Raw genomic sequence first — 115,343 nt, forward strand, 5'->3', positions numbered from 1 at the left:
AGTAAAGTTCGGTTAGGTTGTCCATGTAAGAAGTCCTCTTTTCGCTATCGTTTGTCTTGGTAAACTTACTTTAGCGGATTTGGACTTCTTTTTTTACTTCTTTCTCGCTTATCCCGAATTGGGGTTAGATTACCTATTGAAAAAGATGCGTTTGTCACACCCTTATCCGACATGATAAATTTTATTGATAACGCTAAAATGCGTCTATGGGAGCGCGAGCCTAAGGTTCGGGACCTTGCATAAACACCTCTTTATATTGCCTTATTTCATCAATAACCCAGCTCATATGCTGGGTTGTTTTTTAGGTATAGTAGAATTACTTTAAAATCGATACAGTACGACTGGGATAAATTTTTCCTCCCCTTTGTGATAACAACAAGCAAGAAAAACTGATAACAGTCGCATATATAGTCAAAATATCCTAAAAACGCTACGGTATTGCTGATATCAATTTTTTGTAGCCTCTGTCTGCGCAGGCACAGCAAGCAAGAAAAATTGATATCAGTAGCGCGTGATGTATCGATATTACTTTTCACTGACTATAGTTATGACGTATCGCTTTCATTTTAAAGTGGCCCTATGTTATTCCATGCTCACTTTGACCTTTATGATATTCTAAAAAGTTGTGAAAATAGTATAAAAATCATTCAGATGCACTTATTAGTAGGTTGCCGTCATACGTTTACAAACCTCTATGGTCATTATTAGAATGTAGGCGTACTTACTGATTAACTTCCTCAGGCTCCTGTTTTTTTTCTGCAAGACTGGTCTGCCTATCCTCAGTTTGTTTTGTTCTAATATTGTTCAATTCTAGAGCTGATGCAAAAGCATGCTTGTCAGGCGTAGGAATATGGCTTTCATTCGTTAATGAGCGATCATTTTCAGCAAAACGAGCAGCCGATAACAGTTGATCATTTTTTTGCTGATCTTTAGTGTTGAAAGTATCTACTAGAAGATATAAAGAGACTGGAATTAGAAAAAGAGTTATTAGTATTCTTTTGGTGAGCGCCTTATGTGGACGATACTTCCATTTGTACAGTGGTGCTAATAACATTAGCACACAAATAACGGCTACTAAAAGCTTAAATAACGTATCAGTGGATAAGTTAAATATATTAGCTATCATATCTTTGTGTCCAACTTACCCGTTCTATTAGTATTGTTTCTAAATTTGATTTAAAAGGCAGCTTTAAAGCGGTCTGTTAGAGGATCAAGCAATCAATCTTTAACAGATAATAAATATTATGAGCGAAGAATTCGAAAATTTTATTTGAATCCTTAACTCAAGATACTCTGTAATAGCCTCTAGCTCACTGCAGTTAAATCCATGCTATCACTAATGATTAATATTGTCATTATATATAGCCCAGTTAAAGATAGATTTAGTCAGCAGTTTAGGGTTTAGCAAGCTTATCTTTTATTCATAAAAGTAATAATAACTAAAATTGAGTAGCTTACTATCTTTTAGATTGGAACCTATCAGGTTATGATATTTAACATCCTACAAAACTGATGACTATTTATGGGGAATATAAGTTTTTATGATCTGTTCTTTCCAGTATTGCTCTGTCTGAACTCTCCGTATGGTGAGTCGGGGCTCAAATGAATGCAGCTACTATCAATTTTAATACATTAGCTGGCCGCAGCATAGTTGCCGCACAAGATTTATCACTTTGAAATCCCTTAACAAATCATTGTTTTTCTTGTAACAACAAATAAGATAGAGGATTTCTTTACTCACACTGAGATTCTAACCATTTAGATAGTTTAATAATATCATCCTGATGATTCTTTAATTCCTTGTAAACGAAGTAAAATTTATCCCCTGTTAGTAATTCATGCATTGGAATTCTAATGAGTTTCTGCTTATAAGATGGATCTAGCATCATATAGTTGTTAACGAGGGTAACTCCCAGATTATACCGTGCGGCTTCTATCGCTAGTAGTACATGACTAAAATGATTTATCTTTATATCCTTCGGTAACTCAAATCCGCCTGCCTTACACCACCGCAGCCAATCCTCCGCTGTATTCTCGCTTGTATCTGCATATCTCACGGACAATATTGGATGCCGCCACAATGTATCAGGAAGTGGTTTATCTCTTATTTTCTCCCAAAGCTTTTGACCACAAACAGGATATAAAGTTTCAGAAAATAAAAACTTACTGATGAAAGCATGTGGAGGAGGATCGACGGTGATATAACAATCGGCCCTTTGCTCATTATAATCAGAGGGATGATTAACCATATCTAAAGTGAGTTCTATTTCTGGATACTGTCTATAGAAGTCTTCTAGTCGAGGAATCAACCAATTCACTGCGACTGAACTGTACAGAGCTAAGCGTATATGCCCAGGTTTTCCATGTTTAATAATCTGACTACTATCTGAAAGTAGACCCAATGCGCCACTCACATCTGTGAAATAACGCTCACCAACCTCTGTCAACGAAAAGGTCCGGCCTTGCCTGTAAAACATTGCTTCCCCAAGATACTCTTCAAGGATGCGTATTTGGTGACTCACGGCACTTTGTGTCACATTGAGGCTTTCTGCTGCTTTTGAAAAGCTGTTAAGCCGTGCAACGGATTCGAAGCATTGTATGGCACGCAATGGGGGCAAATCCATTATTACCTCAGGTAATACTAAATATGTTTTATATCATTATACATCATACCGTTACTTGAATATACTGCCTGACAGATCGTTAAATCAGCATGAACCCATTGGGGTTTTAACAGTTTCTGAATTTAAAGTAGGGCGGGGAGGATAAGAATGCCAAAGATAAGTGTTGCATTTGCCATGACGCTATTGGTACTAGGAAATATCATTGCGGTCTTCTCGGACGCCTTGATAAAGGACTTGCCCTCTGAGACGGCGGTATATCAATTTATCCTATTTCGTCAATTAACAGCGGTTTTAATGCTGTTGCCATTTTGTTTAATCAATAAAAAGAGCAAGTTATTCAGTAATATGAAATGGCACTTTGTCCGTAGTCACGTTTGGTTGTTAGGTGTGATATTCATGGTACTGTCTCTTCAAGTATTGCCTCTCGCGACTGCGAACGCTATTTTTTATGCCGCCCCTTTATTTGTATTACCACTGGGTTTTTTATTTTATAAAGACAGATTAACCTTTTCAACTATAGCGGTAGCTATGTTAGGTTTTGCGGGTATCCTCGTTATTGTACAACCAAAACAGATTAATTTAGGGGCGGTGTTTGCGCTTATAGTAGCGGTAACCATGGCGCTAAACAATCTGTTAGTTCGTAAACTCCCACAACATCATACTGTCTATCAAACGCTACTTTTGACCAATTTATTAGGAATCCCATTCGCGCTTGGTTTGGCTATTTGGGAGGGACAGCCATTTGACTGGCGCTCATTGATTACGGCCGCCAGTTCAAATGTATTCATTTTGATTTATGCGGGTATATGCGTACAGGTGTACCGACACATTGAAGCGTACAAGGTCTCTAGTGCGGAATACTCAGGTTTATTAGGAGCGGTGGTGGTCGGAATCATATGGTTTAACGAAGTACCAAATATGACTTTGTTAATAGGTTCTGCGCTGATTATCCTACCTTTGATATGGCTTGCTACTCTTGAATCTATGAGGTTTAGACAAAAAATTGGGTAGGATAACTATATGTCTTAAAGCTAAAAGCTAAAAGCTTTCTTTAAAAATCCCCTAGAATGGTGTTTGAGCGTGAGTATTTTAATTGAATGGACTGAGCTTATAGCCAGTCTTGGGGCTATTGATCAAAGGGCTTTTATCAGCGTTGCTAGGGAACGCAGCATTCAGCTTGTTAGGTAATCGTCCCATGCATAATGCATTTAATTAATAGCATTAAGATGCATGGTTTGGTTTTTGTATAGGCGTAAAACCGCCATTACCCATGGGCGTTCATGATTGTAATGGTTTAATAAAATACGATTGATAGTACGATTCGTTATGTGGCACCCTTTAAGTTTGAAAAGCGCTATTAGGATAATCTTAATCAGTCAGGCATTGCTGCCTGACTCAAGTAGATCAGTCTCCGATATAGTCGGGACAGTTCACTTTCGAAGTTGAGAATGGGATAAATGAAGCTAATATTATCTGTCTTTATTTCTTCTAGAATGGCGTACCAAGCACTAAGTTGGTTAATAGTGTTGATGATCTCGATCTTTTGACGTTTAGCTTCAGCAAGCTTTTCGGAGATAGTAATCAAATCTTTATCAATATTGAGAGTACCATTGAAATGATCGTTCAGATGGCTTTTAAATTCAGCAAGAGTAAAACCAATAGCCTGTGCACTTTTAATCATTTTAATACGCTCAATACATTCTGGATGAAACTCGGTACATAGGCGAGAACCCGCTTGTCGTTTTCGAGAGTTTAGTAGCCCCATTTCATCGTAATGGCGAATAGTATCTTTGGTTGTATTAGCCTGCGTTGCCAAAGCTCCTATTAGTAGAAATGATGGATCAGATCCCATACCATAACCTCAAAAATATAATTTTTATCTAGCTTTAGACAATTATACGCACTGAGACTGTCCTTTGCTGTTAAGTCCGTAGATAATAACTTGCGTGACTATCCTTTTTTAGACACCGCCCAATATCCTAGTAAGCTTGGCCAAATAAGGCTTATCATAGAGCTTAGGAGTCGAGTTAGAAAGTGCTTAATCTACTCAATATGTGCGCTGTGAGGTCATCGCTGTTATTACATACAGCCAAAGATCCTAGTTCTCACTAGAAACGGCGATTACCTGAGGTTATCTAGGCTTGATAGCTACTTTGAGTTGTTAAAAAAACGCCCCACTAATTAATAGTGAGGCGTTTTTTATAGCTTATCAGCTTATTTGACAGACCTATTTAGCAATAGCTTTAAAGCTAGCTACTTGATAAGCATTAGTAATGGTCAGAACAGGTGAATTATTAGCACTTTTACTTATACTGTATTTGCCTTGCACTGTTTCCGCTGCTGCTTTGTCAAATTTTGCCAAGGGTTCAGGACAACCCATTCGAGTACTTCTTATACCGCCTAGTTGTACGTTACCATTCACAACGTTGTATCCGGCTGCTAAATTATTACAGGTATTCATGAGGGAAACAAAATTGTTACCGTTTTCAGTCATGAAATTTAAAACTAATGGGTTCTTTGGATCAAAGAATAACTGAGGAACTTTAACGTTATTAGTCCCTTTGGCATCAACCAACTGCCAATTATAGGATTGTAAAAGATTGGATGTAACTGTTTGTTCTACTGGAGCGGTCACGGTAGGAGTGGTTCGGCAACCAGCGGCCAATGTACCTACTGCTAAAACACCTGCCATCATTACTTTAGTCATGTTTTTCATATAAACGCCTGGAGTAGTTATTTAGAAATAGCTTTGAATTGAGCGACTTGGTTAGCATTGGTAATGGTTAAAATAGGTAGATTGTTGCCACTCTTGCTTAAGCTATATTTACCTTGTACTGTTGCTAGTGTAGCAGTATCAAAACTAGCTTGTGGCTCAGGACATGCCATTAAGGTGCTGATACCATTTTGAATTTGAACGTTACCATCCACAATGCTATATCCAGCGCTCATATTGTTACAGGTATTCATAAAAGCAACGCGGTTATCACCGTCAGCAGTCATGAAATTTAAAATTAAAGGTTTGGCTGGATCGCAGAACAGCTGAGTAACCTTATCACCGTTGCTACGCTTAGCGTCAACTAACTGCCAATTATAAGCTTGTAGAGCATTCGATGTAATTGCTTGAGTGGTTGGTTCCGTCACGCTACGAGTGGTTTGGCAACCAGCAGCCAACGTACCTACTGCTAAAACACCTGCCATCATTACTTTAGTCATGTTTTTCATATAAAACGCCTATAATATTTATATTTGATGTATTAGACGTGAGCATTATTGCAGAGGAAAAAAAACGACACAAGTATAGGTAACTATTTAAGTACGGTATTTCTAATATGACACGTAGATAGGAGGTTCAATAAACCTTATGCTAAGGCCTTTTTTTAAATGCCTTAGATTAACACATGAAGTGCAATTTCAAAGAGCAGGTGAAAAAAAGACCTAGATGCGCTAGCATCAAAGTTTTTATCCACCGACCAAAGTGAGATTGCAACCATGAACTATACGCATCTAAGCCTACGGGAACGATACCAGATTTACGCCCTTATAGTGGCAGAACATAGTATTAAATTTATAGCTGACACATTAGGCAGAAGCCCTAGCACCATATCGAGAGAAATCAGACGCAATAAAAGCCTACGAGGTTACCGAGCAAAGCATGCTAATAACAAGGCTTGTGACAGACGGCCTAACAACGCCACAACTATTGTGGCTGACATCTGGGCATGGGTGACAGACAAGCTTAAAGAAAACTTGCGTCCTGAACAAATAGCCGGGTTTCATGGTGGTATTAGCCACATGAGCATCTATCGCTATATCTGAAAGGACAAGAGACAGGGCGGCAAGTTATGGCAGTGTCTCTGACGTAAAGCCAAACCATACAGTAAACGTCTAACCGCTGAGACTCGTGGTCGTATCAATGACAGAGTCTCGATTCATGAACGCCCTTGTATTGTTGAAGAACGCTCACGTATTGGTGACTGGGAAGCGGATACCGTTATCGGTCAGCATCACAAGCAAGCGATTGTAACGCTCGTTGAACGTAAAATGGGGCTACTGAAGATGAAGCGTGTGGGTCATAAAACGGCACAGCAAGTATCAGAGGCAGTGATAGAACTCATAAAGCCAGTGAGGTTGCAGGTTAAGACCATTACCTCTGACCATGGTAAAGAGTTTGCTCAGCATAAGAAGGTGAAACAAAAGCTCTTTAGCCCTTTCTTCTTTGCCGATGCTTATGCGTCATGGCAGCGAGGAACCAACGAGAATACCAATGGCTTGATCAGAGAGTACTTGCCTAAGGGTTGTGACTTTAGACAAGTCTCTGATAATGAGATGCAGGACATTGAGAAAAAACTAAACAACAGACCAAGAAAACGCTTAGGGTTTAAAACGCCTATGCAGGCGTTCTATAATATTAATTAGCGTTGCACTTGGTATGTTAATCTAAGATTCCATTACTCTTTTTATAGACATCAGAAACAGGCTTATTACTCAGTAGTAATAAGCCTGTTTCTGATGTAATGATTCTCGCAAATGTGCAACGAGCAGTTTTAACTTTTGATCCGGTTGCCTCGCTTTAGGATAAACCGCATATAGGCCCAGTTTCTTTCTGGTAAAACATTGCAAGATCTGCGTGAGTGTATTTTGCTGTATCTCATCATAGATCAACACTTGTGGTAAAAAAGCGATACCTAAACCGCTAAGCGCGGCTTGTTTAATCGCACTAAGATGATTGCTATGAAACCGACCATGGACAGATATTAATTGCTCTGTGCCGTCTATAAATAATGGCCATATGTTATTAGAGGTATTATCAAACTTATAGACCAAGCACTCATGATTCTCTAATTCTTCAGGAGTTTGAGGAATACCATATTGCTTTAAATAGTCTGGCGTCGCACATATCACCCATTGGCTATCTATCAGGCGCCTTGCAATGAGCGAGGAATCTTCAAGCACAGCGGTCCTTAGTGCCAAATCAAATCCTTCTTCTATCAAGTCAACCAATCGATTGGTAATTTGTAACTCTACCGATACTTCAGGGTGTTGTTTACAGAATTCGGCAATAGATTTGCTAAATATGAAATTCGCAGAGACCACAGGCATGGTTATACGTATATTGCCTTTCATATCTTCGCCGTAACCCGTTACCGCATCTTCGGCTTCCTGAAAAGCAAGTTTAGCAATTTTAGCTTTGTTATAAAGCGTCCTGCCTGCGTCGGTCAAGCTCAACTTTCTGGTGGTTCTATAAAGTAGCTGAGCATTTAAGTTTTCTTCTAATCTTGCAATGCGCTTGCTCACTACTGAGTTGGTTAATGACAGTTTTTCAGCAACCTTAGAAAATGACCCTTCTTCAACAACTTGGACAAATAAAACCATATCGTCGGCTTTGACCATATTTGTGCTCCAATTAGGGTAATAGGCTTTAGATTATAGCAAAAAAAGAAAATAATATTTTCCTTTGATGCAATATATCTATTTATTAACAAGGCGTAGACTCCTTTAGGGCATTTTGAACAGTAAAGGATGGAATAACTGAGATTGTGCTTGGCATTGTCTGAAAAACAGCTTGGGTCAATTAGCAGTCCCTGTTTGTGAATGTTTAATACAACTTAGTCATCATGGAGTCGTCAAAATAAAGGCTTTAATGACTTGGTTCAAGGAAGATTAAACGGTAATAAAGGATATGATTTTGAATCAAACAATATATGGTCTACTGGCATTACTGCCAATTGTTCTCTGTGGTATTTTTTTGATAGGCTTGCAATGGTCAGCCAAAAAAACAATGCCGATAGTTTTAGCGGTTACCGCGGCGTTGGCTATTTTTATATGGGATATGACGCTCACTCGAGTTTCATCATCTATCATTCAAGGTTTGGTCATTACGGTTTCGGTATTGTGGATAGTCTTTGGTGCTATTTTTTTGTTGAATACATTAAAACATACTGGTGCAATCGCCGTTATCCGTGCTGGGTTTACCAATGTATCGCCAGATAGGCGTGTGCAAGCCATTATTATTGCATGGTGCTTTGGCTGCTTTCTTGAGGGTGCCTCTGGTTTTGGTACAGCTGCCGCTATTGCAGCGCCTTTGCTGGTGGCAGTAGGATTTCCGGCGCTGGGTGCAGTGTTGATGGGAATGATGATACAAAGTACACCTGTATCATTTGGTGCGGTCGGTACGCCTATTGTGATAGGGGTAAATGATGGGTTAGATAAAGCTGCCATTAGCGCTCAACTGGCACAAGAAGGAGTACAGTGGGGCGAATTTTTACAACTGATTACCAGTCAAGTCGCCATTATTCACGGTGTCATTGGTACGTTTATGCCCCTGTTTATGGTGATGATGCTCACTCGCTTCTTTGGTAAAAATAAAAGCTGGCGGGAAGGCTTTGCGATTTGGCCGTTTGCGATTTTTGCAGGCTTGGCATTTACAATCCCTTATATGATAACCGGTGTTTTTTTAGGGCCAGAGTTTCCGTCACTGGTCGGTGGCTTGGTCAGTATTACTATCGTTGTTAATGCTGCTAAAAGAGGGTTTTTGGTACCAAAAACCATATGGGATTTTGAACCGCAAAAAAACTGGCCGAGTGAATGGCTTGGTAAGTTAGTGGTCAGTAAAGAAGATATTACGCTGACCTTGAGTGATAAGAAGATGTCCACCCTTATGGCGTGGTTCCCTTATTTACTGGTTGCCCTTTTACTGGTGTTTTCAAGAGTATTTACAGGCTTTCAGTCTTTACTTAACAGTGTGGCAGTAGACCTAACCTCGATTTTAGGTGAGACAGATATCAGTGCCAGTTTTAGTCCTTTATACTTACCAGGCGGCTTGTTACTAATTAGTGCTTTGGTTGCCGCCGCTTTTCAAACTAGAAAGTCCGTCAGCGCACTAAACAGTGCCTTTAAAGAATCAGGCAAAACTGTACTAGGGGCAGGTTTTGTACTTATCTTTACGATTCCAATGGTTAGAATTTTTATCAATTCCGGCATAAACTTATCAGATGTGGCGAGTATGCCAGTCGCCAGTGCAGAGTTGTTTTCAGGTACTTTTGGCAATGTTTTTCCATTGATTGGTCCAACCATTGGAGCGTTAGGAGCCTTTATCGCGGGTTCTAATACCGTATCTAACATGATGTTCAGTCAATTTCAGTATGAAGCGGCGATGAGCTTAAATATTTCACCCTCTTTAATCATAGCGGCTCAGGCTGTTGGTGCGGCAGCCGGTAATATGGTTGCCATACATAACGTGGTGGCTGCATCAGCAACGGTGGGTTTACTTGGTATGGAGGGCGCCACACTTAGGCGTACTATTTTACCCACCATATACTATGTGTTGTTCTGTGGCATCATCGTCATGGCCGCCATTTACATTTTTGGTTTTCAAGGGCCCTTAGCATGATGAATGACACACAATCACAAGATAAGGAGCATCATATATCTTCGTCAAATCGCGATTCTCAAGGCATGCTTAGTCCTGATCAAGTACTAGACAAGCTAACACAATTACTGGGTGCTAGTAATGTACAGGCTGATCCAGAGAAAAATGAGCACTATAGAATGGGGTGGCGCTCTGGTGGTGGCAGTGCCTTAGCCGTTTTATTTCCGCAAACACTGCTGGAGATTTGGCGTAGCCTAGAAGTATGCGTTGAAGGCGACTGCATCATTATCATGCAAGCGGCTAAGACAGGTCTGACTGAAGGCTCAACACCGAGCGGTAATGACTACGATAGACCAGTTGTGGTGATTAATACGCTTGCAATGAACCAGTTGTATTTGGTGAATGACAACGAGCAAGTGATCAGCTTGCCTGGTGCGACATTGCATCAGCTACAAAGTCAGCTTAATGCTGTCAATAGAGCGCCTCATTCCGTCATCGGTTCCTCGACGTTAGGCGCGTCTATTATTGGCGGTATATCTAATAACTCTGGTGGGGCTTTGGTCAAAAGAGGGCCTGCCTATACCGAGCTTGCGTTGTTTGCCCAAATAAACGAACAAGGACAGCTGGTATTGGTTAATCATCTAGACGTAGAGCTAGGTGATACGCCAGAAGAAATACTGACTAATTTGCAAAATGGTAATTTTGATAAAAGAGAATTACCTGATAGTGGCAAGCTCGCATCTGACAAAGAGTACATCGCCAGAGTAAAAGACGTTGATGCAAGCACGCCCAGTCGCTTTAATGCGGACAAGCGCAGACTGTATGAAGCCAGTGGCTGCGCTGGCAAGCTTGCGGTGTTTGCAGTACGTCTTGACACTTATCCAATAGCGGCAAAAGAGAAAACCTTTTACATAGGCACTAACAGTGTGAGTGAGCTTGCACAGCTCAGAAGGCAGATACTATCAAGCTTCGACAATATCCCTGAAGTGGGCGAGTATATGCATCGTGATATATTTGATGTCTCCGCTAAATACGGTAAAGACACGTTCCTAAGTATTAAGCATCTCGGCACAGATGCCTTACCTAGATTGTTTTCTATCAAAGGCGCTATTGACGCTAAATTTCATAAGTGGTCATGGATGCCAAAGCATTTTACTGACAAAGTCATGCAGTTCATCGCTACTCTATTTCCAAAGCATTTACCGAAGCGCATGATTGAGTATCGTGAACAATATGAGCATCACCTAATCTTAAAAATGAGTGATGAAGGGATAGCAGAGGCACAGGATTTTCTGAAGACCTTCTTTGCTGCTTCAGACACGGGTAACTATTTTGAATGTAGCCAGGAAGAGTCAGAAAGCGCGCTTTTAAATCGTTTTGCGGCAGCCGGTGCCGCATTACGCTATGAAATCATACATGAAAAAGAAGTTGGTGAGATATTGGCATTAGATATTGCCATACCGCGTAATGAATTAGAATGGCTTGAAACCCTACCTGAAGAAATTGAAAAACACTTAGAGATGAAGCTGTATTACGGACACTTCTTTTGCTATGTGTTTCATCAAGATTATATTTTGAAGAAGGGCAGTGATGCACACCTTGTTAAAAAGATGATGTTAGAGCTATTGAGCGCACGCGGAGCCAAATATCCTGCTGAGCATAATGTAGGGCATCTATACGAAGCAGAGCCTGATTTGCAGAATTTCTATAAAAGCCTAGACCCAACCAATAGCTTTAATCCCGGCATCGGTAAAATGTCGAAAACCAAACGTAACTGCTCGTGCTGTGTGTAATAGTGAGTGTGGGTTGAGCTTGCCGCTTCAAAAATAAGCCAATTGCATCCATCGTTTAGCACTAATCAATAAATAATTAGAGATTCAAAAATATTACATAGATATTTAACAGAATAAGGGCAAGCGTATGATTATTTCATCTCCAAACGACTACAGGGCTGCTGCCAAGCGCCGACTGCCACCATTTCTATTTCATTATATAGATGGCGGTGCTTATGAGGAATATACCTTAAAACATAATGTTGAAGATTTATCGAAAATTGCCCTTAGACAACGTGTACTAAATGATATGTCACTGCTTAGTCTCGAGACGCAGTTATTTAATGAAACTCTGTCTATGCCTGTCGCGTTGTCACCCGTGGGTCTGACAGGTATGTATGCCCGCCGCGGAGAAGTGCAGGCCGCTATGGCAGCCGATCAAAAAGGCATTCCGTTTACCATGTCGACAGTTTCGGTTTGTCCGATTGAAGAAGTAGCGCCTAAAATTAACCGTCCGATGTGGTTTCAGCTTTATGTATTAAAGGACCGAGGTTTTATGAAAAATGCCTTGGAGCGTGCCAAAGCGGCGGGGTGTTCGACCTTGGTTTTTACGGTAGATATGCCAGTACCAGGGGCACGCTACCGAGATATGCACTCTGGTATGAGCGGTAAAAATGCTGCTATGCGCCGTTACTTACAGTCTATGACGCATCCGCAATGGGCATGGGATGTAGGGCTAAATGGCCGTCCGCACGATCTGGGCAATATCTCTACTTATTTAGGTAAGCCAACAGGATTGGAAGACTATATAGGCTGGCTAGGTAATAACTTTGACCCCTCTATTTCTTGGAAAGATTTAGATTGGATTCGCGAGTACTGGGATGGGCCTATGGTCATCAAAGGTATTTTGGACCCAGAAGATGCCAAAGATGCGGTGCGTTTTGGAGCCGACGGCATAGTCGTATCGAATCATGGTGGGCGACAGCTGGACGGTGTTTTATCCAGTGCACGTGCTCTGCCTCCTATTGCCGATGCAGTTAAAGGAGAGATTAAAATTTTAGCCGACTCTGGTATACGTAATGGCTTAGATATTGTGCGTATGTTGGCTTTGGGCGCTGATATTTGCATGCTAGGGCGCGCTTTTATTTATGCTTTAGCAGCGGATGGCGGTGCAGGGGTAAGCAATTTGTTAGAACTGCTAGATAAAGAAATACGCGTCGCAATGACCTTGACTGGTGCCAAAACGATTGCTGATATTAATTCTGACTGTTTAGTAAAGCTGGAGAATTAAACTTGAAGCCGTTAGTTTAGTCATCAATCGTAATAATGAAACTCATAATATTGTTGGCTGACTAGGGATAGACAGATATACCATTACAGGAATGGCTGACCCAGTATCACCAAAAAATAAATGATTAATACATAAAGCTGACAACGTCTTGGCTGATGAGAAGCGAGAGCTTCGAGATCCACATAAACAGGTTAAATGGCTTACACCATAGAAAACCTACATTTAAGACCGCACGACTATATTTGAATGAATTTGATCAGGAGATCAAAGATGACTATTGATAACGACGTACTACGTGAACGCATCAGCTTATTAGGCTCATTTCTAGGAGAGGCGATTTCTCGGCAAACGGGCGAACAAACACTCAACACGATTGAAACCCTACGCCAAGGTTTTATCCAGCAACGCCGGGCGCCTAACGCAGCGAACCAGCAACAACTCATCGACTTTATTGCCTCGTTAGACAACCAAACCTTAAAAAATGTCATCCGCAGCTTTTCTATCTATTTCTTCTTAGCCAATCTCAGTGAAGAAAATTACTTACGAGAACAACGTCAAGCCTTGCGTATGCAATCGGAACATAGCTGGGAAGGCTCGTTTCGGCGTACGCTGCTTGAATGTCGTGAGCGCAATATTGAACCCGCCCAAATGCAAGAGCTGATTGAGCAACTAAAATTTATCCCAGTATTCACCGCCCATCCGACTGAAGCGCGTCGCCGTACGACGATGAATCTATTGCAGAGTTTATTCAAGCATAGCGATGCTTTGAATAATCTTCCTGAAAACAGTTTCGCCTATGAGCAAGCGAAAGAACAAACGGCGCAAACCATTGATTTATTATGGTCATCTGATGAAGTACGGACGCGTAAACCTTTAGTCTATGACGAGATCAATAATGGCCTGCATTATTTCAATGCCAGTTTATTCAGCGCCATTCCCAAAGTTTACCGTAATATTAAAGACGCCATTGTTGATATCTATCCTGAGCTAACAGACTATCCCTTACCGGCGTTCATGAGCTTTGGTTCTTGGATCGGTGGTGACAGAGATGGCAATCCCTTTGTCACTCATGACACCACAGAAATGGCCGTATTGATGCATGCCAATACCGTCTTGCGTCACTATCAAGTGTTGATCAAAAAATTGCGTCGTGAACTGATTCACAGCGATACAATTGTCGCTATCGAACCTGACGTGTATACAAAAATTGAAAGTTATCGTGAGCTCGATAGACGAGTCTTTGATTACAATACTGACGATTACAACAATGAGCCGTACCGAAGACTGTTATCGATTATTCTTGCCAAAATAAAATCGACTAATAGCCATATTCAAAGCAAAGGTAGTGATAGCGAGGCTGAAAAAGATGCTTACACCAATCCGCAAGAATTGTTAGAAGATTTACGCATCATTCGGAAAAGTGTCAATACTCACGATACGGCACATGGCGAAGGCTTATTACTTGATATGATTCGTTTGGTCAAAACCTGTGGTTTTCATTTGGCAGCGCTCGATATTCGTCAAGAGTCCTCTTATCATAGCGAGGTGATAGCAGATATTTTTGCCAATGCCTCTAATCTGCCAGATTATCAAATGCTCACTGAAACTGAGCGCCAAGAATGGCTAACGCGCTTACTTGAAAAGCCCGGTACACCGCTCATCTATACCGATAACTTGACTGATAAAACCCGTGAACAATTAGCCTTGATGAACTCAGTGGCAACATTACGTAAGCTGGTCGGGCAAGATACTTTCGGCAGTTATGTCATTTCGATGACCAATAATGCCAGTCAATTATTAGAAGTCTTACTACTGATGCGTTTTGCAGGCTTATGCAGGGTTGATGATGCAGGTCAGCTGTCTGCTGACTTACCCGTCGCACCCTTGTTTGAAACCATCGAAGATCTTAAAAATATCGATAAGATCTTACCTGCCGTGTTGGACAACCCACTGTATCGAGGGTTGCTACAACACTCAGATAATACCCAAGAAATCATGTTAGGTTATTCAGACTCATCAAAAGATGGCGGCATCATTACGTCTGCATGGCAGCTTTATAGCGCGCAGCAAACCATTAACCGTATTGCTGCTGAGTATGGTATTAAAACGCGCCTGTTTCATGGTCGTGGCGGCTCTGTCAGTCGTGGTGGTGGCTCAACACATAATGCAATTGCCGCTCAGCCCGCAGGGACACTGCATGGAGAAATTAAAGTCACTGAGCAGGGCGAAGTCCTTTATGCCAAATATGCCAACACCGATACTGCTGTGTTTGAGCTTACTATGGGCATCACTGGTACGCTCAAAGCGTGCTCAACAAGATTTGTGGTGCAACCGCCTGAACTACCAAATTATGAAGCACTCTTTGCGCGTTTAGCAGACGCGGGTGAACAACGTTATCGTCAGCTGACTGACCATACCGAAGGGTTCTATCAGTTCTACTCACAAGTGACGCCAGTACAAGAAATCTCTTTATTAAATATTGGTTCACGTCCGTCGCACCGCAACAAAGGCCTGCCAAGTAAAACAACCTTGCGGGCAATTCCTTGGGTATTTGGTTGGTCATTAGCGCGCTTTACACTGCCAGCTTGGTATGGCGTTGGCAGTGCACTGCATAGCGTCATCGATGATGAAGCATTAATGAAGGAAATGATAGACTACTGGCCATTTTTTAACGTGTTTATTAGCAATATTGAAATGGCGTTTACTAAGTCTGATATGAGTATTGCTCATGCCTATAGCCAATTATGTGACGATGAGACTTTACGTGAACAGATTATGAAAGCGGTGACTGACGAGCATGAGCTGACTTATTCAGGTTTAAACTCCCTGCTTAATCAGACCTCATTATTGGCGCATCAGCAGAATCTTGCGGCTTCCCTTGAATGGCGAGATGCGTATTTAGATCCAATTAACTATATACAAATCGAGCTGTTAAAACGTGCCAGACAAAAAGATGCTACTGGTAATAACGGTGATCTTGCTTTTGAAGATACTTTAGTACGCAGTATCAATGCTTTAGCAGCAGGTTTGCGCAATACGGGATGATTGCTAGAGAAGTACATTCAGATACCTAAATACATTACTTTACTCTAATCAACTTAGGAAGGTTGAAGAAGTGTAGGGTTAACTAATTTAGACATTCAGCTATACTAGTAGCTGAATGTCTGTATGAGGAACTAATCTTTATCTTTATAAGAAACGTTATGACAAATGACTCTGTATGTAGTGGCATAATAAAACACGACTGCATAGCACGATTGGTTATGTGTCACCTTTTGAGTTTGAAAAGCGGTATTATGAAAATTTAATCCTGTCACGTATTGCTGCCTGACTTAAGTAAAACACTCTCCGATATAGTCGGGGCGGTTCATTGCATAACGCTTACTCTCATTAGGGTATAGATCACTAAGACAGGCGTGGTTTGATTTTTATCGTCATGCTGCGTAATCAAAATCTCCCCAGTTTAGTTATACGGATTTGACAGCAGGGGGCAATATTGTTCTTTTTGGGCAAGTGCGTAAGCCTTAGTTTAAGGAAATAGATAGAAAATTAAGTAGCCAACAAAAAGGAAGATTATGCTTGATTTTTTAAAACATAAAAAAGAAGATACATGGTCCGATAGTTTATTAGTCATAGTGATACGCCTTACAATTACAGGATTTATAGTAATGCTAGGGTTCTTCTTGGCATTTATTGCTACGATGGGTCCACCTATTGCACCTCATATTTGGAATGGGGGTCTGGATGGCGGTATTAGAATAAGCACTATTGTTATCGGCTTGGGTTCATGTGCTGCTATATTGCTTTGGTTTTTCTGGACATTATGTTGTGATATTTATCGTCTTATTATTCGTACCACATAAACTATCAGTGGGTTGACTTGTGAAAGAAGGATTACAAAATGCGTTTTTTATATCGCATGCCTATTTTTATCATACTATTTTTGTCCATGAAAACCGTCTGGGCTTGTATGCCGCATTCACCAAATGATGTATTTATTGCACGTCTGCAATCATCGCAGCCCACTCTAATGGATAATCAGCAGAAAGGCTTTGACTTGCAATTTAGTAATCCACGCTTCGTTTTTCGTACGCTTAAAATGGGGTTTTCTTATTCTACTCCTGAGCACTGGCAAAGTTATTTCGAGTTGAAAAGTATCGAGCCAAACGACCTAGTTATTGGCTTAGCATATGCGGCCAGTGGTAATGAGCCAGCAAACTATAAGGTGGTATCACTCGCGACACTGAGCTGTAAAAATGATAAGTTAATAGTTGATAAGCCATTGGTGCCTTTTTTAGCATGGAATCGAGTAGAGGGTAAATGTGGTCATGACAGTAGCTATAAAGTTGGCATACTGGATGGCTTTATTGATGAAGATCAAGCTTATTATTTAAAACAGTTACAAGCCAAATATCCTACTTGTAATAAGCTGAACGCGGCGTTCCCTAGCGGCACTGATAAAAGGGAGTTGAGTAATAGTACCGATTCAGTTAATACTCATAGTACATCCAAACAAGACAGCCATCCTCAAATATCATTTTGGGAAAAGGTTAAGTTTTGGTTTAGGCAGTGGATATAACGCCCCATATTTAACGACAGACTGTGAAAACGTAAGCTATATAAAATAAGGAGTTGCAATGAATGTTCTATATAAAGTAACAGGCTTAATGATACTTGTGTTAAGTTTGATATCTTGTGATGCGCTATACAGTAAGAGTACAGCTAAGAGCGCATCAGAGGACAATCATCTTAATACAGCCATAAGCGAATTAGACAAATCACTTGCCGCAACAGATATGAGCGACAGTGATTTCAATAAGTTAACACACGCCATACAACCAAATTTTTCAGATAAGCCGCTGCCACAATCCGGCTTAACGTTGGCAGATAAGAACAAACGCTCTGATTGTGGTTTTGATATGCGCGTGGCTGATAAAGCAAAGCAACTGACTTAAAGGTAACTGTTAATCCAACACCATTGATAATATAGTCGGTCTTTTATAAATAAGATATAATCGTTTTAAAACTGATGAGATGCCAGAACAACACATGACCTATTCAGTAGATTTTTGAGCACAAGTGATTAAAAGTGTCGAAAACAAAGATATGAGTATTCGTCAGGCTTGTACTTTCTATAATATTAGTAGAACCACATTACAACGTTGGTTGAAAAATCAGGTTATCAAACAAACTCGGGATAAACCACCAAATAAAATACCGAATAAATTACTTCTTAAAGACGTCGCGCAATATTCGGACGATTACATGTACGAGCGAGCACAGCGTTTAGGCTGTAGCAAATCAGGCATTGAGATCGCGCTAAAGCGCCTTGGCATCAGTCAAAAAAAAGACCTTGGAACATCCAAAAACGTGTCCGATGAAAAAAGCGACGTATCAAAGTAAGTTTGATAGCTTTACACAGCAAGGTTATCCCATAGTGAACCGCCCCGGGATTGTCGGAGACTCAACATTCTGAGAGAATACGACAATGAAAAAACAAACCTACACTCCTGAGATTAAAGAACGCGCCGTTCGCATGCTGATAGAAGCGTTGGGCGACTATCCCTCCACATGGTCAGCGATTCAAGCCATTGCCCCTAAGATTGGCTGTACGCCTGAAACCCTACGGTCGTGGCATAAAAAACACATCGATCAAACCATTCCTGCATCGGTGCAAGCGCAAAGTGATAAAGAGCGCATCAAGGAGCTTGAACGCGAATGCAGAGAGCTCAAGCAAGCCAATGAGATCATACGTAAGGCTGCCGCTTTTTTCGCCCAGGCGGAGCTCGACCGCTGACTAAAATCATGATTCAATTCATCGACGACAATAAACATCTTTATGGGGTCGAGCTGATCTGTAGAGTACTACCGATTGCCCCGTCAACTTATTATCGTGCTCAAGCCTTAAGCGACAACCCACACAAGCGTTCACTGCGCAGTCAGCATGACGACTTTTACCTCAGTGAAATTATACGCATCTGGCAGGTCAGCAAATGCCGTTATGGTGCGCGTAAAGTATGGCAGCAGATGAAAGCTGATGGCGTAAAGGTTGCTCGCTGTACGATAGAGCGTTTAATGAGACAGCATGGTTTACAAGGCGTCTGGCGTAGAAAAGGTAAAATAACAACTTACAGCCGTGATGACCAAAAACGCGCTGATGACTTGGTCAATCGTAACTTTAATGCTCATCGTCCTAACCAACTATGGGTTGCAGACTTCACTTATATTAAGACAACGAGTGGCTGGGTGTATACCGCTTTTATTATTGATGTGTTTGCTCGCGCTATCGTTGGCTGGAAAGTATCTAATCGCATGAATACCGATATGGTGATGGCGGCGTTAAATCAAGCAATAGCAGATAGAAACTATCCCAAAGATGTGATTCATCACAGTGATCGAGGGGTTCAGTATTTATCCATTCGCTATACCGATAAGATGACGGACTCTGGAGTGATTGCTTCTGTTGGTACAACAGGCGATTCATACGACAATGCACTGGCTGAAACGGTCAACGGGCTTTATAAGTCTGAGGTGATTCATTATTTAAAACAGAACTGGACTGGTGTGAAAGATGTTGAACTGGCAACTCTTGAGTGGGTAGATTGGTGTAACAAAACACGATTGCATAGCACGATTGGATATGTGTCACCCTTTGAGTTTGAAAAGCGGTATTATGATAATTTAACCCTGTCAGGCATCGCTGCCTGACTCAAGTAAATCACTCTCCGATAAAGTCGGGGCGGTTCAGTTTATCCATCGGTCATTAAAGAGTTAACCGAAGGGCAGAAGCGTACGCATTGGATGTGGTTTATTTTTCCACAGGTGAAAGGCTTGGGACACAGCACAATGGCCAGGCGTTTTGCAATAGAAAGTCTAGAGCAAGCAAAAGAGTATTTGCAACATGATGTGCTTGGAGCACGGCTAATAGAGTGCGCTGAATTACTGCTGTTGCATCCTGATAAAAGCGCTTTAGAAATCTTCGGATCAATCGATACGCTGAAATTACACTCTTCGCTTACGCTGTTTACTTTAGCATCCTCTAATAAAAAATGTGTTTTTAACGAGCTTTTGGATCAGTATTTTGAAGGCAGTTACGATATAAACTCTATCAGAATGTTAAAGCAAATCAATGATCAGCAATCTAAGTAAATAAAACCGAACGAGATCCTAAAAGATGATCTAATCCTTAGTGAGGATTAAACTTCAATAAACGAATTATGCCAGATGATAAATATCTTAGAAACTGCGCAAGCGCTATACTGCCGTCAAATCTCGCCAGAGTTTGATACTTTTGACTACATTAAAACTCCTTAATGATCAGTGAGCATAACCATGAAGTACCAGATTAATGACTCGTATATAGATGATATACCTAGTGCGGTTCTATATCGACAAACTATGGATCATTACCCTAAGTCTGCTATTGGTTGTTTTATCATCAGTGATAATTGGGATGAACAGGCGCTACTAGAGCTGAAAGAGCAGTCGCAGGTTTGGTTTTTAGTGGGATTGCAAACAGATAATATAGATTTTGGGCGATTAAATACTATAGAGGGAGTTATTAGATGTCAGCTTGATGAAGTAGATCAAGTAGTTAAGTTGTTGGATATCAGTCCACGTGGCTTAATAAGTATAGATATTAACGATATCAAAAGTTTATTCGAACGAGAAAAATCATATAAATTTATTCAAACTCATGTAACAGATGTATTTGAAACAGAGATGGTAAAAAAAGCAGCTAATGAGTTGGTTAGTCAGCTCCCTAAAAATCTTAATATCAAAGGGCTGTTGTTAGGTATAGAGAGTAGTGAATACCCTTCACTAGATAATACTTCTTATATAATAGATTTTATTGAAAAGAGTATTGTGGCTGATGATTTATATAGTTACTACTGCACCAGTATTAGTGATGAGCCTAACTCTTTTCGATTAAGGGCAATGTATGCTTCGGCATAGCTCAGTTTTGTAGGATTCTAGTACTGACGCAATATAAGTAATAGCATCACTGGTTGCTGCTTAAACCTGCTGAATCTGTAATCTAGTGCCTTTATAGTAAGCAGGTTTAAGCATTGCTACGTTTAGTGGATTATAATCAGTTACAAATTTTTTAGAAAACCCCTTGTTTGATCACGCTGATTTTCGCTTTTCAAAATCATTGTAGTTCATAACCACCTCATGAGATATAGGTACAAAACCAACCCTTAAAGCTACTTCATTTTCCCCAGTTCTCATCAAGTGTGGTGGTTGGCTGAATCTAGAAAGAAGCTGAGTAGCTCAGTCGTTGGGTTTTCAAAATGTCCTCGTGTGCCAACATCAAATAGATTTAATTCCTCATCCGTAAAGTCTAGCGCTCTAAATTTATCAATAAGGGCTTTAAACTTGTCAAGGTCATAGCGGGTTTGCACTGATGTCATTGTAATTCCTTTTATAGGTTGTTTTTGTATTGTTGGCTTAGAGCTTCTGAGAGATATCCTTGAAATGATGCACAGCGCACTGTACATCACTGTCAATGATCACTCCGACAAACCCCGATATCAATAGCGTCAACTAAGAAAAGTAAATTTCATACTCCAGCCCTCTACACTATATATATGATAGCATATAGAGCTTTTCCGACTTGTCAGAGTAAGATTGTTCAATGGCATATATAGATATTGATGATATTTTAAATATCATAATATTGAGGGGTTTACTACCTAATAAGTTATAGTTTCAATAAGAAATTAATCTACTTGAGCGTTAACTATTTCTAGTATCTATCTCAATTTTGAGCATAGCTCGACTATAAAACTGATGACATCAGTATATTTATACCAAATCTAATGCTTGCTGGCATGCTTGAGCTAAATAAAGGTCAACACTGTCCTGTTTAAGCAGCCATTTAAGATAGCCAGTACCTTCAGAGCTCGCAGCTAAATCTGCAATAGCCTCACCCTTGTGTTTGCCAAAGCTTAAATGCGTCGGTACACGTGCTATTTCGCTAAATTCATATAGGCTCTTCACATCACTTATTTCATGACCCTGACTATTCGCCAAATCAATCAGACTAATAAGCACCAGCTCAGTGAAGTAAATGTCAGCAATGGCAGCATGCGCGTTCTTTGCTTGAGCACGGGCTATATCACGGTGAAAATGATAGAGGAGGGACACTAGCTTATGGCTCTCAAGCGTAGGAAGCAGGTAGTTAGCCATCGCATTAGTACAAATTGACTTAGGCTCATGGGTCACGCCAGCATTTTTAAGAACTTGCATATCAAAATCAATATTATGACCAATCAAGTACTCAACACTACTAGGCAGTCTAAAATCTGTATGAGGTGGTTCATGTGACACATCTTCATCACAGATATGTGATATCGCCATAGAGCCCAGGCTAATTTCTTTGAGAGGGTTGAAGCGCTTCGCTCGCGGAGCTTGTAATACAAATACCTTACCATCGTTTATTTCAACAATAGAATAGGCCACTTCAGTCATGTGCGGTTCAATAAGTCTGACCCCTGCCGTCAATCCCGTAGACTTAAACTTGGGAGATTTTAGTTACGCAGCCTGACGATAATAATCAAACCACACCTGTCTTGGCGATTTATAGGCCAAACCCTTTTGAATCCTCGTTTGGTTGTAGTACAGCTCAATATAGCCAATGATATCGCTGATGGCTGTAAACCTTGTTTTATAGTCTTCGTGATATACCAGCTCGTTCTTTAAAGTGCCCCAGAAGCTTTCTATGGGTGCATTGTCGAAGCAATTACCTTTAGCGCTCATTGAGCCTGTAAACTGATGCTGTTTGATAATCTTGTGGTAGGCATGGCTACAGTACTGACTGCCTCTGTCAGAGTGAACTATTAGCTCTTTGCTGGGCCGTTTGTTCTTGATGGCCATGTTCAATGCTTTGCATATTAGATCAGCGGTCATACGTTTGTTAATGGCATAACCAACCAGCTCTTTAGTGTATAAGTCTTTAACCCCTGCTAAGTACAGCCAACCCTCATTCGTCCAGATATAGGTGATGTCACTGACCCAAGACTCATTAGGACGCTTAGCATCAAACTGCTGATCCAACACGTTTGGATAAACCATTTTATTATGGTTTGAGTCTGTAGTGACTTTAAAGCGTTTATGGCGACGGCATTTTATGCCATGTTCTTCTTTGATACGTCTGACCATGTACAAGCTAATATCATGGCCTTGCTCTATGAGCTTTGCATGCAGTCGCTCAACACCATAGCGCTCACGAGTTTCACTGTGAGCAGCCCTAACCAGTAGCTCAGACTGATTACGATGTATCTGTTGGTCACTGATATCACGACTCAGCCAGTCGTAATAACTTGATGGCTTAACACTTAGCACACGGCACATAGTGGTGATGCTAAAGAAGTGCTGATTATCTTTGATAAAGGCGTACCTGACTAACTGTGCTTTGCAAAGTACGCCGTGGCCTTTTTTAGGATCTCTCGCTCCTCTTCGGCAACTTTAAGTTGTCGCTTGAGCTGCTTTATTTCTTGAAGAGCCGTCATAAGATCAGGATCGTATTGAGCTGTTCCTACAAGTTTGCCTTGATTAGCTTTGTTGTTCCAGTTCGATAAGGTTTGCATGGCGATACCAAGCTGCTTTGCGGTCGTTGAAATATTGCCGTTGTTGTCTGCTATCTTTTTAACAGCTTCGGCTTTAAATTCGTCACTGTAGGTTCTTACTTTCTTGGTCATGATAAACTCCGATTAATACGCTTAGTTTACCAAGTTTACTTGTACGGTTTCTTCAGCATAGCTCAGTCCTGTCGTTTCGGTGTCGAGTATATAGGTGGTCATAATAAGCCTTGGTAAATTCGAGAAGCGTAATAGTCTGTTTTAAGTAGTTCCATTATACCAGTATGTTTTAAGTATTCTGTTAATAGGCTTAAAGGGTGAAATAGCTGATTCCCTTGGGGTATACTCTAAAATAATAACTACCTGTATTTTATATTTATCATAAAGTAGATAAGAGAGAGTAAAATTTTGGATGAGAGCGGAAATAACATAGCCGTAGAAGCTTCTGTAATATTTTCAGATGGGTATACAGGTTTACATGGTCGAGAAGAGTATAACGATGCTGTTGCTCACATTTACGATCTGATATTCGCATCATATACTTTGTTGAAGAATGATAGTTTTGCCCCCTCTCTTTTTTTATCAATTACTATATTTGAAGAAATTGCCAAAGTAAAAGCTGGGTATATGCGTGCAGCACAACAAAAGGATTTACTAAAAGTAAAACGAGGAAAAGATCATCTCTTTAACCATGCTATGAAACATAAAATTGCAATATCACCTATTTATCTAATTGGTGACCGTATAGCTAATAGTATTGGTGCTGATAGAGCTAAGGAGATTTTCGAAGGCTATAGTTCTGGGGAATATTCATCACTAAGGGAAAAATCGTTATATTTTGCGCGGGATAATGAATGTTTACATATTCCATCAAAATATGTTGATTCTAATCTAGCTGCAGAGCATTTGTTAATAGCCGTTGAAATTTTTGTTGATGAGTTTTGGGGTATGACTACAAGCGCATCGACCATATGCGATAAGGCTAATGAGTTCTATATAAAAGTGGAAACTATCCTTAAAAATGTGCAACAAACCAATTAGGAGAGATCATGAACTTTATCGGCGATGAGCCAGATACTATAGAGCCATTATGGCGATACTTTAAAACAGAAAGGTTCGGAAAATAGCTACTAAAAAGGGTATCGGTGATAGAGTAGATATATCAAGCTTGAAAGGCACACCACGATATACATGAGTTAGACAGGACAATTTTTACGCTTAGCTAAAAGGATACTCTAAACTCTATGATTGATAACCCATATCCCGATAAATGGCAAGACCTCCAATTAGGTGTGAAGAGAATATTTCGCAATGTTGGCTTGTCGTCACAGATTGAAGTAGATATACCCACCCCACGTGGCTCCGTTAATATTGACGTTTTGGCTATCGACGGACGGAGCTTAGACAATATAAAATATATTGTAGAATGCAAAAACTGGGGCTCATCTATCCCTCAGTCTGTTGTACATTCATTTACGACTGTTATGCATGAGACTGGAGCCAATGTTGGATTTATTATTTCTAAGCACGGGTTACAATCTGGAGCAAAGGAATATACGAGAAATACAAATATTGTTGGTCTAACTTATTTAGAGTTTCAGCAACGATACTTCGAAGCTTGGTGGACAAGGTATTTCTGTCCTCGTGTTGGGGACGCTGCAGATCGTGTTTTTCAATACACTGAAGAATTTGGTAGTTACCGTGATAGAGAGTACAACAAGCTTTCTCAAGAAAATAAGGATTTATTTGATCAGTTGCGTTCAGAGTATCGAGTATCTTCATTTATGTTGGCAATGTTCAACGCAGCCAGTTTAAGCCCTATGATTAATACTGGCACTTTACTTAATCCACCTTCCGATCTAGAGAGTTTTAAGATAGAAGTTCTATCTAACATTACACCAGGAGTCACATGGTATGGCACAACTTTTCGCGAGTTGCTAGATGGTATCTTACAATACTGCATAGATGCAGAAGAGAGTTTTAACTTATTATTTGGAAGATATATCTTTGATACAGCTCCAATTAGCGGTGTAGGAATAGATGGACCATCTATTTAAATGTCTGTTTAAGATAAGAAGCTTTACTTTGGGTGGACTAGCAGGCTCAAAAAAGCATCAGCATTAATTACAAAGGCTACGTTTCGAAGCCTGTATATCGCACCGATCACGAATAGAATATGTATGGTAGGTACACTGAGTTATGCTGTAGTGGCATAATAAACTTGGTAAACTAACGACTCAATAAGGAGTTTACCATGACCAAGAAAATAAGAACCTACAGTACAGAATTTAAAGCAGAAGCCGTTAAGAGGATAGCAGACAACAACGGCAATATTTCAGCGACTGCAAAGCAGCTTGGCATCGTCATGCAAACCTTATCGAACTGTAACAACAAAGCCAATCAAGGCAAGCTTGTAGGGACTGAGCGGTATGATCCACAACTTATGGCCGTGATGGAAGAGAACAAGCGCCTCAAACGACAGCTTAAAGTTGTCGAAGAGGAGCGAGAGATATTAAAAAAGGCGACGGCGTACTTCGCCAAGCATAGCTAGTCAGGTACGCCTTTATTAAAGATAATCAGCAGATATTTAACGTCACCACTATGTGCTGTGTGTTAAGCGTCAAACCATCAAGCTATTACGATTGGAGTAGTCGCGATATCAGCGAGCAGCAGATACATCGCGACCATTGTGAGCTATTGATTAGAGCTGTTCACAGTGAAACTCGTGAGCGCTACGGTGTTGAGCGTTTGCATGCAAAGCTAATAGAGCAAGGCCATGATATTAGCTTGTACATGGTAAAACGAATCAAAGAAGAATACGGCATCAAATGCCGCCGACATAAGCGCTTTAAAGTCACCACTGACTCCGATTATAACAAGCTTGTCTATCCAAACGTGCTGGATAAAAAGTTTAATGCTAAGCGCCCCAATGAGTCTTGGGTCAGTGACATCACTTATATTTGGACTGCTGAGGGTTGGCTGTACTTAGCTGGAGTTAAAGACTTATATAACAAAGAACTTGCTGGATATGTCATAAGTAAGCGAATGACAGCTGATTTAGTTTGCAGTGCGTTGAACATGACAATTAAGAATAAAGGACCAAGCCAAGGGCTGATTGTACATTCTGATAGAGGCAGCCAGTATTGCAGTCATAACTATCACAAGATCATCAATCAGCATCATTTTAAAGGCTCAATGATTGGTAAAGGTAATTGCTTTGATAATGCTCCAATAGAAAGCTTTTGGAGCTTATTGAAGAATGAGCTGGTATATCACCAAGACTATAAAAAAGGTTTACAGCAACCAACGAGATCACACAATATATGGAGCTGTACTATAATCAAACTAGAATTCAAAAGGGTTTAGGCTATCGATCGCCAAGGCAGGTGTAGTTTTACTTTTACCGTCAGGCTGCGTAACTAAAATCTCCCAAGTTTAACTGTACGGATTTGACGGCAGGGGTCATAAGCTCTAATGCGTTAAATGGCAGAGCTTACTTTATTGTTCACAATTTCAAAATATCTAAATAATCCGCCCATTTTTGCATCATTTCTTTACGCTCTTTGAGCAGGGTAGTTCTGTTATACGCGCGACCGTGCATATCACGCACGCGGTGACCCAGCTGCATTTCAACCAACTGTTCACTAAAGTTGAGCTGTTCGACAATCATGGTGCGGGCGCTGGCGCGGAAGCCATGGATAGTGTGGATATCACCAGCAATGCCAAGCCGCTTGAGAGCTTGGTTCATGGTGTTCTCGGACATAGGTTGGACGCTGGTGTGAATGGCAGGGAAGACGAACTCACTCCTTCTATGCTCAGATAGGGCGGTTAATATCCCTAGGGCTTGATCTGGCAGGGGTACAATTAAGGACGTGCCAATCTTACGCTTTGTCTTTCGAGGGGTGAAAGTCCAAGTCTTTTTTTCTAAATCGAACTCATCCCATTTAGCATAACGTATTTCACCAGCCCTGACAAATAACATCGCAATTAATTTTAAAGCGCTCCTAGTCTCAAATAAGCCATTGTAATCATCAATAGCACGTAACATAGCGCCAAACTCAATAGGGTCTAAAATGGCAGGGTAGTGCTTCACAGGCGGCTGTTTTAAAGCCCCTTTCAAGTCTTGCGTCACATCACGCTCACACCTTGCTGTTTGCACGCCATACCTAAACACTTGACCCGCTAGCGACTTCATCTTTAATGCTGTTTCAAGAAAGCCTTTAGATTCGACTGGCTTGCAAGCGTCCAGCACGTCTATAGGCTTGATATGACTGATTGGCATGTTACCTATAACCTCGCTCAAATAGGCGGCATAGCGGCGGTTATTTGAATGCGTGGCGGGTGATAGGTGAATCTGCCTTGATATGTACTCTTCCGCAATCATAGCAAATGTATTATTGGAATCTAAAATCTGTTGGCGTTCATCATCCTTTTTGACTTTGCGCGGGTCTTCACCGTTGGCAAGTTGAGCCTTGATATCACCTCTTAACTTTCTTGCGTCTGCCAAGCTGATTTCAGGATATTGCCCCAGCGTCATTGTTACTCTTTTTTTAGTAATTGGGGTAGTGAAATCAATACGCCATGATTTTGTGCCCATCTTACTAACGTGTAAATACAAGCCGCCGCCATCGGTTAAATTGTATGCCTTGCCAGTAGTCTTGGACTGGCTAACCTGAGTGTGGGTAAGGGGTTTTACTAATTTAGCCATTTTATACAGTATCCTATTTGTGGTTTTTGGTTCGATACTGTATAGAATACTGTAATTTATCCAGTATGCAACTGGTATTTAAAGGCATCTACTGGTAGATAAAGGTCACAAAAAAGCCCTGAAAGCTATGCTGACAGGGCGTTAAAGGGTGTTAAAGGTATGTATTGTGGTGCGCCCACCAAGACTCGAACTCGGATCGATCGCTTAGGAGGCAACTGCTCTATCCTGTTGAGCTATAGGCGCATAAGGGAGGACTATTGTAAGAAAATTATCATAAAAAAGCAATCGGCTGATTATAAATAGTCGTTATTCACTAGCATTTATCTACCGCTGGATAAAGCATCAGTGATTTTTACTGAATCGTTATTATTAGCAGCTTTGCTACGAGATGTGGGATTAAACAAATCATCTACACTGCTTTTATAACCATCAATATTGTCATAATTATATTTTTTTAGAATATCTTGGCCCGTGCTAGAAAGCAGAAAGTTGCGAAAAGTAACCGCTATAGGATTATTGGTCAAAATAACGCCTTGTACTGCCTGTTGATCCTTTAGAGCATAGCTAAACGACACTAAATTTCGGGTCTCCTTGTTGGTGCTTTTGACTATACTGGCTGGAGTATTGCTATTGCTATTATCACTACTAGCTTGCACTGTAGTGTGAATCACCTTTTCTACGCTGCCTGAAGTGACGCCTTTGATTAAGGTTTGCTCAGCTTTGACTTGCGCTTTATTGAGTAAGGCTTGTAAAGCGGTTATCTGGGTTTCACTGAGCTTATCATCCGTAATAATCATGTCGGTATTGAAGACTAAGGGAAAAGGTTGGGCCGCTGATAGCGTAGTATCGGCTAAGGTAAGCAGTGAGTTCGTAGGCATGTAGTGAACTAATACTTTTACTTTAGGATAGCGAGACTCAAAGCGCACGATCACCTCATCTAAAGGGGCTTGTGAGACATCGGCTGCCTGTAGATGCAATAGGCTAATAGCGCTATCAGCATCATCATTCTCGTTATCATTAACGGCTGCTATAAAGTCACTGGATACAATCGGTAATGGGTTAGAATTTATTGCATTACTGCTCCATAGCCAAGCAAACACCGCAGCAAAAATCATCAATACTAATAAGATTAATCCTGCCAATAGCAGCTTATAGTTTTTCATAGAGGCGAGCTCATCACTTTATAGTTATGCAATTACAGAGTTTTAGAAGAGTAGCAGCAGTTAGAAGAGCAGCGACCATTTATTATATTGTCTATAAGCTCAGCTAGCATAATAATGAGTGCTCTTCATCTTTAATATTCAATAAGCTTACATTCTATACTATGGCTGGTTTTTAATACGACATTAGATGTCGCAAGCTAGTTGATGGTGGCTAGTATAATTAACTACCCCCTAGCAAATAACCTTTATCAATGTCACACTAAACCTGCGACGACTATAGCCGCATAACGCAGGTTTTATACGGTAGTCAGCACTAGTTAAACGCTTTATTAACCAATAACTAATGGCTGCAAATAATGCCTGCTGGGTTATAAACAGCGCTATTTTAACAGAAATCCAAAATAGGCACGACTGTAAAACTTGGCCTTGAGCGCTACTTAGCTTATAAACTATTCACTCATAAAGTCAGCCAGCTTACATGACTGTCTATGAATTACTTACTATTAGTTACTCGTTGCTTATTACTTACTATCAATTATTATAATTAGATCCCTATTTATGTTTACTATCATTCAATCGCATCGTACTGAACGTCTAGTTGAGCACTTACTGAGCGCTTATAAGTCTAAAGATCAGCCTATTTTTGCAGAGTTTATTGTTATTGTACCTTCTATGGTGCTTGGTGATTGGCTGGATAAGTCTATTGCCAGTCAAGCTGGTATTAGCACTTTAGTCACTACCAAGTTTTGGGGACAGTATCAATGGACGTTGATGCAAAAAGTCTTGGCTGAGCACAATATATGGTTGGAAGCCAATCAGCGTTCGTCAGAGATAGTTACCGTGCCAGAAGTAGCGGTGTTGACTGGGGCGGTGATGCAGTGGCGTCTGTTTGGTTACTTTACTTATTATCAAGCACAGATTATGGCTGATGATAAGCACCCTTTATATCCGCTATTAATAGCGTTACTGGATGAAGGCTCAGATCGCAGTCAACAAGATATACGCTTATGGTCATTGGCGACTGACTTCTCGCGACTATTTAGTCGTTATCTAAACCATCGCGATGATTGGTTGAAGCTATGGTCTGACAATCAGGCGGTGGATGTAGAGCTACTCATCGCAGCCAAAGATAAGCTGACCCTAGAGTTTGACAGCAATGCTGGCATGACACCTGAATGGTTGGTTGCCCATTATACTGAGCTAGAAGTCGCTCAGAGGCATTTATGGCGCTTGTTATTCTCTGCTGTCTATCAGCATCGCGCTTCTATCGAGACCCGCTTTTGGCAGATTATGAAGGCAGATAGCCTTGAGACTGGGGTAGACGTGCCAGCGCTATTACCTAAGAAGTTGCATATTTTTACTATTCAGCAGTTGCCACAAAACGAGCTGGACTTTTTGCAGCAGCTGTCAAAGTATATCGACATTACCTTACTGCATTATAATCCATCACAGCTGTTCTGGGCGGACATCGTCGATAAGCAATGGTTACAGCGTCAGCAAGTGATCAATCCTAAAAGTGTGTTTTTACGAGATTATGGACACACGCTTTTGTCACGTCTTGGCAAGCAGTCACGTGAGACTTTTGCTATGCTTGCGAGTCTATCGGGTAATGAGCAGCATAAAGATTTTAAGTTAACTTGGCAGGATCAGTTCGACGATGAGTTTGAGGATAACCAAACTATAGAGCAGCCGTTAAGTCTGCTGGCACATTTGCAGCAAGATGTATTGATGCTTGATGAAGGGGCTACGCAACAGAATACTGCTGGGCGTTTGAGTGCTGCGCTTAGCAAACAGCTTCAATCTGATCTGAGGGATGAAGTCGCTATTGACAAAAATAGCCTAAGCAAAACTGATGATAACAACCATAATAACAATGACTATGACAATAATGCATGGTACAGCGATGATAGCTTAAAAAGCAAACAACACCAGCAAGCACGGCAGTGGCAATTATCACAATACGATAACAGCTTGAGTATTCATTCTTGCCATAACCTACAACGTCAGCTGGAAGTGCTACGGGGCATGATAGGTCGCTGGCTTAATGAGCAAAATACTGATGGAAGCACACGCCATCTATCAGATATTGTAGTGTTACTACCTGATGTTGATCGTCATCATGAACTCATAAATTCAGTATTCGTCAATGGACAAGGGCAAGATGGTCTGAGCTTGCCAGCTAAAGTAACTGGCGTCGTTGATAAGTCTATTCGACAGTTGTGGGAAGCGATACGTGGTTTTTATGGCCTGTTAGGTAGTGATAGTGCGCGCTTTGAAGCGGCTGAAGTGTTTGATTGGCTGATGCTGCCCCCATTGTATGAAAGCCTTGGTTTAACTCATGAGCAGATGAGTCGGGCTTGTGATTTGCTAGAGCAAGCGGGTTTTGTACGCGGTTTTGATGAAGCGCACCTACAGCAAACGCTCGATAGTGAAGATTATGATTATCGGTTTAGTTTTGCTCATGCCTTAGATAAGGTGGCGTTGGGTTTAGTGATGCCAGAAGCGCCTATTAGTACTTGTCTATACCCTGAGCATTGGCAGAATAATACCTTAGCCGAAAAAACCGTGCCTATGTCAGCGATTGGGTTGACTGATGCGGCGATTGTTGAAGCGTTATGTCGGGTCTATAGCGGCTTAAATCATTGCCGTTATGAGTTTCAAGCTCGGCATAATGCTGAGAATTGGCTCAATAATATTGAGAACCACATCATTCATCCTTATTTTGGCGCTCTTGACCAAACTCGGCCAATGCGGGCTATTTTTAACGCTATGAATGGCTTTAAGAGTAGCTTAAGGGCGAACCGCCATTACCAGCATTGTCATACTGATAGTGACCACCAAGCGGACGCTATGCTAGAGGAGGCCTTTGATTCTTCTAGTAGCTCGAAGTCATTACAGCTCGAAGCCAGTCAAGTAGAGGCCAAGCTGTCGCAAGTTAGTAATTTACCACTTAAGCTAAGCTTTATGCTGGATAGTATTGAAGATGAGCTTGAGAGCCAGCAAGTCAGTGCTGAGCCGACAGGGGTGATTACTTTTGGGCGCTTTGGGGCCCTGCGTAACGTACCCTTTGGTCTAGTAGTGATGCTGAATATGGATTTGTCCGAGTTTCCTAATCGTGACCGTGACAACCGTTATGACTTGATGAAATCTGGGCTGGCACGCCGCGGTGATCGTTTTAGTGAAGACGATGATAATGGCGCATTTTTGGATGCTGTACTCTGTGCTCGTAATGCTTGCTGGATTTTTTATAATGGTCAGCGCCTAACAGATACTCATGAGCATTTGCCCGCCAATCCGGTAAGTGAGCTGTTGCAATTTTTAAAAGGTGAAGTGCAATGGCAGTGGGATCCGTTAAAAAACGAGCAGCTTAACCACAAGCTGTTAGCGACTGCTAATAGTGAAGGTGATGAGGGCATTGATACTGATACTGATGAATGGGCGTTGACTGCGCAAGTGCAGCGTTATTTACCTAAGCTAATCGAGCAATGGTTGGTTACTCAGCATCCTGCGCTACCCTTTGCTCAAGAAGTGTTTGTACAGTCGCCAACTGCTTTAGCGGATGCAGATAGTTCAATGGCTAGCGACGATAGTGGACAAGCCCTTATTAGCTTATTAGCACACGCTATGCAAAAAGAAAAAGCCTATCAACAAAGCACTAATGCGCCAGCACGAGTTTGGCATGAAGTGTTTGAGCGCTTGCAGTACCAGACTGATGAGCGGGTTAACCCAGTAAAAGTCAACTTGCCCAGCAAAGAGGATTACGCCAATATTGCTCAGCGTATTGAGCTTATTAACTCCTCTATGCTAGTCGCAGAAGGTAGCAACGAAAGCAGCGATAAAAGTAATAAAAGTCGTTTTGAAATTAACCAAGTAGATATGCAATATTTGTACTACCAAGTGCGTCACCCTGCTAAGCATTTTTTACGTGAGCAGCGAGTACACGTAGTAGCAGCTGAAGATGAAATGGCACACCAAGAGCCTTTATCTTTATCAGGGCTGGGCGCTTATGAAGTTAATTCACAACTGTTGGCTGAGCTGCACAAAAATAACAGTAGTGATACTAGCAGCGCCGGCAATCTAGCGGTTAAAAGTTTGAATAAGCTATTATATGATCCAGTGATGCCAGCAGGTGTGGCACGTCAATCCACCTTACAGTATCAACAGCTCAAGCTACAGCAGCAATGCCAAGAGTTCGCTGAGCAGTTAGCCGCGCTAGGTATCGATATTGATGCTAATAACGATAGTGCTAATACCGGCCATAGCTCTTTACTAACCCCTTGTGCTGAGACTATGACCACAGTGGCTACTCCTGATATAAATCTGCATGGTCAATTGCAGATTAAAGGCCTAGTACCGCTAGCCAGTCACCGCTCAGACCCGTCGTCAGCTGAGCCGTTATCCCCTAGACTGTGGCTAAATATCCTACCTAACAGTGCCCGCACTCAGTATTTACTGCGCTTTTGGTTAGCTCATATCTATTGGCAAGTGGCAAGGCGTACTACAGCGCAGCAAGTCGCGGCTGGCGATGGTAGAAGTATTTGGCGCTTTAATAAAGGTAGCGATGAATACAAAAAATTTAAAGGTAAAACCACCTTCCAGCTAGCACCTATAGCCTATGACCAAGCTCTAGCAGAGTTATTAAAGTGGATAAGGTTCGCATATTTGGCTGGTAAGACGCCAATGACGGTATTGCCTGTCCATGCAGTCGCTTATCTTGATAAAGTAAACGCCGCCACAGATAGTAGTTATCAGCCTAAGCGCAGTGATTTTGACAGTTGGTTATGGCCAAGCTATAACAGCGACATTATTTATGATAGCTGCGCCCAGCATGAATTATGGCAATATATCCTTGATAAGCAAGATGCCTTTACTAAGCTGGCGGATGCCTTGCCAGCATTAGCAAAGCCTTTGTTTGCGGCAATGGACGAAGCCCTAATGGCGTTATAAGGCCGTTTATAATGCTTGTACGGCTTTTTAACGGCTGATGCATAATAATATTAATCGTAAGACTTTGAACAAGTGATTTTTATGGATCAAAATAATAATACTGATAATGGCTTAGAGACAGTTGGTCATGACTATAACAATGCCACAGCTGATCACTCAGGTACTAGTGTAGATAGCCATGCTATCAATTGTCAGGCTACCCCTATATCAGAACAGCCGCCTGCTATCCGTATCAAGCTCAATGGTAAGTATCTTATAGAAGCCTCAGCGGGTACTGGCAAGACTTGGACTTTAACGGGTATTGTTCTACGTCTGCTAATTGAGGCAAAAAGGGCTCCTGAACATATTATCGCCACTACTTTTACTCGGGCAGCTGCTGCAGAGATGCGTCAACGCATCCATGAGCGTTTGGTTGATTTTTATCAACTACTACAGTGGTTTAGTAAGCTACCGATTACCCCTGTTACTCGAGAAATACTCTATCCGCAGCTAAAAGATACCAGCGCTAAACAGGCGAATAATGGCTTAAATAACAGAGCTAATAGTAGAACTGAAAACAGCGATAAAGACTCTAAGCTAGCTCATGCAGCTAGCAAAAAGATAAGCATAGAGCAGCAGAAAAAACGCCAGGACTGGCTCAAAGATCAAGCTAAGCTCTCAGGCAATAAGGATCTTATCGATGATCCTATCAATAGCTATTTGCTCGAGTATCTACTAGATCATACCGAAGAGTATCCGTTAGCTGACGCTCTTAGACGCTGCGCTTTGGTTTTGACCACTTTAGATAAGCTGTTCGTTGGTACCTTGGACAGCTTGTCACAAAAGTGGCTGTCTGAATATAGCGCTGAGACTGGACATCAGCAAGGCATCCAAATCAGTGATCAAGAACAGCTAGTGTTAGAGAGTATTATTCATGATGTCGTGCGTGGCCACCACAGCTACTTATATAACCAGCACAATCAGGTTTATCAGCTATTGCAGCATACTAAGCGACTCACCATACCAGCTGATCATCTGAGTGTCGCTAATAAATCGTTGCAATTTATCTCAACGCCTATCGAGACTGTTGAGATGGGGCCCGAGATAGATTTTGCTGCATATCAGCAAGCCTTAGATGATTTTGTACAAGGTGATTTAAAGGATGTCGAACCGTATTTTGATAAAGACTACCGTAAGGCTCAAGGGTTTCATGGCACAGCAGGTCTAGGCGCTAAAATGGATAGAATTGCTCATATTCAATCTGCTATTCAAAAAAATGGAAAGTTGTTTTTTGCTCATTTAGATGACGAAAATCAGAAGTTCTATGAGGCTCTACCTCTGGCTTTTTTAGCTAAAGAAGAAGGCGGCAAGGGCTTTAATGCCAATAAAGAACCTCAGCGTTTAGCTTTTACTAGCCTAAACAGCATTCAAGCACTAAAACTAGTAACTGATTATGCCAATCAAATTGAGTTATATCTTGATGCTTTAGTCGAGAGCCTAAACCGTGATATAGCGTTAAAGGTAAGGCAAAAACTGCCATCAATACTCGAAGCCAGGCGCGAGACTACTTTTGCCTTGCAAATGGTGCGCTTAAACCAAGCTTTATCAGGCAGGCAAGGTGAGAGGCTGGCACGTTATATTCGCCATCATTATCCAGTAGCGCTTATCGATGAGTCCCAAGATATCAATGGCGAACAGGCGCGCATGATTGAGCGTATTTACTTGTCTAAAAGTAATGACAGCACTAATCAGAAAGTTGGTCGAGGGTTCTTATTACTAGTAGGAGATCCTAAACAAGCGATTTATGGTTTTCGTGGTGGTGACGTCGCCAACTATAACGCCATGAAAGCCAAGTTTGATAAAAACAACATTATGAGCCTTGATGTCAATAGACGCTCTAATAAAGGTCTGGTTACTGCACTGAACCACTGGTTTGGTAGACCGAATCCTGTAGCTGAGTCAAAACAGGCCGTTATTGATAGTGCTAGCCAATTAGCGCAGTTAGGTAATAGTATCTATTATCAACATATAACCGCCTCAAAAATCGATTCGCGGCTCTCGTGGCAAACTGAGGTAGTTCAATCCTCAATAGCGCCGTTAGCGGCTTATCCTATTCTAGCTAATAGCCCAGTGAGTGTGATCCATCTGCCTTACGATAAGCAAGCTAAGTACGATGCTTGCGAGCTCACAGCGTTGCATATAGCGGCATTACTAGCCAGTAAGCAAACTATTGATGGTCGAGCTATCAAGCCAAATGATATCGGGGTACTAGGACGCCGCAAGCAAGAGTTAAAACAAGTCGAGGATATGCTCAGTAAGCTGGGCGTACCTACCTTAGAGACCGCAGAAAAAAACGTCTTCGATACGGCTATTGCCGCTGATTTAGCTGCCTTATTAGAGGCTATGCTACGCCCACAGCGCCGAGATATTATTAATCGGCTGTTGACTAGTAATTTCTATCAGTTGAGCTTAACTGACGTGCAAGCGCTAATGATAGATGAGGACGATAGCTCTACTGCTATGACTAGCGAGCAAATAGCCCTAAAACAGCGCTATCAAGACTTCCAGTTGTATTTAAAGACCGCAGCGTCGTATTGGCAGCATAATGGGGTGTTGTCAGCATTGCATTACCTGTTTGCTCGTAATCCTATGGTGGAGCAAAACTTGCAGCTGTCCGCTCAGCAAGCCAAAAGCCAAAACGTTTGGGTCGGTCTTGCCGACTTAGAAGACGGCGCACGCTATATAATGGATTTGCGTCAACTGCTAGATATCTTAGCGCAGCATGGCATGCACATCGGTGAGTATGAGCTACTAGCATGGTATAAAAAAAATATGCACAGTAGTCGAACGCCAGAGTGGGCACAGCAGCAGCCACTGCCAACAGAGTCGGGCGTACAGCTAATGACTATTCATAAGTCCAAAGGCTTAGAGTTCCCGATTGTCTATGTGATCGGTATGGACAGTGCTAGCCCTAAGGCTGGCGGTCGTAGCGCTCACAACCTATTTCTATATGACTATGATATTGAGGATAATAATACCGAGCGCCGCTTATCTGCTAGTAAAGGAAAGCTGCATAGTAAATCAGCTAAAGGCGAAACTGCCAAAGACTATTATGCACAATTTGAAACGACTGAGAACTATGAAGAGTTCAGACGATTGGCCTATGTTGCTTTTACTCGGGCCAGTGAGCAGCTGTACATGGTATTTAAGGATGCTTATAACAAAACAGATGCAGAGCGGAAGCCAAGTCTGCAATGGTTGAGTTGTGAGGATCACAAGTTTGTACTACCAGATAGATTACAGCCTTATATTAGCTGGCTAGAATATGCTGCTATCGAGCCTATAGCTGAAGCCATTATTAGCAGCAGTGACGCCTCTAAAAGTACCGCTAACCCTGAATCGCTAGTTAGCGCTGATAGCGCACTGCGTATCGATTATCAGACTGCCTATGCGCAAATACAACGTAACTCGTTTAAAGGTTGGGCTAAGACTAGCTTTACGGCTTTATCGCGTCAGCTTGGCGAACAGAGCAAAGCTTTAGCTATTTTTGATGACAATATAGAGGACGATTTAGATCTAACCGATAGTTTAAGCTTATGGTCTAACAAGCAGGCTAATAGCAGTGGTCGATCGTCGCTAACGGCTGATATCAATGCTAATGCCAATACTGATAACGACAGTAGTGATAGCAGCAGTGATAAAGATAGCAATGAAATTAGCGCAGACAATATTCGCTTTCGATTTATAAAAGGTGCTAATGCGGGTACTTTTTTGCATGAGATTTTTGAGAAGATAGATTTTAATAACCCTAGCAAGTGGTCAGCGATTATTGACCAAGGTATTCGTCAGTACCAGCTGCCTAGCAGTTATAGCAGCGCTGAACAGCAACAGCGGCTAGTACAAAATAAAGCGCCAAGGTCAGACGCTCAAATTCAGAGTGAGGATGACTCGGATAAAGCGACACAAGATCTAGCGCTAGCAGCCGCACATAATGAACTAATAGCTTGGGTCAGCGATATCTTAGCGGCGCCTTTACTAGCCTCTGGTCAGCCTTTGCAAGCTATCAGGACTGATCAACGTATTGCAGAATTGAGTTTCAATATGGGTCTAGCAGCAGACTTTATGCCTGAGCATATCAACGAGGTGTTTAGCCAGCACTTACCGGACGAGCCAGAAAAGCATATTACTCTTGATAGCCAGTATTCTAGCTATATCTACCGCTATTTACGCGGTGAGATCGACTTAGTTTATGAGTATGCTGGCAAGTATCATGTATTAGACTATAAGAGTAATTACTTAGGGGATAGCCTAAGCAATTATAATGATGAAAGCTTAAGTGCTGCAATGAACAAAGCAGGGTATTGGCTACAAGCTGCCATCTATCAAGTGGCCTTGCATAGATTTTTGCGTCTGCGTATAGAGGGTTATTCGGGTAACGAAACTAGCTATTTGGGCGCAGTAGAGTATGTGTTTTTACGAGGTATTGATTCGCTAGGTGTTCATAACTATGGACGTATCAAGTGGGATGTTCCCTTTACGCTAATACAAGCCTTGGATGAGATGTTTGGTACGCCAAGCAGTTAGGCTCAGTTGGTTTATAACGAATAAGCACGCGGCCAGCATTCTACCAATGCTACTGAAGAAAAAATAGCTCTCCAAGCAGTTAAAAATAAGCCATAGCACTATTAATTACGGACCCATAATGACTCAATCAGCAGATAAGCAATTATTAATCAAGCCATCGACCAATGCAGCGAAAAAAACATCGACTAAGCTAGCAGCTAGCGCCGCTTCTGTAATTCAATCACCGCTAATAACTGGTGGGCAAAGCTCGGTTGAAGCGGGTAGTGTTAGTAGCAGTTGGGCGCTGACTGTTAGCGACTATTTACTACAGCGTCGAGCGCAAACCCACAGCGCTTATAAAGGCCAGTTGCAACCTTCACCACCAGTAAGCACTGCTCTAGCTAAGGCCGATAATGCTAGCCAAGACTATCTATTCACTGCCATATTTGCGCTGCTAGTACAGCGCTTAGAGGAAGGTCATACAGTATTAGTATTAAATGATGAGACAGATAACGCTTCTGTTAATACTGCTGCTATAAGCGATGACCTGCAAGACCGACAGACTAGCTTTGATAGTCTATACCTCTGGCAACAGCAGCTTATGCAACCTTTACTCCAGCCTTTATTGTCGCAGGCACAAGGCAGCTTTGCTAGCGAGCTAGTTTCTGTAGACTTGTTGATGCAGTCAGATAGTGAGTTATGGGTTAAGACGGTATTACAGTCCACTTTGCCTAAGTATGAGCTGCAAATATTACAGCAGCATTATCAAGTTTGCTTAGGACTTTACAAGCAGCTGCAACAGCTAGCGCACTATAGTGATTCATCAAAAAATAGCCTAAGCAGATTTATAGATATACTAAGCCAGCAAGCCCTTTTTAGCCAAGTAAAAAAAGAAAATGATCGACCTATAGTATGGCAAGTGCAGAGCAGATTAGATGATGATCCTATCCAAGTCACCTTATGGCTACATCGCACTTGGCAAGCAGAGTTCGCTTTAGCTGAGAATATTATGCGCATTAAGCAGCAACAAGTACCAGCACTACCTATAACGCTTAATGCTTCCCTCAATCCCGAACAACAACAAGCTATTCATATGGCCAATCAATCGGCTTTTAGTATTATCACTGGTGGACCTGGCACGGGTAAGACTTTTACTGTAGCTCAATTAGTCATTGCGCTACAACAAGCACAACTATCAGATCTTACAAGGGCAGGGGATAGCAACAAGACCAATCTTGCTTTAGCCGCGCCAACTGGTAAAGCTGCTCAGCGCATGCAAGAGTCGTTGCAAGATGCCATACAGCAAGCAGGCATTCAGATGCAGCTGCCAGAGGCTAAGACTATACATCGACTGCTGGGTATCGGCCAAGGTGGGCAGCCTCGCTATAACAGTGACAATCCACTAAGCGAAGACATTATCATTGTTGATGAGGCTTCTATGCTTGGGGTGGAGTTGGCCAATCATTTAGTCAGCGCTGTAAAGCCGAACGCTAGACTTATTCTATTAGGTGATGCTAACCAGCTTGCGGCGGTAGATGCTGGCGCGGTATTAGCTGATCTATGCCAGTTACCAGCGCTGCAAGAGGTTAGTCAAAGGTTAACTCTTAGTAGACGCTTTACTGATGATTCTGGGATCGGACAGCTTGCGCGGCTGATCAATCAAGACGATAAGAACATGCAGGAAGTTTGGCAACTGATAAATAACAATCAAGCGCTAAGCTTTCATCATCTACGTCGACAAGCAGAGTCTCAATATGAGCAACAACAGTTGCCCATATCTATTCATACAAAAAATAGCCTAAGTAGTTATGAATTTCTAAACATATTAACTCAAAATTACGAAAATTATATAAATAAATCAAAAAAATCTCTAAAAAAGACTCAGTTAGCGAAATCCGTGCCAAATGATAGTATTAGAGAAGATTTTAATGATTTAATGGCCTCGTTAAATGATTTTCGCATTCTTACAGCCGGTCATCATGGGCATTGTGGCGATCATAACATCAATCATTATCTGAGCGAGCAGCATAAATTTAAGCTCAAACTACCGTTGTCAAAATCCTCTTGGTATCAGGGTCGTCCGATAATGATACTACAGAACAACTATGAGCTAGGATTGTTCAACGGTGATATAGGCATCTGTATGCAGACTCAGGCAGGGCAGTTGCAAGTGTTGTTTGAGAACAAAGCCCAAGGCATAGCCATTAATATGTTTAGCGATGAGATGATTGCCACAGCTTATGCTATGACTATTCATAAATCACAAGGGTCAGAGTTTGAACATGTGGCGATAAGTTTCGATGATAGTAATGGGCGATTACTAAGCCAAGAGCTAATCTATACGGCGGTCACTCGTGCTAAACAAAAAATATCTATATTCAGCACTAGTTCAGCTTTTACTCATGCTCTCAATACCCCAACAGTTCGCCAAACCGGTCTCGGACTACAGTTCGAAAAAATACAGACTATGAACTAGGGTTAGAAATAGCAATGTATTGGTTTAAAGCAGCAGTAAAGCTAGTTGAGAGCGCCATTTATACACCTAGTAAGTTAGTTATTACTAACCTCAAAGAAGAAACTCAGAACTCAGAATATGCAGCAGGGACCTTTACCTTATCCTCACGGATAATTAAGGCTAGGATTGATGGTTCAACATACTTTAGTAACACAGCTCGTTTTAGAGTCGCCAAGATAACCCCTACTAAAATTGGCCAGTTTGTTACTTTTTGGCAAAAAGGGAGTGACGGTATTAACCAGCCTTATGACTATGATGAGGTCCCAGACTTGCTTATTATTAGCGTATTTAAGGACTACAATGTTGAAGGTGATAGCCGCAGAGATGGAATCAAGATAAATAATAGCAGCTTTGGCCAGTTTGTATTTCCAAAAGCTATTTTGCTTAACAAGGGAATTTTAAAATCGAGTTCCGCTCAAGGTAAGATGGGCATGCGTGTCTATCCTAGCTGGGATACACCAACCAGCAACAGCGCTATAAAAACTCAACAATGGCAACTTAACTATTTCTTTGCAATGAGCGACATTAGCTCACTACCTATAGATAAAATCCTAGCGCTTTACGGCTAAGTAGCCGGTACTGTTAGCAATAAGCCTTAAAATAAAGCAAAAAAAGCATCCAAAACGGATGCTTTTTTAATTATTAATACTTAATTTTATAATTTGTCTTCTTTAATGGCATAGATGCCTGGTAAATGACGCAAGTAACCATGAAAATCCATACCACAGCCGTATACATAACGATCAGCGACTTCAATACCAACAAAATCAACGTCAAAATCATTCACTTTACGGTCATGCTTCTTATTAAGTAGCACACAAGTTTCGATAGAAGCAGGGCTTTCTTTACCTAGTTCCTCAACGATTGTTTTTAAAGTGATGCCTTCATCAAAGATGTCATCAATCAGTAATACATGCTCGCCTGCAATATTGACGTCAGGCTTAAATTTCCAATCAAGCTCATTAGTACCTTGGTTATCACGATAACGAGAAGCATGGATATAGTGCATACGATGGTAAAAGGTTAGATGAGTAAGTAGTTGTCCAGCAGGGATCAAACCACCATTCATTATCACCATTACGATTGGGTTAAGACCCACATAATGTAGATTAAGCTGCGCGGCAAGGCGCTCATATGCTGCTGCAACTTCGATACTGCTGATAAGACATTCTGAGTTACGTAGAGTCTGTTCGATTTCTTGATTACTGATCTGAGTCATAGGGTGCGCCTTCGGTAAAAAGTGCTGCTTATTTTAGCAAGGTTTAATTGATTTTCCTAATAAACATCGCTATTCAAGCAAAATTAGTATGGTTTTAGCTGAGCGCTCTATTGAGACTTTTCGACGATAAAAGGCCGATAGTAATTTGCCAAGCGATTCATTGAAGTATCTGGTAGATCCGGTAGCAGTTTATTTAGGGCCATGCTCATGCCTTTGTCGATTGCCGCTTTAGCCATCGGCACAGACTTGCGTTTTATCATTCCTAACTTGAGAGTTTCAGCAAAGCGGGTAATGAAGTGAGTTAGCGTTGCCTCATTCATAGTCTCAAGCGCGGCTCTAAATTTTACCGCATCGACACTCTCTGGGGTCACAGCAGCAAAACCTTCGACAATCTTTTGAGATTGTTGCTCAGTAAGCTTAAAGCCAACACGGATAAACCCTTCGTTATCAATGAAAGTAGCTTTATCTTTTAGGAAGTTAAAACTAGGCATGATTTCTTCGTTGTTCTCTTTACCCAACAGTATATTAAGCAGAGTATCAGCAGCTTTTTCGATAGTGATAATAATTTTGCTCATTGCTGCTTGACGCTCAGGATTAGGGATATTATCAATCAACCCTACTAACAAGTTATCAATAAGATCCTTGGCTGTCTGTTTAGTCAAAACGTCACGATAAGGGTAGTAATCTACCGATTGCTTAGATTCGATAATTTGTTCTGCTTCTTTAATCAGTATCTTAAGCTCGTCTGAAGGTATGAATCCAAAATAATGTGCCATTATGCTGCCTATGTCGAAGGTTCTTTAGTTGTTGTATGCAATGATACCGTTTACTGACTTAATAGCGTTACATCTTTAGTCATATCAGTTACAATCCCAGTCAACGCTGATTTATCAATCAGCAGCTGATTACTCCTAGGTTGATAGCATTGAATAAGGGCAAATACACTAATAAGTTACTGTAATTATAGCTTAAAATTTTTCGTGGTTTGTTAACTATCGGCTATTATGCACTTAGTAGTTCACCATAATAAGTCATTATCATAACTTATCATACTCGCAAGATTTTAATCATCAAAGCTTACATGGCAAAATAGTAACTCCTGCATAGCGCAATACCCCAAACAGACAACTTCAGTATTTAGCTACTAGTATCAATAGGGCAGTTGCCTTTTATCAGCGGTTAGCTATGCAGAAAATTGATAAACACCATAGAAGATAGTAATAGGCAAAATACTGTTGCCAAACTATTTCCCCATTATCTAGGAAAAGATAAAATAAAAGGAGCAAAGGAATGAATAGTGCCATCGTATTAATAGTTGGCGTCGCTTTGATGCTATGTGGTTATGCTTTTTACTCAAAGTTCATAGCCAGTAAGATTCTAGGATTAGATAACAGTATTGCCACGCCAGCCCATACTATGAAAGATGGGGTGGATTACGTTCCTACTAACAAGTTTGTATTGTGGGGCCATCATTTTACTTCAGTCGCTGGAGCAGCACCGATCATTGGTCCCGCTATTGCGGTCATTTGGGGTTGGTTGCCAGCAGTGATTTGGGTGGTTTTTGGTACTATTTTTATGGCGGGTGTTCATGATATGTCTGCCATTTGGGCCAGTATGCGTAACCGAGGTCAGTCTATCGGCTCGATCGCTGGTACAGTTATGGGCACGCGCGTCCGCAGCTTAATGATGGTAGTTATTTTCTTATTATTATTAATGGTCAACGCCGTATTCGGTGTGGCTATCGCTAATATGATGATTAAGACACCGTCAGCCGTATTGCCAGTGTGGGGCGCATTAGTCGTGGCCTTTATCATTGGTCAATGTATTTATCGCTATAACATGAATTTGGTGTGGGTTTCTATCATTGGGGTGATTGCCTTATATGGTCTTATCTATTTAGGGCCTATGTTCCCAGTCGTATTGCCAGAGACCATCATGGGACTACCTGATAATGCGGTTTGGATCATTATCTTGTTTGCTTATGCAGCAGTAGCTTCGCTATTACCTGTATGGATGCTCTTACAGCCACGCGATTATATTAATGGCTTACAGCTGTTCGTCGGTCTAATCTTACTATACGCCGCTATATTTATCTCAACTCCTGACATTGTTGCGCCAGCCATCAATACTAACTTACCGATGAGCGCACCTTCTATCGTGCCATTGTTGTTTGTTACTATTGCTTGTGGAGCTATTTCAGGCTTCCATGGCCTAGTAGCTACGGGGACTACTTCTAAGCAAATTGATAAAGAAGAAGATACCCGTTTTGTTGGCTATTTCGGAGCTTTAGGCGAGGGCATGTTAGCCCTTGGTGCTATTCTAGCGGCTACTGCTGGATTTGCCACCCTAGGGGATTGGCAAGCGGTTTATCAAAACTTCGGTGATGGCTCTATCGGTGCCTTTATCGACGGTGGTGCTACTATCTTGAGTAATGGTGTTGGTATCGACATGGTATTATCACAAACTATGCTTACCGTTATGGCGGCGTTGTTTGCTGGTACGACTATGGATACTGGCGTACGACTACAACGCTATATTTTCCAAGAGTTTGGCGAATTTTATAACTTGCCAATATTGAACAAAGGCTCAGTAGCGACCTTCTTAGCCGTAGGAACCTGTCTGCTATTAGCCTTCGGCGCTGGCGGTATTGATGGTGCTGGTGGCATGATTATCTGGCCATTGTTTGGAACGACTAACCAGTTGATGGCGGCCTTAACCTTAATGGTGGTTACGGTTATCCTATTACGCAAAGGTAAGCCGGTTTGGTACACCTTAGCACCACTATGCTTCTTATTAGTAATGACTTTACTTGCGTTATTGATTCAGCTGAAAACTTTCTATGATGAGGGTAACTGGCTATTGATTATTATGGATATAGTTATTCTTATTGCTTCAGTATTAGTTACTTTTGAGAGCTTTTCGGTACTGCGCCGTGAGTGGTCGACCTATAAGGGTAAGAAAACCAGTTAACCCTTAGTTAACTAAAGGGTTGTAACAGAAAAACGCTGGCAGTTGCTGGCGTTTTTTTATGCTCAATAAAAGCAGGAATTATATATATAAATTGATAGATAGGTAGATTGATAGATTTAGAAACAGAATAAATAAGATACTAAGCACTTAGCGACTGATAGCTATACGGATATAGAGCACAAAATGCTATATTAGCTAAAAACATCAATAATTAGGGTCAATTATGCATAATACAGATGGTGATAGTTTGATAGGTGGTGTCTTCGAGACTTCAGAGGGTTTTGATCCTTTATCAGACCTGCCAGCTGATAGCGCAGACGATATAACTCCTATAACCACTAACAGCTCAACTTGGTGGCAGCGCTTTTCGGCAGGGCTTAATGAGTTCTATCATGCCCCTTATCGACAAACTATGGCGCGAGCAGCACGTGATGAAGAAGATTTCTTTATGCTGCTAATGTTTGCTGAGAGCTTAGGGATTGATAATCCAGCGAGCTTTTATACCTTAGAGTTGCAGCCGCTGTTCTTAGAGAACTTCCATGAATGGCATACGCGTATGGGTATGGATAGATGTCCGTTTGACCATGTTGGTTGCTGCTAGTGATGTTAGCTACTATGCATAGCCCACAAGCAGAGTAAGTAAACCTTAGCTAGCAATAAGCACCGCCGTAAAAGTTTAAGCTTAGCCTAATTGCTTAGCCTAACTATAAATATAATAAAGAGATTACCCTATGGCCCTACAGTCCTTAGACAACTTAGTTACCCAATTATCAGCACAGCCAATTATCTTCGTTGGTGGCAAAGGCGGGGTAGGAAAGACTACTACTGCAGCAGCACTCGCCAGCCAATTCGCCGCTAAACACAAAAGAACCCTTATTATCTCAACTGATCCTGCGCATAGCCTAGGCGATGTGCTAAATACTAAGCTCAACAATGAAAAAACAGCAATCAGCCCTTATCTCGATGCTATTGAACTCAATCCCGATATTATCGTTGACGCCCACTTTGCCCAAGTTGAACGTACTATCAGGGCTTATGCCAATCCCGACATGATGCCCAAAATACGTGAGCATCTACAGTTATCAAAGTCAGCGCCAGGAGCACAAGAAGCCGCGATGTTAGAGTCTATGTGCCAGCATTTAATAGCTGCTGCTGACGCTGGTTATCAACACATAATATTCGATACTGCACCAACAGGACATACCTTGCGGCTGTTAGTGTTGCCTGAGATGATGGGAGCATGGACAGATGGATTATTAGCGCAGCAACGACGACAAGCCAAGTTACGCTCAGTGGCTACTCATTTAGATAGTCACTCTAATAAGATAGCAGCTAGTAAAGCCAATAACCATAAAGACTTGGCCAATCCATTTCAGAAGCACAAACCCGATCGTTGGGAGCAAGCCGTAGCAGTATTAGAGAAGCGTAAACAGCTATTTCGTCAGGCAGGACAGCTATTACATGAGCGTACTCAGACGGCTATCTTATTAGTGATGACCGCCGATATTCTACCTTTAGCAGAAACTAGGCGAGCTATCGAGCAGTTGGAAGCGGCAAAACTCACGCCAGCGGCTATAGTGATCAACCAACTCATAGACCCTGTACAAACAGATAACTTTTGGCAGCAACGTGCCGATAGACAGCAGCAGATAGTGAAGGATATTGAGAATAGCTTTAAACGCTATCCCTTGTATTCGGTCTACTTACAGCAAACCGATATCCGTGGTACTAAAGCCTTGAGTGAATTACTAAAGTAGGCTGCTAAGCTATTAATAAGCTATTAAGTTGCTAATTCATTAAGCCGTTAAGCTAGTCACCTGCCAGCTTGTGAGCTTCAAGTTTATTAGCTAGGGACCAAGTAGCATCCATTCGTAAGCTCTGCGCTAACTCTGACTTACCACTGCTCAACGATGACCATTGCGGCTTACCTCGGGCTTTTTTTAGCTCGCTAGGTAATTTATGGCTCGGCCATGGGGTGATTGAATGATTATCAGCGCTGTCATTTTTAGCATCATCGCTGCTGTGGGTAATAGCACTATCATCTTGATATAGCATTTGGGTAGCATCAGTCGCCGCATGACCACGATGGCGTAGAGCCGTCAGTAGATCCATCGCTCTGGTCGCTAATAAGGTCAAAGTAGCCGGATCAATATATAAGCGTTTCACCCCAGTGAGCTTGTCGGCGATACTACTAGTGTTAGACAACAACCCACCAGCAAGACCACCCAAAGCGGCTCCTAATCCTAAGGTAGTCCCTAACGCTGCCGCATCTATCCCTAATCCTAATAGTGCGCCTGCTGCGGCACCTGAGGTAGTGCGAATACCGTAAGTTTTGAGTAATTCAGGATCGAATGGGTCTTGCTGGTAAGCTTTTAATTCAAGGGGCGTTGCTGCTACTGCATTGTCATAAAACTTGTAGGAGTTTAACAATTTATTTTGCATAGTCCTTTCGCTTTGACGAACGGCTTCTTGCATCTGCGTTAACACTGGCATCGGATCATCGTCTTCATTGATCTCTCGTACAAAGGCAGCCACGTTGAGCAGAAAGTCAGCAATAATAATATTAGCTTCATCATACAGACGCGCCCAATCAGCAGCTCGACTGTCCATCAGTTGCTCAAGCATCTCAGAGTGGGTAAGCATAGTGGCGAGATTCTGCCACAAGTGCATTTCATCCTCAAACTCAAAGGCTACTGAGTCAAAGCGGGTAGAGATATGCAAGTTACGTCGTGCCAGCATCGTCTGCCAATCATCAATATTGGCATCTTGACTATCAGTGAAGTTAAACACCGGCATGACCGGAATCGCCGCCCAAGATAAGATAGCCAATTCATCTTTATATTTACCTAATACTGGCTCCCGAGCATCGACAACATAGATGGCCATATCACTTGCCAGCACTTGGCGAATCACTTTAGCTTCTTGACTGTAGTCTTGATAAACAGAGCCGTCTATGTGCTCAGCGCCTTGCGCGATATCTGCGGCTAAGAACTGCTGCAAGCGCTCGATACCATCACGACGACTGGCAGTGTTGTCCTCTAGCCAATCCATCAGACCCGAAGCATCTTCTAACCCTGGGGTATCATACAAAGCCACTAGTACTTCGCCCGTCTGGCTATCGGTTAACTGCGCCCGCTCAACATGTCGAGTAGTCGCTGCTTCATTTTTGACTTCACCAAAATACACATCTCTGAGTAAGGTGCGCAGTATTGAGGTTTTGCCAGTATTAGTATGACCAACAACGGCAAGCTTTAGCGCTTCGCCACTAGCAATGGTTTTTTTAGTCATCGGTGATTTTTCTGACCACTCAGCATTAGCATCAGTAGAAACTAATGCAGAGGACGATAGCGGTTCTGAGTAGTGCGCACTAACATCGTTGTTACTGTAGCTATTATCGGCAGCAGTAGGCTTTAATAAGCTGGTATTCTCTACAGCGACAGCATCACTTTTTAGGGCTTTATCGGCGAATAGCCCTTTTGATTTATCAGTCGACTGATTATTGTTATTCATAATAATTTCTTATAGTAAATGAGAAGTGTTATAGCAATTTTACCGTAAAGTCAGGCAAATATAACTATATATTAATAACGGCAATTGTTGGTTAAGCACAGAAGGTTAAGCCATTAATTAGTACTAATAAAAAAGGCTAAAAAAATAAAAGCCGCTGCTAAACTGCATCAGGCGGGCTAAATAATACTTTTACTTTATTCTTCAGCCCCTTAGCATGAAAGAATTGCTGCCACATTCGATAAAAGGCTGCGAAAATCAGCTGAAAAATATTATCGTTACTGCGCTCGCCAACTGCCCCGTAACGCACCGGATTGTTAATAGCATCTTCTTCGACATAAGTTCCGAACCAGCGGTCAAACAGTATAATGACGCCACCATAGTTTTTGTCGATATACTCACCATTAGTACCATGATGAGCCCGATGGTTAGAAGGGGTATCAAAAATATATTCAACCCACTTGGGGAGTTTTCCTACCGTTTCAGTATGAATAAAGAATTGATAAATCAAATCAATAGCGTAGAAGAAAAACACCCAGACAGGATGCACACCAAGCAGCATTAATGGTACGAAGAATAACCACCAACCAGTGACTGAATACAGTAAGCTTTGACGCATCGCTGTCGATAAGTTCATCTGATCATCAGAGTGATGCACCACATGCGCTGACCAAAACCAGTTCACTCTATGTGAGCTGCGATGAAACCAATAGTAACTAAACTCCACTGCAATAAAAATAGGAATAGCGCTCAGCCAAGTAACTTCAATAGTAAATAGCCGATACTGGTATAGCCATAGACATATTGGCAGCACAATAAGCGCTTGCACAATCAACTCAAAGCCTAGATAAGAGCCACCTAGACTAAAATTGGTTGCGGCTCGACGCCAGTGAAAGGCGCTGCTATCACCGCGACGCGCTTGATAAAACCATTCTGCTAAGAATAATAAAAAAAACGGCCCACCCATCAAAGGTAACAGCCACTCTTGCCAATGGGCAGGCAAAATACTAGTCAATGACGACTGCCAAGCTTCAGGAGCAATAGATAAGATGCTTTGATTCAGTGTGTCTTTGACGCCATCTAAAGTCTGACTATACTGACCTAAGCTGATACCGTTATCTGTCTCTGCCATATCATTTCACCCCATTCCACCTAAGAGTACTAGCTAACCTAGCTGTTTTAACATGTTGTTTTAATATGCAGCTTGAGACTCTAAAAGACTAGTATAAGTTATGGGCGCTTGGGTCATCTGCTAAGTTTATGGCAGCATCTCAGTTGCTAACAAGCTACTAGCCAGCTACTAAGCCAATTTTCCGTGCTGCAAGGGCGGTTTGCCATTGTTGATAACGCACATTGTTAAAGGTGGGGCTGCTCACATCGGCATTAGTTTCCAGCGTTTGATTATTCAACAGCTGCACTATAACCCCGTGTTGAGCATGCGCCGCAATTTGATCCAATTTTCGAAGTGTCCCTCGATCTGGTAGGGCCTTATCGTGGATGCCTAACAGCACTTGGAGCGGTTGTTGATCTAGATAGGTCGTTAACCGTGCCAAGTCCTCACGATCATCAATAATACCGAAATCCTCGACAGCTCCAATAGCGCCATCATAGTGCTCAAGACCCGCTTGCCACCATAGAGGGTTATTAGTCGGATACTCAAGCAGTGCCACTAGCTTAGCGGCACTGCTGACTACGGCTTTGGGGGCTATAGGCGCAGCCACTGCCACAAAGTCATCAACATCTATCACTTGACGCTGCCAAAAATTTATTATCTTTTGATAATAAGGCGTCTTGATATCTAAGCGCATCTTTTTGCTACGGAACATCAGCGCACAGAATGACCAGGCCAGCGCCCGTGGTACGATGCCATACATGAGCAGGCTACCAATCAATAGCCCTGCCCACTGCCGAGCAATAGCTAAGGGCAGGGCATCAGTGACCAAGCGGCTTTGGACGATTGCCGCATCATTAGGCACATCGAAGCCAACCATACTAGGCAGCCACCCTAGCACTCGAGTCAAAGTGATCAACGCTTGATCTGAGAGCAAGGTAGACTCCCAACTAAAACTATACTGACGAACAATTAATAAAAATATAATCGCTAGCAGCATACCAGTCAAAGTAGCCAGCCAGAGCTGATGACTGAAACGACCTAGATACCAGCGCATACCGCTATGTTGCAACTGCTGCTCATACAAGCGCACGGCGGCTTGGGTAACATCGTCTTTACCACGAATTAAATAACTGGGACTCACAAAACTGGCAAACCAATTAGAGGAGTGCTTTGATTGATTGATTAAAGTCATTACTAGCCAGCCTACTAGCATAATAGTATGAAAACCTAGCAAACAAACGAGCACATAAAAGAAATTAACCACATTAGCTTGGAGTAAGGTAAACAAGCCAAAAAACCCAGACACGCACCAGATCACACTCATGATGACCATAATGCCTTTGAGGCGTCCTTCTATCTTGCCTAAAACTCCTGCCAAAGCGCCATTGCTGTCTATGCGTGAAGCACGCCGATGTAACTTTTGTAGAACAGTACCGTCCTCTAGTTGCAGTTTTTCGGTTACTAGTAGCGGGTCAGTCGCAAAAACATGCTGCTCCGTCTCAAGGGTGCGCACCAGTTCAGTTAATTGGTCTTGGGGTGATAACATAGCGAAGGGATATCCATAGGGTAATGTTTGAGCAGATAGTAGATATTTGCTTGTTTCTCTATTGTAACTCATAGTGAATAGTTATAATCTAACTAAATAAATCACTCAAAATGGCAAAATATCTCAAAAAGTTGACCAAATGGTCAAAAAACTACTAGCGGTTATCAGAAATAAGCGTTATGCTAAAACTGAGCAACCGATCTAGCAAAACTAAAATGCACACAATAGACAAACATTCTGTTAGATTGCTACCTATTGTTGATAATAAAACATGTTTTTGCTTCACTTGCATCGACTATTCGTAAAGCCCTTTTTATGCTTCTGGAACGACGGACACGATAATCAGTTAAGTTATATACCTAAGTTAAACACCTAATGTAATTACCTAGTAAAATTATTCGAAAAATCATCTAAAGCTATTCCAATTGTAAATCCATACCAGCTATGTCCTGATTTAAAGGAGCTATTCCTCCTTTTTTATGTTGAGCGTGGCTGATAAGCAATTTTTAGAGTTTAGTAGTATGAAAAAATGTATAGTTCGATTCGATAGCAACACCCAATACTCATAGATATTTAATGGTTCTTGCTATAGCTCTGCTATAACAAGAGGACTCATAATTTATTTTTTCAACCTAATGCACTATGTGTCAGTTTACACATATTACAAGCATAACCTGCAGGGAGCACGCCTATTTATGGACATCAAATCTACCTCTCAATCAACGTTTGAACGCCCAGAAGATGAGAATCTAGGTCTTGTAGCCAATATTGCTTATGGCTTTCAACACGTACTAACTATGTATGGCGGAATCATTGCCGTACCTCTTATTGTTGGTCAAGCTGCAGGTTTAGGTCCAGCAGAGATCGGACTTCTTATCGCAGCTTCACTATTCATTGGTGGTTTAGCGACTTTATTACAAACCCTTGGCATTCCATTTTTTGGTTGTCAGCTCCCATTAGTACAGGGCGTGTCATTCGCTAGTGTGGCAACTATCGTTGCCATTGTGACTTCAGGAGGCGGACTTCCTTCAGTATTTGGTGCAGTAATAGCGGCCTCGGTACTTGGGCTTTTAATTACGCCAATCTTCTCCAAGATTATCAAGTTCTTTCCGCCATTGGTTACTGGTGCGGTTATTACCACTATTGGTCTAACTTTGATGCCCGTAGCGGCACGTTGGGCTATGGGTGGTAATAGCAAGGCCCCTGACTTCGGTAGTATGGCTAACATCGGCTTAGCAGCGTTTACCCTAGCTTTAGTATTACTATTGAGCAAATTGGGTAACGCAGCTATCAGTCGCTTATCGATATTGCTAGCGATGATTATCGGTACTGTTGCCGCTTGGGCAGTAGGTATGGTTGATTTCTCTAATGTTATGACCGGCCCTATCTTTGCTTTCCCTACGCCATTCCATTTTGGTGCTCCTACCTTTGAGCTTGCTGCTATCATCTCTATGTTCATTGTAGTCCTAGTGATCTTAGTAGAAACTTCAGCAGATATCCTAGCGGTTGGTGACATCATTGACACTAAGATCGATTCAAAACGTCTAGGCGATGGCCTACGTGCTGATATGGTTTCAAGTATCGTTGCGCCAATGTTCGGCTCATTCACTCAAAGTGCTTTTGCACAAAACGTTGGCTTAGTTGCGGTTACTAACGTTAAGAGTCGTTTTGTAGTTGCTGCTGCTGGTGTTATCTTGGTAGTATTGGGCTTGATGCCGTTGATGGGACGTGTGATTGCTACTGTTCCTACTGCGGTACTAGGCGGCGCTGGTATCGTCCTATTCGGTACAGTAGCGGCTAGTGGTATCCGTACCCTAGCGCAAGTTAGCTATACTAATAACATGAACTTAATCATTGTTGCCACTTCAATCGGCTTTGGTATGTTGCCGATCGCTGCTCCTGCATTCTATGATCAATTCCCAGACTGGTTCGCTACTATTTTCCATTCAGGTATCAGCTCTACTGCGATCATGGCTATTGCTCTAAACTTATTGTTCAACCATCTTAAAATTGGTAATTCAGAGAATCAGTCGGTATTCGCCGCTGGTACAGAGCCGCGCTCAGTACGCCAAGATGTCATATTAGATTTGACAGAAGGTGATTACTTTAGCGAAGGTAAACTATTTGATGTGGATAATAATGAGGTGCCAATAGCGCCCAAAGAGTCCGCTCATTAATGGATTTAATAACCCCATTCCTAGTATTTTAGATAAAGAGTCGCCTTTTAAGGCGGCTTTTTTATTGGCATTAGCTTTAGTTATCAGCCTGCTATTCATCTATTTTGTATTAATAGTCTTAGTTAGCTACATAACCAACGGGCAAACAACATCAATATGTACAAGGGTTTGCTATGGTAATAGAAGCAAGCTCAGTTATAGGTTTTTTGCTATGCATCAGCAGCTAGCGCTGTTAGACCGCTTAAAGAATGATAAGCAATAACCTTATAATTACCACAACCCAGCAACTACTAACCTATCGTTAATAAGGAAATCATTATGATTAATACTAATAATAAAACCTATCTGATTATCGGTGGTACTGGTGGTATCGGTCGAGCTATGGTCGAGCAACTGATAGAAGCCACTGCTAATGAGCAAGGTGCTAGGGCTGGTATTCGAGTATTTGCCACTTACCATAATAGTGTGCCGGAGATCGAAGCGGATAATCTGCAATGGCTACCGATGGACGTGGGTAGCGAGGATAGCATCAAGCAGGCAATCGAGCAGATTAAGCAACACAGTGATCATCTTGATTGGGTAGTGAACTGTGTTGGACTATTGCATACTGAACAGGCGCAACCAGAAAAAGCTCTTAGACAAGTTGAGACCGATTTCTTTTTACAAAACATGCAGATCAATGCCTTAGCCGGACTGCTTATTGCTAAACATATCAAGCCGCTACTAGCCAAAGCTGCACGTAGCGATGAGCAGCCAGCTATTTTTGCCACTATATCGGCGCGAGTCGGTAGTATTAGCGACAATCAAGTGGGCGGCTGGTACAGCTATCGCATGAGTAAAGCGGCACTGAATATGGGCATGAAGAACTTAAGCATCGAATGGGGGCGCGCCTTAAAGCAGACTTGCGTAGTAGTGATGCAGCCGGGTACGGTCAATACTCAGCTGTCGGCACCGTTTCAAGCGAACGTAGCGGAAGGTCATCTGTTCTCGCCAGCCTACAGCGCTGATTGTTTGCTAGAGGTATTGTCGGGCATGAGCGCTGCTCAATCGGGAAGTTTTGTCGATTGGGCAGGGGAATCAATACCTTGGTAGGATCGTTCTTGGCTATGTGTAATGTTTAATCTATAGAGGGTCTGCTTTTAATAAAGCACACCCTTTTTATTTTATTATCAACTTTTTATTAGCCTTAAATCTCTACAGATGTTGAATAAATTAGCGCTTGGCTATATCTGATTTAAAACCAACTAGTTGATCACAAACTTGTCCATAAACTCATTTACTGGGGTTTGCTCTAAAGCAACTTGATCGTCGCATAAAGCGATGATCTCCTGACAACGCCCTTCAACGAATCGAGTAGCTAAACTGGACTGGAACTTGGCCTGCAAAACTGGAATACCTTCACTGCGCCGGCGTTTATGACCGATTGGGTACTCAATAGCTACTTTGTCGGTGCTGCTGCCATCGGTAAAGAATACTTGGATAGCATTAGCAATCGAGCGCTTATTAGGATCATGATAGTCTTTAGAGTAGTCCTCATCTTCGATAACCTGCATTTTGCGGCGCAGCGCATCTATTAATAAGTGATGCTGAGCATGGTAGTCATCTTCGTAATTCTCCGCCATCAGATCACCGGTTAACAGGGCTACGGCTACCATATACTGCAAACAGTGGTCACGATCTGCTGGGTTATTTAAAGTCCCTTTTTTAGAAATAATACGAATCGCTGACTCATGAGTTGTCAATACTATCTTGTCGATCTCATCGATTCTATCTTCTACTTGCGGATAGAGGATCACCGCCGCCTCACAAGCGGTTTGTGCATGAAACTCCGCAGGGAAGCTTAATTTAAAGAGAATGTTTTCCATCACATAACTGCCGAACTCGCGCTGAAAAATAAAGCGCCGCTCCGCTTCAGGTTTAGTGGCTAAGTCTTTATTGGTATGGCTAAATAGCACATCATAAAACCCCCACTGCGGCGCAGATAACGCACCTGGGATACCCATCTCACCTCGACTAGTGATATCTACTAAGCGCACCGCTCGACTAGTGGCATCGCCTGCGGCCCAAGACTTACGGCTGCCAGCGTTAGGAGCATGACGGTAAGTACGTAACGCTTGACCATCGACTAGTGCTTGCGAGATAGCGGCCATGATACGCTCCGGTGGTAAGTTATAGAGTTTGGCAACGACAGCAGTCGAGGCCAGCTTGACTAAGAACACGTGATCGAGACCTACTCGATTAAAGGAGTTCTCTAGCGCAATCACCCCTTGGATCTCATGCGCCATAATCATAGCCTCTAATACATCACGCATTTTAAGCGGGCTGTGGCCTTTGCTGATATTTTGCTGACTGATAAAGTCGGCTACGGCTAAGATACCACCTAGATTGTCTGAAGGATGACCCCATTCGGCCGCTAGCCAAGTATCGTTATAATCTAGCCAGCGCACGATACAGCCAATATCAAAAGCCGCTTTTACTGGATCTAGTCGATAAGAGGTGCCCGGGACGCGCGAGCCATTAGGAGTAATCTGATCGGCACAATTTGGCCCCAAGTGCTTAGTACATTCAGGAAAACGCAGCGCTAGCAGACCACAGCCGATAGTATCCATTAGACAATAGCGCGCCGTTTGCCAAGCATCAGCGCTATTGGGTGAGTCGTTATCTATAGAGTAATTGATGACATAATCAGCGATTTTTTGAATCTCTAAATCATATTCCGGACGCAAATTACTCTCAACAGTAGCGCTTGATATAATTGACGTACTTGACATAGTCATCTCCTCATCCATGAGTGGTGATAACCGCTATGACGGCCATCTTTAACCGTTATTTAAAAGGATATAGTCGATTCAATTTAAAACAATAAAATACGGCAGAAAAAACGATTCTATTTATTTTGAAAGGGCTATAGCTTAATTAAAAATAGCATACTCAACATCGAGCGACAGTGACGTAGTGTAAAAGACTAGGCTATAAGTAAGCTATAAGGGGCTGGGCTGTGAGAGACCAAACCGTAAGAGAATGAGCATAAACCATACTTAGAGTGGAAGAGACTTAAGGCCACTAAAGCAGCCTTTGCCGTTAAAGTGCCGCTAGAACCATGTTGACGTGCTCGATACTATCATTGCTATAGACATCGCCTATACAGACAAACCCTAATGTTTGATAAAATTCAATCAAATAAGTTTGTGCTGAGATATGAATAGGCTGGTTACAGAACTGATTATGACAGTAATCGATAGCTTTTAGCATCAATTGACGTGCCAGCCCATGACCGCGATAGTCCGCTAAAACTAATACCCGTCCAATATGGGGAAAGCCGTCAGCAGTAACGGTTGGCGGAATTATGCGACAATAAGCCAGTAGCTGTAATTCAAGGTTTGCGTTACTACTTGAGCTATTGGTAGCCTGCTGTTGATAAGCGCACAAATGCAGTGCTGCAAAGTCAACACCATCGGCATCAACATAGGAGCAGTTTTGATCTTTTACAAAGACTTGTTCACGGGCTTGAATAATATGGTAAACCTGATAGCCCGTTAACTCAGCAAATGCAGATAATTGCCATAATACTGTTGGCATAGTTAAAGAGGGGAAAGGCTTTTGCTGCTCACTGCTAGTAGTTGCCATAGCTTTGGGTTCTCATTATTAATAAAGTATACGTTCAATAAACACGCTATATAAAATAGTAAAACTGGCGGCTCAGCTCATCAAACTAAACCTGCACACTAAATCATCAAATATATAAGCCCTGCGATGAATGACACGCTTAATATCAGCAGCAGAATTCCTAATATTGTGGAGGCTTTAGAGGTATCGGAACCTTGTTTCTTTACTTTCGTTTTTTTAGTGATGTTTAATACCATCTTGACGTGTTCAATGCCATCTTCTAGATAATACGCACCTTCAGGAACGAAGCCTAACGACTGATAAAAATTAATCAAATAAGTCTGCGCTGAGATGATAATGGGCTTTTTACCGTATTTTTTGCGGCAGTACTTAATAGCCTCAGTCATTATTTGCCGAGCCAAGCCCTGACTACGATACTGCGCTAACACTAGCACTCGACCAATCGCTGGCATAGCCGCCGCTGCCCTTGGATTATTATCCACCGACAAGTTAGACTTCATTCTATTGAACTCAGGCGGAATAATTCGGCAATAGCCCACTAAGGCTTCGTTGTTATGGGCGATCAAATGCAGACAATCAAAATCAAGCTCGTCCATATCCTGATAAGGGCAGTTTTGTTCCACTACGAACACTTGCGAACGTGCTTTTAGGATGTGATAGATATCAACTGAAGTCAGCTCATCAAAGGTTTTTAGAGAAAATTCACAAGTCATAATTAGCGGGCTTTTAGCAATGGAAAGATAGGGTGTAGGGCTACTAAAAAATTTTGATCTGTTAAACGCTACGGCTATAAGGTAAACAACCGTAAACAACAATAAAAGGCTCTAAAATCTGTCGATAACTATTATAGCGCCATAAACGGTAGGGTACATATGCTTATGCCTTAAGCATAGTTGTTCAGCATAGATTAACTATTTAAGGTTTGGCTGATTTTATCTAAGTTTAGGCTATCAGACATAGCGCTAAAGATTTCATAGTACTTACCACGTTTGCTGTATAGCTCTTCATGAGTACCTGTCTCGACCACTCGGCCATCTTCGATCACTACTAAGTCATCAGCATCGATAATCTGAGCGATATTATGCGAGACCATAATTACCGTCCGATCCTTTTTGATCAAATCTAAGCTTTTTTTGACTTGCTGACTAGCGATAGCATCTAGACTGGCGGTAGGCTCATCAAGAAACACGATCGGGGGATCTTTTAAAAACATTCGAGCCAAGGCGATACGCTGCTGTTGCCCACCCGATAGTGACTTTGCGGTACTCATATAACCGTTAGGTAATTGCATGATTTGATCATGAATGGAGGCTTTTTTAGCAGCGATAATAATATCATCATCGCTCGCATCAATATCACCATAGCGGATATTTTCGCTGATAGTGCCTGAAAAAATATGATTGCTTTGTAGCACTAAGCCAATACGTTGGCGCAATTCATGAGTATCACAATCTGCTAGATCATGACCATCTAAGCAGATAGTACCAGAATCCGGTTGATAGAACTTAACCAGCAAGCTGATAATGGTACTCTTGCCAGCGCCACTTAAGCCTACCAAGGCGGTAATACGATTAGGTTTGATAGTAAAGCTGACATCTTTTAGCGCTTGAGTGCCATTAGGATAAGTAAAATTAACATGTTTTAGCTCGATATGGCCTTTAAGATCCTTACCGCTCATGCCCTCTATAGTTTCGACTTGCTCATCATCTTCTAATATCTCAAAGAACCCTTCAGCATAAGTTAAGGCGTTATTGATTTGGTCATAGATACGATGTAATTGACGAATAGGGGCGGCGACGTTTTGAAAGAGCAGTACATGAAATAAAATCATACCGATAGTCATCTCACCCTTTAATACAAAGTAGGCGGTCAGTAGGATGATAACGACTACCCCGATCTGCTCAATAAAGGTTTTAATGGCATCATAAATAAAGCCAATGCTGCGGATTCTAAGCTGATTATCCGTCATCTCTTTTTGAATTTTTAGATGCTTATCGGCTTCAATTGACTCACGAACGAACGATTTGACTACGCTTATTGAATTAATTAAAGAAATGACTAAACCGCTTTTAGCTTCTCGAAAGCCACGCATTTCTCGGCGAAAGCCTTGTAGACGCTGCGCTTGTTTTTGACTAATGAAAAAATAGATTGGAATAATAATAAGACCGACCAAGCCTACCCAAATGTTGGTTAAAAACATGATAACAAGCGAGACGATAGCGCTAGCAAATAGGGGGAGCATATCGATAAAGAAGTTTTGCACAAGACTGGTTAGGCTACTAACCCCCATATCAATACGAGTCTGCAATTTACCACTGTCATTTTCACTACTAGTATAAAACGCCATCCGATAGGTAAGAATGCGCTCGATTATCTTTTGAGATAAGTCGCGTGATAGGTTAATCCGAATCTTTTCACCGAAATAGCGCTGACCAAAGGACACAAATATTGCTAGCACCTCCTTAGTCAATAGCACCACGCTGATGATACCCAGCATACGCACGCCAGCTTGCCAAGGATCGGCAAGAGTAGAAATCTCAGTCAAGGTATCGACGGTATAGCGCAATACAAAAGCGTTGACCTGCGCTGTAAAAGAGCCAAGCACTGTTAGTACTAAAGTCAGAATAATTAAGGTTTTATACGGAGCGGCAAATACTGCCAGCTTTTTGAGGATATCCAATAATAAAGCCCTACGCTCAGTCTTTTTGACTGGCGGCTTTTTATCGAATGGTGATTTACTAAGTTCAGGGGTTGTTGGCATAGCGTTGGGTGTACAAATCTCAGTATTTAAATAGGGGCTAGCACTGATGGGGCATAGTGCTAGTAAATAACTAGCGAGCTAAAACCCGAAAATGGTCAATAACCAGCTTGATGGTCAATAGTATTATCCTATACTTTTTTCCGAAAATATAGCCATAAGGCTAGTAGGTAACATGAGCTACTCAATATAGCCCCTATAATGAGCAAGTAATAGCGGCTCTTAAACAATAATTTTAAGCTAAAAAACGGTCTAGGACTAATAAGCTATAAAGGGACCGCTTATTGGCAATCCCTTTATGGTAGTAGCTATTAGATTAATCAAGCGGATTTAAAATGTTACCCATAGCTATGCATAGTTAGGTCCAGTTATGTACAGCTAAAAGCAAAAGCTAAAAAGCATCCGCTGCGACAAAGACTTCACCGACCATAATACGTCGTGCCGAGCGGCTCATCGATACTTTTTTGGCTTGCCAGCGTCCATCGACTTGCTCAGTCTTACCACCAACTAGTAGCGTACCTGAGGGATGACCAAAACGCACTTCGTTAAGCTCGCCAGCGCCCGCTGCTTGGTTAACTAGCGTGCCTTGCGTAGTAGCGGCGGCGGCGATAGCTACTGCTGCGGTGCCCATCATAGCATGATGCAATTGACCCATACTCATCGCCCGTACTACTAGATTAATATCGTTGGCAGAAACGTTGCTACCACTAGAAGCCGTATAGCTGGCAGCAGGAGCCACCCAAGCAATTTTGGGGATATGCTGACTGCTTTGCGCCTCAGTGACGTCTTTAAATAATCCCATAGCGACACCGCCTAGCGCACGAATGGTCTCAAGCTTAGCTAGTAGCTGGCTGTCACTATTAACCTCACTTTGCAGCTCAGTACCGGTTAATCCTAAGTCTTCAGCCTTAAGAAAAATAGTCGGGATACCGGCGCTAATAAAAGTCGCTTTGACGCTATCGGCACTTAAACCACAGCCAGAGACATCAAAGTCATCTACTAGATTGTTTGTTGGGAACATAGCGCTTGATGAGTCTACCGGATCAATAAATTCGATCTTGACCTCAGCAGCTGGGAAAGTCACCCCATCTAATTCGAAATCACCCGTCTCTTGCACTTGCACATTACCTTGCTCATCTTGATACACAGGTACATGAGCGATAATGGTCTTACCGATGTTCTGCTGCCAAATCCGCACTTCACAGATACCGCTAGTGGCACTGTCAGCGATTTTTTGCGCAGCGACTAGACCCATATTAATGGCACAAGCACCAACCGCCGCCGTCAAATTGCCACAGTTGCCTGCCCAATCTATCATTGGCTTGGCGATATTGACTTGGCCAAACAGGTAATTGACATCGTGATCATCCTTTTCTGACTTGGACAAGATCACCGTCTTAGAAGTACTTGAGCTACCATTACCCAAGCCATCGATTTGTTTACCGTAAGGGTCAGGGCTACCGATGACCCGTAGCAAAAACTTATCACGAGCCTCGCCAGCCACTTGGCAACGCTTAGGTAAGTCAGATAGTTTAAAAAACGTACCTTTTGAGGTGCCGCCGCGCATATAAGTAGCAGGGACAGATATTTGCGGGGCGAATTTTGGTTGGGTCATTATAATTAGTCCTTTATATAATATTGAATCTTCAAGGTTTACTGACAAATTTATTAGTAGTATGGAATGACATTAATTAGCTAAAAATAGATATTATTATGACAAAAGATATAAAGCTAAATAAAAATTCGGCTAAAACTCAACAAATCATGCAAGACAATCCTGATTTATTCTATGAGTTTGTTAGACAACTATTAATTGCACAAGCACAAGTTGCTGCTGGTAGGATTGAACCTTATAAGTTTGGATAAAGTGAGAATTACTTTTTCTTGCTGTCATTCCTAATGAAAAATCTAATAATGATAACGACAAGAAATAATAGTCAAGTGATTCTCATCAACGGCGTATACCAAGCGATTGGCATCATCAATACGTCGCGACCAAAACCCTGACAGATTTTCTTTTAAAGCTTCAGGCTTACCAATGCCTGCAAAAGGACTTCGTTTACATTCTATAATTAACTTGTTAATACGTTTGAGTGTTTTTTTGTCTTGCGTCTGCCAGTATAAATAGTCTTTGCAAGCAGCATCCGTCCACGCTAATTGTTCGCTCATAACCCTGCCTTGTAATATTAAGCGTCTTCAGTATCGGTTTCAGTACTTATATCAGTATCAGCAACTAATTCACGTACTACCGTTTTGCCCGCTTGATATTGAGCAATAGACTCTGCTAAGTGAGTAGCGTTAGCAGGGGACCTCAATAAATAGACGGTTTCCATCAAGCTATTATAATAATCAAGTGACATCACGACGGCATCATCGGCATCACGACGAGTCACGATAGTGGCATTGGCATCGTCATTGACAGCATCTAAAACCGACTTCAAATGCTTTCTAGCTTCTGAAAAACTAACAACTCTCATAATAATCTCCAGAAATTGTACAATAAACAGTACATGTTACGCTATATATAAAAGTATATCAATAAGTGTCAAAAAACCGATGCTATATAAACTATACAACATCGGCTCCTTTGTATTTATCAGCTTAGAGTGCTAAAAAACTAAGCAATATCTAACGTACCATCGATAAACTCTTTAGCAAAGCGCTGCAGCATACCGCCTGCGTTATACATCTTCACTTCATCAGCAGTATCTAAACGGCAGATGATAGGCACTTCCGTTTTGCTGCCGTCAGTACGGTTAATCACTAGCGTCATCATACCGCCAGCAGATACTTCACCGGTCACATCAAATACTTCGGTACCGTCGATATTAAGCGTATTGCGCGTAACGCCTTTTTCGAACTGTAATGGTAGAGCACCCATACCAACTAAGTTTTGACGATGGATACGCTCAAAGTCCTCAGCGACCACTACTTCCACCCCGGCTAAACGCACGCCTTTAGCAGCCCAGTCACGGCTTGAGCCTTGACCATAGCCATCACCTGCGATAATGATAAGCGGCTGATTACGGTTCATATAGGTTTCAATGGCTTCCCACATACGCATGACTTGACCTTCGGGCTCAACGCGAGCTAGAGAGCCTTGAATAACATCACCGCTCTTATTATCACTGCCATCACGTACCATTTCATTAAGCAGTTTTGGATTGGCAAAAGTAGCACGTTGAGCCGTTAAGTGATCACCGCGATGGGTGGCATAAGAGTTATAGTCCTCAGACGGTAGACCCATAGTGTCAAGATACTCGCCAGCCGCTGAGTCCCCTAAGATAGCATTCGACGGTGACAAATGGTCGGTGGTGATGTTATCACCAAGCACCGCTAATGGACGCATGCCTTTTAGCTTATTCATCGCTGCCATTTTGCCTTCCCAATACGGCGGACGACGGATATAAGTGGTTTGCTCACGCCAGTTGTATAGTGGACTTAAAGCTTTGCCTGTATCTTTTTTGGCTTCATCGAACATCGGTATATACACCGCATTGAACTGTTCGGGTTTCACGGCTGCAGCAACGATAGCATCAACTTCATCATCATCGAACCAGATGTCTTTTAGATAAACATCATTACCGTTTTGGTCTTGGCCTAATGAGTCTTTTTCGATATCGAAGCGAATATTACCAGCGATAGCATAAGCGATAACCAATGGCGGTGACGCTAAGAATGCTTGCTTAGCATAAGGATGGATACGACCATCAAAGTTACGGTTACCCGATAACACAGCCGTAGTAAACAAGTCGTTATCGATAATCTCTTTTTCGATATCAGGGTCGAGTGCGCCACTCATACCATTACAAGTAGTACAAGCAAAGCCGACCACATCGAATCCAATCTGTTGCAGCTCAGACATCAGACCAGCTTCTTCTAGATACATTTTTACGGTCTTAGAACCAGGGGCTAAAGAGGACTTCACCCAAGGCTTACGCAACAGACCTTTTTCATTAGCATTACGAGCCACTAGTCCAGCAGCCACCATATTGCGTGGGTTGGAAGTGTTAGTACAGCTAGTGATAGCGGCAATAATAACTGCGCCGTCGGGCATCATACCGTCTTTTGGCTCTGGTAGTTTTTCATCAGCGCCGTGGGCGATACCTTTGGCGACTAAGTCGGTCGTCGATACGCGAGCATGTGGACGCGAGGGACCGGCCATATTCCGTACTACTGCTGACAAATCAAACTCAAGCACACGGGCGTATTCGGCTTTTTCCATGCCATCAGCCCATAGGCCAGTTTGCTTAGCATACTGCTCGACTAGTTTGATTTGTGCTTCGCTACGACCAGTCAAGCGTAAATAATCGATGGTTTGCTCATCGATATAGAACATCGCTGCGGTCGCGCCATATTCAGGGGTCATGTTGGAGATAGAGGCACGATCACCAACGCTGAGCTGGCGGGCGCCTTCACCGAAGAATTCGATATAAGTCGAAACCACTCCAGCATCACGTAAGAATTCGGTCATCGCGAGTACTAAATCGGTACCCGTTATGCCTTTTTGCAATTTACCGATGAGTTTGACACCAACATAATCCGGTAGTCGCATATATGACGGATTACCAAGCATCACGCTTTCAGCTTCTAAGCCCCCAACACCGATAGAGATCACCCCTAACGCATCGACCATAGGCGTATGACTATCAGTACCGACTAGGGTATCAGCGAAGGCAACCTGTTGACCGGCTTTGTTCTGTACCACTTGCACTACTGGCGACATTTTCTCTAAGTTGATTTGATGCATAATGCCATTACCGGGTGGCACGACGTTGACGTTATCAAAGGCATACTGGCACCAGTTGATAAAGTGAAAGCGGTCATCGTTACGACGCTCTTCGATAGCTCGGTTTTTTTCAAAAGCATCTTCTTCAAAGCCCGCATGTTCAACCGCTAAGGAGTGGTCAACAATCAATTGCGTTGGTACGATAGGATTAACTTTTGATGGATCGCCCCCTTGCTCAGCGATAGCATCCCGTAGGCCCGCTAAATCAACAAAGGCTGTTTGACCTAAGATGTCATGACAAACGACACGAGCAGGATACCAAGGAAAATCAAGGTCTTGCTTACCTTCGATATGTTGTTCTAGCGCAGCGGTTAAATCCTCTGGTGGGCAACGACGCACTAAGTTTTCGCACAATACCTTTGAGCAAAACGGGAGCTTGTCATACGCGCCAGCCTGAATATTTTCAACGGCTTCGCGAGTATCAAAATAATGCAGCTCGGTATCAGGTAAAGGCTTTTTGAAGTGATCGTTCATCGGTTGTACTAGAGCGTTGTCCATAATTCACCTTTGGCAATTAGCTGTTTGGAATGGGGGTTATTTTGTAGTACGAGTATTAGAGGTTCAAACATTCACAAATATAAATACTATCTTCAGATATCGACTGGTTTTCATGTAATGCTAATTTTTCAAAAATAGGTAAGTCAGCTTTAAGATGAGCAAGCAACTTAATTTCAAAGTCTTTTAAAGGATATTTCGCTTGATAATCTAGATCTAATTTAAAGAATCCTTGGTCTTCTTCATAATCAGCATAAGTTACACCAAATGCAATTCCTGTTAAAATATATAAGACTGATACTTTTATTAAGTCATCACAATCAAGCAATGATTTTCTTAAAAATTCATATGCTGGAAACGTTGCTGGTGAAAATGAAACATCTTTGTCACCTAGAGCGCATAACAGATAATGTGCCGCAGGAAGTGAAATATCGTTATTATCAGAAAATAAGGCTTTTAAGCTTTTTGGTACTAAAGGCTCAGCACTACCGTAAGATGTTAGAAATTGACTCCAATCAACTGAGTCAATTCTACAAACTATTTCACTATCAATTTCTTTATTCAAAAGAGTTGAAGAATAAGAAATAAACTTGAAAGTATCAATAAGATCTTGACGGCGCTCTATTTTTTTCATCAAAAATTCAACTGTATATAAAGAAGAGTAGGGTGTGCCCCGCGCACCAATCAATGGTATATAGAACACACCCTATTAAACCTTGATGCATGGGCGAGTTATGGTTCGTTAACCCACCCTATAACTTAACATCGAAAGTTAAAACTTCAAATTAACGCGCACTGATATCAGGCACAGAACGTAATTCTTCACCGATATATTCGGCACTTGGGCGAATGATACGGTTATTAGCCCGCTGTTCAAACACATGCGAGGCCCAACCCGTTAGGCGCGAGCAGACAAAGATAGGGGTGAACAGCTTAGTTGGAATACCCATGAAGTGATAGGCTGACGCATGGAAGAAATCTGCGTTACAGAACAGTTTTTTCTCACGCCACATCACTTCTTCACAGCGTACCGATACAGGGTAGAGCACCTCATCACCAACGTCTGCTGCTAGTTTCTCAGCCCAGCCCTTGATGACCACGTTACGTGGATCTGATTCGCTATAAATCGCATGACCAAAGCCCATAATCTTATCTTTACGCGCCAGCATAGCCATCATTTCTGTTTCTGCTTCATCTGCTGAGTTAAAGCCAGCAATCATATCCATTGCTGCCTCATTAGCACCGCCATGCAAGTGACCTCGTAGAGAACCAATGGCACCAGTGATACAAGAATGAATGTCAGATAAAGTAGAAGCACAGACACGAGCAGTAAAGGTTGAAGCATTGAACTCATGCTCAGCATAAAGAATCAAAGAGACGTTCATAACCTTTTCGTGCAGCTCGTTTGGCTTTTCACCTTTGAGCAGATGTAGGAAATGACCACCGATAGTGTCATCATCAGTCTCAGTTTCGATACGCACGTTATCATGAGTGAAGCGGTACCAGTAGTTAATAATAGAAGGGAAAACCGCTAGCATACGATCAGCTTGATCGTTTTCTTCGGCAAAATCCATTTCAGTCTCAAGGTTACCTAGCATAGAGCAACCAGTACGCAATACATCCATCGGATGCGCATCAGCAGGGATACGCTCAAGCACGTCTTTTAACGGCTGTGGTAGGCCACGTAGCTTTTTAAGCTTAGCTTGATAAGCATCAAGCTCGCTTTGAGTCGGTAGATTGCCGTATAGCAATAGATAAGCGACTTCTTCAAAGATGCACTTGTCTGCCAGCTCTGAGACATCGTAACCACGATAAGTCAGACCAGAGCCTGATTTTCCGACTGTAGATAATGCTGTTTTGCCTGCGACTTGACCACGAAGACCTGCGCCTGACAATACTTTTGCTGATTGGTTTTGTGCTGCCATAGTAAATTCCTTTTGTTGGTAGCTTAGGGTAAGTAAAAACGGTTACTTGCTGTTAGATCAAGCGCTGAGTACGGTCGTCTATGATTAAATCAGCGCTTGAATAGTACGGTTTACTGCTACTAGTAGACTGCTGCTAGTAAAATGAGTCGTTTATTTATTATCGGCAAATAGTTTGTCTAGAGTTTGCTCGAACTCATGATAGTTTAAGAAATCATAAAGCTCCATACGGGTTTGCATAGTATCGACGACTTTGTCTTGTGTGCCATCAGAGAGAATATGCTGATAGACGTTCAAGGCGGCTTTATTCATCGCTCGAAAGGCTGACAATGGATATAACACCATATCAACACCAACGCCTTGTAGCTGCTCAGTAGTATAAAGATCCGTCTGACCAAATTCCGTCATGTTAGCTAGTACTGGAATATCTAACACATCAGTGAACTTGCGATACATCTCGATATCAGTCAAAGCTTCAGCAAAGATCATATCCGCGCCCGCTTCTTGAAAGGCCAGTGCACGTTCAACCGCAGCATCTAACCCTTCAACCGATAAAGCGTCAGTACGGGCCATAACTACAAAATTCTCGTCAGTTTTGGCATCCATAGCTGCTTTTAGGCGATCGACCATCTCAGCGATACTAACGATTTCTTTATTAGGGCGATGACCACAGCGCTTCTGAGCTACTTGGTCTTCGATATGCACGGCTGCAACCCCAGCTTTTTCCATTTTGCGAATGGTTTGAGCGATATTAAACGCACCACCAAAGCCAGTATCGATATCTACTAGTAAAGGTGTGTCGACCGCGTCAGTAATACGACGAGCATCCTCTAATACATTATCTAGGCTAGTCATCCCTAAGTCTGGTAGACCAAATGAAGCATTGGCTACGCCAGCACCAGAAAGATATATAGCTTTATGACCAGCTTGAGTGGCCATCATAGCCGTATAAGCATTGATAGTACCGACTATTTGTAATGGTTGGTTGTTAGTGTTTTGCTGTTGCATGGCATTACGAAAGCGCGCGCCTGCTGAAATTGAAGTCATTTTATAATCCTTAGCTGGTTTTAATATAAAATTTTTTAATACGGTATATTTTTAATACAACGATAAAGTAGGCTCGGCGTAGGGTATCTGTACAATGCCTGAATACCTTTAGACTATAGATAATCCAAGCACTTTTAAAGAGCTATTAAAGGGCTATTGTTTAGTTAATAAATATCAACTATTTAAAAAAATTTAATCTATCTGTTTTATGAATAATTATATCTATAAAACAGTTGTTTAATGTCTGCGTTATTCATAACGACCAAAATGGAGTGAATAATAGTTAGATAATATTTACATCTGGTTACAATTAACCCTCGTGTATCTATAGAGGCTTAGAGGGGCTGTCTACTAATATTAATATTACTAATGCCAAGACCATTAATCAGTAATTGGTAATTAGGTAAATAAAAAAGCCCCTATAGCTAAGCTATAAGGGCTTTGATTAATACTATGTTATTAATTTTAATATTGCTAAATGAGGTCTGAAACAGATAATGTTAACCGAATAGCCCAGCAAGATTGGCTAAGAACAATAGTGCAAAACCGCCTAAGAATATCAAGCCAGCAATCGATAAAGCATTCATACCGGGTGATAGTTTTTGATGGCTCTTAACCAACGAATAGTTAAGCCAACCAAAAATAGGTGCCGACACAAAGGCGGATATCATAGCGAATTTCAGCATAGTACCTAACTGTCCTGCGAAGAAACTAATGATAACCAAGCCACCACCGACAGCGTAAGTGGTCCAAAAGGCGACTTGTTTTTTATTAATCTCACTTTCACCTTTTAGCAAGCGCCAGCACTCGGCATTGGCACGTCCGTAACCATCTGCACAAGTAATCGTAGTACCGAACATGCACATAAAGGCCACGAAGGCGACTAATAGGCGTGACCATTCACCGATAGTATTCGTATACATGCTAATAAGCTGGTCGATATAAGCGCCACCAGCAATCTGAATCTCTTGACCCGAGCCGTACTGTACAAATACTCCTAATGCTAAAAAGAACAACGCCAAAATAGCAGAGATCGCATAGCCAACGTTGAAATCAAGCAGCCCTTGACGCTTAGTTGTATTATCAGCTTTTCTCTTAGCTGAAGTCCACATAGAGGTAATTGCCGCGAACTCAAGTGGCGCTGGCATCCAGCCCATTAGCGCTACAATGAAACCCAAGGTCGCTAAGTTCCAAGGAGAAGCAGCAACAAAATCTGGAGTCACTACCGTTGGCTTGCCAGCAGCAATAATTACCGCTGCTAAGGTTGCCGCCGTCAAGGCAAGCATAATCCATTTGGTCAGCCCATCAAGCAGCTTATAGTGACCCGCTATCAAAAACACCCAGCATACCGCAGTTACTATCAGTGCCAAAGCAATCGTTGATAAGCCAATAGAGGCAGGTAGCATAAAGCCTAAGATCACCGCAGCAATTAAGGATACGGCGCCCGTACTAATCACCGCCGACAGAATCGAGAGAATAAAGTAAATCCAAAGATAGGCTTTTGAGCGTTTGGCATAGCCAGCAATTAGGCTCTCGCCGGTATCATAGACATAGTCAGTACCGAAACGAAAGAATGGATATTTAAAAACGTTGGCTAAAATAATCATGATAGCCAACTGCCAACCATAAATAGCACCGGCTTGCGTGGACGAAATGAGATGTGAGCCTCCAACAGCTGCCGTCGCCATTAAAATTCCAGGCCCAAATATACGCCAGCTAAAGCCTTCTTGTGCAGCACTAGCTGTTGCATCTGAATTGTTGATTCGTTGTGTGGTCATGAGTACCCCAAATATAAAATATGGCAAGCTAGCACTGACCTGTGAGAGCTTGCTACAAATTCTGCCGATTAAAGTTTATCAATAAAGAGAAATAGTGGTAACTTTAGCATAGCGTACTTAATTAAGGATAATAATTATTTTCGTGGCTTAAACCAACTATCCGTTTTGAGTGCTTAACTTTTACACAAACTGCTGCCGCCGATAAGTAATACCACGCTTTTCATAAACTTCATAAATCGCGTTTAGTAAGTTGAGAACCTTAGGATGGCTAAAGTCTTTTAGGGTATGTAAATAAATAGGGGAAGTAACATTTTCGTGAATCAGACGCTGATAGCTAATCTGATCAGTACGCATGTTTTGCAAGCTAGCAGGCACTAAAGTAATGCCTTCACCAGCAGCAACTAGCCCCAGCGCCACTTGTAAATCACTCACCTTAGTGGTGGTAAATGGGGTAATACCATATTGAGCAAACAGGTTTAGCAAAGGTTCAGTCGCACTATGAGCTGCTGTAGTCTTAGCGCGGTTGGCGTTGGGCGCGGTTGGCTGGTTATCGTGAGTGGCTGTTGTACTAACGGTAAAAGCACCAGCACTTATGTTGGTTATGTCAGTTATCTGCGCTGGCAAGTGCGTTTGATGATATAAAATCAAGCGGTTATTGACCAAATCAATCAAACGCTGGTCTTTAGTGTGAGCGAGAGGATGCGCTTTTGGCAGAGCGACTACATAACGCTCATAGCGTAACAAAATCTGCTGAATCCATGGATCCTGGTGAGGGAAGCGGCTAAAACCCACGTCTATCTCACCCGATTTTAGCGCCTCAACTTGTTGGTAGGAGCTGATATCCTTAAGGTTGACTTCGATATCAGTAGGGTAGTCGGTACTGGCAAGTTTCGAGGGTTTACCGTCTTTATTGCAACTATTGCTATTGCTATTGTTGTTACTGCGACTAGTGCTATGTTGCTTTAGGGTGGCGATAACTTCTGGCAGCAGACCGTAGAGTACTGAGGGCACAAAGCCAATATTGAGCGTTGCGTTAGGTGCTGCCAGCCGCTGAGTCATATTAGTAATAGTCGACAGCTCGGTCAGTACAGCGCTTACTTTGTCATAAAAAAATAGTCCCGCTTCTGTCATCTGTAGTGGTCGGTGATAACGATTAATCAGCTCGACACCAATATCAGCTTCCAGCTGTTTTAACAGCCGACTGAGACTTGGCTGTGATAGCCCTGTGGACTTGGCAGCCGCACTAAAACTCTGTAATTCAGCGATTGCAACAAAAGCCTTAATCTGTTTTAGATCCATAATTAGGGTATACCTTTGTTGTATTTTCTATAGCCAATAAAAAAGCTGCATTTGGTGGTATTTTATCTACCTTTAACATAAGTAGTGCTGGTTTATAAATTTATCTACAATATCAGCTTAGCAATACCCTTAGACTATATCCTAAGAGTATATAATAAGCTTATATAAGGCGGTAGCTCAGCAATAATATGACTCGCAGTCATGCAATAGTTTATTTAATAATATTTTGAACTTTCCAATCGTATCTAGAAAGCAGATTAATCTATATAGGGAACATAGTTATCAAACTCCCAATGAAAATATTTTGATAAGTTATTGGACTGTTCATTTGAGTTTTTATTATAGGTATTTTTTTCCACTAAATTTTTAATGAAATCAAATAAACTATACTTATTAAATACCTTCGTTACGAATATACCTTTTTCTCTAAAATAAATATCATTGTGCTCGATAACTTTTATATCAGAACTTTCTCTGTAATCACTTACTAAATCAAAATAGTATATGTCACTCCCAAGCTCATTACCTACTAGCAGATTAACTGCTAAGTTAAAATACTCATCATTTTGTAATTCAAAATCATTAAAATCTTGGTGATCTTCGAACGATATATATTTTATTATAAGCATATCTTAACCTCTTACTTTAAATGGCCGTTTACGATAGGGAACTTTTTTTAGAGGGAGTAGCAGGCTCAGAAAGGGGCGTAAGCACTTGTTACAAAGGCTATGCTTCAACGCTTGTATAGCACCTTAAACGTATTCTCATATATAAAGTACTAAGGTTCCTTTTTAGGAAGATCTCGTAGTTTATCTATATAGTCAGCCCAATCTTGCATCATTCGTACTCGAGTATCGATCTCATCTAATCGATTATAAGCACCACCATGTGTGTCCTTTATCCTATGGCCCAGCTGTAACTCTGTTACGATATCCGAATAGCGTAACTCAGGTTGTTCCATAAGCAAGGTTTTAGCTGATGCCCGAAAGCCATGAGCACATTGAACCTCTTTATAGCCAAGTCTATGAAATACTTGTACTAGCGCCGCTTTACTAATATAAGGATTGCTTGAGGCGCGCATTGAGGCAAACACATATTCATTATGACCTGTATCCGATTGAATGCTGCGTAAACGTTGCATCACCTGAGTGGCTAATGGTACGACCAATTGCGATACCATATCCTCACGACCTTCGCCTTTAGTAGGGGAGAACTCCCATAGCTTATTATCCCAATCTATATCCTGCCAGCGCATAGACCGCAAATCGATACTACGCACAAACACGTAAGGTAGTAAATTCATTGCCTCCAAAGTGATTTTATTTGCCCCTTTAAAAGTGCACATATCATTTAGGAGAGTGGCAAACTGATCAGGTTTGGTAATAGCTGGTAAGTGGTTGCCTGAGCTGGCAGGTGCTAGCTCGCCACGTGTATCAATAGCCACATTCTTATCGCATAATCCTCTTGCGACAGCGAATGAAAATACTTTTTCCGTATAAAGACGAGTGCTAGCACCCACGAAGGTTGCCTGATTTTGATTGTTTTGAATAGCCTCACACACCGTTAATATCATCTCGCTGGTGATATCGTTCATTCTTAAGTCGCCAATCTCGCGACACATATATCCTAGACATAAATCCCAATATTCCAGTGTCGACTCACTAAATGAGAGTTTGTTAGATTTGCCTTTATGACCACTTGATGTCTTGTGGTCTCGCCAAGCTTGGGCAACCTCAGAAAACGTGGCGTTTTTTAGATGGGCATATTTATTCACTTGTTGTTGTTGCTGTACAGCCTTAGGGTCAACACCCTTGGCAACCATGTTGAGTATGGACTCGGCTTTATACTTAACCTCATACAAACTAATATCATTGATCTTGCCAAGCATCATTCTAGGTCGCTTACCATCGATATGTGGATGAGTATAACGAAGGTAGTATTCTTTTTTGCCGTTTGGGTAGATGCGCACACTTAAACCTGCAACACCTGAAATACTTACTGAATAATCGTTATCCCGGCATTCAAGTTTATTAATATCATTTAAGTTGTCGACAGCCATGATGTATATCCGTAAGCTTTATAAGCAAGGTGAGTGTTAGTCTGTTATCCGTATGCTGATATTTAGAATAATCTTTGCGCCCATTTTAGAAATCTTGAAAAGTGCCTTTTGGCAAGCATAAATAGCTACTGGACACTAATATGGACACTGTTATTCATTAGTTAAATTAGCGATCCTTTTAAATATAATGATCTAAGGCAAAATCATCCCCAAGGTTCACTTGGGGATGATTATAGTGTAGTGCAGAAAGAAGCAGTAAGCTATTTTTTTGTTGATATATATGGCGTTTGAAGGAATAAACTTCACATAGATTAAAAGTAAGAGTGCTGTTTGCTATTGGCAATAGAGGCCTTCGGCATATTTACACCAAAAACCATGCTCCTGTACTCGCACAGAATACCTTAATCAGGGTGATAGTGCTGTTCTGTGCAAATTTGCAGTAAATTATTTTGAGAATGATTGTTAATACTGCTGCGTAGAATAACTAAAAGTAAAGAGATGGAGAAACACTATCTCAACAATAAAGGAATAGTCTATCGCAGAGTATTGATGTCATCTTGCGCTGACTTCAGTATTTTGATATTTACAATCAATTGTTTACAATAAGATTATTCAGTGGCACTACTAAACAACAGGGTAAAGGAGATATTGTGCAAGAAGCACGTAAGTTAAAAGATTCTATGACACAGAGACCCAAGCCAAAGGGTATAGACGTTCTTTGTGGTTTGAAGCATTTCGCGATCATAACCTATGCCGTATCAGAGAGTAGATTCAAAGGAATGTTTCCTGATCGATTTCAACTAGACGTGGTGGAAATAAATGGCAAAAATATGGGGCTAGTATCAGTAGTACCCTTTATCGATGTTGATTTTACTTCAGCTGTTTTTCCTTTTCCAAAATTTACCATGGGGCAAACCAACTATCGTATTTATATTATCGATACTGAAACTAGTGAGCGTTGTGTATGGTTTCTTGGGACAACACTTGATTCTTGGACTTTAATGATTCCTAGATACTTATGGAATTTACCGTGGCATGATGGAAGCGTACACTTCGATTGCTCCTTAAACGAATCAACCGGACTGTATGAAAAGTACCACATGGAAACCTCATCCAGTTGGGCTGAAGCTTCCGTTGACCTAGTACAATCAGAATTCGATGAAATAGCATTTTCGGGTTTTCCTGATGCTGAATCAGCATTGGTTTATCTTACGCATCCTCTGTGTGGATTCTATTATCGAAGGGACAACAAAGTAGGCACCTATCGAGTATGGCATAAAGAACTCAAAGTCAAACCGGCAAAGCTAAAGTCAGCTAATTTCAAGCTTTTATCTGATCTAGGTATAGTCGATGAAACAGAGCAAAAGACTCCTTATAGCGTGTTAATAGAGCCGATAAATGAATTTACCATATACTTACCACCTACCGTTGTAGAATAAATTTTTAACAAGCAAAAAAAAGCAGACATCATAATTGATATCTGCTTTTTTATTTCAAAGTCATTGTTTAAGTAACTGCCTTTAACCAATCATTAGCCCTGAGGCGTGATTAAGTACTTCTCGCCAGTGGCTTGTTTACCATAAGCTTTGATCGACTGTAAATGTAACGCTTGTTGCAGCGTAACTTCATGCGTATAGCTACTGGCAAAGGTAGTGGTGATTTCTTCTGCTACACGCTTGCGCATGGACTTGACCGTTTCAGCGCCCAGTTTACCCAGTGCATTGAACAATAAGAATCCGTTTACACCCCAAGCAAAACCGAAGTTGCGGTTCAATGTGATAGGGCCACGGTTTAATGCCCCATAAATATATGCTTGTTTAAAAGTAGTGGAACCATAAACGCTGTATTCTTCTGCATCAGCAGTGATAGCCGCTTCCATACAGTTTAGGATATCGCTGGATAACTGACCGCCGCCAATAGGGTCGAATGAAATTGTGGTGCCTGTTTTGGTAATCGCTGCCGTTAAATCGGCAATGAATGTATCGCTGCTTGAGTTAACTACATATTTTGCGCCCATATCACGCAATAGTTGTTCTTGCTCATCCTTACGCACGATATTGATCAAATCAATACCATCAGCCATACAGATACGGTTAAGCATTTGGCCAAGGCTAGACGCTGCTGCCGCGTGAATGATGGCCTTGTGACCCTCAGCACGCATAGTTTCAACCATTGCCAGTGCAGTAAGTGGGTTCACAAAAGAAGAAGCACCTTGTTTAGCCGTTGTGCCTTCTTTTAATGCTAAGCAACTTTTTACATTAACGCAGTGATACTGACGATAAGTGCCGCCACCAATCACCGCAACCATTTTGCCCATTAGCGCTTGGGCGGCTGGCGATGAGCCTGCTGCGACAACCGTACCTGCACCTTCATTACCCACAGGTGTGTCTTTATTCACCCGTGTTTTGAGGGCTGGCATGAACTTGGTAGGAACATCAGCGGTCACAATAGGGTTTTGCTCAGTGCCTGTCTGTACAGCGGTTGACATGTCAGCCATGCTGAACATAACCCCAAAGTCAGACGGGTTCAATGGTGCGGCTTCAATGCGAACGACAACTTCATCGGCGCTAGGCTGTGGCATATCGATGTCTTGTAAGGTAAGCGTTAATTTATGGTCATCACTAATGGTTGAAACCAATTGGATATTTTTATCAGTCATAATTTTTACTCCTGCAAATGATGGATGGCATCACTGCTTTTATTGGTATAGATTGTATTTCATTGTTATCGGCATTATTCAGATTGGGTAGCTTGTATCTGAGCTTTTACACGCTGCATAAATCCGGGCATATTTGACTATATTGTAGGAATTGCTGGCGGCAAAGCCGTGCAAAGTAATCATAAATTATTCTTCCGTCATTAACGTGAAGCTTGTTTTTAGTAGTCATGCTTAATCTGAACCTATTATTACTGTTTTTAATATGATGATATATAGCATAAATGATGAATCACTATTGCTTTTAAGACAACAATAAAGGCAGAATACTTAACGATTAGTAGTTAATCGTTAAGTATTGCCAGGTTAGTAAGTGACTATTTTTGACTGGAGATAGAGTTTGGATCAGCTGCAGGCCATAAGATATTTTAGTAAAGTCGTCGAAACAGGTAGCTTCACTAAAGCGGCGAAGGTGTTCGATGTACCGGTATCCTCATTATCAAGGCGGGTGTCTGATTTGGAAAAGAGCTTGGGCGCAACATTACTCAAGCGTTCGACTCGACTCGTTAAGCTGACGGAAGTAGGGCGGGTCTACTATAACGATATGCAGCAGGTATTAAATCAACTAGAGCAAAGTAGGGAGACGGTTCGTAGCTATCAGACAACGCCAATGGGGCGCTTACGGATTAGCTCGATGGTGGGCTTTGGTGAGAAGATATTGCTGCCTTTATTGGATGAGTTTAGTGCGTTATATCCGCAAATTGTGCTTGATGTCAGCTTAAGTGATGAATTATCTACACTTGGACGCGATGATGTTGATATTGCGATTCGCGGTGGTTACGCACCAAATGAGCGAGTAATTGCAAAACGCATTATGGACAACAGTTTTATCCCTGTCGCATCACCTGGCTATTTGGAAAAAAATGGCGTGCCGAATCATGTATTAGAATTAAAACAACATAAGGGCCTTTATTTTAAGACGCCATTAGGGATGACCCCGTGGTTGTGTATTATTGATGACCAGTGGCATGATGTCTCAGGCCCAGCGATAGCGATTTCGAATAATGGGCCATGGCTGGCAAAAAAAGCCAGCGCTGGTGACGGTGTGCTAATGTCTACTCGGTGGGCATTGTCATCATATCTTGAGTCAGGGGCATTACAACAGCTGAAGTTTGAGCATCAACTAACCGTGACGCAGAACTCTGAGATGGCTGTTTATTTGTTATACCAAAAACAGCGTTACTCAGTGCCCAAAGTAAAAGTAGCAGTGGACTTTTTGTTAGGGAGAATAAAAGCCACCAATGATTGCTAAAGCATGACATCCTCATCCCTAGTATCATTAGGGACTGTCTATTTAACATAATATACATTATGCGAAAACAAACTAACGGTTTGTATAAGTTTCCTAATAGCTATTCTCTAAGGCTTTTTACTACTCATATGACACTTGCTTATAATTAACGGCTGTATTACTTCTTAGCTAATATGCTTTGCTGATTACTTAAATGATAGCAAAATACTTTATAGCCAAATATCCAAGCCGCGTCTTAGTTTTAGGTTGATCATTTATTATTTAGCTAATCTGATCTTTACTGACAGCTGTTTAGCAAATGCGATTTTAGAGAAATATTCTTCGTTAAAACTACATCAGCTATTTGGCAAACATCATCATCACAGGATAATTCATAATAAATAGTGCTGCCTTGCGCTAAGGTAACTTTAACTAGGCCTTGCTCAGTCACAGCGAACTGTTTGTTTTGTGAATAATCAGGATCTTGAGAATCCCATAGCACATCATAATCAATACCACAGTTCAGCTGTTCTCTATCGAAATAATCGTCTGCAAGCTGAAATGCAGCTTTTAGCTCTGGATCGCTATACTGCTGCAAAACCATAGGATCATTCATACCTTCAGTACTGACATCTTGCTGATACATCTTTTCGACAGCAGCTACTTTCATCGCCATAAGTCTCTGTTGCAGCTCGACATCATTGGCTATGGCACTAACAGCTATTCCAGTGCCAATGATTGCTACTAACACATACACTATGTATTTTTGCATAATGTTATCCACCCACCATGATTCATAACTTCATATGCTCTATTTACATTATAGCTACTTCCTTAATCCGCTGCATAATGGTATTAGTAAGGTTTAGTGCGCTCCATTGCTTTTGAGGACATCGTTATGAAAACATCACCTTGTTATAAACTAGCCACTAGTAGCTGTATAGCGTTGTCAATGCTGGCTACTGGCTGTCAATCAGTACCTGCTACTGATACCAGTATAAGCGATCAAAGCGCGTCCACTCCGTCCCAACCTCCAGCTGTTACTAGCCAGCAAACTCTTACTGAGCAAGCACTACATATCCAGCGTGCGCTTGCCAGCCACAATTATGCTGCCATCATCGATGATATTCACCCGACTCGTGGTGTGCGCTTGTCGATGTATGCTTATGTACGTCTAGATTCTGACAAAGTTTTTAGTCGTGCCCAATTCGCCCAGTACTTGCAGCAGTCCAAAATCCGCTTTACTTGGGGTGATCTGGACGGTGCTGGTGAGCTATTCATTGTGCCATTACCAACGTATTTAGACACTTGGGTCGATGGCAGTAAGTTCAATGATGCCCGTATAACCGTTAATAAGTTTGAGTCTAGAGGCAATATGATCAACAATATCAACGACACCTACCCAGACTTAGATGTGGTTGATTTCTATCGTAAAGGCAGCGAAAAATCTAACGGTATGGACTGGCGTGGCATGCGCTTAGTATTTGATGACTATCAAGGTAAGCGTTATTTAGTAGCTATCGTCAATGATCAGTGGACGGTTTAAGGTTTCACTTAGGCAAATAATTAGGCAAATAATAGAGCAAACATGACTATTACTACTGTCAGCAGTGTCAATATTCGTCGCTTTATAACTGTCTATAGAGGGCGGTTATAAAAACAAAAAATTGAGCATTAGGATGAATATTCGATAAGAAAATACAAGTGGTTTAAATCTTCACGATATATTTGTATTTTATCGTATCTGTGGCAACCTTAAACCATCAAACGCTTGTTGTGTAATGCCCTATAGACGTTGTATAGTCAACATAGGACACGGACGTTGTCGCCGCTATTAAGCATAAAATAGCGGTAACCTCATCTACTATAACAATGTATAACTTTGCCAAGGATGTGTGAGGTATTTATGAATAAAAAATCAACTCAGAGTCAATCCCAAAGCCAGTCTGCAACAGACAGCACCAATAACAGCGCTGCTGAAAAAAACAATCAACAGCAGAGCCAAGCTACTGTAACTACTACTAAAACAAACGCTACTAACGATTCTGCGCAACACCCTAGCAAAAAGCTTGAGAGTTTTGATGAATTAAAAATAGCCGATGGCCAATACCGTCCGGTAGCCAAGGCGGTAGGTGATTGGCTAGATAATATCAATATTGACGCCCTTAATCACCTGAATGAACAAGCCGAAAACATCTTTTATCGCAAAGGCGTTACCTTTACGGTATATAGCGATGCCAAAAATATCGAGCGTATGATTCCGTTTGATATCATTCCTCGTATTATCGCCGCTAGCGAGTGGCAGCTGATAGAAAAAGGCTGTAAACAACGTATCACTGCGCTCAACGCATTTTTGCACGATATTTATCATGAGCAAGCTATTATGAAGGCTGGTGTTGTGCCTGCCAGCTATGTCTATGCTAGCGGCTGCTATGAGCCTTGGATGATGGGCATCGAACTTGATAAGCCTATTTACTCCCATATCAGTGGTATCGACTTGATTCGAGATGAAACAGGTACCTTTTGCGTATTAGAGGATAACTTACGTACGCCCTCTGGTGTCTCTTATATGCTCGAGAGTCGTAATATCTCAGAAACCCTATTATCGGATATGTTTGCGCAGACCCCTATTCTAGGCATCAGTGACTATCCAAACCGATTAAAAAAATGTCTTGCCAGCTCAACCAGCAAGTATGATCCCCAGATTGTCATCTTAACGCCAGGGCGCTTTAATAGTGCCTATTATGAGCATGCATTTTTGGCGCATGAGATGAATGTGCCACTAGTCCATGGCTATGACTTAGTAGTGGAAGATAGCAAAGTTTATATGCAAGGTATTCGCGGCAAAGTACAAGTTGATGTGATTTATCGCCGCATTGATGATCCTTATATCGATCCTTTAGCCTTCCAGTCCAACTCTATATTAGGGGTATCGGGACTGATGAGTGCCTATCGAGCTGGTAATGTCGTTATCGTCAATGCTCCTGGTACTGGTGTGGCTGATGATAAGAGCTTGTATCCGTTCGTTCCCGATATGATTAAGTTCTATTTAGGTGAAGAAGCTATCTTACCGAATATTGAAACTTATCAATGTCGTAAGCCTGATGAGCTCAAATATGTGCTCGATAATTTAGACAAGCTAGTGGTAAAAGAGACTCAAGGATCAGGGGGCTACGGTATGCTCATTGGCCCAACTTCTACTAAAGAAGAAATTGAAGACTATCGTTTACGCTTGCTTGAAAATCCAAGCGGCTTTATTGCTCAGCCGACCATTTCGCTATCGACTAACCCTACTGCCGTCAGCGATGGTATTGCCCCACGTCATATTGACTTACGCCCCTTTATTTTGAGTCATGGTGATGGCTCAGTAGATATAGTGCCTGGCGGCTTGACTCGGGTAGCTATGGTTGAGGGCTCACTAGTAGTCAACTCCTCTCAAGGTGGTGGTATCAAAGACACTTGGGTTATTGATGATACAGATTTAAACCAAAATAACGTGGACGCTAGCCCCGCAAGTAATAGGCAAGCTGGCAACACTGATAAGCTGTTAGAGAAAAATACTACTAGCCACCCTGAGTACTATGATCGCTTACAGCCAATAGAGGCAGGCTATGACTATCTAATTGATGCGCCGATGATACTACTGTTGTCTACCGCTAGTCATCTGATATGGCTAGGCAGATATGGCGAGCGTCTTTACTATTACGACAGCATCATGAAGCAGCTGATTAAAGGCAATCTTGAAAAATCACAAGTACAGCATTTGGTTAGTTGTCTGGGCTTTAATGCCGATGTAGAGGCATCGCTCGAAACTATGAAAGCACAAATAATGGCCAATCTTGAGCAAGATATAATCCCTAATGTCGTGCAGTCGATTGAGGCTAATGTGCAAGAGGCCAAAGGGGTTATTGGCAAAGATACTGCCGAGCTCTATAACCTGATCAAGCGACTTAGCAGTGCGGGTACTTATCGGGCGGCAACCTTGCAGCTATATGCTTGTAATGCAGCTATGAAACAAGAGCATTCTACCGTAACTTGTTTTTGGCAATTAGGACGCCACTTTGAGCAACTTGAACGAGCGGTGTTATTAGATGAAAACTCTCTAGAAGTCAGCCTTCAGTTTAAGCACTGGATTAATGAGCTACCAGAAAATACGCGCTGGCGTGAGCTAATACGTCTGACCAATCAGATGATTAAATCTAAACGATTTAGCGATTTCAACCTTATTAGCAAAGAGTTCAATCTTATTCTACGCCAAGGGGTCTAGTGCTGTTATTAATGCTAAATAACCCTAAATATTGAGCCACTATTTAACGACTGGGTAATTTGGATACGTGATCAACTTAAGCCTATTATAAAAATAAGGATGTTATTATGAAATTACAAATCAGTCATCAGACTAACTATTACTATGAAGAATTGGCGCAGCGCAGCGTACAGTATATACGCATGACGCCTATGCAACTGCCCCATCAAATTATTCATAAATGGGATGTTATGCTGCCTAAAGTGGCGAACAAGCAAAAAGACGGCTTTGGTAACGATTGGTTGACCCTAAGTCGTAATGAAGCGCACAATAATTTGCAGATGCAAGCCTCCGGTATCGTTGAGATCAATACCGAAACGGAGTACTTAGAGGATATGGATAATGTGCCCTACTTGCTATTTACTGTGCAGACGCCATTAACTAAATGCTCGCAGGAGATGCGAGATTTTGCAGCGCCTCATCTAAAAACGGTCACTCATGATAGTCTAAAAAAACTGGCCAATGAGCTGATAATGAGAATGCCTTTTGTCAAAGATGTGACTCATGTAGGCACTACTGCTGCTGAGTCTTTTGCCACTAGTGCTGGTGTATGCCAAGATCATACTCATGTGTTTGTAGGATGCTTACGAGATCAACAAATTCCAGCGCGCTATGTGTCAGGCTACTTATATGATGATACCGAAAACCATATGGCAAGCCACGCTTGGGCAGAGGTTTGGCTAGATGGCTATTGGTATACTTTTGACATCTCAAATCAGTTATTCCGGCCCAGCTCACATGTGTATGTCGCTATTGGACGCGACTACTTAGATACTGCGCCAGTACGCGGTGTACGGATGGGTGGCGGCTATGAGAATCTTTATAGTCAAGTGCTAGTGACCAGATTATCTTAAGCTATATTATTTTTTAACTACAACTTTACTAGGTGTTTATATGACTTATTGTGCGGCTATTCGCTTAAAAGACGGCATGGTTTTCGCAAGTGATACTCGTACCAATGCTGGTGTTGATCATATATCAACCTTTAAAAAGATCTATCAATATGGTATCGAAGGTGAGCGCTTTATAGTACTACAGACCGCTGGCAGTCTCGCCACCTCGCAAGCCGTCTTTACTAAATTACAAAATGATATCGATCAGCGTGCTGAGCCTAATATCAATACAGTGATTACCTTGTTTGACGCTGCGCAAATGGTCGGTGAATGTATGCGCTCTATTATGAATCATGCAAAATCAGTAGCTAACGCAGGCACTGATGGCGCATTCACTAGCTCCTTCATGCTAGGGGGACAAATTAAAGGGCAGTCTCCTGAGCTGTATAGGATTTATCCTGAAGGCAACTGTATTCGAGCTACTGAGGATACACCGTTCTTTCAATTGGGAGAGAGTAAATATGGTAAGCCTATCCTTGATAGGTCGGTAAGCTATGATACGGATCCTAGACATGCAGCCCGAGCTTTGATGCTGTCCTTCGACTCCACTATTCACTCAAACCTATCAGTAGGTATGCCCATAGATTTTTTATTGTACGAAAATGACAGTCTAAAATTACCTAAAGGTCGCCGTATCGATGACAACGATGAGTATTTTAATACTATTCGCAGTCAGTGGTCAGAGGCGTTACGCCGTACTCTAGTTGAACTACCCAAGGCGCCCGATGGTTATTGGGTCTAGTTCTAGTTAAAGGAGACTTATGCTAAATTTAAAAGCCTACTTACTGTTATTGGTACTCGCTCCTATAAGCGTCTATGCGACTTTTGGCCCTGAGGACAGCGGTGATTATTTATCCAATACTACGGTAACTCCTAGCCAGCAGCGAGTAATGCAGGATGCGATTTATATCAAGCAAGCGCTTGCTTATAAAAACTATCAGGCTATTGCACCGCTAATTCATCCAACTCGTGGCGTACGCTTTTCAATGTATGCTTATGTCGACCCCAAGAGTGATAAGGTTTTTAGCCGTGCTCAATTCACTCAGTATCTTAAAGCCTCTAAAATTAAGTTTACTTGGGGACAGCAAGACGGTACTGGCGATCTCTATATAACCCCGCTACCAGCTTATCTGACTGCTTGGGTTGATGCTAGTAAGTACCAAGCAACCTCGCCTACAATTAACCAGTTTCAAGGCTTTGGCAACAGCTTAAATAATCTAACTAATATTTACAAAAACCATGATTTTGTTGAGTTTTATTATCCTGGTAGCGACAAGTATTCTGGAATGGATTGGCAAGCCATGCGCTTAGTCTTTGCTGACTATAAAGGTAAGCCTTATCTAGTGGCTATTGTTAACGATAAGTGGACTATATAAGTAGTTATACTGAGTACTTATGAGGAGCACTTAAGACTTGAACCTATTCGATAGTATTGCCTATTACTTGTATTATTACTCTAGCCTTGATAAGACTGGTGCTTAGCGGTCCTGATGACTCAACTGTTAAATCAGCGCTAAACTAAATATAAAAAAGCCTACAAAATTGTAGGCTTTTTTTATAATAGAACTTTGAGGCTTTTAGTTTAGAAAACTCTTATTCAACTCTATAGGTTAACCTTAGTAGTAAGATCACTATACTCTAGTATTAAGAGTCCAGTAGTACATTACCATACTCTCTACGCAAGTCGTTTTTTACCATCTTGCCAGCACCATTCAATACGATGTTATCGACAAAGATGACTTTATCCGGTATTTGCCAACTCGCAACGCGGCCATTATAAAACTCTAGAATTTGTGCTTCCTCAACACTAGAGCCCTGCTCTTTTACTACAATCAATACTGGACGCTCACCCCATCGGGCATGTTTGGCAGCAATAGCGGCAGCCATCTTAACTTGTGGATGTTCTACAGCGATATTTTCCAGCTCTACAGAGGATATCCACTCACCGCCCGACTTGATTAAGTCCTTAGCTCGGTCACGGATATTCATATAACCATCAGCATCAATAGTAGCAATATCACCAGTATCGAACCAGCCATCTTCGGTAATAGCCTCTGGATTTTCAGTGAAGTAATCACTAATTACCCAATGTCCACGAGCTTGCAAGTTACCTTGAGAATGCCCATCCTCAGCGACTACTTGCTCTGGATTCTCAGTGTCCATCAAGCGTATTTGTATTCCATAGGGAGGACGCCCTTGCGATTCGCGCACCCTATTCATCTCACTATCACTAAGGGATTTATGCTTAGCCTTTATCTGGTTCATAGTGCCAAGAGGGCTCGTTTCGGTCATGCCCCAACCGTGAATAGCGTCACAATTGAAATCCTCTCGAAAAGTCTTAATCACTGATGGTGGGCAAGCTGCGCCGCCGACAATAGTTCGAGTCATACTATCGAGTTTGCTACCCCTATTCTTGGCAGCTGCCAGTAAGCTTTGCCAGATCGTTGGTACTCCTAGAGCCACTGTCACTTTATAATCATCAATCAAAGACACTAAACTGTCGCCATCTAGATTAGGCCCAGGCAGTATTAAAGAGCAGCCGGTAAGCGCTGCAGCATAGGGAGTTCCCCAAGCATTAACATGGAACATGGGCACAACTGGTAGCAATACATCTTGAGCAGATAGTGCTGAGACATCAGGCATACACAAAGCTATAGCGTGCAATACTGAGGAGCGATGGGTGTATAAGATGCCTTTAGGATTACCAGTAGTCCCTGAGGTATAGCATAGCGAGCTTGCCGTAGTTTCATCGAATTGTGGCCAATCAAACTCAGTGGCACTCTGCTCTAATAGCTCATCAAAAAATAAGGTTTCAGGCAACTGTGCTACCACTTTATCATCGCGAGCCCCTAAACATATAAAATGCTTAAGGCCTTTGAGACTGTCTTTAATAGCCATAATCAGCGGCAAAAATGTAATATCAAAGAGGAGAGCTTGGTCATCGGCGTCATTGACAATGTAGCTGAGCTGCTCGGGGAACAAGCGTGGATTGATAGTATGACAGATCATGCCACTACCAGAGATAGCATACCAAGCCTCTAAATGGCGGCGGTTATTCCAAGCCAAAGTAGCTATTCGATCTGCCGGTTTTAGGCCTAATGCCGCCAAGCCATTTGCCATCCGCTTTGCGTTGTTAGAAACCGTGAGCCAGTCACTATGAGTTACCGTGCCATCGACCTCTTTGGATAATACAGCGGTATCACCATGATACTGAGCCGCATGCTCGATCAAACCACTAAGCAGCAACGGCTGATACATCATCTTCCCTAACATATACCTATCCTTATATTGATTTTATAACGCTCATCCATGGGCATCCTTAGGTGGATTAACTCATACCTAAGATAATCAGTATACGGCATCAGCTTAGCTAACTGTAGCGATAACGTCTTAGTTTATGTTGCTATTTTTAGGCACTTATTGTGTTGATAAGTTTTGATATCGCTGACGATATTGTCTAGGTGACATATCATAAGCCCGTTTAAAGGCTTGGCTAAAAGTTGAGTTTGAAGAGTAGCCGACTAGGGTGCCGATTTGGCCAATATTATAGTAAGGTAAGCGTAGATGGTGGGCGGCAATACGTAGTCGATATTGAATCAAATAAGTCAATGGTGGTACACCAACCTTATCTTTAAAGCGCTGAGTAAAGCTTGAACGCGACATCCCAACTGCTTTGGCAAGCTCGCAAGTAGTCCAGCTATAATTCGGTTTACCATGCATCATAGCTAGGGCTTTGGCTAAGTAAGGATGTCTGATGGCGGCCAACCAGCTATCTGTAGTCTCTGATAAGGTTTCAATATAAGTACGCAGACACTCAACCATAACCATGCTCGCCCAAAGGTTGACCATCGCTAACTGACCTAAACGCTCAGGTTCGGACTCTAGCGTTAATGATATAAATGCTTGATCAAGTGCTCTAAATTGGATCTTGGAGATAGTACCTTGTTCAGGCAAAATAGCTGGCAATACTGCTAATAGCGGTTGAATAGTCTGTTGATCGTACTGGCATTCCACTAATAAAAAACGTGCCTTTTCAGTACTGTTTTTAGCACTATCTTTAGTACTATCAATAACGCCTTTATCATAATCAGATAGAAATTCATCCAGCACTTTAGTAGTGTTAGTCTGATGACCTAGTGTATGACAAACATGACCCTTAGCATGCGGAAGCATGACAATATCACCGGCATATACTTGACGTGAGCTATCTGCTGTATTGATACAGAAGCTACCAGACTCAACTAAGTATAGACACAGCGTTTGTTCATTAATTATTGAATACCCCCAATCACCCGCAATGTGCAAATGATAATATTTAGTTTGGCTTAAGTGTTGAGCTTGCTGTAGCAACGTACTAAGCGCATCCATTCTAACCATCCTATAATTACTGACCAATTAGCTAATGATAAATAAACTACTAAAAAATAAGCTGTCACTCGCTCGTAAGTATTCAAATACGACTACTTACTACGGTTTCTCCCAACAATAGTATTTATATTTTTATGTATTTCCTATATTTTATTAGTCATAGTCCAATATTTTATATTTGTATTGCTCCATATTATTAATATCGCTATATTATATTGAGTTGTTTGTTTATGATACTCTTAACTATCAATTAAATATTATTAATCATTAAGACTAACATTAATAGGTTAAAGCTTTTATTGAAACATAAAGTAAAACTTATCTGGAGTTTTTATGTTAAAGGGTGAACTGACTGGAAATCTTCTAACTCGTACTCTATTAGAAAAAAGTGATACACCAGTATGGTGTGCTGTGGCTGATAGTAGCGATGAAGAGGCTATGCAAGATTTGACCGATAATGATTTTACCGCTCTTATTAGCTCATGCGATGAATATAGTTTCTTTAGTACTAGTGGTATACAGTGGTTGTGTGCGGTGCCAATTAAAATAGTGATGATTACAGAAACTTGAGTCGGTTTACGTCTCAAGTTATGATTACTAAGTATTAGGCCGAAAAACTCGGTTGAAAACTAAGTAAAAACTGAGTAAAAAACTAATTACTTAGTTAAAAATGATGGGGTTAAGAACAAGACGACAGAGATAGTCGCAAGTAATATTCTAAACCATAAGACTTAGCCGTTGCATTGATAACAAGCATTGGTTTTATGGTTTAGGTTATCTTAAAAGGTGCGACTATCAACTATCGATTTTAAGCCCCTGCCCATTTCACTGTATTCTAAAATGAGCTAGTAGCAATATATCGATAGCTTAAGTCACCACTAGACGCATTAACTGAGTACTGATATAACCACCAAAAGTACCCATAGCATAACCAAGAATACCTAAAAACACTCCGACAGGTGCCAATGACGGATGAAAAGCAGTAGCCACAATTGGCGCTGACGAGGCGCCACCAGTATTAGCATTGGAACCAACAGCTAAAAAGAAAAACGGCGCACGGATAATTCTAGCAACAATAAAAATAATAATCACATGGATAGTCATCCACACTAAGCCGATCAGTAGTAATCGCCATTGCGAGACTATGCCCGCCAAATTAATCTGCATACCAATAGCAGCAATTAACACAAATATGAACACTGTGCCTATTTTAGAGGCGCCCACGTGGTCGAGCCTGCGAATCTTAGTAAAAGAGAATATAACGCCTATTATGGTAATGATCACTACCATCCAAAAGAACGAGCTGGCAAAGCTGTATTGTACCGCCCAACTATAAGGCGCAAAAAACTCAGCAATCTGCCCACCGATGAAGTGCGCAACCCCTACCATTGCAAAACATAAGCCAAACAGCACCATCAAGTCATTCAAGGTTGCCGGTCGCTCATTATCGCGCTCATAACTTTCGACCGCCTGAATGACTCTTTCAATGCTGCTAGTATCCGCCTTCAACAGTCGATCTATTTTATCGCTATGCTTTGCGAGCACTAAGATAATCAATAACCACAGTGAAGCGTTGGTAGTATCTACCAAAATCATCATGCCAAACAGATCGTCACTGACCCCGAACAGCTCTTTCATTGCGGCTTGATTAGCAGCACCCCCTATCCAACTGCCCGCTACTGCTGAAAAGCCACGCCATAGCGTATCGTCGGTAAACATCTCAGGTGACACCCACTTAGCCAAACCCAAGCTTATAGGTCCACTAATAATGATAGCGACTGTTGCCGCCATAAACATAGCAATAGCTTTCCAACCAAGACCCAATATCTTTGGTACATCCATGGATAGGGTCATCAGTAGTAAACTAGCGGGCAGTAAATAAGTCGCCGTAAAACCATAAATCTGTGAGCCTATGCCGTCAGCAAAAACCCCCAGACTATTCAACGTTGCCGGTATGAAGCAGCACAGAACAATACCTGGCAACAGCGCATAAAAACGTCGCCAAAACTTACCAGGTAATCCTTGGGTATAAAATACTAAGCCAATAATGGCCATGATAATGCCAAAGGCAACCGGCAAGCTGTCTATCTGTAAAGCAGTAAATGATGATGACGAAATCATGAACATCTTGGCATTCCATATGCAAGCTAGATAAAAGGGACAAAGGCTAATAAAGGCTGGCAGTATAATCAAGGTTAAACTTAGGTGCAAGGAGCTACTACTAGTCGATAAAGTATTTTTTAACTATAGCTGTTTATTACAAAACAGCGCAAAACGGCTCCTAGTCATTGAAATTTAAAACCAAAAAAAGCCAGATAATAACTATCTGGCTTTTTTGACTCGCTTTAAAGGTTATTTAACAGCTGAAATATTATCAGTTGCTAAACAGCCGTTAATTAAGAGTTTTTGTTACGGTTGCTGCCTGCAGGACGACCTTGGCCGGCACTACCTGCACCTGAACGGCTAGCTGGACGACCTTGGCTACCGCTTGGGCGACCGCGACCAGTTGCAGCGCGTTCGCCACGTGGGGCGCTAGTGCCGTCAGTACGTTTGCCTTGATAAGGCTTGCCGCCAAAGCGATCATTAGGCTTACCTGATGCATCACGTGGCTTACCTTGATAACCGCTGTCATTGCTGGCACGTTGACCAGTAGCGCTGCTGCTATCGCTTGAACGACCACGGCCTTGAGGACTGCTGCCACTAGGCTTACCTGCATAACCACCGCCAGCTGGACGACCACGGCCTTGACCATTACCGCCGCCTGCTGAACGACCACGACCACGGCCACGACCATTACCTTTATTTTCGGTTGGTACATAAGTCTTTTTAGGCTCTAAGCCTTCAATGACTGATGCTTCCATTTTGCGGTTAAGATAGCGATTGATAGCATTTAATTGTGGACGATCATCCATGCTACATAAGCTGATAGCTACACCACTACGGCCAGCACGACCACAACGACCGATACGATGGACGTAATCTTCAGTTTGGCGTGGTAAGTCATAGTTAATAACGTGTGATAGTGCTGGAACGTCAAGACCACGAGCAGCGACATCAGTTGCTACTAAGATTTTGCATTTGCCGTTACGTAAGTCTTGCACGATACGGTTACGCTTGCTTTGTGGCAAATCACCATGTAAGAAGCTAGCTTTGTGACCATCTTCTTGTAGCTGTTTGGCTAGCTTTTCAGTGCTACGTTTAGTAGCTGCGAAGATGATTACTTGATCAACGTCTTGCTGACAAACGATTTTGTCTAAGATTTTGTTTTTATGATTGAAGTCATCACAGTAATACACTGTCTCATCGATGTGAGCAGATTCAACTTTGATAGCAACGCGTTCAGGGTTAGTAGTAAAGGTAGCGGCGATTTTGCCAACAGGACCATCCCAAGTTGCAGAACACATAATAGTCTGACGATTAGTAGGAGCTGCGCGTAAGATGTCACTGATATCATCAGCAAAACCCATATCGAGCATACGATCCGCTTCGTCAAGTACTAGTACTTCAAGGTTTGACAAGTCAACGCGACCAGCATTGATATGGTCAAGTAGACGACCAGGAGTCGCAACGATAACTTGTACACCCTTTTTTAGAGCAGTAATCTGACCGTTATAAGGAGCGCCACCAACTAAAGGTACACAAAATAGACCACGCATATCTTTAGAATAAGTACGTACGCTATCATGTACTTGCTGAGCAAGCTCACGTGTTGGCGTTAGGATAAGAGCTTTAGTAAGTTTGTCAAAGCTAGTAGCACGGCTCAAGCGATCAAGTACTGGGATCACGAATGCAGCTGTTTTACCACTACCTGTTTGCGCAGACAATAGTAAGTCACGACCTTCTAGAGCAAAAGGAATAGCTTGTGCTTGAATAGGAGTTGGGTTGGTGTAACCACTACGCTCAAGTGCCGCAAGAATTGGCTTGGCAATGTTAAGGTCAGCAAAAGTGGTTTGGTTTTCTTCAGAATTGGCTTCAGAAGTGCTAGCATCAGTAGCTTGTGCAGTAGTATCTGTAGTTGCCGTATCTTGGGCAGTAGTGTCTTCGATAATACCGTTTTGTGCAGCGATTGTAGATAAGATGTCAGTCATGAGAATCCTTGGTAGAGTAAGCCGCTGCAAATTCAGCGAACTTGATGCATACCACTGATAACCGTTCATCATATAGAGTGTTTATTGAAAATAATCAATAAAGGCTCTATATGGCGTCTGACGTATTTTGGTGGTAGTGCCGAGTGTCTTATCCTTGCTTGTCACAGTCAAACTACAGTAGCTTTATCCAAAGCAAGTAGTAGCAAATAACAATCAATTTAATCCATCACATAGGATTAGTAGATAAGATATGAGTCAGAAATAACCCTAGTACTAAAGCAGTATTAAAGCGTTATTTAAGTACACAAAATCATCGGCAACAATTACTCTTGGTCATCCCAGACCCAAAATCGTAGGCGATGTTATCAATCTCATAATTCACGTCAACCTAAGCTAACGTGGCGACGTAGTATAGCATAATAAATACATTATGCTTATATATTTTAAATTTTTAGTTAAAGGTAGTGGTTAAACCGTAAAGCTTAGCTCGATAATAGTGTTTTAACTTCTAGTGTTTTTTAGCAACTATCTTGCAAAGTACTGCTTTGTCCCTCTGCCATACCAGATTGATTGCCCGTAGCGAGGACAGAAAACCTTTTAACGTTTCACTTGCGATACTAAAGTGGGTAGCCACCAAGCACCACCCTCAGCTATCAAACGACAAAGACCCGTAGTACCTTCCTTACTTTTAGCAAAGCCTTTCCCAGTCCATACCCATTCAGTAATAGCCAAACAGTCTCCGATACCACGCCCCTTTTGTACTGAACTGATAATACCTTTTTCATCGTAAGCAGTAGCAGAGGTAGTGACTAGTTTTGGATTGTAAGGTTGGCGATCATTCATGACCCACATGCCATCCCCAGTGTTGTAAGCGCCTGACCAGCAGTTATGTTGCGCTAATAATTGAGTGCTGTTTAGACGTTTAACCTTCCATGGGTTCTTGTTATATAGCCTTGGGCAGTCATTGCTTAGATCTTTGATCGTGCCTTTCATGATATCACTCAATTGCGAGGACTTAAGGCTAAAGCTTTTATTACTATTGGCATCGGCAACTGCATTAGGAAGCACTAAGTTTAGCTGCGGGGCATCTACAGCTGCTAACACATTACTGTTGGGCTTATTAGGTTTTGGATTAAGCAAGGCGCTGGGTGTGCCGACTCGCCCTTGTGCTTCATCAGCTTTTAGCATGATGGCTGTAGCCCCATGATCTGATACTTGCCAGCGTGAGTTACGCACTACTAGCTCAATCTTGCTAGATTTAGTAAGGGAGTCTAATAAGGTTTTGACTTGGCTACTAGAAAGAGCTGCATAGCCAGCTCCTAATGATGAAGACGTGGTCTCCCCTAAGTCTTTGCCATCAATAAATAGTGACACCCGATGACGATTACCTAATTCTAACAGCGCTTTATTAGAGCCGTTTTTGTCACCACCGAGCTTAATATCGCCCGTTATTTCAGCTCTATTACCCGCTTGACGAGTCAATAATATAGACGCTGGAAAGTCACTAGTGAAATCAGTTTGATAGCCCGCCATACGACAAGTGCGAGTATTATCACAAACCAGTTGCCAATCTTGGTTAATTAACTCTACAGGGGTGGCAGCTATGCTACTTAGGGGACTAATCATAATAGTGCTGATGGCAGCTAGTAACTTCAGACTAAGGTTACGCCATCTAGTATTAGGCTGCTGAATAATAGGGTCGATAGTTAGCATCACTGGCCTCGCAATTAGACTAAATAGGGTCAGCTTGTTATAACTACTGACGTTCTCATAAGGTTAGGTACTCATCTTAACTTATCTATGTTTCTATCTGTTATATCTATGTTTCATCATGTAATTATTGAAGCATTTAGGCAAATTTACTTAGGATAATCAATATTACGCCGCTCTTAGAACTAGTGGTTACTCTAACAAACGAATAAAGGCCAATAGAACGGTATATTGTCTATTGGCCTCGAGATAATTACTGGTTGGTAATTGGTTCTAGTGGTTAGTTTATGGCTCAATAACCATTAAACATAGCTAGTTATTTGCTAGTTATAGTTCATTGATAGCCTTAGTTTATCAGCCACTAGAGTTTAAAGATAAACCTTTGCCTTAACTAATAGGCTGTAGCTCTAAGTCTATTGCGCGTTTGACCGCAGGACGATCCGCTATGGTTTGCGCCCATCGCTGTAGGTTTTTGTAGTCAGCTACTTGTAGGAATTCAGCGGCATCATAGAGCTTGCCGAGCGCTAACTGACCATACCAAGCCCAAATGATAATATCTGCAATATTATAATCTGACTCATCATCGCCACACATATAAGTGCTAGTTGCTAAATGTTGGTCTAGAACATCTAGCTGACGCTTAGTTTCCATAGTGAAACGGTTAATAGGATATTCCATTGGCTCTGGCGCATAAGCATAAAAATGTCCAAAACCGCCTCCTAAGTAGGGAGCACTACCCATCTGCCACATTAGCCAAGACAAACACTTAGCTCGTGCTGCAGCCTGCTGCTTATCACTTTGTAGCGGTACAAACCTCTCAAACTTCTCCGCTAAGTACAATAGGATAGAGCCTGATTCAAATAGAGCTATAGGCTGACCTTGCTCATCAGTTACAGAGTGATCGACTAAGGCTGGAATCTTAGAGTTAGGGTTTATGGCGACAAAATCAGAGCCAAACTGATCGCCTGCAGAGATGTCTATTTTATAAGCATCATAGGCCGCTTGTTTTATACCCAACTCGCTAAGCTCTTCTAATAGAATATTTACTTTAACTCCATTAGGGGTGTTCAATGAGTACAATTGCAACGGCGCGTCGCCTACTGGTAGCTTTTGCTGATGACGTGATCCGGCCGTCGGACTATTAGTGCTAGCGAACTTGCCACCATTTTCTTTATCATTAGTCCAGATTTTAGCGGGCATATAAGCGGCCTCTTGAGTAGTACTAGTTTGCTGGTTATCGTTACTCATAAAAAATCCTATTATTTGTATCGTTATATTATATATATCGTTGTTAACGGCTGGGGTTTATTAAGCCGGTTTATTACAGTTAGCTGTTGGCCTGAGATTGTATTTATAATGAAAGCCTAAGAGAACATGTATACCGTAAAAGCTAGCTATCGGCAAAAATCTAAATAATCACTGCCCTACTATAGCGAGTGCTGGACTCCGCAATAAAGTGCGCTGATGTAAGTAGTGTAGGTGTTTCTAAACGATAGCCTAGTGGCGCTTTACTAAACTGTGATTTGACAGTGGTATTTAGCACGACAGCAAACCGTTACTTTGCTCATCTTTAATTACTGCAGAGTTGTTCTTATACTACAGAATATTTTATAAATTTCTTCTAAATAGACTGCGCGAAAGCTTGTATGCTGCCGCTGCGGTGGTGATATTAATATGGTGACGCTAAGCGCAACACAAAGTAAATACCTGCCCTATGTGTTAGCGGTGGCATTATTTATGCAGATTTTGGATGCAACTATCCTAAATACCGCCTTGCCACAAATGGCACAAGCACTGGGCGAGTCACCGTTGAAGATGCAATGGGCAGTCATCAGCTATGCTTTAACTTTGGCGATATTTATTCCTATTAGTGGCTTTTTAGCGGACAAATATGGCACTCGACGAGTATTCTTATCGGCTATTATCGTATTCTGTATTGGCTCTATACTCTGTGCTACTGCCCCTAATTTAGATTTTTTGATTGGCGCACGTATCGTACAAGCTATTGGTGGAGCGATGATGACGCCAGTTGCACGCTTAATCCTAGTCAAGTCCTACCCTCGTAATAAACTACTAACTGTTATGAACTTTGCGGTTATTCCCGCTTTAATCGCTCCATTGGTCGGTCCCTTGCTTGGCGGTTATATAGTGCAATACGCCAGCTGGCATTGGATATTTTTGATCAATGTGCCGATGGGTGTGGTTGGTTTTATTTTAGGCAAAAACTTGGTGCCAGCGCTATTTGAGGAAACTGAGGGTTTAGACTGGCGAGGCTTTGTACTATTCGCTTTAGCTGCTTGTGGTCTGACCTTGGCAGTAGAGCTTGGTTCACAAGCTGGGCGTGGGTTTTATGGGTTGCTATTAGTACTTGGTGCAGGGCTATTCCTAACGGGCTATATATGGCATGCCAAGCGCTATCAGCAGCCATTATTTCCTTTAAGTTTATTCAGTATTCGTACCTTTCGGATTGGCATCGTCGGCAACTTATTTACTCGCTTTGGTATTAGTGCGGTACCGTTTTTATTACCCTTATTATTACAAGTAGTATTTAAGTATTCACCTTCGCAGGCAGGATGGCTATTAGCGCCTATTGCTGTTGGTGCTATCGGGGTTAAGCCCTTTGTCAGTAAGATTATCCAACGTTATAGCTATCGCAAAGTATTAGTCTACAATACCTTGCTATTAGGCCTACTAATTATTGTTTTGGCACAGTTTGGAGACGCTTCACAATGGCCTTGGTTCATTCCGGTACTGACAGTGATGGGTGCTTGCAACTCTATGCAATTTAGTGCGATGAATACTATCACTATTGGCGATTTACAAGGTCAGCAAATCAGTAGCGGTAATAGTCTTATGGCGGTCAATCAGCAGTTGGCAATCAGTTTCGGTATTGCCAGCGGTGCAGCGCTACTGAACTTGCTACGTGAGCGTTTACAACTCGATATTTTGACGGCGTTTCAGATCACTTATTGGATACTAGGTATCGTGACCATAGTCTCAGGGCTACATTTTTTACGTCTGAAACCTGAAGATGGTCGCGGGCTCTATTAAAGGTTAAAGGTTATAAAAAAAAGCCAGTATCAGAGCTGAGGCTGATACTGGCTTTTTTGACTGGATAAGCATATAGATATGAGCAATTAACTTTAGCTAGAGCCACACTTGCAGACGCTAGAGTCTATATAGCGCCTTTTATCTATGGCGTATCATCATCAATTTGTGACTGGATATAGTTCTGTATGCCGATACTAGTAATCAGATCTTTTTGAGTATCTAACCAGTCATCATATTCTTCGTTACCATCTTTGAGCTTGACTAGTAGCTGGCGAGAAACATAATCTTTATGCTCTTCACATAGGCTGACCGCCTCAGTGATGATATCGAACTTTTGCTGCTCTAGACGCAAGTTACAGTCAATCATCTCAGCCACATCTTCAGCGATAAACATCTTACCTAAATCTTGTAGATTAGGCAGACCACCTAATAATAATATACGACTAATCAGCTCGTCAGACCACTTCATCTCAGCGATAGACTGCTTATAAAAATTGTCATTTAGGGATTCAAGTCCCCAGTGCCGAGCGATACGAGCATGCAAAAAGTATTGATTGATAGCAATCAATGACTGCCCTAATACTTTATTCATTGCACGAATAACTTCTTTATCGCCTCTCATTCTGTCTCTCCTTACTAATTATCAGCCAATTACTAGCTATCTTGGTATCTACTAGGACCGTTATCTATCAAACCTCAACTAAACTAGATTTGGTGGTACTTCAGCCATTTGGCTCTGTAGATAATTAGGCAGGCCAATCATATCGATAAGACGCAATTGCTGCTCAAGCCAATGAGCATGGTCTTCTTCAGTATCTTTTAGCTGCTCAACTAACATATCACGGGTCACATAGTCGCGCTCTTGTTCACAGATAGCGATACCTTCTTTGAGATGTTGTTGTACTTGATACTCAAGGTTAAGATCAAGTTGTAGCATTTCAGGAACAGTTTTGCCAATATGAATAGCATTGACACTCATATTCGGTGTGCCGCTAAGCATTAGAATACGGCGAATGATAGCTTGGGCGTGCAGGGTCTCATCTGCCATCTCGTGATGAATACGATCATATAATTTACCATAGTGCCATTCAGCATACATCTCAGAATGGATAAAGTATTGGTCACGAGCCGCTAACTCTCCCCCAATTAAAAAGTTTAAATAATCAATAACTTTTTGGCTGCCTATCATAACGTTGCTCCCCTGTCATATTATATATCTTAGCTCAATATAGTAACACATAGACGCTGTCAGAGGCGTAGCGCTAGCGAACTAAGAATAAGATGTCAGTTGGCAATGATAACTAATTCTATATTCCATACTATAGACTGTATATTCTATACATAGTACTGCATTTATAATGTTTATGAAGTATGCTTTTAGCCATAAAATAACCGCCCAACTCAGGATGAGTAAAAGGCGGCATAAGCAATACTATTTTTGGGGCTAATCTCTAATACAGTTATTTACAGATCGGGTTAGCTATAATCAAACCGCGTAGGCTAAAACATCCAGCTTAGAGTGGTGCGCTTCTAAATAATCATTAACCATAGGCTCGCAGCATCCACAACAAGTAGCTACATCTAGCGCGTCTTTTAGACCATCAAGGGTATTAATACCAGAGGCAATGGCCACTTGGACTTGTTTTTCTTTTACGCTATTACAGATACATACGTACATGGATTTTCCCCTACATTATCCTGACTTATTATTTATTGATATCCCAATAATTTTATAATAACGATAACTATTACTATTTACAATAGCTTTTAGCTAATTGAATCAGCACGGTGTTTATGATTGATTATTTAAATGAAATCAACTATCGCCCTCTACAATCAATACTAACTCTAAATCGTTGCCACCATTCGCTACCTATTATTAAGATGATGTGTTACTAATATTCTTTTATGTGAGAATAGAAGGTTTTTAGTCGATGAAAGGTAACAATAATATGATGAATGGTAATAAATTTGCTAAAATTGCGAAACTTAATAATAATTGGCTGCAGAATTTGCTATATTAGGTGGCCTATTAATCGTTGCAACGGCTTACACTGCCCATTGATGCTCTTTTGAGCTCAAAAGTAGTCAATATATCGTTTATTACCATGACGATTGATGCCCCTATTTACTAGATATTTTACTAGATATATAGTGGCTAATCTCTCAATGACTTGCCAGTTCAATTATCGATTGTCGGGTTGATTTGTAATGGTTATGGCAACTAAAATGAAACGCATATGCAGGTTGAAAAATACATTTGGAGATACTCTATGTCTGACAATAACTTTACGGTACAACCTACTGAGTTGACCATACAACCTATTGAGTTGTTTAAAGTACTGTCTGATCCTACTCGCTTGAAACTATTCCAAATCTTGTTCCAAAAACAGGCTCGTTGTGTTGGTGAATTAGTCGAGATGCTTGAGCAGCCACAGCCAATGATATCAAGACACTTAAACCATCTCAAAAAACTGGGTATCTTAAATGCCGTTCGAGAAGGTACTTGGATGTGGTATGAGATGTCTGATGACTTGCCTGATTGGTGTCAAAATATATTACAGACCACTTATCAAGCGTTATCAGAACAACAAGATATCATGAGTGACCAATAGCTATCTATTTGTTGTGATGGCAGCTAACAAAAAAGACCTAATAGATTAGGTCTTTTTTGTTAGGAATCAGGTTGTGCTCGATAGTTTTTATTAACAGTTTCTATTAAAGACTACCGTTAAACATAGTTTAAATTATACTATGTCTAGGAAGTCGCTGACAAAGGCGTTAGTAGGGTTATGAATCAGCTCTTCTGAGGTGCCTACTTGCTCAACACGGCCATGATTCATAACTACAATTTCATCGGACACCGCACGGGCCTCTTCTTGATCATGAGTAACCATAATGCTAGTAATTCCTAGCTCGTGATGAATATTCTTCAGCCAACTACGCAGCTCTTTACGCACTTTGGCATCGAGCGCGCCAAACGGCTCATCCAATAGCAACAACTTAGGTTTTACAGCTAAGGCACGTGCTAGAGCAATACGTTGACGTTGACCGCCAGACAATTGATGTGGATAGGCATTGGCCACTTGCGGCAGTTGTACTAACTCCAACAGCTCCGCTACTCGCTTGTTAATATCTGCCTTATTAGGTCGCTCAGCTTTTGGCAGTAGTGTCAGCCCAAAGGCGACGTTATCAGCGATATTTTTATGACGAAATAATGCATAATGCTGAAACATAAAGCCGATATTACGCTTTTGTACTGGAGTATTAGTCACCTCAAGCTCATCGAATAATATCTGTCCAGAGTCGGCGTATTCAAGTCCAGCAATAATACGTAGCAAAGTCGTTTTACCACAGCCTGAAGGACCTAATAGCGTGGTTAGCTTGCCCGTAGGCACAGTGATATTAATGTCGTTTAGCGCATTGAAGTCACCAAAGCTTTTATTCACATTTCTAATTTCAATACTCATGTTTCAATACTCATATCAGTTGCTATTCTTAGGTTTGTTAAGTCATAGTCTTTAGTCATGCCTGCCACTCATTTATACGGGTAGCTGACTAGGCCGTTAACTACTTCTGGGAGTCAGTAGGACTCTTTAAATCAACGGTCGCATTGGCGCTTACTGGTAACTCAGGCGCACTAACTAAACGCTCAGATTTAGCAAATTTACGATCTTGCAGGTTGGTCATGACTTGCTGAACTAATAACGTCACTAAGGCTAAGGCTGCCAATATACTCGATAAAGCAAAAGCGGCAGTAAAGTTATAATCATTATAAGCAATCTCTACCAACAGCGGCATAGTGTTAGTCTCACCGCGGATGTGACCGGATACTACACTCACCGCACCAAACTCACCCATAGCTCGCGCATTAGTCAAAATCAACCCATATAACAAGGCCCACTTAATATTAGGCAAAGTAATATGCCAGAATGTCTGCCAACCGCTAGCGCCTAGTGTCAAAGCGGCTTGTTCCTCAGAATCACCTTGAGATTGCATCAAAGGTATCAGCTCACGTGCTACAAAGGGAAAAGTGACGAATAAAGTGGCTAAAATAATCCCAGGCACTGCAAAAATAACTTGGAACCCCATGCCTTCGAGCCAGCCGCCGATAGGAGAGTTAAGACCGAATAGCAAGATAAACATTAGCCCTGCAACTACTGGTGACACTGAAAAGGGTAAATCAAGTAAAGTGGTGACTAGCTGCTTACCTTTAAATTGGTAACGAGTGACTAACCAAGCAATTGCCACCCCCATCACCATATTAATCGGTACTACAATAGCCGCAGTAATTAAGGTCAGCTTAATAGCTTGTAAGGCTTCAGGCTCTACAAGAGAAGCAACATACAATGCCCAACCATTTTTAAGGGCTTCGTAGAACACCGCAAGTAGCGGAAAAACCAACATGATAATCATAAATAAGACAGCAATAGTAATAAATAGACGTCTAATCCATGGCGTATCTTTGGTCGCAGGATTGCTTTGATAATCGTAGCTATTGGCTATTTGCATCTTAGCGAGCTCCTACGCGGCGTGACAGTTTCCACTGCACTATATTGATCGTTAATAAGATAACAAAGGAGATCAGCAGCATAAATAACGCTACTGCCGATGCACCTTGAATATCAAATTGCTCAAGCTTACTGATGATAATAATAGGTAAAATCTCAGATTCCATCGGTATATTACCGGCAATAAAAATAACAGAACCGTACTCACCAGTAGCCCGGGCAAACATCATACCTGCACCCATTAATAATGCTGGCAACAGCTCTGGTAATATTACTTTTTGAAAAGTTTCAAAGCGGTTGGCACCTAGTACCGCAGCAGCCTCTTCAAACTCAACTGACAACTCTGCTAGTACCGGCTGTACAGCGCGGACAATGAATGGAAAGCTCACCACAACTAGCGCTAGCCATATCCCTATCGGCGTGAATGCCACTTGAATACCAACTTTATCAAACCATTGACCAATAAGACCATTTGGTGCATAAAGCGTAGCAAGGGAGATACCCGTAACGGCGGTCGGGAGCGCAAAGGGTAGATCCACTAAAGCGTTGATTAAAGATTTGCCCCAGAACTCATAACGTACTAATACCCACGCCACTAAAGTACCGAATACCATATTGGTTAACATGGCTAAAAACGACATCCATAAGCTTAGCTTAATAGCGGCGGCGACTTGCGGCTGACTAATAGTTGACCAAAAACCCGTCCAACCCATCTGAGTGGTGGTATAAGCCATCATCGCAAAGGGTAATACCACCAATAACGATAAGCTAAACACTGTGATGCCCATGCTCAGCCCAAAACCTGGCAGCACATTGCGTTGGCGCAGACGTGTCAGCCAGCCCCTTTTGTGACTAGGTTTGTTGGCCGAAGATCTAGTTGCACTCATAGTAATGTCCTGTTGCCTATCTGATGGTACTTATTGTCAACACCATGTATATCAAGTTTATTATTAGTATGCTTACGGTATAAAGGACATAGCGCGAGTGGCCATGTCCTTTAGGGGGTTTATTCTATTTTTGCAGCAATGCTGTTTTTAGAATAAGACTATTGACCGGCTGTTTAAAATCTACTGCGGGGCGTTCACCGCTAACTTATCAAACACACCGCCGTCACTAAAGAAAGTACCCATAATCTCATCCCATGAGCCAAAGGTATCATTTGGACGGAAAGTTTCGATTGCTGGCAATTTATCACCGTTTTTATCTAGCACGCTTTTAACACTTGGACGTAAGTAAAGATCGGCAGCTAATTGCTGAGCCGGCTCGCTCCATAAATAGTCAAGATAAGCTTTTGCGGCAGCAGTAGTGCCTTTTTTATCAGTCACACTGTTAACGATAGCAACGGGGCTTTCTGACTTGATAGAGTATTTAGGATAAATGATGTCTACTTTGCCTACGCCAAATTGGGTAGCGGCAAGGTTGGCTTCATTCTCAAAAGTGACTAATACATCACCAATACCACGTTGAACAAAGGTAGTAGTAGCCGCACGACCACCACTTTCATAAACTTTTACGTTTTTGAGCATGTCTTTAACGTAGCTTTTAGTTTTGGCTTCATCCTTATTAAAAGCATGCAGACCGTAACCATAAGCGCCTAAGAAAGCATAGCGACCATTACCAGTGACTTTTGGATTGGCCATTACAATTTCGACACCCGGTTTAGTCAAATCTTCCCAATCCTTGATGTTTTTTGGATTATCTTTACGCACTAAGAAGACGATAGTACTAGTAAAAGGCACGGCATTATCAGGAAACTGCCCTTCCCAGTCACTAGCTACTAAGCCTTTTTGCTCAAGTAACTCAATATCTGAACCTTGATTCATAGTAGCGACATCTGCTTGTAGTCCATTAGCAACTGACAAGGCTTGCTTGCTTGAACCCCCATGAGACTGGTTGACAGTGATATTTACATCTGGGTTTTCAGCTTTATAGTGTTCGATAAACAAAGGGTTATAGTCTTTATAAAAGTCACGTGCTACATCATAAGAGACGTTTAACAGCTCAATATTTTGAGTCGCAGTTGACGCGCCATCAGTCTTGGCAGCCGTATCGACTTTATCATTATTGCTACAGCCAGCAAGTCCGAGGCTAAGCGCTACACCTGCAATACTTAAGGTGCTCAGGGTCTTTTTTTTGTGCTGATAGCTTGCTGTATTAGATGTCATAACGGCCTCAAAGATGTTTGTTAAGTAATGCAGGTATGCTACCAGCGTCAGCTTATTATCTTTAATGATGAATATGCGTATGTTTCTGCCAAAATGGAATATCAAAGTGTCTTTATGCGCTCCTGAGTGCATAGAAGGACTCAGGTCGTCATTACACTTATCTATTCCATCGGTAGTACTGTAGCTGTTTGACTAGAGATCAATTGAGACTAATCGTTATTTTTTTGGTTGCACGGCTAGCTTATCAAACAGCGCACCATCTACAAAAAACTTATCCATGATGCTATCCCATTCACCAAAAACTTCAACGGGCTCAAAGGTTTGAATATTTTGTAAGGTACCTGCATGAGCAGCTAAAATCTTTTTATCGCTAGGTCGCAAATACATCTTAGCCATTAATTCTTGAGCAGGTTTATCCCAAAGCGCTTGCAGATAAGTGGTTGCTGCTTTAGTGGAACCTTTTTTGTCAGTCACAGCACTGACCACAGCAACAGGATTATGGATAGTAATTGAGTAGCTAGGATAAATAACCTCGACTTGACCTTTGGCATGCTGCGTTGCTACCAAATGCGCCTCATTTTCAGTAGTGATTAGCACATCACCGAGACCACGCTGAGTAAAGCTAGTAGTTGCTGCGCGCGCGCCGTTGTCATAAGTAACCACATTTCCCAACACTTTTTTCATAAAGTCGTCGGTCTTTTGCGGTTGATTGACTGGCTCCTTAAATTGATGCAATGCGGCGCCATAAGCCCCTAAAAAGGCATATCTAGCGGTGCCACTAGTCTTAGGGTTGGGCATAACAACTTCGACATCAGATCTTGCTAAATCCTGCCAGTCTTTGATCTGCTTTGGATTGCCTTTACGAACCAGCAGTATCATAGTAGTCGTATAAGGGACCGCATTATCAGGGAAAGCTTGGCGCCAATCGGCCTTAACTAAGCCTTTCTCAACCAGCATATTCATATCGCTTTCTTGATTCAAGGTCACTACATCAGCCTGCAAACCATTGGCAACCGATAGTGCCTGCTTACTAGCGCCACCATGCGATTGCTTGATATCAACAGTACTATCTGGGAACTGAGCCTTATAAGCACTAGTAAATAGAGGGTTATATTCCTTATAAAAGTCGCGTGATACATCGTAAGAGACGTTGAGTAAGCTGATATCTTGGTTTTTATCTGCCGTAGCATTAGTCTCACTTGCCGCCTTATCGTCTTTGGCACCTTGAGTCTGGTTACAGCCGGTAACGAGCACTGCCATTGTCAGTGCTCCACTTGCCATCAGTATGCGCGGTAAAATACTGCTCTGATTAGATTTTAAAGATTTATTAGCATGGCTTAATACGTTAAGCGCTTTAATGGCAGATTGCATGGTCATTCTCTATAAGTTAGATTTATGTTGTAAATTCATTGAACTGTTTTTATTAAAATTATTACTAGAGGATAAATTAAAAGATACACATACAGGACAAGGCGTAATGACGCTATGAACCATAGAGGCTATGCTAGCAGCTTGTCTGCATTACTCTTAGTGACAAAAATGCGTATCAATTTATTAACTTGGCATAAGGATACTGTTAGATATCCTTCATTATTCTAGTTTGTATAGTCGTTATTCAATAAGCTGATAAACTAGCTCTCAGATAGCTTATAATGAAGGCTATGGCTTTATAATTGTCTTGAATAAGCTTGATTAATAGCAAAGTTTAACCAGCGCTTGTTAACGACTGTATTTAATGAAGGGGTTATAACTATTCATCTTTAATCAATCAGCATCACAACTAAGTTTTATAGCTACCTTCCACCACTTACAGACGAGCTATTCTTACGTTTAGCAGGGCATTTATATGATCAAAACTCTATCGTTAGCTTCATCATTATCTTCATCAGTCATTGGGCTTATTTTGGCTGCTACTGCTCTCACTGCATTAAGCGCTTGTAATAATGTTTCTCCCACTCTGCAAAGTACTGCAACCTCTACTGTGGTCAAGCCAGCTATGCAGTCTGCTGCGCAAGCCCAAACCACCCTGTCTCCAGCGGTGCAAGTGGCACTAGGTGATTATGTTTCTGCAGGCTATGCCCAACGAGCCCAAGGGTACGACTGGGTTGCGGTGATGATAAGCGCCAATGGTAGCGAAGCAATCAATATAAAGGTACGTGCCCGTACCGATATTAAGCAGGCGAGCTGTAGCTATGAAGGCCAAGCTACTTTGATGGGTCAGGACAATGCTCATGGCATTATTTTCCAGACTATAGCTAATGACAGCCTGGTTTTTTTGCAGTTTAAAGACGGGCAGCTTACTATTGATAGTGAAGATAAACGGGCACTCAATTACTTCTGCTCAGGGGGCGCTACTTTGGCCGGTGATTATCAAAAGCTTACTGGGAGTTTGGCCGTTAGCTAACTTATAGCTAGGCAAATCTATAACCAAAAAAAGGTGTCAAATGTTAAGTCTGACACCTTTTTTATGCTTTAGGCTGTAATAAGTTTCGTTAAATTATAACGCAGAAGCCCCTACTAGCTTAACTTCAGTACGTTCCTCAAGGGCAATACTGGCATAGTAGCTACGTAAAATATCCAACACTTCAGGGCGGCTGAAGTTATCAGGTACTTCTTCATCTTCTGATAACGCTTTACGCAGTTTGGTCCCTGATACTTTGACATGTTGGCTTGCATCATGCGGACAAGTTTTACTTGAGGCCATCGCCCCACAAGCGTTACACCAAAACGTCCAATCAATCTTTAATGGCTGGGTTAATAAGTCGTCTTTTTCTAACTTCTCAAAGATGGTTTGCGCATCAAAAGCCCCGTAATAATCGCCAACACCAGCATGGTCACGACCAACGATCAGATGACTACAGCCATAGTTTTGGCGAAAGAGCGCATGTAATAAAGCTTCACGTGGCCCAGCATAGCGCATATCTAGTGGATAGCCGGCCTGGATAACGGTATCCGCTTTAAAATAGTTGTCAATCAAAGCCTTGATCGCCTCTTGACGTACTTCAGCTGGAATATCACCGGGCTTAAGCGCTCCTAACAGTGAATGCACTAATACCCCATCACAAATCTCAATGGCAATCTTAGCTAAATACTCATGCGAGCGATGCATAGGGTTACGAGTTTGGAAGGCTGCAACCGTTTTCCAGCCTTTATCGGTAAGGAGTTGGCGGGTTTGCTCAGGGGTTTTATATGTTTCAGGATATAGCGTTGGAAACTCACCTTCGCTCAACACCTCAACTTGACCGGCGATATTAACTTCATCTTGGCTAAGCACTTGCTGTACACCCGGATGCTCACTATCAGTAGTCGTAAAGACTTGCTGGCACTCATGCAGCTTATCAATAGTATAAGTTTCTTCTACTGTTAACAGCCCCATAATCTCGCCATCCTCCGCCACTAGCGCCACTTTATCGCCGTTGTTCAGAGTATCAGCGATTGTTTTTGGCGCAGATAAGGTAATAGGAATAGGCCAAAACAGGCCAGCATTAGCTCCTGTTTGCAAGCGCATATTATCGACTACACCTTGCCAATCGGCTTGATTCATAAAGCCATCAAGGGGAGTAAAACCGCCAATACCTAGCATGATCAAATCACCACGCTCACGTGAGCTGAGGGTTATCTGTGGCAAAGTGCTGGCCAGTTGTAGCGCTTGAGTGCGAGCATCACCAGTTAATAATAAAGGCTTTAACTCGCTACTGCCATGCGGGGGTACTAGATTAGGATGCTGCACTGCGGTTGATGTTTGCGAATTTTGAGCGGCTGTAGGCTGTGTCATAGTAGTCTTTAGAACCTTAAATTGGATGGCGATTATAATAATAGTAGGGATAGCACTGAAGATAAAACTAACCACAGCATCTCAAACAGCGCTATTGGGCGACTGTAAAAGCTGGCTAGTGATCAATAATGGCTCAGATGATGCTATTGGCTATAGAAGATGTACATAGGCTACCTAATTTTCGTTATGAAAATTTATGCTGTGTTTTACTATGGATATGACTTAAAGGAATTTATAATTTGAGTCGTAAGCTTATATGATGTGAAGCTAAGTTAATTTGACACCCTATTGAAGACGCACTTATCTAGTTTTTGCTGATGCTGTTTTTTTGGATTAGCTACTTTTGAAGTAGCTATTTAGCAAATTTTATACCCTTATAAAGCTATTACTGCTAAAGCCTGCATTCATAAACTTATTGTCTGTGAAGCTTGTATCGATTGCACACTGCCTTTTATTCTAAAATTCGAAATTGAGAGTACGTCATGTATCAATATAATTATGCTGATCAAGCTTTGGTTGAGGAACGGGTTGCCCAATTTCGCGATCAGACTCAACGCTTCTTAAAAGGTGAGCTGCCAGAAGAGCAGTTTTTGCCACTGCGTTTGCAGAATGGCCTCTATATTCAGCGCTATGCACCTATGCTGCGTATCGCCATTCCTTATGGTCTGCTTGCCAGCTATCAATTGCGCAAATTGGCAGAAATCACTCGTAAATATGACAAAGGCTATGGCCACTTCACCACTCGTACTAATATCCAGCTTAACTGGCCAAAACTAGAAGATGTACCCGATATCTTAGCTGAGCTTGCGACCGTACAGATGCACGCCATTCAGACTTCTGGCAACTGTATTCGCAATACCACTACGGATCCTTACGCTGGTATTCATCAAGCAGAAATTGCTGATCCGCGTCCTTATTGTGAGATTATCCGTCAGTGGTCAACCTTTCATCCTGAGTTTGCCTTTTTACCCCGCAAGTTTAAGATTGCGGTTATCGGTACTGAGAATGACCGTGCTGCTACCCAAGTTCATGATGTTGGTTTACATGTGAAAACCAATGACGCCGGCGAGATTGGCTTTGAAGTGATAGTTGGCGGTGGTTTGGGTCGTACGCCAGTGATTGGTAAAGTGATCAATGAGTTCTTACCACGTGAGCATCTACTGAGCTATCTAGACGCTATTTTGCGGGTCTATAACTTGCACGGTCGCCGTGATAATAAATATAAAGCTCGTATCAAGATATTAGTAGAGAGCATGGGTGGCCGTGAGTTTGCTAAGTTGGTCGATACTGAATGGCAAGCCCATACTAAAGATGGTGCTTTAACATTGACAGCAGAAAACTTCGCCACGGCTAGCAGCTTCTTTAGTGCGCCTGATTACGTAGCAATTGATGCGCTACAAGTACAGTCTGAGCTGCAAAAGCTACTGAGTGAAAATAAAGATTTTAGTAATTGGTACACCCAAAATACAGTCGCTCATAAAATAGGCGGCTATCGTGCGGTAGTGATCTCTCTAAAAGCCGGCTTAGTCGACGGTCGCTATGTGCCCTCCGGCGATGTCAGTGATACGCAGATGGATGCCTTAGCTGACTTGTCTGACCAATATAGCTTTGGTGAGATACGTGGCACGTATCAGCAAAATCTGGTATTCGCTGACGTACAAGTTAGTCACTTATATGAGTTATGGCAGCAGTTAGATAAGCTGCATTTAGCCCGCGCTAACATCAATACTTTAACCGATATGATTGTCTGCCCTGGCTGGGATTATTGCTCACTTGCCAATGCTACCACTCACAATATCGCTGAACAAATTGAAAAACAATTCAATGATCTTGACTACTTATATGACTTAGGTGATATACGTCTCAATATGTCGGGCTGTATGAACGCTTGTGCCCATCACCATGTTGGCGATATCGGTATCTTAGGGGTCGATAAAAAAGGCGAGCATTGGTATCAAATCAGCTTGGGCGGTAATTCTAGCGATGATGCCAAATTAGGTAAAATACTAGGTAAAGCGGTTCCAGCCTCTGACGTCGCTAGCACTCTACAGACTATTTTAGACGTTTATCTTGAGATACGTGCTAATAGTGACAACGAGGTTGAGGGCTTTGGCGAAGTGATTAATCGCGTAGGCATTGCCCCATTCAAGGAGAAGGTCTATGGGTAATCATCACATCTTCAACAGCACTGGGGTCGATATTAGCGGCCAAGATCGCTGGCAAGCGCTAACTACCGCTGATCTGCCTGACGGTATTGCCTTGGCTCACGTGACTTTATTTGAGCTGCTGCACAAACAAGAAAAACTCGACGTATTAGTGCCACTGACTGACTTATTAGATAGCAAAGGTGCGCTGGCAGGTGGTCTACTGCATGAAGTTTATGAGTTGCTAGCTGATCATAGCAGTCGCTTAGGCATCTGGTTGACCTCCAATACGGATGCTGATGCATTAGCTGGATTGAGCGAGTTTTTATTGCAACAAGCCTTGATTGTCATTCATGTACCGCTGTTTGCTGATGGCCGTGATTTTAGTTTTGTACAAACTTTACGCCAACTAGGCTATCAAGGTGAGATTCGCATCGCTGGTGCCTTTGGCCGTGATCAAATTGCTTATCTATTACGAGTCGGAGTTGACAGCTTTGTATTAAGCGCGCATGACTTGAAATCAGATATAAGCCAAGCCTTTACTGCGCTGGCTAGTAGCTATGATGGTCAAAATGCAGCTGCCTTGCCTATGTTCGCTAATGGCTAGATTATTTAGAAACCCTATTTTTATGACTAACTTTGCTATTAACGAGCTACTAATTTTAATAGCATAAATTATCTATAGTAATAACCATTAATTTTAATTTACCCTAAATCAAGGATCATATAATGAGTCAGCTACACCCTAGTCTAGATATCGATCAAGCCAATCAACAGCTACAAGGTAAGTCACCTGAGCAAATCGTCGAATGGGCGCTAAGCCAAGCCAAGAACCCAATTATCACTACCAACTTCCGCCCTTATGAGTCAGCGATTTTGCACTTAGTGGCCAAACAGCGCCCAGACATCACTGTACTATGGGTAGATTCAGGCTATAACACTGACGCGACTTATAAATTTGCTAATAAAGTTATCAATGACTTAAACCTTAACGTCATCACTTATATTCCTAAGCAAACTTCTGCCCATCGTGACGTCACTATGCAAGGTATTCCTGGGATTGATAATCCACTCCATGACGAGTTCACTGATCAAGTGAAGCTTGAGCCATTTCGCCGTGCGCTTAATGAGCTAAAGCCTGACGTTTGGTTTAACGCCATTCGTAAAGATCAAACCGAATTCCGTCAAGGGCTTGATGTGCTTAGTTTGTCTAAAGATGGGGTGTTAAAAGTTGCACCGCTGTTTGAAAAAACCGACGCCGATCTAGATGTTTACCTTCAAGAAAATGATTTGCCAAACGAGTTTGACTACTTTGATCCTACTAAAGTAGAAGAGCATCGCGAATGTGGTTTGCATACTCAGCTGTAAGTTTTCCCTATTACTGAACGCTAAAAGCCTTTTCATGACGAAAAGGCTTTTTTTATTTAAAATTTATTACTTTAATCGTTTTCCTGCTCTATCGATGTAGAACCACTCCCCATCTTTTTGCACATGAGCCGTGCCGTCAGCAAAGGGATAGGCAAAAGGAATATCATCATATATTAGAGGGATTTTAATCTCTCCCTTTATATCAATAAATCCATGTTTGCCTTGGTTATCTTTACCATTATTATAAACAAGCGCTAATCCATTAACAAAAGGGAAAACCACGCTATGATTCAACTCTTTGACTACCCTATTTGATCTATCAATGATCATAAACTTATTATCATGGTTAACGACTGCTAAAGCACCTGAAAACCAAGTTACGCTATCATACTCGATAGGTATAACGATATTATTTGAGCTATCAATAAATCCAAACTTCTCATTTTTCTCAACTGCCGCTAATCCCTCTTTAAAAGAAATAGTAGAATCATAGTCATAAGGGATAATCAGTTTATTATTAATGTCAATGTAGCCATACTTTCCCTTTATCTCTACGGCAGACAATCCTTCAGAAAAACCAATTAAATCATCGTATATTATTGGAATAATCACTTGTCCCTGTTTATCAATAACTCCTCTTTTGCTATCGATCTCAACCACAGCTAAGCCCTCTTTAAACGGGTAAGTGCTATCGTAGATAAAAGGTATTATTACTTCACCTTTTGTGTCTATATAACCTGATTTTTCGTGGTTATGTATACTGGCTAAACCTTCGACAAAAGCTTCTAATAAATCGTATTCCGGTTTAATTTTTATTATGCCTTTTCGGTCAACGAAGCCATATTTGCTATTTTTTACAATACGAGCTAGGCCTTCACTAAAGGAGCAATATTCGTCAAATTCAACACCTTGCGGCAGCTTATATCCTGCGTCTAGTTCACATTCCGCTAGCGCTTGCGTACTGATCAGCAAGCCAAATATCAGCCCAAAAATAGTGCCTGACTTTTTTAAAATCATCAAAACATTGCTAAAGTTCATAGTCACTGCCTTTAATACTTTAATACTTTAATACTTTAATACTTTAATACTTTAATACTTTAATACTAAGATTATGGGATGTTTTAACTCCGCTTACCTCAGTTAATTGATGAAAACTTATAACTATTTTCATAAGAACACATCAGTCCGCACTAATAACCACATTAGCCATAGTTTAATGGCACAATAAGTTAAAATAATAAGCTAAAACAATAGCCAGCTATTACTACTAACCGCAGCATTAAAAAAGGATTCCTTTATGGCTAGCCAAAACCGCAGTAGTATCTCTAAAATAATGAATAATGACACCTTGCAACATGCCGGCTATTTAGCCGTTGCTAAGACGAGAGCTAAAGTACTAAAAGCATTTTCAATGGTCATACCTATGCCCCGACCGCTACTATTCGTCGGTGATAAGTCTTGTCATGAGCTGTGCGACATGATTATCAATGAAGGTGGCACTAAGGTATTTATCGTTACTGATGCGGTGCTTAATAAGCTTGGCGTACCGGCAAAAGTTACCGACTATCTGCAAGCTAATAATATTGAGTATGTTATTTATGATGGCATCACCCCTGATCCTACTTTTAAAGTAGTTGAAGACGGTTTACGCCAGTCTAAAAATGCCAATTGCGACGCTGTGCTAGCTATCGGTGGCGGTTCAGTCATTGATGCTGCAAAAATGATTGCTATGAGTCAAGGTAATAACTGTCAGCCAAAACAGCTGATTGGATTATTCAAAGCCCGTAAGCCTTGCATGCCATTATATTGCATCCCTACCACAGCGGGCACTGGCTCAGAGGCAACTATCGGTGCCGTAGTATCTGACGATAAGACTCATCAAAAAGCCATTTCTATCGATCCAAAAATGGTGCCGTTGGCCGCCGCTATCGATCCAGCTATTATGCAAGGTATGCCACCGCATATCACTGCTGACACTGGTATCGATGTGCTCACTCATGCGTTAGAGGCATGGATGAGTGTTAATGCTGGCGCTGAAACGGACTACTATGCGGCGTCTGCGACTAAAGGGGTGATGGAGTATCTACCTATAGCTTATAAGGATGGCACCAATATAAAAGCTCGCGAAGAGATGGGTATTGCCGCACATTACGGTGGCATTGCTTTTAACAAAGCTGGTTTAGGTTACGTTCATGCTATCGCTCACCAATTAGGCGCACATTACGGTATTCCTCATGGTCGTGCCAATGCTATTGTCTTGCCCTACGTATTAGATCTAAACCGTAAAGCTAGTGAAAAACGCTTGGCAATTTTGGCGAAAAAAATCGGTATCGTTGAGAGTGGTAAGGTAGGTAGTAGTGACGGTGACATAGCGGATAACCTAATCGCTAAGGTTAGAGAGTTACTAGCGACTGTGAACATCGATCCGATAGTCAAAGGCATGCAAACTAGTGATTTCGATAGCATGGCTAAAGCGGCAGCTAAAGAAGTTAGCGATACTTACGCCGTGCCAACTTATATGCCAGCATCGGGTATCAAAGAGATTTTGACTAGAATTAAGCAAGCTAGTGATAAAAAAGAGGCTGAACAAGCTACAGCTTAAATATATCTAAGCTAATTTTTCTTAACCGTTGTGCTTAATCATTGTGCTTAATCATTGTGCTGAACCAGCAGGGCATATTACTAGTAGCGTAATATGCCCTTCTTTATGTCGATTAGGGCTGAAAATACATAGTTCTATACAGTGCTCACCCCTTATCTACGCTGGTTCTTTGTAGCTTAGCTATTCCCTTTGTCATCAAAAATCGCTTTTAATATCCCAATAACGACTATGCTAATGCCAATTCACTAGATGAGCCTATGCCAGCTATGCTCCATAATAGCGATATAAATTAAATCCTATTAAAATGTGAATTTTAAATACTATGAATACCTTTCCGCTGTTTTTTAAATTAGCAGGTCGCAAAGTGCTTATCGTCGGCGGCGGCGATGTGGCTCTACGTAAAGCAGATTTGCTCAGCCGTGCAGGTGCTGCTATCACTATCCTTGCGCCTAGCATTTGCCCTGAGTTACAAGCATTATTGAGCAATAATAAAAGGCCGGCAACAGAAAGCCAGCACCAGTTAATATTTGAAAACTATCACAAATCTTATATGGCTGGCGCGCGTGTCATCATTGCTGGAACCGATGACGAAGCCCTCAATCATCAAGTTCATGCTGATGCCACTGAGCTTAATATTCCGGTCAACGTCGTTGATACCCCGCATTTATGTGATTTTATTTTCCCAGCTATCGTCGATCGCAATCCGATTGTGATTGGTATCTCATCCAACGGCAAAGCGCCGGTATTAGCGCGTTTATTACGTGCCAGACTTGAGACTCTAATTCCGCAAGGCTATGGCAAACTGGCTAAGCTGGCTGGAGACTTTCGCGCAGAAGTTAAGACCAAAATTCCAACTTTGACAGGCCGTCGACAGTTTTGGGAGCGCGCCTTTGAAGGACAAGTTAGTGAGTTGATGTTCGCTGGTAATGAAATCCAAGCCGCAGCGCAACTGCAAGCTGACTTAGACCGTACGGCAGCACAGATTGTTAAAGACAGTTTGCTTAGTAGCAAGGCTATTGATAATAATGATCCTCAACAGTCTGACCAACACTTTGATTCGTCAGCCGAAACAACCAGCTCAAGTAGCGTCCCTTCACGGTTAGAAGATAATGGCGTTCATCACAGTGACGGTGACAGTCATAGCCATCCAGCCACTAAAGCTGTGCAGCCAGTAGGTGAAGTCTATATCGTGGGTGCCGGCCCTGGTGATCCAGAGTTATTAACCTTTAAAGCCTTACGTTTAATGCAACAAGCCGACATCGTCTTTTATGATGCTCTAGTGTCTCCGCAAGTGTTAGACCTTTGCCGCCGTGATGCTGATAAAGTATTCGTTGGTAAAAAACGTAGCAATCATGCGGTAGCACAGCTTGGTATTAATGAATTGTTAGTCAATGAGGCTAAAAAAGGTCGGCGGGTAGTACGGCTAAAAGGGGGTGATCCCTTTATTTTCGGACGTGGTGGTGAAGAGATTGAGAGCTTACGGGCGCACAATATCCCTTATCAAGTAGTGCCCGGTATCACCGCCGCTAATGCCGCTGCTAGCTATGCTGGCATTCCACTGACTCATCGTGATCATTCGCAGTCAGTACGTTTTGTCACTGGCTTCTTAAAAGCGGGCGCGCCTAATAATAACTTTGAAAGCTTTCTTAACACTGATGAGACCGTCGTGTTCTATATGGGCCTGCATTCGTTGGCACGGTTGACCGAAGGCTTAATTGAAGCAGGTCGCAGTAGCGATACCCCTATTGCTATCGTCTCTAATGCCAGTATGGCCAATCAGCAAGTGCTAACGGGAACGCTGGCGACAATCAACGAGCTACAAGAGAAAAACCAACTGCCAACCCCAGCATTATTGATCATGGGTGATGTCGTGGCGCTACACCATGACTTAGCTTGGTACAAGCTAAATGAACAGCCGCACAACCCTAGTGATACTGCTGATAATTGGCTACGTGAAGGCACGGCTGCTACTCCAAAGGATGAATTGCTAGCTAACCACCCTGCACGCCAGCAAGCCCATGCCCTCTCAATGGTGGCTAATCTTGCTGATCAAAAACAGGCTGATAGTTTAGAGCAGTTAATTATTAGTTAGCTTACTCATGAAACCCGGTTATAAAAAACCACCTCTGTCGTTAAGCGGATGTGGTTTTTTATTATCTTGCTAATTGTCTTACTAAATATAAACTCAGTCATATTATGATTCTTACTATAGCCTAGCAAGCCCAGCAAATCCCGCTAATTCTTGCTAGAATAAAGCCTTTATATTAACTTTAATAATAGCCCTCTTATGCCCTCACTTGCCACTGCCATCTCGTCATCTTCAACTACTGACTGCAAACCCTTAACCGTGCTGCACACCTCGGACTGGCATTTGGGGCGTAGATTGTATGGGCGTATGCGTTATGAAGAATTTGAAGCCTTTTTAACTTGGCTGCAACAGACTATCAGTGCGCAGCAAGTAGACGTCTTGATCGTTGCTGGTGACATCTTTGACACTATGACGCCTAGTAACAAAGCGCAAGCGCTGTACTATGAGTTTTTAGGTAAAGTCTCAACCTTATGCTGCCAGCATATCGTTATAGTTGCTGGCAATC

91 protein-coding genes, 1 tRNA gene, 2 pseudogenes and 1 other annotated feature (1 of these 95 running past the window's edge) are annotated in these 115,343 nt (G+C 41.8%); of the genes and pseudogenes, 44 read left to right on the plus strand and 50 right to left on the minus strand.

Annotated elements, in window-relative coordinates:
- Nucleotides 1-721: 721 nt before the first annotated feature.
- Together KZA12_RS06095 and KZA12_RS06100 are read right to left on the minus strand one after the other, a co-directional pair.
- A complete protein-coding gene (locus KZA12_RS06095; protein WP_218689604.1) occupies nucleotides 722-1,126 on the minus strand; it encodes a hypothetical protein in 405 nt (134 codons plus the stop codon).
- A 607-nt stretch (nucleotides 1,127-1,733) separates the two neighbouring features.
- The gene (locus KZA12_RS06100; RefSeq protein ID WP_218689605.1) at nucleotides 1,734-2,624 is read right to left on the minus strand and encodes a LysR substrate-binding domain-containing protein; all 891 of its coding nucleotides are present in this window, start codon (nucleotides 2,622-2,624) and stop codon (nucleotides 1,734-1,736) included.
- A gap of 147 nt (nucleotides 2,625-2,771) precedes the next feature.
- Between KZA12_RS06100 and KZA12_RS06105 the strand changes: the two genes are divergently transcribed.
- Nucleotides 2,772-3,635 (plus strand): DMT family transporter, encoded by an 864-nt coding sequence (locus KZA12_RS06105; protein WP_218689606.1) that lies wholly within the window; start codon nucleotides 2,772-2,774, stop codon nucleotides 3,633-3,635.
- Nucleotides 3,636-3,996: 361 nt separating this feature from the next.
- On the opposite strand, the gene KZA12_RS06110 is transcribed toward KZA12_RS06105, so the two are convergent.
- From KZA12_RS06110 to KZA12_RS06120, 3 genes are all read right to left on the minus strand, one after another.
- Entirely contained in the window at nucleotides 3,997-4,440 is a 444-nt protein-coding gene (locus tag KZA12_RS06110) for a MerR family transcriptional regulator (protein WP_256932851.1), read from the minus strand.
- Nucleotides 4,441-4,851: 411 nt separating this feature from the next.
- Nucleotides 4,852-5,340: an META domain-containing protein gene (locus tag KZA12_RS06115; RefSeq protein WP_218689608.1), complete on the minus strand. Its 489-nt coding sequence runs from the start codon at nucleotides 5,338-5,340 to the stop codon at nucleotides 4,852-4,854.
- A gap of 17 nt (nucleotides 5,341-5,357) precedes the next feature.
- Nucleotides 5,358-5,846 carry an META domain-containing protein gene (locus KZA12_RS06120; RefSeq protein WP_218689609.1) on the minus strand — a complete coding sequence of 163 codons (489 nt, stop codon included), beginning with the start codon at nucleotides 5,844-5,846 and terminating at the stop codon, nucleotides 5,358-5,360.
- Nucleotides 5,847-6,113: 267 nt separating this feature from the next.
- Between KZA12_RS06120 and KZA12_RS06125 the strand changes: the two genes are divergently transcribed.
- Complete coding sequence (locus KZA12_RS06125; protein WP_218689610.1) at nucleotides 6,114-6,440, plus strand: helix-turn-helix domain-containing protein; 327 nt, start codon at nucleotides 6,114-6,116, stop codon at nucleotides 6,438-6,440.
- A gap of 57 nt (nucleotides 6,441-6,497) precedes the next feature.
- Nucleotides 6,498-7,040, plus strand: a pseudogene (locus KZA12_RS06130) (IS30 family transposase); the annotation flags it as partial.
- Nucleotides 7,041-7,109: 69 nt separating this feature from the next.
- On the opposite strand, the gene KZA12_RS06135 reads toward KZA12_RS06130, so the two are convergent.
- Nucleotides 7,110-8,015, minus strand: coding sequence for a LysR family transcriptional regulator (locus tag KZA12_RS06135; RefSeq protein WP_218689611.1), 906 nt, complete (start codon nucleotides 8,013-8,015; stop codon nucleotides 7,110-7,112).
- A 295-nt stretch (nucleotides 8,016-8,310) separates the two neighbouring features.
- Here KZA12_RS06135 and KZA12_RS06140 point away from each other — a divergent pair, with 295 nt between their 5' ends.
- The 11 genes from KZA12_RS06140 to KZA12_RS06190 all read left to right on the plus strand — a co-directional run bounded on the left by KZA12_RS06140 (nucleotide 8,311) and on the right by KZA12_RS06190 (nucleotide 21,012).
- The gene (locus KZA12_RS06140) at nucleotides 8,311-10,014 is read left to right on the plus strand and encodes an L-lactate permease (RefSeq protein ID WP_256932852.1); all 1,704 of its coding nucleotides are present in this window, start codon (nucleotides 8,311-8,313) and stop codon (nucleotides 10,012-10,014) included.
- A gap of 65 nt (nucleotides 10,015-10,079) precedes the next feature.
- Complete coding sequence (gene dld / locus KZA12_RS06145; protein WP_068408377.1) at nucleotides 10,080-11,786, plus strand: D-lactate dehydrogenase; 1,707 nt, start codon at nucleotides 10,080-10,082, stop codon at nucleotides 11,784-11,786.
- A gap of 127 nt (nucleotides 11,787-11,913) precedes the next feature.
- Nucleotides 11,914-13,056: an FMN-dependent L-lactate dehydrogenase LldD gene (gene lldD / locus KZA12_RS06150; RefSeq protein WP_068408375.1), complete on the plus strand. Its 1,143-nt coding sequence runs from the start codon at nucleotides 11,914-11,916 to the stop codon at nucleotides 13,054-13,056.
- A 270-nt stretch (nucleotides 13,057-13,326) separates the two neighbouring features.
- Nucleotides 13,327-16,101 (plus strand): phosphoenolpyruvate carboxylase, encoded by a 2,775-nt coding sequence (ppc, locus tag KZA12_RS06155; RefSeq protein ID WP_218689613.1) that lies wholly within the window; start codon nucleotides 13,327-13,329, stop codon nucleotides 16,099-16,101.
- A gap of 530 nt (nucleotides 16,102-16,631) precedes the next feature.
- Nucleotides 16,632-16,919, plus strand: coding sequence for a hypothetical protein (locus KZA12_RS06160; protein WP_218689614.1), 288 nt, complete (start codon nucleotides 16,632-16,634; stop codon nucleotides 16,917-16,919).
- A 38-nt stretch (nucleotides 16,920-16,957) separates the two neighbouring features.
- On the plus strand, nucleotides 16,958-17,635 hold the full coding sequence (locus KZA12_RS06165; protein WP_256932853.1) for a hypothetical protein: 678 nt from the start codon (nucleotides 16,958-16,960) through the stop codon (nucleotides 17,633-17,635).
- Between the two features lie 58 nt (nucleotides 17,636-17,693).
- On the plus strand, nucleotides 17,694-18,011 hold the full coding sequence (locus KZA12_RS06170) for a hypothetical protein (protein WP_218689615.1): 318 nt from the start codon (nucleotides 17,694-17,696) through the stop codon (nucleotides 18,009-18,011).
- 124 nt (nucleotides 18,012-18,135) lie between these two features.
- The gene (locus tag KZA12_RS06175; RefSeq protein WP_373416590.1) at nucleotides 18,136-18,459 is read left to right on the plus strand and encodes an IS630 transposase-related protein; all 324 of its coding nucleotides are present in this window, start codon (nucleotides 18,136-18,138) and stop codon (nucleotides 18,457-18,459) included.
- A gap of 85 nt (nucleotides 18,460-18,544) precedes the next feature.
- A protein-coding gene (locus KZA12_RS06180) for an IS3 family transposase (RefSeq protein WP_373416591.1) occupies nucleotides 18,545-19,764 on the plus strand; the annotation gives its coding sequence in 2 pieces (ribosomal slippage) (nucleotides 18,545-18,821 and nucleotides 18,821-19,764; 1,221 coding nt in all).
- Nucleotides 18,820-18,936: a sequence feature (AL1L pseudoknot), on the plus strand. Its footprint overlaps the gene before it by 117 nt.
- 93 nt (nucleotides 19,765-19,857) lie before the next feature.
- The gene (locus KZA12_RS06185; RefSeq protein ID WP_256932854.1) at nucleotides 19,858-20,205 is read left to right on the plus strand and encodes a DUF1810 domain-containing protein; all 348 of its coding nucleotides are present in this window, start codon (nucleotides 19,858-19,860) and stop codon (nucleotides 20,203-20,205) included.
- 183 nt (nucleotides 20,206-20,388) lie between these two features.
- Entirely contained in the window at nucleotides 20,389-21,012 is a 624-nt protein-coding gene (locus KZA12_RS06190; RefSeq protein WP_218689617.1) for a hypothetical protein, read from the plus strand.
- A 275-nt stretch (nucleotides 21,013-21,287) separates the two neighbouring features.
- Here KZA12_RS06190 and KZA12_RS06195 read toward each other — a convergent pair whose 3' ends face one another.
- The 3 genes from KZA12_RS06195 to KZA12_RS06205 form a co-directional block, all read right to left on the minus strand.
- Complete coding sequence (locus KZA12_RS06195; RefSeq protein WP_218689618.1) at nucleotides 21,288-21,470, minus strand: hypothetical protein; 183 nt, start codon at nucleotides 21,468-21,470, stop codon at nucleotides 21,288-21,290.
- A gap of 394 nt (nucleotides 21,471-21,864) precedes the next feature.
- Nucleotides 21,865-22,530 carry a 3'-5' exonuclease gene (locus KZA12_RS06200; protein ID WP_218689619.1) on the minus strand — a complete coding sequence of 222 codons (666 nt, stop codon included), beginning with the start codon at nucleotides 22,528-22,530 and terminating at the stop codon, nucleotides 21,865-21,867.
- 63 nt (nucleotides 22,531-22,593) lie between these two features.
- Nucleotides 22,594-23,759 (minus strand): IS3 family transposase gene (locus tag KZA12_RS06205; protein ID WP_218689620.1). Its coding sequence is split into 2 segments (ribosomal slippage): nucleotides 22,594-23,501 and nucleotides 23,501-23,759, totalling 1,167 coding nucleotides; the frame shifts between segments, so codons are not numbered across the junction.
- 288 nt (nucleotides 23,760-24,047) lie between these two features.
- On the opposite strand from KZA12_RS06205, the gene KZA12_RS06210 reads away from it, so the two are divergent.
- From KZA12_RS06210 to KZA12_RS06220, 3 genes and pseudogenes are all read left to right on the plus strand, one after another.
- On the plus strand, nucleotides 24,048-24,680 hold the full coding sequence (locus KZA12_RS06210) for an AbiV family abortive infection protein (RefSeq protein WP_218689621.1): 633 nt from the start codon (nucleotides 24,048-24,050) through the stop codon (nucleotides 24,678-24,680).
- Between the two features lie 203 nt (nucleotides 24,681-24,883).
- Nucleotides 24,884-25,696 carry a restriction endonuclease gene (locus KZA12_RS06215; protein WP_218689622.1) on the plus strand — a complete coding sequence of 271 codons (813 nt, stop codon included), beginning with the start codon at nucleotides 24,884-24,886 and terminating at the stop codon, nucleotides 25,694-25,696.
- Nucleotides 25,697-25,893: 197 nt separating this feature from the next.
- Nucleotides 25,894-27,031, plus strand: a pseudogene (locus KZA12_RS06220) (IS3 family transposase).
- Nucleotides 27,032-27,144: 113 nt separating this feature from the next.
- On the opposite strand, the gene KZA12_RS06225 reads toward KZA12_RS06220, so the two are convergent.
- From KZA12_RS06225 to KZA12_RS06235, 3 genes are all read right to left on the minus strand, one after another.
- Nucleotides 27,145-28,347: an integrase arm-type DNA-binding domain-containing protein gene (locus KZA12_RS06225; RefSeq protein ID WP_218689623.1), complete on the minus strand. Its 1,203-nt coding sequence runs from the start codon at nucleotides 28,345-28,347 to the stop codon at nucleotides 27,145-27,147.
- A gap of 167 nt (nucleotides 28,348-28,514) precedes the next feature.
- Nucleotides 28,515-28,590: transfer RNA gene (locus KZA12_RS06230), tRNA-Arg, on the minus strand.
- A 77-nt stretch (nucleotides 28,591-28,667) separates the two neighbouring features.
- Nucleotides 28,668-29,510, minus strand: a complete 843-nt coding sequence (locus KZA12_RS06235; protein ID WP_218689624.1) for a hypothetical protein — start codon at nucleotides 29,508-29,510, stop codon at nucleotides 28,668-28,670.
- Between the two features lie 558 nt (nucleotides 29,511-30,068).
- Here KZA12_RS06235 and KZA12_RS06240 point away from each other — a divergent pair.
- From KZA12_RS06240 to KZA12_RS06255, 4 genes are all read left to right on the plus strand, one after another.
- The gene (locus KZA12_RS06240) at nucleotides 30,069-34,457 is read left to right on the plus strand and encodes an exodeoxyribonuclease V subunit gamma (protein ID WP_218689625.1); all 4,389 of its coding nucleotides are present in this window, start codon (nucleotides 30,069-30,071) and stop codon (nucleotides 34,455-34,457) included.
- Nucleotides 34,458-34,538: 81 nt separating this feature from the next.
- Entirely contained in the window at nucleotides 34,539-39,020 is a 4,482-nt protein-coding gene (locus KZA12_RS06245; RefSeq protein WP_218689626.1) for a UvrD-helicase domain-containing protein, read from the plus strand.
- Between the two features lie 118 nt (nucleotides 39,021-39,138).
- The gene (recD, locus tag KZA12_RS06250; RefSeq protein ID WP_218689627.1) at nucleotides 39,139-41,475 is read left to right on the plus strand and encodes an exodeoxyribonuclease V subunit alpha; all 2,337 of its coding nucleotides are present in this window, start codon (nucleotides 39,139-39,141) and stop codon (nucleotides 41,473-41,475) included.
- Between the two features lie 14 nt (nucleotides 41,476-41,489).
- Nucleotides 41,490-42,083 carry a MepB family protein gene (locus KZA12_RS06255; protein WP_218689628.1) on the plus strand — a complete coding sequence of 198 codons (594 nt, stop codon included), beginning with the start codon at nucleotides 41,490-41,492 and terminating at the stop codon, nucleotides 42,081-42,083.
- Nucleotides 42,084-42,169: 86 nt separating this feature from the next.
- Here KZA12_RS06255 and KZA12_RS06260 read toward each other — a convergent pair whose 3' ends face one another.
- On the minus strand, nucleotides 42,170-42,733 hold the full coding sequence (locus KZA12_RS06260; RefSeq protein WP_201624165.1) for a hypoxanthine-guanine phosphoribosyltransferase: 564 nt from the start codon (nucleotides 42,731-42,733) through the stop codon (nucleotides 42,170-42,172).
- Nucleotides 42,734-42,840: 107 nt separating this feature from the next.
- Nucleotides 42,841-43,509, minus strand: a complete 669-nt coding sequence (locus tag KZA12_RS06265; protein ID WP_218689629.1) for a hypothetical protein — start codon at nucleotides 43,507-43,509, stop codon at nucleotides 42,841-42,843.
- Nucleotides 43,510-44,023: 514 nt separating this feature from the next.
- Between KZA12_RS06265 and KZA12_RS06270 the strand changes: the two genes are divergently transcribed.
- The 3 genes from KZA12_RS06270 (at nucleotide 44,024) to KZA12_RS06280 (ending at nucleotide 47,460) form a co-directional block, all read left to right on the plus strand.
- Nucleotides 44,024-45,703 (plus strand): carbon starvation protein A, encoded by a 1,680-nt coding sequence (locus tag KZA12_RS06270; protein WP_216580412.1) that lies wholly within the window; start codon nucleotides 44,024-44,026, stop codon nucleotides 45,701-45,703.
- A 322-nt stretch (nucleotides 45,704-46,025) separates the two neighbouring features.
- Nucleotides 46,026-46,304, plus strand: coding sequence for a cory-CC-star protein (locus tag KZA12_RS06275; RefSeq protein ID WP_324033930.1), 279 nt, complete (start codon nucleotides 46,026-46,028; stop codon nucleotides 46,302-46,304).
- 130 nt (nucleotides 46,305-46,434) lie between these two features.
- A complete protein-coding gene (locus KZA12_RS06280; protein WP_218689630.1) occupies nucleotides 46,435-47,460 on the plus strand; it encodes an ArsA family ATPase in 1,026 nt (341 codons plus the stop codon).
- A 52-nt stretch (nucleotides 47,461-47,512) separates the two neighbouring features.
- Here KZA12_RS06280 and KZA12_RS06285 read toward each other — a convergent pair whose 3' ends face one another.
- From KZA12_RS06285 to KZA12_RS06295, 3 genes are all read right to left on the minus strand, one after another.
- On the minus strand, nucleotides 47,513-49,213 hold the full coding sequence (locus tag KZA12_RS06285; protein ID WP_256932856.1) for a DUF3482 domain-containing protein: 1,701 nt from the start codon (nucleotides 49,211-49,213) through the stop codon (nucleotides 47,513-47,515).
- Between the two features lie 157 nt (nucleotides 49,214-49,370).
- Nucleotides 49,371-50,342 (minus strand): sterol desaturase family protein, encoded by a 972-nt coding sequence (locus KZA12_RS06290; protein ID WP_218689631.1) that lies wholly within the window; start codon nucleotides 50,340-50,342, stop codon nucleotides 49,371-49,373.
- Nucleotides 50,343-50,499: 157 nt separating this feature from the next.
- Nucleotides 50,500-51,870, minus strand: a complete 1,371-nt coding sequence (locus KZA12_RS06295; RefSeq protein WP_218689632.1) for a DUF2868 domain-containing protein — start codon at nucleotides 51,868-51,870, stop codon at nucleotides 50,500-50,502.
- Between the two features lie 695 nt (nucleotides 51,871-52,565).
- Here KZA12_RS06295 and KZA12_RS06300 point away from each other — a divergent pair.
- Complete coding sequence (locus tag KZA12_RS06300) at nucleotides 52,566-54,047, plus strand: nucleobase:cation symporter-2 family protein (RefSeq protein ID WP_218689633.1); 1,482 nt, start codon at nucleotides 52,566-52,568, stop codon at nucleotides 54,045-54,047.
- 318 nt (nucleotides 54,048-54,365) lie between these two features.
- Nucleotides 54,366-55,139 (plus strand): SDR family oxidoreductase, encoded by a 774-nt coding sequence (locus tag KZA12_RS06305; protein WP_201621969.1) that lies wholly within the window; start codon nucleotides 54,366-54,368, stop codon nucleotides 55,137-55,139.
- A 152-nt stretch (nucleotides 55,140-55,291) separates the two neighbouring features.
- Here the strand turns inward: KZA12_RS06305 and KZA12_RS06310 are convergent, their stop codons facing one another.
- The 5 genes from KZA12_RS06310 to prpF form a co-directional block, all read right to left on the minus strand.
- Nucleotides 55,292-56,818: a bifunctional 2-methylcitrate dehydratase/aconitate hydratase gene (locus KZA12_RS06310; RefSeq protein ID WP_218689634.1), complete on the minus strand. Its 1,527-nt coding sequence runs from the start codon at nucleotides 56,816-56,818 to the stop codon at nucleotides 55,292-55,294.
- A gap of 310 nt (nucleotides 56,819-57,128) precedes the next feature.
- Nucleotides 57,129-57,674: a GNAT family N-acetyltransferase gene (locus KZA12_RS06315; protein ID WP_218689635.1), complete on the minus strand. Its 546-nt coding sequence runs from the start codon at nucleotides 57,672-57,674 to the stop codon at nucleotides 57,129-57,131.
- A gap of 98 nt (nucleotides 57,675-57,772) precedes the next feature.
- On the minus strand, nucleotides 57,773-58,387 hold the full coding sequence (locus KZA12_RS06320; protein WP_218689636.1) for a GNAT family N-acetyltransferase: 615 nt from the start codon (nucleotides 58,385-58,387) through the stop codon (nucleotides 57,773-57,775).
- A gap of 194 nt (nucleotides 58,388-58,581) precedes the next feature.
- Nucleotides 58,582-60,435: an ABC transporter ATP-binding protein gene (locus KZA12_RS06325; protein WP_256932857.1), complete on the minus strand. Its 1,854-nt coding sequence runs from the start codon at nucleotides 60,433-60,435 to the stop codon at nucleotides 58,582-58,584.
- 388 nt (nucleotides 60,436-60,823) lie between these two features.
- On the minus strand, nucleotides 60,824-62,047 hold the full coding sequence (prpF, locus tag KZA12_RS06330; protein ID WP_218689637.1) for a 2-methylaconitate cis-trans isomerase PrpF: 1,224 nt from the start codon (nucleotides 62,045-62,047) through the stop codon (nucleotides 60,824-60,826).
- 98 nt (nucleotides 62,048-62,145) lie between these two features.
- Here prpF and KZA12_RS06335 point away from each other — a divergent pair, with 98 nt between their 5' ends.
- Nucleotides 62,146-62,298, plus strand: coding sequence for a hypothetical protein (locus tag KZA12_RS06335; protein ID WP_201622183.1), 153 nt, complete (start codon nucleotides 62,146-62,148; stop codon nucleotides 62,296-62,298).
- A gap of 42 nt (nucleotides 62,299-62,340) precedes the next feature.
- On the opposite strand, the gene KZA12_RS06340 is transcribed toward KZA12_RS06335, so the two are convergent.
- The 10 genes from KZA12_RS06340 to KZA12_RS06385 all read right to left on the minus strand — a co-directional run bounded on the left by KZA12_RS06340 (nucleotide 62,341) and on the right by KZA12_RS06385 (nucleotide 73,821).
- Entirely contained in the window at nucleotides 62,341-62,601 is a 261-nt protein-coding gene (locus tag KZA12_RS06340) for a Txe/YoeB family addiction module toxin (RefSeq protein ID WP_218689638.1), read from the minus strand.
- 17 nt (nucleotides 62,602-62,618) lie between these two features.
- A complete protein-coding gene (locus KZA12_RS06345; RefSeq protein WP_218689639.1) occupies nucleotides 62,619-62,909 on the minus strand; it encodes a type II toxin-antitoxin system Phd/YefM family antitoxin in 291 nt (96 codons plus the stop codon).
- A 140-nt stretch (nucleotides 62,910-63,049) separates the two neighbouring features.
- Nucleotides 63,050-65,695, minus strand: coding sequence for a Fe/S-dependent 2-methylisocitrate dehydratase AcnD (gene acnD, locus KZA12_RS06350; protein WP_218689757.1), 2,646 nt, complete (start codon nucleotides 65,693-65,695; stop codon nucleotides 63,050-63,052).
- Between the two features lie 79 nt (nucleotides 65,696-65,774).
- Nucleotides 65,775-66,350, minus strand: coding sequence for a hypothetical protein (locus KZA12_RS06355; RefSeq protein WP_218689640.1), 576 nt, complete (start codon nucleotides 66,348-66,350; stop codon nucleotides 65,775-65,777).
- Between the two features lie 151 nt (nucleotides 66,351-66,501).
- The gene (prpC, locus tag KZA12_RS06360; RefSeq protein ID WP_218689641.1) at nucleotides 66,502-67,641 is read right to left on the minus strand and encodes a 2-methylcitrate synthase; all 1,140 of its coding nucleotides are present in this window, start codon (nucleotides 67,639-67,641) and stop codon (nucleotides 66,502-66,504) included.
- 150 nt (nucleotides 67,642-67,791) lie between these two features.
- Nucleotides 67,792-68,685, minus strand: a complete 894-nt coding sequence (gene prpB, locus KZA12_RS06365) for a methylisocitrate lyase (RefSeq protein ID WP_201621978.1) — start codon at nucleotides 68,683-68,685, stop codon at nucleotides 67,792-67,794.
- A 500-nt stretch (nucleotides 68,686-69,185) separates the two neighbouring features.
- Nucleotides 69,186-70,463 (minus strand): NRAMP family divalent metal transporter, encoded by a 1,278-nt coding sequence (locus KZA12_RS06370; protein ID WP_201621979.1) that lies wholly within the window; start codon nucleotides 70,461-70,463, stop codon nucleotides 69,186-69,188.
- 180 nt (nucleotides 70,464-70,643) lie between these two features.
- Nucleotides 70,644-71,762, minus strand: a complete 1,119-nt coding sequence (locus tag KZA12_RS06375) for a LysR family transcriptional regulator (RefSeq protein ID WP_218689642.1) — start codon at nucleotides 71,760-71,762, stop codon at nucleotides 70,644-70,646.
- Between the two features lie 257 nt (nucleotides 71,763-72,019).
- The gene (locus tag KZA12_RS06380) at nucleotides 72,020-72,391 is read right to left on the minus strand and encodes an Imm8 family immunity protein (protein ID WP_218689643.1); all 372 of its coding nucleotides are present in this window, start codon (nucleotides 72,389-72,391) and stop codon (nucleotides 72,020-72,022) included.
- 149 nt (nucleotides 72,392-72,540) lie between these two features.
- On the minus strand, nucleotides 72,541-73,821 hold the full coding sequence (locus KZA12_RS06385) for an integrase arm-type DNA-binding domain-containing protein (protein ID WP_218689644.1): 1,281 nt from the start codon (nucleotides 73,819-73,821) through the stop codon (nucleotides 72,541-72,543).
- Nucleotides 73,822-74,471: 650 nt separating this feature from the next.
- On the opposite strand from KZA12_RS06385, the gene KZA12_RS06390 reads away from it, so the two are divergent.
- Nucleotides 74,472-75,260, plus strand: a complete 789-nt coding sequence (locus KZA12_RS06390; protein ID WP_373416592.1) for a DUF2071 domain-containing protein — start codon at nucleotides 74,472-74,474, stop codon at nucleotides 75,258-75,260.
- Nucleotides 75,261-75,352: 92 nt separating this feature from the next.
- Here KZA12_RS06390 and KZA12_RS06395 read toward each other — a convergent pair whose 3' ends face one another.
- A complete protein-coding gene (locus tag KZA12_RS06395) occupies nucleotides 75,353-76,480 on the minus strand; it encodes a zinc-binding dehydrogenase (protein ID WP_218689645.1) in 1,128 nt (375 codons plus the stop codon).
- Nucleotides 76,481-76,877: 397 nt separating this feature from the next.
- On the opposite strand from KZA12_RS06395, the gene KZA12_RS06400 reads away from it, so the two are divergent.
- Entirely contained in the window at nucleotides 76,878-77,789 is a 912-nt protein-coding gene (locus KZA12_RS06400) for a LysR family transcriptional regulator (protein ID WP_218689646.1), read from the plus strand.
- A 277-nt stretch (nucleotides 77,790-78,066) separates the two neighbouring features.
- On the opposite strand, the gene KZA12_RS06405 is transcribed toward KZA12_RS06400, so the two are convergent.
- Entirely contained in the window at nucleotides 78,067-78,540 is a 474-nt protein-coding gene (locus KZA12_RS06405; RefSeq protein ID WP_218689647.1) for a hypothetical protein, read from the minus strand.
- A 126-nt stretch (nucleotides 78,541-78,666) separates the two neighbouring features.
- Between KZA12_RS06405 and KZA12_RS06410 the strand changes: the two genes are divergently transcribed.
- From KZA12_RS06410 to KZA12_RS06430, 5 genes are all read left to right on the plus strand, one after another.
- Nucleotides 78,667-79,314 (plus strand): hypothetical protein, encoded by a 648-nt coding sequence (locus tag KZA12_RS06410; protein WP_218689648.1) that lies wholly within the window; start codon nucleotides 78,667-78,669, stop codon nucleotides 79,312-79,314.
- Nucleotides 79,315-79,674: 360 nt separating this feature from the next.
- Nucleotides 79,675-82,035 (plus strand): circularly permuted type 2 ATP-grasp protein, encoded by a 2,361-nt coding sequence (locus tag KZA12_RS06415; RefSeq protein ID WP_201621986.1) that lies wholly within the window; start codon nucleotides 79,675-79,677, stop codon nucleotides 82,033-82,035.
- 107 nt (nucleotides 82,036-82,142) lie between these two features.
- Nucleotides 82,143-82,928, plus strand: coding sequence for a transglutaminase family protein (locus KZA12_RS06420; protein ID WP_201621987.1), 786 nt, complete (start codon nucleotides 82,143-82,145; stop codon nucleotides 82,926-82,928).
- Between the two features lie 40 nt (nucleotides 82,929-82,968).
- Nucleotides 82,969-83,709 (plus strand): peptidase, encoded by a 741-nt coding sequence (locus KZA12_RS06425; RefSeq protein WP_201621988.1) that lies wholly within the window; start codon nucleotides 82,969-82,971, stop codon nucleotides 83,707-83,709.
- A 19-nt stretch (nucleotides 83,710-83,728) separates the two neighbouring features.
- A complete protein-coding gene (locus KZA12_RS06430; protein ID WP_201621989.1) occupies nucleotides 83,729-84,343 on the plus strand; it encodes a hypothetical protein in 615 nt (204 codons plus the stop codon).
- Between the two features lie 268 nt (nucleotides 84,344-84,611).
- Here the strand turns inward: KZA12_RS06430 and KZA12_RS06435 are convergent, their stop codons facing one another.
- Both KZA12_RS06435 and KZA12_RS06440 read right to left on the minus strand, forming a co-directional pair.
- Nucleotides 84,612-86,240, minus strand: a complete 1,629-nt coding sequence (locus KZA12_RS06435; RefSeq protein WP_218689649.1) for a long-chain fatty acid--CoA ligase — start codon at nucleotides 86,238-86,240, stop codon at nucleotides 84,612-84,614.
- A 144-nt stretch (nucleotides 86,241-86,384) separates the two neighbouring features.
- A complete protein-coding gene (locus KZA12_RS06440; protein WP_218689650.1) occupies nucleotides 86,385-87,335 on the minus strand; it encodes an AraC family transcriptional regulator in 951 nt (316 codons plus the stop codon).
- Between the two features lie 333 nt (nucleotides 87,336-87,668).
- Here KZA12_RS06440 and KZA12_RS06445 point away from each other — a divergent pair, with 333 nt between their 5' ends.
- Nucleotides 87,669-87,905, plus strand: coding sequence for a hypothetical protein (locus KZA12_RS06445; protein ID WP_218689651.1), 237 nt, complete (start codon nucleotides 87,669-87,671; stop codon nucleotides 87,903-87,905).
- A gap of 297 nt (nucleotides 87,906-88,202) precedes the next feature.
- Here KZA12_RS06445 and KZA12_RS06450 read toward each other — a convergent pair whose 3' ends face one another.
- From KZA12_RS06450 to yghU, 4 genes are all read right to left on the minus strand, one after another.
- Nucleotides 88,203-89,462: a DUF819 domain-containing protein gene (locus tag KZA12_RS06450; protein ID WP_201621993.1), complete on the minus strand. Its 1,260-nt coding sequence runs from the start codon at nucleotides 89,460-89,462 to the stop codon at nucleotides 88,203-88,205.
- Nucleotides 89,463-89,731: 269 nt separating this feature from the next.
- Nucleotides 89,732-91,423 (minus strand): DEAD/DEAH box helicase, encoded by a 1,692-nt coding sequence (locus tag KZA12_RS06455; RefSeq protein WP_218689652.1) that lies wholly within the window; start codon nucleotides 91,421-91,423, stop codon nucleotides 89,732-89,734.
- Nucleotides 91,424-92,020: 597 nt separating this feature from the next.
- Nucleotides 92,021-93,136 carry a DUF1176 domain-containing protein gene (locus KZA12_RS06460; protein WP_218689653.1) on the minus strand — a complete coding sequence of 372 codons (1,116 nt, stop codon included), beginning with the start codon at nucleotides 93,134-93,136 and terminating at the stop codon, nucleotides 92,021-92,023.
- Nucleotides 93,137-93,520: 384 nt separating this feature from the next.
- Nucleotides 93,521-94,381 (minus strand): glutathione-dependent disulfide-bond oxidoreductase, encoded by an 861-nt coding sequence (gene yghU, locus KZA12_RS06465; RefSeq protein ID WP_218689654.1) that lies wholly within the window; start codon nucleotides 94,379-94,381, stop codon nucleotides 93,521-93,523.
- Nucleotides 94,382-94,807: 426 nt separating this feature from the next.
- Here yghU and KZA12_RS06470 point away from each other — a divergent pair, with 426 nt between their 5' ends.
- On the plus strand, nucleotides 94,808-96,184 hold the full coding sequence (locus tag KZA12_RS06470; protein ID WP_218689655.1) for a DHA2 family efflux MFS transporter permease subunit: 1,377 nt from the start codon (nucleotides 94,808-94,810) through the stop codon (nucleotides 96,182-96,184).
- Nucleotides 96,185-96,326: 142 nt separating this feature from the next.
- On the opposite strand, the gene bfr (KZA12_RS06475) is transcribed toward KZA12_RS06470, so the two are convergent.
- The 3 genes from bfr (KZA12_RS06475) to KZA12_RS06485 all read right to left on the minus strand — a co-directional run bounded on the left by bfr (KZA12_RS06475) (nucleotide 96,327) and on the right by KZA12_RS06485 (nucleotide 97,862).
- Nucleotides 96,327-96,806: a bacterioferritin gene (bfr, locus tag KZA12_RS06475; protein ID WP_201621998.1), complete on the minus strand. Its 480-nt coding sequence runs from the start codon at nucleotides 96,804-96,806 to the stop codon at nucleotides 96,327-96,329.
- A 78-nt stretch (nucleotides 96,807-96,884) separates the two neighbouring features.
- Entirely contained in the window at nucleotides 96,885-97,373 is a 489-nt protein-coding gene (gene bfr / locus KZA12_RS06480; protein WP_201621999.1) for a bacterioferritin, read from the minus strand.
- 297 nt (nucleotides 97,374-97,670) lie between these two features.
- A complete protein-coding gene (locus KZA12_RS06485) occupies nucleotides 97,671-97,862 on the minus strand; it encodes a bacterioferritin-associated ferredoxin (protein WP_201622000.1) in 192 nt (63 codons plus the stop codon).
- A 595-nt stretch (nucleotides 97,863-98,457) separates the two neighbouring features.
- Between KZA12_RS06485 and KZA12_RS06490 the strand changes: the two genes are divergently transcribed.
- Entirely contained in the window at nucleotides 98,458-98,799 is a 342-nt protein-coding gene (locus KZA12_RS06490; RefSeq protein ID WP_218689656.1) for a metalloregulator ArsR/SmtB family transcription factor, read from the plus strand.
- A 132-nt stretch (nucleotides 98,800-98,931) separates the two neighbouring features.
- Here KZA12_RS06490 and KZA12_RS06495 read toward each other — a convergent pair whose 3' ends face one another.
- From KZA12_RS06495 to KZA12_RS06515, 5 genes are all read right to left on the minus strand, one after another.
- Nucleotides 98,932-99,654, minus strand: coding sequence for a sulfate/molybdate ABC transporter ATP-binding protein (locus KZA12_RS06495; protein ID WP_201622002.1), 723 nt, complete (start codon nucleotides 99,652-99,654; stop codon nucleotides 98,932-98,934).
- Nucleotides 99,655-99,754: 100 nt separating this feature from the next.
- Nucleotides 99,755-100,696, minus strand: a complete 942-nt coding sequence (gene cysW, locus KZA12_RS06500) for a sulfate ABC transporter permease subunit CysW (RefSeq protein WP_218689657.1) — start codon at nucleotides 100,694-100,696, stop codon at nucleotides 99,755-99,757.
- A 1-nt stretch (nucleotide 100,697) separates the two neighbouring features.
- Nucleotides 100,698-101,582, minus strand: a complete 885-nt coding sequence (cysT, locus tag KZA12_RS06505) for a sulfate ABC transporter permease subunit CysT (RefSeq protein WP_201622004.1) — start codon at nucleotides 101,580-101,582, stop codon at nucleotides 100,698-100,700.
- Between the two features lie 180 nt (nucleotides 101,583-101,762).
- Nucleotides 101,763-102,860 carry a sulfate ABC transporter substrate-binding protein gene (locus KZA12_RS06510; RefSeq protein ID WP_201622005.1) on the minus strand — a complete coding sequence of 366 codons (1,098 nt, stop codon included), beginning with the start codon at nucleotides 102,858-102,860 and terminating at the stop codon, nucleotides 101,763-101,765.
- A 216-nt stretch (nucleotides 102,861-103,076) separates the two neighbouring features.
- Entirely contained in the window at nucleotides 103,077-104,231 is a 1,155-nt protein-coding gene (locus KZA12_RS06515; protein WP_218689658.1) for a sulfate ABC transporter substrate-binding protein, read from the minus strand.
- A 475-nt stretch (nucleotides 104,232-104,706) separates the two neighbouring features.
- Here KZA12_RS06515 and KZA12_RS06520 point away from each other — a divergent pair, with 475 nt between their 5' ends.
- Entirely contained in the window at nucleotides 104,707-105,264 is a 558-nt protein-coding gene (locus tag KZA12_RS06520) for a hypothetical protein (protein WP_218689659.1), read from the plus strand.
- 93 nt (nucleotides 105,265-105,357) lie between these two features.
- Here KZA12_RS06520 and sat read toward each other — a convergent pair whose 3' ends face one another.
- On the minus strand, nucleotides 105,358-106,635 hold the full coding sequence (gene sat, locus KZA12_RS06525) for a sulfate adenylyltransferase (RefSeq protein WP_218689660.1): 1,278 nt from the start codon (nucleotides 106,633-106,635) through the stop codon (nucleotides 105,358-105,360).
- Nucleotides 106,636-107,117: 482 nt separating this feature from the next.
- On the opposite strand from sat, the gene KZA12_RS06530 reads away from it, so the two are divergent.
- From KZA12_RS06530 to KZA12_RS06540, 3 genes are all read left to right on the plus strand, one after another.
- Nucleotides 107,118-108,803: a nitrite/sulfite reductase gene (locus KZA12_RS06530; protein ID WP_218689661.1), complete on the plus strand. Its 1,686-nt coding sequence runs from the start codon at nucleotides 107,118-107,120 to the stop codon at nucleotides 108,801-108,803.
- Nucleotides 108,796-109,386, plus strand: a complete 591-nt coding sequence (locus KZA12_RS06535) for a DUF934 domain-containing protein (RefSeq protein ID WP_218689662.1) — start codon at nucleotides 108,796-108,798, stop codon at nucleotides 109,384-109,386. Before KZA12_RS06530 ends, KZA12_RS06535 begins: the two co-directional genes overlap by 8 nt.
- A 122-nt stretch (nucleotides 109,387-109,508) precedes the next feature.
- A complete protein-coding gene (locus tag KZA12_RS06540) occupies nucleotides 109,509-110,147 on the plus strand; it encodes a phosphoadenosine phosphosulfate reductase family protein (RefSeq protein ID WP_218689663.1) in 639 nt (212 codons plus the stop codon).
- A gap of 66 nt (nucleotides 110,148-110,213) precedes the next feature.
- Here the strand turns inward: KZA12_RS06540 and KZA12_RS06545 are convergent, their stop codons facing one another.
- The gene (locus KZA12_RS06545; protein ID WP_218689664.1) at nucleotides 110,214-111,185 is read right to left on the minus strand and encodes a WG repeat-containing protein; all 972 of its coding nucleotides are present in this window, start codon (nucleotides 111,183-111,185) and stop codon (nucleotides 110,214-110,216) included.
- A gap of 259 nt (nucleotides 111,186-111,444) precedes the next feature.
- On the opposite strand from KZA12_RS06545, the gene KZA12_RS06550 reads away from it, so the two are divergent.
- From KZA12_RS06550 to KZA12_RS06560, 3 genes are all read left to right on the plus strand, one after another.
- Nucleotides 111,445-112,749 (plus strand): iron-containing alcohol dehydrogenase, encoded by a 1,305-nt coding sequence (locus KZA12_RS06550; RefSeq protein ID WP_218689665.1) that lies wholly within the window; start codon nucleotides 111,445-111,447, stop codon nucleotides 112,747-112,749.
- A gap of 322 nt (nucleotides 112,750-113,071) precedes the next feature.
- Nucleotides 113,072-114,841 (plus strand): uroporphyrinogen-III C-methyltransferase, encoded by a 1,770-nt coding sequence (gene cobA, locus KZA12_RS06555; RefSeq protein ID WP_218689666.1) that lies wholly within the window; start codon nucleotides 113,072-113,074, stop codon nucleotides 114,839-114,841.
- A 195-nt stretch (nucleotides 114,842-115,036) separates the two neighbouring features.
- On the plus strand, nucleotides 115,037-115,343 hold the 5' portion of the coding sequence (locus KZA12_RS06560) for an exonuclease SbcCD subunit D C-terminal domain-containing protein (RefSeq protein ID WP_218689667.1). The gene runs 1,253 nt beyond the window's last position; 307 of the gene's 1,560 nt are visible here — the first part of the coding sequence; its start codon is at nucleotides 115,037-115,039; its stop codon lies beyond the right edge, outside the window.

Source organism: Psychrobacter sp. BF1 (assembly GCF_019279065.1).
GTDB classification, from domain to species: Bacteria; Pseudomonadota; Gammaproteobacteria; order Pseudomonadales; family Moraxellaceae; genus Psychrobacter; species Psychrobacter urativorans.

What these genes read in the sequence shown, in the direction of transcription:
- KZA12_RS06095 (WP_218689604.1), bottom strand. Translation starts at nt 1,126, where the DNA reads ATGATAGCTAATATATTTAACTTATCCACTGATACGTTATTTAAGCTT.
- KZA12_RS06100 (WP_218689605.1), bottom strand. Translation starts at nt 2,624, where the DNA reads ATGGATTTGCCCCCATTGCGTGCCATACAATGCTTCGAATCCGTTGCA.
- KZA12_RS06105 (WP_218689606.1), top strand. Translation starts at nt 2,772, where the DNA reads ATGCCAAAGATAAGTGTTGCATTTGCCATGACGCTATTGGTACTAGGA.
- KZA12_RS06115 (WP_218689608.1), bottom strand. Translation starts at nt 5,340, where the DNA reads ATGAAAAACATGACTAAAGTAATGATGGCAGGTGTTTTAGCAGTAGGT.
- KZA12_RS06120 (WP_218689609.1), bottom strand. Translation starts at nt 5,846, where the DNA reads ATGAAAAACATGACTAAAGTAATGATGGCAGGTGTTTTAGCAGTAGGT.
- KZA12_RS06125 (WP_218689610.1), top strand. Translation starts at nt 6,114, where the DNA reads ATGAACTATACGCATCTAAGCCTACGGGAACGATACCAGATTTACGCC.
- KZA12_RS06135 (WP_218689611.1), bottom strand. Translation starts at nt 8,015, where the DNA reads ATGGTCAAAGCCGACGATATGGTTTTATTTGTCCAAGTTGTTGAAGAA.
- dld (WP_068408377.1), top strand. Translation starts at nt 10,080, where the DNA reads ATGCTTAGTCCTGATCAAGTACTAGACAAGCTAACACAATTACTGGGT.
- lldD (WP_068408375.1), top strand. Translation starts at nt 11,914, where the DNA reads ATGATTATTTCATCTCCAAACGACTACAGGGCTGCTGCCAAGCGCCGA.
- ppc (WP_218689613.1), top strand. Translation starts at nt 13,327, where the DNA reads ATGACTATTGATAACGACGTACTACGTGAACGCATCAGCTTATTAGGC.
- KZA12_RS06160 (WP_218689614.1), top strand. Translation starts at nt 16,632, where the DNA reads ATGCTTGATTTTTTAAAACATAAAAAAGAAGATACATGGTCCGATAGT.
- KZA12_RS06165 (WP_256932853.1), top strand. Translation starts at nt 16,958, where the DNA reads ATGCGTTTTTTATATCGCATGCCTATTTTTATCATACTATTTTTGTCC.
- KZA12_RS06170 (WP_218689615.1), top strand. Translation starts at nt 17,694, where the DNA reads ATGAATGTTCTATATAAAGTAACAGGCTTAATGATACTTGTGTTAAGT.
- KZA12_RS06185 (WP_256932854.1), top strand. Translation starts at nt 19,858, where the DNA reads ATGTGGTTTATTTTTCCACAGGTGAAAGGCTTGGGACACAGCACAATG.
- KZA12_RS06190 (WP_218689617.1), top strand. Translation starts at nt 20,389, where the DNA reads ATGAAGTACCAGATTAATGACTCGTATATAGATGATATACCTAGTGCG.
- KZA12_RS06195 (WP_218689618.1), bottom strand. Translation starts at nt 21,470, where the DNA reads ATGACATCAGTGCAAACCCGCTATGACCTTGACAAGTTTAAAGCCCTT.
- KZA12_RS06200 (WP_218689619.1), bottom strand. Translation starts at nt 22,530, where the DNA reads ATGACTGAAGTGGCCTATTCTATTGTTGAAATAAACGATGGTAAGGTA.
- KZA12_RS06215 (WP_218689622.1), top strand. Translation starts at nt 24,884, where the DNA reads ATGATTGATAACCCATATCCCGATAAATGGCAAGACCTCCAATTAGGT.
- KZA12_RS06225 (WP_218689623.1), bottom strand. Translation starts at nt 28,347, where the DNA reads ATGGCTAAATTAGTAAAACCCCTTACCCACACTCAGGTTAGCCAGTCC.
- KZA12_RS06235 (WP_218689624.1), bottom strand. Translation starts at nt 29,510, where the DNA reads ATGAAAAACTATAAGCTGCTATTGGCAGGATTAATCTTATTAGTATTG.
- KZA12_RS06240 (WP_218689625.1), top strand. Translation starts at nt 30,069, where the DNA reads ATGTTTACTATCATTCAATCGCATCGTACTGAACGTCTAGTTGAGCAC.
- KZA12_RS06245 (WP_218689626.1), top strand. Translation starts at nt 34,539, where the DNA reads ATGGATCAAAATAATAATACTGATAATGGCTTAGAGACAGTTGGTCAT.
- recD (WP_218689627.1), top strand. Translation starts at nt 39,139, where the DNA reads ATGACTCAATCAGCAGATAAGCAATTATTAATCAAGCCATCGACCAAT.
- KZA12_RS06255 (WP_218689628.1), top strand. Translation starts at nt 41,490, where the DNA reads ATGTATTGGTTTAAAGCAGCAGTAAAGCTAGTTGAGAGCGCCATTTAT.
- KZA12_RS06260 (WP_201624165.1), bottom strand. Translation starts at nt 42,733, where the DNA reads ATGACTCAGATCAGTAATCAAGAAATCGAACAGACTCTACGTAACTCA.
- KZA12_RS06265 (WP_218689629.1), bottom strand. Translation starts at nt 43,509, where the DNA reads ATGGCACATTATTTTGGATTCATACCTTCAGACGAGCTTAAGATACTG.
- KZA12_RS06270 (WP_216580412.1), top strand. Translation starts at nt 44,024, where the DNA reads ATGAATAGTGCCATCGTATTAATAGTTGGCGTCGCTTTGATGCTATGT.
- KZA12_RS06280 (WP_218689630.1), top strand. Translation starts at nt 46,435, where the DNA reads ATGGCCCTACAGTCCTTAGACAACTTAGTTACCCAATTATCAGCACAG.
- KZA12_RS06285 (WP_256932856.1), bottom strand. Translation starts at nt 49,213, where the DNA reads ATGAATAACAATAATCAGTCGACTGATAAATCAAAAGGGCTATTCGCC.
- KZA12_RS06290 (WP_218689631.1), bottom strand. Translation starts at nt 50,342, where the DNA reads ATGGCAGAGACAGATAACGGTATCAGCTTAGGTCAGTATAGTCAGACT.
- KZA12_RS06295 (WP_218689632.1), bottom strand. Translation starts at nt 51,870, where the DNA reads ATGTTATCACCCCAAGACCAATTAACTGAACTGGTGCGCACCCTTGAG.
- KZA12_RS06300 (WP_218689633.1), top strand. Translation starts at nt 52,566, where the DNA reads ATGGACATCAAATCTACCTCTCAATCAACGTTTGAACGCCCAGAAGAT.
- KZA12_RS06305 (WP_201621969.1), top strand. Translation starts at nt 54,366, where the DNA reads ATGATTAATACTAATAATAAAACCTATCTGATTATCGGTGGTACTGGT.
- KZA12_RS06310 (WP_218689634.1), bottom strand. Translation starts at nt 56,818, where the DNA reads ATGTCAAGTACGTCAATTATATCAAGCGCTACTGTTGAGAGTAATTTG.
- KZA12_RS06315 (WP_218689635.1), bottom strand. Translation starts at nt 57,674, where the DNA reads ATGGCAACTACTAGCAGTGAGCAGCAAAAGCCTTTCCCCTCTTTAACT.
- KZA12_RS06320 (WP_218689636.1), bottom strand. Translation starts at nt 58,387, where the DNA reads ATGACTTGTGAATTTTCTCTAAAAACCTTTGATGAGCTGACTTCAGTT.
- KZA12_RS06325 (WP_256932857.1), bottom strand. Translation starts at nt 60,435, where the DNA reads ATGCCAACAACCCCTGAACTTAGTAAATCACCATTCGATAAAAAGCCG.
- prpF (WP_218689637.1), bottom strand. Translation starts at nt 62,047, where the DNA reads ATGACCCAACCAAAATTCGCCCCGCAAATATCTGTCCCTGCTACTTAT.
- KZA12_RS06335 (WP_201622183.1), top strand. Translation starts at nt 62,146, where the DNA reads ATGACAAAAGATATAAAGCTAAATAAAAATTCGGCTAAAACTCAACAA.
- KZA12_RS06340 (WP_218689638.1), bottom strand. Translation starts at nt 62,601, where the DNA reads ATGAGCGAACAATTAGCGTGGACGGATGCTGCTTGCAAAGACTATTTA.
- KZA12_RS06345 (WP_218689639.1), bottom strand. Translation starts at nt 62,909, where the DNA reads ATGAGAGTTGTTAGTTTTTCAGAAGCTAGAAAGCATTTGAAGTCGGTT.
- acnD (WP_218689757.1), bottom strand. Translation starts at nt 65,695, where the DNA reads ATGAACGATCACTTCAAAAAGCCTTTACCTGATACCGAGCTGCATTAT.
- KZA12_RS06355 (WP_218689640.1), bottom strand. Translation starts at nt 66,350, where the DNA reads ATGAAAAAAATAGAGCGCCGTCAAGATCTTATTGATACTTTCAAGTTT.
- prpC (WP_218689641.1), bottom strand. Translation starts at nt 67,641, where the DNA reads ATGGCAGCACAAAACCAATCAGCAAAAGTATTGTCAGGCGCAGGTCTT.
- prpB (WP_201621978.1), bottom strand. Translation starts at nt 68,685, where the DNA reads ATGACTTCAATTTCAGCAGGCGCGCGCTTTCGTAATGCCATGCAACAG.
- KZA12_RS06370 (WP_201621979.1), bottom strand. Translation starts at nt 70,463, where the DNA reads ATGACCACACAACGAATCAACAATTCAGATGCAACAGCTAGTGCTGCA.
- KZA12_RS06375 (WP_218689642.1), bottom strand. Translation starts at nt 71,762, where the DNA reads ATGGATCTAAAACAGATTAAGGCTTTTGTTGCAATCGCTGAATTACAG.
- KZA12_RS06380 (WP_218689643.1), bottom strand. Translation starts at nt 72,391, where the DNA reads ATGCTTATAATAAAATATATATCGTTCGAAGATCACCAAGATTTTAAT.
- KZA12_RS06385 (WP_218689644.1), bottom strand. Translation starts at nt 73,821, where the DNA reads ATGGCTGTCGACAACTTAAATGATATTAATAAACTTGAATGCCGGGAT.
- KZA12_RS06395 (WP_218689645.1), bottom strand. Translation starts at nt 76,480, where the DNA reads ATGACTGATAAAAATATCCAATTGGTTTCAACCATTAGTGATGACCAT.
- KZA12_RS06405 (WP_218689647.1), bottom strand. Translation starts at nt 78,540, where the DNA reads ATGCAAAAATACATAGTGTATGTGTTAGTAGCAATCATTGGCACTGGA.
- KZA12_RS06410 (WP_218689648.1), top strand. Translation starts at nt 78,667, where the DNA reads ATGAAAACATCACCTTGTTATAAACTAGCCACTAGTAGCTGTATAGCG.
- KZA12_RS06415 (WP_201621986.1), top strand. Translation starts at nt 79,675, where the DNA reads ATGAATAAAAAATCAACTCAGAGTCAATCCCAAAGCCAGTCTGCAACA.
- KZA12_RS06420 (WP_201621987.1), top strand. Translation starts at nt 82,143, where the DNA reads ATGAAATTACAAATCAGTCATCAGACTAACTATTACTATGAAGAATTG.
- KZA12_RS06425 (WP_201621988.1), top strand. Translation starts at nt 82,969, where the DNA reads ATGACTTATTGTGCGGCTATTCGCTTAAAAGACGGCATGGTTTTCGCA.
- KZA12_RS06430 (WP_201621989.1), top strand. Translation starts at nt 83,729, where the DNA reads ATGCTAAATTTAAAAGCCTACTTACTGTTATTGGTACTCGCTCCTATA.
- KZA12_RS06435 (WP_218689649.1), bottom strand. Translation starts at nt 86,240, where the DNA reads ATGTTAGGGAAGATGATGTATCAGCCGTTGCTGCTTAGTGGTTTGATC.
- KZA12_RS06440 (WP_218689650.1), bottom strand. Translation starts at nt 87,335, where the DNA reads ATGGATGCGCTTAGTACGTTGCTACAGCAAGCTCAACACTTAAGCCAA.
- KZA12_RS06445 (WP_218689651.1), top strand. Translation starts at nt 87,669, where the DNA reads ATGTTAAAGGGTGAACTGACTGGAAATCTTCTAACTCGTACTCTATTA.
- KZA12_RS06450 (WP_201621993.1), bottom strand. Translation starts at nt 89,462, where the DNA reads ATGTTCATGATTTCGTCATCATCATTTACTGCTTTACAGATAGACAGC.
- KZA12_RS06455 (WP_218689652.1), bottom strand. Translation starts at nt 91,423, where the DNA reads ATGACTGACATCTTATCTACAATCGCTGCACAAAACGGTATTATCGAA.
- KZA12_RS06460 (WP_218689653.1), bottom strand. Translation starts at nt 93,136, where the DNA reads ATGCTAACTATCGACCCTATTATTCAGCAGCCTAATACTAGATGGCGT.
- yghU (WP_218689654.1), bottom strand. Translation starts at nt 94,381, where the DNA reads ATGAGTAACGATAACCAGCAAACTAGTACTACTCAAGAGGCCGCTTAT.
- KZA12_RS06470 (WP_218689655.1), top strand. Translation starts at nt 94,808, where the DNA reads ATGGTGACGCTAAGCGCAACACAAAGTAAATACCTGCCCTATGTGTTA.
- bfr (WP_201621998.1), bottom strand. Translation starts at nt 96,806, where the DNA reads ATGAGAGGCGATAAAGAAGTTATTCGTGCAATGAATAAAGTATTAGGG.
- bfr (WP_201621999.1), bottom strand. Translation starts at nt 97,373, where the DNA reads ATGATAGGCAGCCAAAAAGTTATTGATTATTTAAACTTTTTAATTGGG.
- KZA12_RS06485 (WP_201622000.1), bottom strand. Translation starts at nt 97,862, where the DNA reads ATGTACGTATGTATCTGTAATAGCGTAAAAGAAAAACAAGTCCAAGTG.
- KZA12_RS06490 (WP_218689656.1), top strand. Translation starts at nt 98,458, where the DNA reads ATGTCTGACAATAACTTTACGGTACAACCTACTGAGTTGACCATACAA.
- KZA12_RS06495 (WP_201622002.1), bottom strand. Translation starts at nt 99,654, where the DNA reads ATGAGTATTGAAATTAGAAATGTGAATAAAAGCTTTGGTGACTTCAAT.
- cysW (WP_218689657.1), bottom strand. Translation starts at nt 100,696, where the DNA reads ATGCAAATAGCCAATAGCTACGATTATCAAAGCAATCCTGCGACCAAA.
- cysT (WP_201622004.1), bottom strand. Translation starts at nt 101,582, where the DNA reads ATGAGTGCAACTAGATCTTCGGCCAACAAACCTAGTCACAAAAGGGGC.
- KZA12_RS06510 (WP_201622005.1), bottom strand. Translation starts at nt 102,860, where the DNA reads ATGACATCTAATACAGCAAGCTATCAGCACAAAAAAAAGACCCTGAGC.
- KZA12_RS06515 (WP_218689658.1), bottom strand. Translation starts at nt 104,231, where the DNA reads ATGCAATCTGCCATTAAAGCGCTTAACGTATTAAGCCATGCTAATAAA.
- KZA12_RS06520 (WP_218689659.1), top strand. Translation starts at nt 104,707, where the DNA reads ATGATCAAAACTCTATCGTTAGCTTCATCATTATCTTCATCAGTCATT.
- sat (WP_218689660.1), bottom strand. Translation starts at nt 106,635, where the DNA reads ATGACACAGCCTACAGCCGCTCAAAATTCGCAAACATCAACCGCAGTG.
- KZA12_RS06530 (WP_218689661.1), top strand. Translation starts at nt 107,118, where the DNA reads ATGTATCAATATAATTATGCTGATCAAGCTTTGGTTGAGGAACGGGTT.
- KZA12_RS06535 (WP_218689662.1), top strand. Translation starts at nt 108,796, where the DNA reads ATGGGTAATCATCACATCTTCAACAGCACTGGGGTCGATATTAGCGGC.
- KZA12_RS06540 (WP_218689663.1), top strand. Translation starts at nt 109,509, where the DNA reads ATGAGTCAGCTACACCCTAGTCTAGATATCGATCAAGCCAATCAACAG.
- KZA12_RS06545 (WP_218689664.1), bottom strand. Translation starts at nt 111,185, where the DNA reads ATGAACTTTAGCAATGTTTTGATGATTTTAAAAAAGTCAGGCACTATT.
- KZA12_RS06550 (WP_218689665.1), top strand. Translation starts at nt 111,445, where the DNA reads ATGGCTAGCCAAAACCGCAGTAGTATCTCTAAAATAATGAATAATGAC.
- cobA (WP_218689666.1), top strand. Translation starts at nt 113,072, where the DNA reads ATGAATACCTTTCCGCTGTTTTTTAAATTAGCAGGTCGCAAAGTGCTT.